The 114,694-nt window shown below is 64.6% G+C and carries 100 protein-coding genes and 2 pseudogenes (1 of these 102 cut by a window edge); 47 read left to right on the top strand and 55 right to left on the bottom strand.

The window, feature by feature from the left end:
* The 5 genes from I6F21_RS09345 to I6F21_RS09325 all read left to right on the top strand — a co-directional run.
* Window positions 1-1,268, top strand: partial view of a permease gene (locus tag I6F21_RS09345; protein ID WP_225183061.1) — the 3' portion only. 262 nt of this gene lie to the left of the window's left edge; the window shows 1,268 of its 1,530 coding nt (coding positions 263-1,530); the start codon falls outside the window, past its left edge; the stop codon is at window positions 1,266-1,268.
* 91 nt (window positions 1,269-1,359) lie between these two features.
* A complete protein-coding gene (locus I6F21_RS09340; protein ID WP_035997591.1) occupies window positions 1,360-2,172 on the top strand; it encodes an MBL fold metallo-hydrolase in 813 nt (270 codons plus the stop codon).
* A gap of 68 nt (window positions 2,173-2,240) precedes the next feature.
* Window positions 2,241-3,185, top strand: coding sequence for an EamA family transporter (locus I6F21_RS09335; RefSeq protein WP_225139366.1), 945 nt, complete (start codon window positions 2,241-2,243; stop codon window positions 3,183-3,185).
* Window positions 3,186-3,256: 71 nt separating this feature from the next.
* The gene (locus I6F21_RS09330) at window positions 3,257-3,778 is read left to right on the top strand and encodes a hypothetical protein (RefSeq protein ID WP_225156693.1); all 522 of its coding nucleotides are present in this window, start codon (window positions 3,257-3,259) and stop codon (window positions 3,776-3,778) included.
* 110 nt (window positions 3,779-3,888) lie between these two features.
* Window positions 3,889-4,941: an amidohydrolase family protein gene (locus I6F21_RS09325; protein ID WP_035997584.1), complete on the top strand. Its 1,053-nt coding sequence runs from the start codon at window positions 3,889-3,891 to the stop codon at window positions 4,939-4,941.
* Between the two features lie 81 nt (window positions 4,942-5,022).
* Here I6F21_RS09325 and I6F21_RS09320 read toward each other — a convergent pair whose 3' ends face one another.
* Window positions 5,023-5,478: a cupin domain-containing protein gene (locus tag I6F21_RS09320; RefSeq protein ID WP_035997581.1), complete on the bottom strand. Its 456-nt coding sequence runs from the start codon at window positions 5,476-5,478 to the stop codon at window positions 5,023-5,025.
* 237 nt (window positions 5,479-5,715) lie between these two features.
* Between I6F21_RS09320 and I6F21_RS09315 the strand changes: the two genes are divergently transcribed.
* Window positions 5,716-6,270, top strand: a complete 555-nt coding sequence (locus I6F21_RS09315; RefSeq protein ID WP_225149322.1) for a hypothetical protein — start codon at window positions 5,716-5,718, stop codon at window positions 6,268-6,270.
* An 88-nt stretch (window positions 6,271-6,358) separates the two neighbouring features.
* On the opposite strand, the gene I6F21_RS09310 is transcribed toward I6F21_RS09315, so the two are convergent.
* Both I6F21_RS09310 and pcaB read right to left on the bottom strand, forming a co-directional pair.
* Window positions 6,359-7,618: an aminopeptidase gene (locus tag I6F21_RS09310; RefSeq protein WP_225183060.1), complete on the bottom strand. Its 1,260-nt coding sequence runs from the start codon at window positions 7,616-7,618 to the stop codon at window positions 6,359-6,361.
* Between the two features lie 113 nt (window positions 7,619-7,731).
* Window positions 7,732-9,093: a 3-carboxy-cis,cis-muconate cycloisomerase gene (gene pcaB / locus I6F21_RS09305; RefSeq protein ID WP_225146321.1), complete on the bottom strand. Its 1,362-nt coding sequence runs from the start codon at window positions 9,091-9,093 to the stop codon at window positions 7,732-7,734.
* A 370-nt stretch (window positions 9,094-9,463) separates the two neighbouring features.
* On the opposite strand from pcaB, the gene I6F21_RS09300 reads away from it, so the two are divergent.
* A complete protein-coding gene (locus tag I6F21_RS09300) occupies window positions 9,464-11,020 on the top strand; it encodes a winged helix-turn-helix domain-containing protein (RefSeq protein ID WP_109142357.1) in 1,557 nt (518 codons plus the stop codon).
* 43 nt (window positions 11,021-11,063) lie between these two features.
* On the opposite strand, the gene I6F21_RS09295 is transcribed toward I6F21_RS09300, so the two are convergent.
* The 4 genes from I6F21_RS09295 to I6F21_RS09280 form a co-directional block, all read right to left on the bottom strand.
* The gene (locus I6F21_RS09295) at window positions 11,064-11,741 is read right to left on the bottom strand and encodes a hypothetical protein (protein ID WP_225183059.1); all 678 of its coding nucleotides are present in this window, start codon (window positions 11,739-11,741) and stop codon (window positions 11,064-11,066) included.
* An 89-nt stretch (window positions 11,742-11,830) separates the two neighbouring features.
* The gene (locus I6F21_RS09290; RefSeq protein WP_225183058.1) at window positions 11,831-12,544 is read right to left on the bottom strand and encodes a hypothetical protein; all 714 of its coding nucleotides are present in this window, start codon (window positions 12,542-12,544) and stop codon (window positions 11,831-11,833) included.
* Between the two features lie 136 nt (window positions 12,545-12,680).
* Window positions 12,681-12,929, bottom strand: coding sequence for a hypothetical protein (locus tag I6F21_RS09285; RefSeq protein WP_036021252.1), 249 nt, complete (start codon window positions 12,927-12,929; stop codon window positions 12,681-12,683).
* A 136-nt stretch (window positions 12,930-13,065) separates the two neighbouring features.
* Window positions 13,066-14,031 (bottom strand): nitronate monooxygenase, encoded by a 966-nt coding sequence (locus I6F21_RS09280; RefSeq protein ID WP_225135449.1) that lies wholly within the window; start codon window positions 14,029-14,031, stop codon window positions 13,066-13,068.
* 109 nt (window positions 14,032-14,140) lie between these two features.
* Here I6F21_RS09280 and I6F21_RS09275 point away from each other — a divergent pair.
* Window positions 14,141-15,702, top strand: a pseudogene (locus tag I6F21_RS09275) (AMP-binding protein).
* A 374-nt stretch (window positions 15,703-16,076) separates the two neighbouring features.
* On the opposite strand, the gene I6F21_RS09270 reads toward I6F21_RS09275, so the two are convergent.
* The 7 genes from I6F21_RS09270 to I6F21_RS09240 form a co-directional block, all read right to left on the bottom strand.
* Window positions 16,077-16,850, bottom strand: a complete 774-nt coding sequence (locus I6F21_RS09270; RefSeq protein WP_225183057.1) for a thioesterase family protein — start codon at window positions 16,848-16,850, stop codon at window positions 16,077-16,079.
* Between the two features lie 22 nt (window positions 16,851-16,872).
* Complete coding sequence (locus tag I6F21_RS09265) at window positions 16,873-17,841, bottom strand: nitronate monooxygenase family protein (RefSeq protein WP_225183056.1); 969 nt, start codon at window positions 17,839-17,841, stop codon at window positions 16,873-16,875.
* A gap of 271 nt (window positions 17,842-18,112) precedes the next feature.
* Window positions 18,113-19,513 carry an aspartate ammonia-lyase gene (locus I6F21_RS09260; protein WP_035997546.1) on the bottom strand — a complete coding sequence of 467 codons (1,401 nt, stop codon included), beginning with the start codon at window positions 19,511-19,513 and terminating at the stop codon, window positions 18,113-18,115.
* Between the two features lie 30 nt (window positions 19,514-19,543).
* Window positions 19,544-20,083 carry a hypothetical protein gene (locus tag I6F21_RS09255; protein WP_035997543.1) on the bottom strand — a complete coding sequence of 180 codons (540 nt, stop codon included), beginning with the start codon at window positions 20,081-20,083 and terminating at the stop codon, window positions 19,544-19,546.
* A 47-nt stretch (window positions 20,084-20,130) separates the two neighbouring features.
* A complete protein-coding gene (locus I6F21_RS09250; protein ID WP_081492862.1) occupies window positions 20,131-20,733 on the bottom strand; it encodes a YqaA family protein in 603 nt (200 codons plus the stop codon).
* 46 nt (window positions 20,734-20,779) lie between these two features.
* Window positions 20,780-21,184 carry a phosphoribosyl-ATP diphosphatase gene (gene hisE / locus I6F21_RS09245; protein ID WP_057028251.1) on the bottom strand — a complete coding sequence of 135 codons (405 nt, stop codon included), beginning with the start codon at window positions 21,182-21,184 and terminating at the stop codon, window positions 20,780-20,782.
* A gap of 117 nt (window positions 21,185-21,301) precedes the next feature.
* Entirely contained in the window at window positions 21,302-21,661 is a 360-nt protein-coding gene (locus tag I6F21_RS09240; protein ID WP_057028252.1) for a hypothetical protein, read from the bottom strand.
* A gap of 227 nt (window positions 21,662-21,888) precedes the next feature.
* Here I6F21_RS09240 and I6F21_RS09235 point away from each other — a divergent pair, with 227 nt between their 5' ends.
* From I6F21_RS09235 to I6F21_RS09210, 6 genes are all read left to right on the top strand, one after another.
* Complete coding sequence (locus I6F21_RS09235) at window positions 21,889-22,938, top strand: ABC transporter substrate-binding protein (protein WP_225183055.1); 1,050 nt, start codon at window positions 21,889-21,891, stop codon at window positions 22,936-22,938.
* An 82-nt stretch (window positions 22,939-23,020) separates the two neighbouring features.
* The gene (locus tag I6F21_RS09230) at window positions 23,021-24,817 is read left to right on the top strand and encodes a glucan ABC transporter ATP-binding protein/ permease (protein WP_057028254.1); all 1,797 of its coding nucleotides are present in this window, start codon (window positions 23,021-23,023) and stop codon (window positions 24,815-24,817) included.
* Window positions 24,818-25,006: 189 nt separating this feature from the next.
* Window positions 25,007-26,512 (top strand): D-alanyl-D-alanine carboxypeptidase family protein, encoded by a 1,506-nt coding sequence (locus I6F21_RS09225; protein WP_074447682.1) that lies wholly within the window; start codon window positions 25,007-25,009, stop codon window positions 26,510-26,512.
* A gap of 190 nt (window positions 26,513-26,702) precedes the next feature.
* The gene (locus I6F21_RS09220; protein WP_035997514.1) at window positions 26,703-28,388 is read left to right on the top strand and encodes a long-chain fatty acid--CoA ligase; all 1,686 of its coding nucleotides are present in this window, start codon (window positions 26,703-26,705) and stop codon (window positions 28,386-28,388) included.
* 15 nt (window positions 28,389-28,403) lie between these two features.
* Window positions 28,404-28,958: a DUF924 family protein gene (locus I6F21_RS09215; protein ID WP_225156680.1), complete on the top strand. Its 555-nt coding sequence runs from the start codon at window positions 28,404-28,406 to the stop codon at window positions 28,956-28,958.
* Window positions 28,959-29,066: 108 nt separating this feature from the next.
* Window positions 29,067-29,552, top strand: coding sequence for a peroxiredoxin (locus I6F21_RS09210; protein ID WP_028180275.1), 486 nt, complete (start codon window positions 29,067-29,069; stop codon window positions 29,550-29,552).
* Between the two features lie 160 nt (window positions 29,553-29,712).
* Here the strand turns inward: I6F21_RS09210 and rnhA are convergent, their stop codons facing one another.
* Genes rnhA through ispH form a run of 3 tightly spaced genes read right to left on the bottom strand, consistent with a single transcriptional unit; the run spans window position 29,713 to window position 32,132 of the window.
* Window positions 29,713-30,177, bottom strand: a complete 465-nt coding sequence (gene rnhA / locus I6F21_RS09205; RefSeq protein WP_057028258.1) for a ribonuclease HI — start codon at window positions 30,175-30,177, stop codon at window positions 29,713-29,715.
* On the bottom strand, window positions 30,174-31,157 hold the full coding sequence (locus I6F21_RS09200; protein ID WP_225183054.1) for a homoserine kinase: 984 nt from the start codon (window positions 31,155-31,157) through the stop codon (window positions 30,174-30,176). The genes rnhA and I6F21_RS09200 overlap by 4 nt, the downstream gene beginning before the upstream one ends.
* A 6-nt stretch (window positions 31,158-31,163) precedes the next feature.
* Window positions 31,164-32,132 (bottom strand): 4-hydroxy-3-methylbut-2-enyl diphosphate reductase, encoded by a 969-nt coding sequence (ispH, locus tag I6F21_RS09195; RefSeq protein WP_036021214.1) that lies wholly within the window; start codon window positions 32,130-32,132, stop codon window positions 31,164-31,166.
* Window positions 32,133-32,395: 263 nt separating this feature from the next.
* Between ispH and I6F21_RS09190 the strand changes: the two genes are divergently transcribed.
* Entirely contained in the window at window positions 32,396-33,091 is a 696-nt protein-coding gene (locus I6F21_RS09190; protein ID WP_035997500.1) for a cell cycle transcriptional regulator TrcR, read from the top strand.
* An 83-nt stretch (window positions 33,092-33,174) separates the two neighbouring features.
* Here the strand turns inward: I6F21_RS09190 and I6F21_RS09185 are convergent, their stop codons facing one another.
* From I6F21_RS09185 to I6F21_RS09165, 5 genes are all read right to left on the bottom strand, one after another.
* Complete coding sequence (locus tag I6F21_RS09185; protein ID WP_225183053.1) at window positions 33,175-33,921, bottom strand: OmpW family outer membrane protein; 747 nt, start codon at window positions 33,919-33,921, stop codon at window positions 33,175-33,177.
* A 193-nt stretch (window positions 33,922-34,114) separates the two neighbouring features.
* Window positions 34,115-34,384, bottom strand: a complete 270-nt coding sequence (locus I6F21_RS09180) for a hypothetical protein (RefSeq protein WP_057028262.1) — start codon at window positions 34,382-34,384, stop codon at window positions 34,115-34,117.
* Window positions 34,385-34,541: 157 nt separating this feature from the next.
* Entirely contained in the window at window positions 34,542-36,452 is a 1,911-nt protein-coding gene (locus I6F21_RS09175; RefSeq protein WP_225183052.1) for a propionyl-CoA synthetase, read from the bottom strand.
* Window positions 36,453-36,789: 337 nt separating this feature from the next.
* Window positions 36,790-38,181 carry a tetratricopeptide repeat protein gene (locus tag I6F21_RS09170; protein WP_036021203.1) on the bottom strand — a complete coding sequence of 464 codons (1,392 nt, stop codon included), beginning with the start codon at window positions 38,179-38,181 and terminating at the stop codon, window positions 36,790-36,792.
* A 307-nt stretch (window positions 38,182-38,488) separates the two neighbouring features.
* Window positions 38,489-39,247 carry a tetratricopeptide repeat protein gene (locus I6F21_RS09165; RefSeq protein ID WP_225183051.1) on the bottom strand — a complete coding sequence of 253 codons (759 nt, stop codon included), beginning with the start codon at window positions 39,245-39,247 and terminating at the stop codon, window positions 38,489-38,491.
* An 86-nt stretch (window positions 39,248-39,333) separates the two neighbouring features.
* Here I6F21_RS09165 and I6F21_RS09160 point away from each other — a divergent pair, with 86 nt between their 5' ends.
* The gene (locus tag I6F21_RS09160) at window positions 39,334-40,911 is read left to right on the top strand and encodes a sodium:proton antiporter (protein WP_225183050.1); all 1,578 of its coding nucleotides are present in this window, start codon (window positions 39,334-39,336) and stop codon (window positions 40,909-40,911) included.
* Between the two features lie 111 nt (window positions 40,912-41,022).
* On the top strand, window positions 41,023-41,793 hold the full coding sequence (locus I6F21_RS09155) for a hypothetical protein (protein WP_225183049.1): 771 nt from the start codon (window positions 41,023-41,025) through the stop codon (window positions 41,791-41,793).
* A gap of 5 nt (window positions 41,794-41,798) precedes the next feature.
* Here the strand turns inward: I6F21_RS09155 and I6F21_RS09150 are convergent, their stop codons facing one another.
* Entirely contained in the window at window positions 41,799-43,292 is a 1,494-nt protein-coding gene (locus tag I6F21_RS09150; RefSeq protein WP_074447681.1) for an FAD-linked oxidase C-terminal domain-containing protein, read from the bottom strand.
* Window positions 43,293-43,521: 229 nt separating this feature from the next.
* On the opposite strand from I6F21_RS09150, the gene cycA reads away from it, so the two are divergent.
* Window positions 43,522-43,917 carry a cytochrome c-550 CycA gene (cycA, locus tag I6F21_RS09145; protein WP_035997470.1) on the top strand — a complete coding sequence of 132 codons (396 nt, stop codon included), beginning with the start codon at window positions 43,522-43,524 and terminating at the stop codon, window positions 43,915-43,917.
* A 119-nt stretch (window positions 43,918-44,036) separates the two neighbouring features.
* Here cycA and I6F21_RS09140 read toward each other — a convergent pair whose 3' ends face one another.
* Window positions 44,037-44,993 carry an alpha/beta hydrolase gene (locus tag I6F21_RS09140; protein ID WP_225183048.1) on the bottom strand — a complete coding sequence of 319 codons (957 nt, stop codon included), beginning with the start codon at window positions 44,991-44,993 and terminating at the stop codon, window positions 44,037-44,039.
* Window positions 44,994-45,321: 328 nt separating this feature from the next.
* Between I6F21_RS09140 and I6F21_RS09135 the strand changes: the two genes are divergently transcribed.
* A complete protein-coding gene (locus tag I6F21_RS09135; protein ID WP_028180446.1) occupies window positions 45,322-45,504 on the top strand; it encodes a hypothetical protein in 183 nt (60 codons plus the stop codon).
* 7 nt (window positions 45,505-45,511) lie between these two features.
* Here the strand turns inward: I6F21_RS09135 and I6F21_RS09130 are convergent, their stop codons facing one another.
* From I6F21_RS09130 to ykgO, 3 genes are all read right to left on the bottom strand, one after another.
* The gene (locus I6F21_RS09130; protein WP_035997474.1) at window positions 45,512-45,772 is read right to left on the bottom strand and encodes a hypothetical protein; all 261 of its coding nucleotides are present in this window, start codon (window positions 45,770-45,772) and stop codon (window positions 45,512-45,514) included.
* A gap of 124 nt (window positions 45,773-45,896) precedes the next feature.
* The gene (locus I6F21_RS09125) at window positions 45,897-46,532 is read right to left on the bottom strand and encodes a tetratricopeptide repeat protein (protein ID WP_225183047.1); all 636 of its coding nucleotides are present in this window, start codon (window positions 46,530-46,532) and stop codon (window positions 45,897-45,899) included.
* A gap of 119 nt (window positions 46,533-46,651) precedes the next feature.
* Entirely contained in the window at window positions 46,652-46,777 is a 126-nt protein-coding gene (gene ykgO, locus I6F21_RS09120) for a type B 50S ribosomal protein L36 (RefSeq protein ID WP_006611362.1), read from the bottom strand.
* Between the two features lie 342 nt (window positions 46,778-47,119).
* On the opposite strand from ykgO, the gene I6F21_RS09115 reads away from it, so the two are divergent.
* The gene (locus tag I6F21_RS09115) at window positions 47,120-48,004 is read left to right on the top strand and encodes an amidohydrolase family protein (protein WP_036021159.1); all 885 of its coding nucleotides are present in this window, start codon (window positions 47,120-47,122) and stop codon (window positions 48,002-48,004) included.
* A 400-nt stretch (window positions 48,005-48,404) separates the two neighbouring features.
* Window positions 48,405-50,935: pseudogene (locus I6F21_RS09110) on the top strand (NAD-dependent epimerase/dehydratase family protein).
* A 159-nt stretch (window positions 50,936-51,094) separates the two neighbouring features.
* Here I6F21_RS09110 and I6F21_RS09105 read toward each other — a convergent pair.
* The gene (locus I6F21_RS09105) at window positions 51,095-51,994 is read right to left on the bottom strand and encodes a hypothetical protein (RefSeq protein WP_225183046.1); all 900 of its coding nucleotides are present in this window, start codon (window positions 51,992-51,994) and stop codon (window positions 51,095-51,097) included.
* A 177-nt stretch (window positions 51,995-52,171) separates the two neighbouring features.
* Entirely contained in the window at window positions 52,172-52,906 is a 735-nt protein-coding gene (locus I6F21_RS09100; protein WP_225183045.1) for an SDR family oxidoreductase, read from the bottom strand.
* A 160-nt stretch (window positions 52,907-53,066) separates the two neighbouring features.
* Here I6F21_RS09100 and I6F21_RS09095 point away from each other — a divergent pair, with 160 nt between their 5' ends.
* The gene (locus I6F21_RS09095) at window positions 53,067-53,438 is read left to right on the top strand and encodes a helix-turn-helix domain-containing protein (RefSeq protein ID WP_225183136.1); all 372 of its coding nucleotides are present in this window, start codon (window positions 53,067-53,069) and stop codon (window positions 53,436-53,438) included.
* A 569-nt stretch (window positions 53,439-54,007) separates the two neighbouring features.
* Here I6F21_RS09095 and I6F21_RS09090 read toward each other — a convergent pair.
* A complete protein-coding gene (locus I6F21_RS09090) occupies window positions 54,008-54,673 on the bottom strand; it encodes a CPBP family intramembrane glutamic endopeptidase (RefSeq protein WP_225183044.1) in 666 nt (221 codons plus the stop codon).
* 19 nt (window positions 54,674-54,692) lie between these two features.
* Window positions 54,693-54,926: a hypothetical protein gene (locus tag I6F21_RS09085; RefSeq protein ID WP_225139381.1), complete on the bottom strand. Its 234-nt coding sequence runs from the start codon at window positions 54,924-54,926 to the stop codon at window positions 54,693-54,695.
* A gap of 800 nt (window positions 54,927-55,726) precedes the next feature.
* Here I6F21_RS09085 and I6F21_RS09080 point away from each other — a divergent pair.
* Together I6F21_RS09080 and I6F21_RS09075 are read left to right on the top strand one after the other, a co-directional pair.
* The gene (locus I6F21_RS09080) at window positions 55,727-56,458 is read left to right on the top strand and encodes a haloacid dehalogenase type II (RefSeq protein WP_225183043.1); all 732 of its coding nucleotides are present in this window, start codon (window positions 55,727-55,729) and stop codon (window positions 56,456-56,458) included.
* 42 nt (window positions 56,459-56,500) lie between these two features.
* On the top strand, window positions 56,501-56,968 hold the full coding sequence (locus tag I6F21_RS09075) for a YbaK/EbsC family protein (RefSeq protein ID WP_035997420.1): 468 nt from the start codon (window positions 56,501-56,503) through the stop codon (window positions 56,966-56,968).
* Between the two features lie 7 nt (window positions 56,969-56,975).
* Here the strand turns inward: I6F21_RS09075 and I6F21_RS09070 are convergent, their stop codons facing one another.
* Entirely contained in the window at window positions 56,976-57,314 is a 339-nt protein-coding gene (locus tag I6F21_RS09070) for a hypothetical protein (protein ID WP_225183042.1), read from the bottom strand.
* Window positions 57,315-57,566: 252 nt separating this feature from the next.
* Here I6F21_RS09070 and I6F21_RS09065 point away from each other — a divergent pair, with 252 nt between their 5' ends.
* Window positions 57,567-60,182 (top strand): autotransporter outer membrane beta-barrel domain-containing protein, encoded by a 2,616-nt coding sequence (locus I6F21_RS09065; RefSeq protein ID WP_225183041.1) that lies wholly within the window; start codon window positions 57,567-57,569, stop codon window positions 60,180-60,182.
* A 6-nt stretch (window positions 60,183-60,188) separates the two neighbouring features.
* Here I6F21_RS09065 and I6F21_RS09060 read toward each other — a convergent pair whose 3' ends face one another.
* Together I6F21_RS09060 and I6F21_RS09055 are read right to left on the bottom strand one after the other, a co-directional pair.
* Window positions 60,189-61,178: a tripartite tricarboxylate transporter substrate binding protein gene (locus I6F21_RS09060; RefSeq protein WP_225183040.1), complete on the bottom strand. Its 990-nt coding sequence runs from the start codon at window positions 61,176-61,178 to the stop codon at window positions 60,189-60,191.
* Between the two features lie 134 nt (window positions 61,179-61,312).
* Complete coding sequence (locus tag I6F21_RS09055) at window positions 61,313-62,158, bottom strand: hypothetical protein (protein WP_146207665.1); 846 nt, start codon at window positions 62,156-62,158, stop codon at window positions 61,313-61,315.
* Window positions 62,159-62,413: 255 nt separating this feature from the next.
* Between I6F21_RS09055 and I6F21_RS09050 the strand changes: the two genes are divergently transcribed.
* On the top strand, window positions 62,414-62,671 hold the full coding sequence (locus tag I6F21_RS09050; protein WP_036021169.1) for a hypothetical protein: 258 nt from the start codon (window positions 62,414-62,416) through the stop codon (window positions 62,669-62,671).
* Window positions 62,672-62,785: 114 nt separating this feature from the next.
* Here the strand turns inward: I6F21_RS09050 and I6F21_RS09045 are convergent, their stop codons facing one another.
* The gene (locus tag I6F21_RS09045) at window positions 62,786-63,721 is read right to left on the bottom strand and encodes a LysR family transcriptional regulator (protein WP_035997402.1); all 936 of its coding nucleotides are present in this window, start codon (window positions 63,719-63,721) and stop codon (window positions 62,786-62,788) included.
* A gap of 115 nt (window positions 63,722-63,836) precedes the next feature.
* On the opposite strand from I6F21_RS09045, the gene I6F21_RS09040 reads away from it, so the two are divergent.
* Both I6F21_RS09040 and wrbA read left to right on the top strand, forming a co-directional pair.
* Window positions 63,837-64,535, top strand: coding sequence for a pirin family protein (locus tag I6F21_RS09040; protein ID WP_035997400.1), 699 nt, complete (start codon window positions 63,837-63,839; stop codon window positions 64,533-64,535).
* 45 nt (window positions 64,536-64,580) lie between these two features.
* Window positions 64,581-65,180, top strand: coding sequence for an NAD(P)H:quinone oxidoreductase (gene wrbA, locus I6F21_RS09035; protein WP_057028278.1), 600 nt, complete (start codon window positions 64,581-64,583; stop codon window positions 65,178-65,180).
* A 66-nt stretch (window positions 65,181-65,246) separates the two neighbouring features.
* On the opposite strand, the gene I6F21_RS09030 is transcribed toward wrbA, so the two are convergent.
* On the bottom strand, window positions 65,247-66,131 hold the full coding sequence (locus tag I6F21_RS09030; RefSeq protein WP_225183039.1) for a methyltransferase: 885 nt from the start codon (window positions 66,129-66,131) through the stop codon (window positions 65,247-65,249).
* 103 nt (window positions 66,132-66,234) lie between these two features.
* On the bottom strand, window positions 66,235-66,711 hold the full coding sequence (locus I6F21_RS09025) for an Lrp/AsnC family transcriptional regulator (protein ID WP_036021132.1): 477 nt from the start codon (window positions 66,709-66,711) through the stop codon (window positions 66,235-66,237).
* Window positions 66,712-66,832: 121 nt separating this feature from the next.
* Between I6F21_RS09025 and I6F21_RS09020 the strand changes: the two genes are divergently transcribed.
* A complete protein-coding gene (locus I6F21_RS09020) occupies window positions 66,833-67,372 on the top strand; it encodes an alpha/beta fold hydrolase (protein ID WP_225183038.1) in 540 nt (179 codons plus the stop codon).
* Between the two features lie 21 nt (window positions 67,373-67,393).
* On the opposite strand, the gene I6F21_RS09015 is transcribed toward I6F21_RS09020, so the two are convergent.
* Genes I6F21_RS09015 through I6F21_RS09005 form a run of 3 tightly spaced genes read right to left on the bottom strand, consistent with a single transcriptional unit; the run spans window position 67,394 to window position 70,995 of the window.
* Complete coding sequence (locus I6F21_RS09015; protein WP_225183037.1) at window positions 67,394-68,539, bottom strand: GNAT family N-acetyltransferase; 1,146 nt, start codon at window positions 68,537-68,539, stop codon at window positions 67,394-67,396.
* Window positions 68,536-69,888 carry an O-antigen ligase gene (locus tag I6F21_RS09010; protein WP_225183036.1) on the bottom strand — a complete coding sequence of 451 codons (1,353 nt, stop codon included), beginning with the start codon at window positions 69,886-69,888 and terminating at the stop codon, window positions 68,536-68,538. The genes I6F21_RS09015 and I6F21_RS09010 overlap by 4 nt, the downstream gene beginning before the upstream one ends.
* A gap of 3 nt (window positions 69,889-69,891) precedes the next feature.
* Window positions 69,892-70,995 carry a glycosyltransferase family 1 protein gene (locus I6F21_RS09005; RefSeq protein ID WP_225126568.1) on the bottom strand — a complete coding sequence of 368 codons (1,104 nt, stop codon included), beginning with the start codon at window positions 70,993-70,995 and terminating at the stop codon, window positions 69,892-69,894.
* Window positions 70,996-71,245: 250 nt separating this feature from the next.
* Between I6F21_RS09005 and I6F21_RS09000 the strand changes: the two genes are divergently transcribed.
* Window positions 71,246-72,232, top strand: a complete 987-nt coding sequence (locus tag I6F21_RS09000) for a glycosyltransferase (protein ID WP_225152861.1) — start codon at window positions 71,246-71,248, stop codon at window positions 72,230-72,232.
* Window positions 72,233-72,243: 11 nt separating this feature from the next.
* Here I6F21_RS09000 and I6F21_RS08995 read toward each other — a convergent pair whose 3' ends face one another.
* Window positions 72,244-73,272 (bottom strand): glycosyltransferase, encoded by a 1,029-nt coding sequence (locus tag I6F21_RS08995; RefSeq protein ID WP_035997377.1) that lies wholly within the window; start codon window positions 73,270-73,272, stop codon window positions 72,244-72,246.
* A gap of 322 nt (window positions 73,273-73,594) precedes the next feature.
* On the opposite strand from I6F21_RS08995, the gene I6F21_RS08990 reads away from it, so the two are divergent.
* The 5 genes from I6F21_RS08990 (at window position 73,595) to I6F21_RS08970 (ending at window position 79,437) form a co-directional block, all read left to right on the top strand.
* A complete protein-coding gene (locus I6F21_RS08990) occupies window positions 73,595-74,395 on the top strand; it encodes a class I SAM-dependent methyltransferase (RefSeq protein WP_109142329.1) in 801 nt (266 codons plus the stop codon).
* A gap of 291 nt (window positions 74,396-74,686) precedes the next feature.
* Entirely contained in the window at window positions 74,687-77,062 is a 2,376-nt protein-coding gene (locus I6F21_RS08985; protein WP_225183035.1) for a Wzz/FepE/Etk N-terminal domain-containing protein, read from the top strand.
* On the top strand, window positions 77,055-77,858 hold the full coding sequence (locus tag I6F21_RS08980) for a WecB/TagA/CpsF family glycosyltransferase (RefSeq protein WP_035997366.1): 804 nt from the start codon (window positions 77,055-77,057) through the stop codon (window positions 77,856-77,858). The genes I6F21_RS08985 and I6F21_RS08980 overlap by 8 nt, the downstream gene beginning before the upstream one ends.
* A 19-nt stretch (window positions 77,859-77,877) precedes the next feature.
* Complete coding sequence (galE, locus tag I6F21_RS08975) at window positions 77,878-78,870, top strand: UDP-glucose 4-epimerase GalE (protein ID WP_225126571.1); 993 nt, start codon at window positions 77,878-77,880, stop codon at window positions 78,868-78,870.
* A gap of 225 nt (window positions 78,871-79,095) precedes the next feature.
* Entirely contained in the window at window positions 79,096-79,437 is a 342-nt protein-coding gene (locus I6F21_RS08970) for a hypothetical protein (RefSeq protein WP_225183034.1), read from the top strand.
* Here I6F21_RS08970 and I6F21_RS08965 read toward each other — a convergent pair.
* Together I6F21_RS08965 and I6F21_RS08960 are read right to left on the bottom strand one after the other, a co-directional pair.
* Window positions 79,411-83,517, bottom strand: coding sequence for a GAF domain-containing protein (locus I6F21_RS08965; protein WP_225183033.1), 4,107 nt, complete (start codon window positions 83,515-83,517; stop codon window positions 79,411-79,413). The genes I6F21_RS08970 and I6F21_RS08965 overlap by 27 nt on opposite strands.
* A 243-nt stretch (window positions 83,518-83,760) precedes the next feature.
* On the bottom strand, window positions 83,761-84,216 hold the full coding sequence (locus I6F21_RS08960; protein ID WP_225126576.1) for an Lrp/AsnC family transcriptional regulator: 456 nt from the start codon (window positions 84,214-84,216) through the stop codon (window positions 83,761-83,763).
* Between the two features lie 152 nt (window positions 84,217-84,368).
* On the opposite strand from I6F21_RS08960, the gene I6F21_RS08955 reads away from it, so the two are divergent.
* Together I6F21_RS08955 and iaaH are read left to right on the top strand one after the other, a co-directional pair.
* Entirely contained in the window at window positions 84,369-87,818 is a 3,450-nt protein-coding gene (locus I6F21_RS08955; protein ID WP_225183032.1) for an indolepyruvate ferredoxin oxidoreductase family protein, read from the top strand.
* Between the two features lie 68 nt (window positions 87,819-87,886).
* Entirely contained in the window at window positions 87,887-89,308 is a 1,422-nt protein-coding gene (iaaH, locus tag I6F21_RS08950; RefSeq protein ID WP_036021070.1) for an indoleacetamide hydrolase, read from the top strand.
* Window positions 89,309-89,389: 81 nt separating this feature from the next.
* Here the strand turns inward: iaaH and I6F21_RS08945 are convergent, their stop codons facing one another.
* Both I6F21_RS08945 and I6F21_RS08940 read right to left on the bottom strand, forming a co-directional pair.
* On the bottom strand, window positions 89,390-90,409 hold the full coding sequence (locus I6F21_RS08945) for a DUF3616 domain-containing protein (protein ID WP_225183031.1): 1,020 nt from the start codon (window positions 90,407-90,409) through the stop codon (window positions 89,390-89,392).
* Window positions 90,410-90,730: 321 nt separating this feature from the next.
* Window positions 90,731-91,642, bottom strand: a complete 912-nt coding sequence (locus tag I6F21_RS08940) for a LysR family transcriptional regulator (RefSeq protein ID WP_035997299.1) — start codon at window positions 91,640-91,642, stop codon at window positions 90,731-90,733.
* Window positions 91,643-91,846: 204 nt separating this feature from the next.
* Between I6F21_RS08940 and I6F21_RS08935 the strand changes: the two genes are divergently transcribed.
* Genes I6F21_RS08935 through I6F21_RS08925 form a run of 3 tightly spaced genes read left to right on the top strand, consistent with a single transcriptional unit; the run spans window position 91,847 to window position 95,133 of the window.
* Window positions 91,847-93,028 carry an HlyD family secretion protein gene (locus I6F21_RS08935; protein WP_225140883.1) on the top strand — a complete coding sequence of 394 codons (1,182 nt, stop codon included), beginning with the start codon at window positions 91,847-91,849 and terminating at the stop codon, window positions 93,026-93,028.
* 4 nt (window positions 93,029-93,032) lie between these two features.
* Entirely contained in the window at window positions 93,033-94,646 is a 1,614-nt protein-coding gene (locus I6F21_RS08930) for an MDR family MFS transporter (protein WP_225183030.1), read from the top strand.
* A gap of 25 nt (window positions 94,647-94,671) precedes the next feature.
* A complete protein-coding gene (locus I6F21_RS08925) occupies window positions 94,672-95,133 on the top strand; it encodes a carboxymuconolactone decarboxylase family protein (protein ID WP_225111559.1) in 462 nt (153 codons plus the stop codon).
* A gap of 133 nt (window positions 95,134-95,266) precedes the next feature.
* Here the strand turns inward: I6F21_RS08925 and I6F21_RS08920 are convergent, their stop codons facing one another.
* The 6 genes from I6F21_RS08920 to I6F21_RS08895 all read right to left on the bottom strand — a co-directional run bounded on the left by I6F21_RS08920 (window position 95,267) and on the right by I6F21_RS08895 (window position 101,028).
* Window positions 95,267-96,127, bottom strand: coding sequence for a D-amino-acid transaminase (locus I6F21_RS08920; RefSeq protein WP_036021055.1), 861 nt, complete (start codon window positions 96,125-96,127; stop codon window positions 95,267-95,269).
* 203 nt (window positions 96,128-96,330) lie between these two features.
* A complete protein-coding gene (locus I6F21_RS08915) occupies window positions 96,331-97,062 on the bottom strand; it encodes an amino acid ABC transporter ATP-binding protein (protein WP_035997285.1) in 732 nt (243 codons plus the stop codon).
* 12 nt (window positions 97,063-97,074) lie between these two features.
* On the bottom strand, window positions 97,075-97,767 hold the full coding sequence (locus I6F21_RS08910; protein ID WP_225135356.1) for an ABC transporter permease subunit: 693 nt from the start codon (window positions 97,765-97,767) through the stop codon (window positions 97,075-97,077).
* Between the two features lie 3 nt (window positions 97,768-97,770).
* Window positions 97,771-98,502 (bottom strand): amino acid ABC transporter permease, encoded by a 732-nt coding sequence (locus tag I6F21_RS08905; RefSeq protein WP_035997279.1) that lies wholly within the window; start codon window positions 98,500-98,502, stop codon window positions 97,771-97,773.
* 129 nt (window positions 98,503-98,631) lie between these two features.
* On the bottom strand, window positions 98,632-99,543 hold the full coding sequence (locus I6F21_RS08900; protein ID WP_225183029.1) for an amino acid ABC transporter substrate-binding protein: 912 nt from the start codon (window positions 99,541-99,543) through the stop codon (window positions 98,632-98,634).
* Between the two features lie 87 nt (window positions 99,544-99,630).
* Entirely contained in the window at window positions 99,631-101,028 is a 1,398-nt protein-coding gene (locus tag I6F21_RS08895) for a M20 family metallopeptidase (protein WP_225183028.1), read from the bottom strand.
* 294 nt (window positions 101,029-101,322) lie between these two features.
* Between I6F21_RS08895 and I6F21_RS08890 the strand changes: the two genes are divergently transcribed.
* Complete coding sequence (locus tag I6F21_RS08890; RefSeq protein ID WP_225183027.1) at window positions 101,323-102,702, top strand: LLM class flavin-dependent oxidoreductase; 1,380 nt, start codon at window positions 101,323-101,325, stop codon at window positions 102,700-102,702.
* 161 nt (window positions 102,703-102,863) lie between these two features.
* On the opposite strand, the gene I6F21_RS08885 is transcribed toward I6F21_RS08890, so the two are convergent.
* The 4 genes from I6F21_RS08885 to I6F21_RS08870 form a co-directional block, all read right to left on the bottom strand.
* On the bottom strand, window positions 102,864-104,525 hold the full coding sequence (locus tag I6F21_RS08885; protein WP_225183026.1) for a thiamine pyrophosphate-binding protein: 1,662 nt from the start codon (window positions 104,523-104,525) through the stop codon (window positions 102,864-102,866).
* A 108-nt stretch (window positions 104,526-104,633) separates the two neighbouring features.
* Entirely contained in the window at window positions 104,634-105,137 is a 504-nt protein-coding gene (locus tag I6F21_RS08880) for a GFA family protein (RefSeq protein WP_225183025.1), read from the bottom strand.
* 151 nt (window positions 105,138-105,288) lie between these two features.
* Complete coding sequence (locus I6F21_RS08875; RefSeq protein WP_036021039.1) at window positions 105,289-106,416, bottom strand: alkene reductase; 1,128 nt, start codon at window positions 106,414-106,416, stop codon at window positions 105,289-105,291.
* A 233-nt stretch (window positions 106,417-106,649) separates the two neighbouring features.
* Window positions 106,650-108,146 (bottom strand): aldehyde dehydrogenase family protein, encoded by a 1,497-nt coding sequence (locus tag I6F21_RS08870; RefSeq protein WP_225183024.1) that lies wholly within the window; start codon window positions 108,144-108,146, stop codon window positions 106,650-106,652.
* A 181-nt stretch (window positions 108,147-108,327) separates the two neighbouring features.
* On the opposite strand from I6F21_RS08870, the gene I6F21_RS08865 reads away from it, so the two are divergent.
* The 6 genes from I6F21_RS08865 (at window position 108,328) to I6F21_RS08840 (ending at window position 114,475) form a co-directional block, all read left to right on the top strand.
* The gene (locus I6F21_RS08865) at window positions 108,328-109,173 is read left to right on the top strand and encodes an SDR family NAD(P)-dependent oxidoreductase (RefSeq protein ID WP_225183023.1); all 846 of its coding nucleotides are present in this window, start codon (window positions 108,328-108,330) and stop codon (window positions 109,171-109,173) included.
* A gap of 126 nt (window positions 109,174-109,299) precedes the next feature.
* Window positions 109,300-110,109 carry a crotonase/enoyl-CoA hydratase family protein gene (locus tag I6F21_RS08860; protein WP_225183022.1) on the top strand — a complete coding sequence of 270 codons (810 nt, stop codon included), beginning with the start codon at window positions 109,300-109,302 and terminating at the stop codon, window positions 110,107-110,109.
* Window positions 110,110-110,119: 10 nt separating this feature from the next.
* Window positions 110,120-112,003, top strand: a complete 1,884-nt coding sequence (locus tag I6F21_RS08855) for a feruloyl-CoA synthase (RefSeq protein WP_225183021.1) — start codon at window positions 110,120-110,122, stop codon at window positions 112,001-112,003.
* A gap of 25 nt (window positions 112,004-112,028) precedes the next feature.
* Complete coding sequence (locus I6F21_RS08850) at window positions 112,029-112,790, top strand: SDR family NAD(P)-dependent oxidoreductase (RefSeq protein ID WP_225183020.1); 762 nt, start codon at window positions 112,029-112,031, stop codon at window positions 112,788-112,790.
* A 23-nt stretch (window positions 112,791-112,813) separates the two neighbouring features.
* Window positions 112,814-113,233: a thioesterase family protein gene (locus I6F21_RS08845; protein ID WP_212260090.1), complete on the top strand. Its 420-nt coding sequence runs from the start codon at window positions 112,814-112,816 to the stop codon at window positions 113,231-113,233.
* 90 nt (window positions 113,234-113,323) lie between these two features.
* Window positions 113,324-114,475, top strand: a complete 1,152-nt coding sequence (locus I6F21_RS08840; protein ID WP_225126599.1) for an ABC transporter substrate-binding protein — start codon at window positions 113,324-113,326, stop codon at window positions 114,473-114,475.
* The last annotated feature ends 219 nt before the right edge of the window (window positions 114,476-114,694 follow it).

Genomic DNA, 114,694 nt, shown 5'->3' with positions numbered 1-114,694 from the left:
AGGCGATCGAATCCGTGACGCGGGTATTTTACGCCCGCGCCGATCTCGACCTGATCATGTCCTCGCCGGCGCGGCTGGCCAATCTGTTCTCGGTCCGCATCGCCGCGATCGCGCTGACCGTCACCGTGCTGGCGCTGCTGTTCTCGACGCCCTTCATCGACGTTCTGGTGATCGGCGGCGGCGCGCGCTGGCTGGCGGCCTTCGGCGTCGTCATTGCGATGGGCCTGTCCGCGGCGGCGATCGCGATCGCCATCACCATTCTCCTGTTCCGGTTGATCGGCCCGGCGCGGACGCGCCTGATCGCACAGATCCTCGCCGCCATCATCGGTGCGGGTTTCGTGATCGCGCTTCAGGTCGCCGCGATCATGTCCTACGGCACGCTGTCGCGCTTCACCATCCTGACCTCGGGCAGCGTTGCCGCCTACGCTCCCGACGTCGACAGCATCTGGTGGTGGCCGGCGCGGGCAGCGATGGGCGACAGCGAGGCGCTGGCGCTGCTTCTCGCGCTCGCTCTGGTCATGCTCGGCGGCGTGATGGCGATCTTCTCGCACCGCTTTGCCGACACCGCGATCGATGCGGCGGCCTACGCCACGTCCGGCCGCGTCCGTGCCAAGGAGCGCCCGTTCCGCGGCGGATCGCGCCAGCAGGCGCTGCGTCGCAAGGAATTCATGCTGCTGTGGCGCGATCCATGGCTGATCTCGCAGACCTTGATGCAGCTGCTCTATCTGGTACCGCCGGCGCTGCTGCTCTGGCGTAATTTCGCCGACAGCTCCGCGGCGCTGACACTGATCACACCCGTCATCGTGATGGCGGCCGGACAGCTCGCCGGCGGGCTCGCCTGGCTGACGATCTCGGGCGAGGACGCGCCCGACTTGGTCGCGACCGCGCCCTTGATGCCGTCCGGCATCATCCGTGCCAAGATCGAGGTGGTGCTGATCGCGATTGCCGCAATCTTCGCTCCGCTGCTCGCGGCGCTGGCCTTTGCCTCGCCATCCCAGGCCGCAATCAGCGCGGGTGCGATCATCATCAGCGCGGCCTCGGCGACCGCGATCCAGCTCTGGTTCCGGGTGCAGGCAAGGCGCAGCCAATTCCGGCGCCGTCAGACGTCTTCGCGGCTTGCAACCTTCGCCGAGGCCTTTTCCTCGATCGGCTGGGCCGCCACCGCCGCACTGCTGCTCGCCCTTCCCCTGGCCGGCCTCATCAGCGGCCTGATTACCGCAGGCCTCGTCGCGGTCACCTGGAAGTTCAGCCCGAAGCGCGAGCAATAGGTGCGACACTGACGCGCTGTTGATCGCACCCCATTGGCGATGCTCCGAATTGCACGCTAGACTTCGCCGCGAAGTCATCGGGGACGGATCCATGCGGCGACTGGTTTTGGCGGCTATCGCGCTGTTCGGCGCATTCCTGACCCCTGCCCTGGCCCAGCAGCCACTGCGCAGCGAATGCCTGGCGATGGCCAACGCGGCGCCGCGAATCATGCCGGTCGTCTTCAGGCAGGCTGCAGCTGCGCCCGAGGTCGAGATCACCTATGCCGGCCATTCCACCTATTTCATCGACACGCCCGCCGGCTTGCGCATCGCCACCGACTATAGCGGCGCCTACCAGGTCGGGCGACTGCCCGATGTCGTCACCATGAACCGGGCGCACAGCACCCATTACACTCTCTTTCCGGACAAGCGCATTCCCCACGTGCTGCATGGCTGGAGCGAGGACGGCAAGCCGGCGATCGTGTCGCAGCGCATCAGCGACACCTTCATCCGCAACGTCACCACCGACATCCGCCGCTATTACGGCGACGATGCCGGCAGCGACATGATCCGCGACGGCAATTCCATCTTCATCTTCGAGGCAGCCGGCCTCTGCATCGGCCATCTCGGCCACCTCCATCACAAGCTCGACGACAGCCATTTCGCCCAGATCGGACGGCTCGACATCGTGATGGTGCCGATCGACGGCACCTATACCATGACGCTCGACGGCATCTCCGAGATCACCAAGCGGCTGCGCGCCTCGGTGGTGCTGCCGATGCACCGCTTCGCCACCCCGCTCGACGACTTCATGCGCCGGATCGGCCAGCAGTTCGAGATCGACCGGCGCGTCGAGCGCTCCTTCCGGATGTCACGGGATACGCTGCCGACGAAGCCGACGGTGATCATCCTCGACGGGGTCTGACTCAGAACCGGAACGCATCACCCGTCAACGACTTGGTTGCTCCAAGACCCACCTCAGTCGGAGCAATCATGAGCAGACGGTTCCTGGTCATCGGCTCGTTTGCGGCCATCTATCTCCTGTGGGGTTCCACCTATTTCGCCATCACGCTGGGCTTGCAATCGATACCGCCGTTTCTGCTGATGGCAGTTCGATCGTTATGCGGCGGCATGATCTTGCTCGCCTTCAGCGGCAGGCATGTCGCGAATACCCCGGGCCGGACATGGTTGCAGGCAGGCCTTTGCGGGCTGCTTTTCTTCGTCGGCTGCCACGGCGTTCTCGCCTTCGCACAACAATCGGTTCCGTCCGGCGTGGCCGCCATCGTGCTCGCCACGATTCCGTTCTGGATCCTTCTGGCGGACACGCTCTTTCCGGGCGATCAGCGCCCGCGGCCGATCGCGCTGCTCGCGCTCATCCCCGGCTTCGTGGGCGTCGGGCTCGTGGCATGGCAAAATGCCGAGCAGGCCGGCATCAGCATGCTTCCGATCGTCTGGCTGCTCGCGGCGGCGCTGTCGTGGTCGATCGGCACCGTGCTGTCGCGCAGCATGTCGCATCAAGCATCCGCGATCGCGCTGTCTGGCATGCAACTGTCGATCGGGGGCGCCGTGTTGTTCGCGATCAGCTGGCTGACGGGCGAGCTGGAGAGTTTTAGACCGAGCGAGGTCTCAATGACGTCCGTTGCAGCAGCTCTTTGGCTGATCGTCTCCGGCAGCGTCATCGGCTTCGCCGCCTACAATTGGCTGCTCGAGAATGTCTCGACCTCCCTGGTCTCGACCTACACATTCGTCAATCCGGTCATCGCGGTGCTGCTCGGCACCCTCGTGCTCGCAGAGCCGTTCTCTCGCATGATGCTCGTGGGCGCGAGTCTCGTCATTGTCGCCGTTGTCGCCATCTGGCGTGCTGAGAGCTCGAGCAATCGGTCGACGCAGGCGGAGGCCGATCGTCCCATGAGACATCTGTCGCTGCGCAAGACCTGACGACCGACGGCAATTTTCTCCAAGTCGCCCGCGGCTCATCCGTGCTGAATCCTCCGCAGCAGGAGAGCAACATGAACGACTTTGCGAGACTTCTTCACGCCAGCGCACCGCATCCCGAGCACGCGGCCGCGCTTCAGCTCTACGGCCGTTTCGTCGGCGACTGGGACGCTGAGATCGCCGCCTTTGGACCGGACGGCAGAAGCCACACCGCGCCGGGCGAAATCCATTTCGGCTGGGTGCTGGAAGGCCGTGCGGTGCAGGACGTCTGGATCATTCCCCGGCCAGCGGGCAGCGCAGCCTTTCCGATCGCCGGCAATTGGTACGGCACCACGCTGCGCGTCTACGATCCGGCCATGGATGCGTGGCGGATTTCCTGGTTCGATCCGGGCCGCCGCGTGTTCCGGCAGCAGATCGGCCGTCCCCGCGGCGAGGACATCGTGCAGGAAGGCACGACCGAATCCGGCGAGCTGACGCGCTGGAGCTTTACTGAGATTACCGGGGACTCCTTCCGTTGGCGTGGGGAGGTCAAGCCGGCCACGGCAGTGGACTGGCGGCTGATGGTCGAAGTAAGAGCAAGACGGCGGACGGGCTGACGAGCATACCGCATTGCTCGTGATGATGGGTGCGGTTGCGCAAGGCGCGCTGCTGCATGCGGAAATGAGGTGCTAGGCTCCCGACACAAAACATCAGGGAGCGAAGACCGATGGCAGCAAGCGGTGTGCCCGCCAACACGAGCGGGCTGTTCGTCGATCCGCGTGAGGACTGGCTCGCGCTGCATCGGGAGGAGACCATCGATCCCTTGCGGCCGATCGTCGATCCCCATCACCATCTGTGGAATCGCGGGCACCGCTATCTGATCGAGGAGATGGCCGCCGACATCGCCTCCGGTCACAACGTCATCGCCACCGTCTATGTCGACTGCCGTTCGATGTACCGCGCGCATGGACCCGAGGCGTTCCGGCCCGTGGGCGAGGTCGAGTTCGCCAACGGCGTCGCCGCCATGAGTGCAAGCGGTGGCTACGGCAAGGCCGCGATCTGCGCCGGCATCGTGAGCCATGCCAATCTGCTGCTCGGCGACGCCGCAAAGGGCGTGCTGGAAGCCGAGATCGCCGCTGGCAACGGCCGCTTTCGCGGCATCAGGCATTCATCGGCCTGGGACGAAGATCCTGTCGTCGCCGGCATGTATGCGAACAGACCGAAGGGATTGTTGCAGGATCCGACCTTCCGCAAAGGCTTTGCCTGCCTCGCGCCCCTCAAACTCAGCTTCGATGCCTGGCTGTTCCACCCGCAAATCGGTGAGCTCACGGCACTGGCGCGCGCCTTCCCCGACACCAGGATTGTGCTCGACCATTGCGGCGGCCCGGTCGGAACCGGCCGCTTCGCGGGCCGGCGCGAGGAGGTGTTTGCGCAATGGCGCGCCTCGATCCGGGAGATCGCGACATGCGAAAATGTGGTGGTGAAGCTCGGTGGTCTCGCGATGTGCCTGCTTGGCTACGACTTCCATTTGCGCGAGAGGCCGCCGACATCCGAGGAGCTTGCCGCGGCCTGGCGGCCCTATGTCGAGACCTGCATCGAGGCGTTCGGCCCGAAGCGCGCGATGTTCGAAAGCAATTTCCCCCCGGACAAGGGCCAGTGCAGCTACCAGGTGATCTTCAACGCCTTCAAGCGTATCACCTCAAAGCTGAGCGAGGCCGACAAGACGGCGTTGTTCTCGCAGACCGCGATCGACGTCTACCGGCTCGAGCTGCCGTCATGATGAAAAGAGGGGCCGGGACCTTGATCCCGACCCCTCTTCGTCGTGGCCGCTGGGAAGCGTCCTTGAAACCCTGGTGTCCGCTTAGCCGGCGCCCATCAGCGAGGCCGGACGGCGCTCGCCGGTGGAGGCGAACATCTTCTTCAGCTTGTTGATGACGCGGATCAGGAAACCGATCATCACCGGATTGGTCTTGCGGCAGAAGGCGATCTTCTTGACGTGGCCTTCGACATGCCATTTGGCATGCGCGCCGTCGCGGAAGAAAATGACGTCGCCGGGGCCGTAGCGCTTGGGCGGCATGCCGTCGCTCTCGAGCACGATCGATCCTTCCATGATCATGATCGTCTCGTCGATGTCGTAGTACCAGTTGAAGCGGCCTTCGGTGCAGTGCCAGATGATTGTCTGCGCGGTGCCATCGGCGCTGGTCGACAGCACCCGGGAGCGGGATACCGGATTGCCCTCGATGATCCAGGACGGCTCGATCGGCCGCAGCTCGAGGTCCACATTGCAACTACCGATTTCAATCAATGTGCGCGACATCTGCTTCCCCAGAAGATTTAAATATGAATGGCCGGGTCTCGGCCCGGATTGCTTCGAAAGAAGTTGGGACGCTAGTAGGCTGCTTTTAATTCTTTCTTACATGGCACTCGACAATCAGCCTCGAGTTGCGGGTGCGATACGGTTAACGTCACGATTTCCTCTGCGAATTCGCACATATGAACCTAGCTTGTCCGGGGTGCGACAAAGTGCGCGAAGTCTTGGGAAGGAGCCGCACCGATGCCCCTCACGCCGGAGATGCTGACAGCCAACAGCGAGGTCGTCGCCAGGCTCCGCAGTCTCGACGTCTCCTTCGCACCGGACGAGGAGCCCTGGTTCACCATCGACGGCGTCGAAAGCCCGCGGCACATCGGCAGTGACAGCTCCGGCAGCGCGTTCGTGCTGCTGCCGTCGCAGAATGTGCTCTATGTCTCGTCAGAGGGCCGCGCGGGCATCATTGCGGAAAGTTTCGATGCATTGATCCAGCTTGTCGTTGCCCGTCCCTACTGGCGCGACATCCTCAAATTCTCCGGGGGCGGCGACCTTGCAGAGATGCGCCGCGCGGCGGATGCGCTGGAGGCAAGGCTCCAAGACGAGGATGACGTCAGCGAGGCCCGCGAACAGATCCGCGGCGCGCTCGCGCTGGCGGACGCGGACGATCCGATTGGCGCGCTCTACGAGGCGGTGGCGGCGTCCGACGCGATCGTGCGGGCCACCGACGGCAGCCCGTTCACGACGCTGTTCAACCGCTTCAGCATCGACAACAGCCCGACCCTGCGCAACGCGGCGGCGTGAGGGGGAAGACTGACGCGAGGACGTTCACCTCTCCCCAGCGGGGAGAGGTTGACCACGTCCTGGACTGCCTATTGGACCAAAATCTAGATTACGACTTCGCCCATTCGCCCTTGCGGAAGACGGGCACCTTGCTGCCGTCGGCCAAGATGCCGTCAATGTCGGTCTCGGCCGAGCCGATCATCCAATCAATATGGATCAGGCTCTGGTTGCCGCCTTGCGCCGCGATCTGCTGCGGCGTGAGCTGGGCACCGTTGACGAAGCATTTCGAATAGCACTGGCCGAGCGCGATGTGCGAGGCCGCGTTCTCGTCGAAAAGCGTGTTGTAGAACAACAGCCCGCTCTGCGAGATCGGCGAGGAATGCGGCACCAAGGCCACCTCGCCGAGGCGCCGCGCGCCCTCGTCGGTATCGAGCACCTTGTTCAGCACCTCGGCGCCGCGCGAGGCCTTGGCGTCGACGATCTTGCCGTCCTCGAACCGCACCGCGATGTTGTCGATCAGCGTGCCCTGATAGGACAGCGGCTTCGAGCTCACGACGTGGCCGTAGACGCGGCGGCAATGCGGCGTGGTGAAGACCTCTTCGGTCGGGATATTGGCGTTGCAGCTGATGCCGTTCTTGGACAGCGAGGCGCCGCCTTCCCATTCGTGGCCGTCGGCAAGGCCGATGGTGAGATCGGTGCCGGGACCCGAGTACTGAAGCGCGCGGAAACGCTGGCCGTTGAGCCAGTTGGTGCGCTCGCGCAGCACCGCATTGTGGCTCGCCCAATTGCTGATCGCGTCCTCGCGATCGACACGGGACGCGGCGAAAATCGCGTCTGCGAGCTTGCCGACCGCAACGTCCTCGGGATCGTTCGGGAACACCAGCTTCGCCCAGGACGCGCTCGGATAGGCGATGATATTCCAGTTGGTGTCGAAATTGACGATCTTCTCCAGCGCAGGCTGATAGGCCATCGAATTGGCCTTGCTGGCGCGCGCCACCTTGGAAGGATCCTCGCCGGACAGCAACATCGGGTTGTCGCCGACGATGGCAAGCCGTGCAGTGTTGTCGGAGAACGCCTTGGCCATGCCCTCGTAGAGCCAGCCGGCGGCACGATCGAAACTGTTGTCGTGGCCGTGGCGGTAGCGCGCCAGCGTCATCTCCTCGTCCGACAGGATCGGCGTCACGAGGCCGGCGCCGGCCTTGTAGGCATGCACGGCGATCCGCCGCACCAGCGGCAGCGCGATCGCGGGCGCCGTCAGAAGCAGATCCTGTCCCGGCCGCAAGCCCAGGCCCACATTCACCGCCACCTCGGCCAGTCGGTCGAGCTTCGCCGGATCGATGGGAGTGGAAGGATTGCGTTGATCAGTCATGCCGGGCCCTCTGCCGAAAGTCGCTCACACAATTTAAGTCTAGCATCGCGGGGCACAAGTATGCGAGCGTCATGCGCCCTTGGAAAGATACGCAGTTTCACGCATTTTGGTTTTCAACGCGTTGCCGATGCCAGCACCCGGTCGACCATGGCGGGCGCAAGGCCGAGGTAATTTTTCGGTGAAGTGAGCGCCTCGATTGTGGCACGATCGATGTGGCTCGATATCCGTGAATCTGCGGATAGCGCGTCAGCAAGGGTCATTCCCTTCTCGTTGGCCTGACGGCAGGCGTCATAGACGACGTCGTGCGCCTCCTGCCGGCCGATCTGCGGGGCGAGGCCCATCATGACCGCTTCGGCCACAATCAGGCCGCGGCTGATGGCGAGATTGTCGTTCATCTTCGCCTCGTCTACGATGAGGCCCGCGAGCGCGAACTTCGCCTGGTGCAGCGCGCCGGCGGCCAGCACGAAGCTTTCGGGAATCGCCATCCATTCCGCGTGCCAGGGGCCGGTGGCACGCTCGAAATCCTGCACCATGGCGTCGAGCATCAGGCCGGCGTGCTGGCGCACCGCCTTGGAGGCCGCAAGCATCAATTCCGAGGAGATCGGGTTGCGCTTCTGCGGCATGGTCGAGGAGGCGCCGCGCCCCTTGACGAAGGGCTCGTAGACCTCGGCGAATTCGGTCGAGGCCATGATCATGATGTCGAGCGCGATCTTGCCGAGAGAGCCGGTGACGAGAGCAAGGAAGTTCACGGCTTCGGCGAAGCCGTCGCGCGCTACGTGCCAGGTCGAGGCGGGAACGCCGAGCTTCAGCTCGTTGCAGAGCGCCTCCTGCACCTCGAACCCCCTGTCGCCGAGCGACGCCAGCGTACCGGCCGCGCCGGCGAACTGACCGACCAGCACGCGCGGCTTCAGCTGCGCCAGCCGCTCGGCGTGGCGGTCGAACATCGCGAGCCAGATCGCGCTCTTGTAGCCGAAGGTCACCGGCAGCGCCTGTTGCAGATGGGTGCGGCCCGCCATCGCCGTGTCGCGATGGCGCTTCGACAGATCGGCGAGGATCTTGCGCAGCTCGGCGATGTCACGTTCGACGATCTCGAGCGCGGCGCGCAGTTGCAGCACCACGGCGGTGTCCATAATGTCCTGCGTGGTGGCGCCCCAATGCACGTAGCGGCCCGCCTCGCCGCATTGCTTCACCATTTGATGCACCAAAGGCAGGATCGGGTAGCCGACGACATCGGTCTCCTGCCTGAGCAGATCGAAGTCGAGCGCGCCGATGTCGGTCCGCGCCGCGATCGCTGCGGCCGCCTCGTGTGGGATCACACCGCACTTCGCCTCCGCCTTCGCCAGCGCCACCTCGACCTCGGCATAGCGTGCGACCGTCGCGACGTCCGAGAACACCTCGCGCATCTCAGGCGTACCAAAGGCGTCGCGAAACAGCAGGGAGTCGAGCACAGTGGTGGCGGCGGGGAAAGCAGGCATGGACACTTCTTCTGGGTTGGTGTTTTCTGTCGGTGTACCTTACGTACGCAGGGCAGATCGGCAAAGGGCATTCCCCGTTGTGCGCGACACTAAAACGGCATTCCCGCGCAATGGCGAAGCCGTTGTCGCTGAGGGGGCCTGCGCTACGCTCCCGCGCTCCAGGATGACGGTGCTGGAGGGGCGCCTGATCTCGTCGCCAGATTTACACCGCAACATTCTAGCTGCGGATGTATTCCCCTCGGAAAACCACATGGCTGCCATCACGCGATTGCGATGAACCAAACGCCCCCTTCGGCAGACACACGATCTTTCGACCCAAATTTCATTTTGTTTGTTTGCCCGATTTCGCAATGAGGCCCGAGTTTTCGACGTGCAGTTTCTGTTCCGGGACCACCTTCTCGATACCGACCGGCGCGAGCTGAGCCGCGAGCAGGTTCCCATTGCCGTGGAGCCGCAGGTTTTCGACCTCGTCGTCCACCTCATGCAGAACCGCGACCGGGTCGTCAGCAAGGACGAGCTGATCGACAAGATCTGGCACGGGCGCAGCGTCTCCGAATCCACCCTGACCAGCCGGATCAACGCGGCGCGCAAGGCGATCGGCGACGATGGCGCGAGCCAGTCGCTGATCCGCACCATCACCCGCAAGGGTTTTCGCTTCGTCGGCGACGTCCAGACGCAAATCGGCGCGGTCGCGCCGGAGCCGGTCCGGATCGCCCCGTCCCAGGCCACCTTCGCTCTGCCGGAGCGGCCCGCGATCGCTGTGCTGCCCTTCACCAATATGAGCGGCGAGGTCCAGCAGGATTATTTCTCCGACGGTATCAGCGAGGACATCATCACGGCGCTGTCGAAGCTGCGCTGGTTCTTCGTCATCGCGCGCAACTCCTCCTTCGTCTACAAGGGCCGCGCCGTGCACATCCACGAGGTCGCGCGGGAGCTCGGGGTGCGCTACGTTGTCGAGGGCAGCGTGCGGCGGAGCGGCGAACGGGTGCGCATCTCGGCCCAGCTCAACGACGTCTCGACCGGCAGCCATCTCTGGGCCGAACGCTACGACCGCGAGCTCGCCGACATCTTCGCCGTGCAGGACGAGATCACGGAAGCGATCGTCGCCGCCATCGAGCCGCAGCTCTATGCTGCCGAAAGCTTCCGGGCCCAGCAGAAGCCGCCGGGCAGCCTGGATGCATGGGACCTCGTGATGCGCGCGTTGTCGCATTATTGGCGCATCACCCGCGAGGACAATGCCGCCGCGCAGAAGTTGCTGGAAGAAGCGGTCGCGGTCGATCCCGCCTATGGCAAGGCGCTCGGCCTGCTCGCCACCAGCCATATCTTCGGCGCGCATATGGGCTGGGCCGACATGGCTGCCACCATGCCGGTCGCCGAGCGTGCGGCGCTCGCGGCGGTGGAGGCCGACCGCGAGGATGCCTGGGCCCATCACGGCCTTGCTTACACCTACCTGTTCCGCCGCCGCTTCGACGACGCGCTGGCTGAATTCGAGCTGGCCTTGCGGCTCAATCCGAATTTCGCGATGGCGCATGCCTTCCACGGCGTGACGCTGTGCTATGCCGGACGTTGGCAGGACGGCGATGCCGCCGCCCGCCGCGCGCTGCGGCTGAGCCCGCGCGACCCGCTCGCGGCGATCTATTGCGGGGTTGCGGCCTATGCCCGGTTCGTCGGCCGCGACTACGCGGGCGCCGTGCAGATGGCTCGGGAATCGATGCGCCAGCGCGGGGATTTCGTCGGCGCCCACCGCGTGCTGACGGCCGCCGCCGGCATGCTCGGCGATCCCGCCCTCGCGGCATCCGCCCTGGAAGGCCTGCGCCGCACCCAGCCCGAGGTCTCGCTGGCCTGGATCACGCGCGAGCTGCCGATGCTGCGGGAAGAGGATCGTACGCACTATCTCGAGGGATTGCGGCGCGCCGGAATGACGTGACGGTCGCTGGCGCGACCGCTCCGCTTGATCCCCGTGTCAGATGCTAATCGTCGTCAGGCCCGAACAGCCTGATCTGCGGGAAGCCGCTGCGCGACCGCCCCGCGTAATCGCGCGCATCGGAATCCTCGCGGATGTTGCGCGCGACGTCATCCCAATCGGTGCGGTCGCGCAGGCCGCGCGGCTCGCGGGACTCGTAATAATAGCGGCGCTCGGCCCAGCGCTCGCGACGCTCGGCTCGGCGCCGTTCGGACGCGGCGCGCTTCACATCGGAATCCCTTGCCTTGGCATAGGCGTTATTCGGTAAGGACGACGGCTCGGTCGAGGCCTGCTGCTCGGCAGGCCTTGCGGCCTGTGGCGCAGCGGCGGGCTTCGGCGGCTCGACTGCAGCGGCTTGCGAGGGTTGCGGCGCCGGTGCGACATTCGCCTGCGTGGTTGGCGTGTCGGGTTTTACGGGTTCAGGCTTTGCTTCGGCCTGTGCGGGCGCGGCGATCATCGCGCCAAAGGCTTGTGAGCCGGTGAGATAGTTCACACGCTCGGAGGGAGCGTTGGTGCTGGCCGGCGTGGGAGTTGCCGCGCGCTGCGCCATCTTGCTGGTGTCCGGCCCCTGTTTTGACGCAACCGGATTCATGATGTTGCCGGCAACGATGCCGCCACCGAGACCAATGGCGATGGCCGCGACGATGGTTCCGGCACCGACAAAATAGGCTGTCGAGGCGCGCATTTGTCCACTCCCTCTTTCGGAGCGGGCAACGCGTGGGGATTGCCAGATGTTCCTGATAAGCGCGGCTCCTCGACGAGGAACCGCGTGCGTCAGATCTGCTGCGCGACCTTCTCAAGCCCGATGAGGCGAGCGAGCTTGCGCACTTCTTCCTTCTGGTCGTCGCGAAGCTGGAACAACAGCGGCATCGCGGCCGACTTCAGCTGCTGCACCTCGTCGCAATTCGGATCGATCTGTGCGCTGGGCGGTGCATTCGGATTCGACAGCCTGTTCGCCTGGATCTTGCGGGCGACGTTGCGCAGCGCGGTCTCGACCGAGGGCCAGTAATATTCCTGGGACGAGGAGAGTTTCAGGCGATCCCTGATGCCCGCGATCTGCACGTCGGACAGCAGCGAATAGGATTTTTGCGGCTGCGGCTTGGCGACGACTTTCGGCTTGGCCGGAACTTCGATGGCCGGAACCTCGGTCGCGGTGGGCGCCTCGTGCGCGCTCGGCTTCGGCATCGGGAAATCGGATGGCGTGGCGGCGGCGAAGGCCTGACGCAGCGGCTCGGTCAGGACCGGTGCCTGCGCCAGCTTGTCGGCGGCAACCTGGACCGGCTCGATCGCGGCCGAGGCCAGCGCGAGCGTCGGAACCAGACGGTCGGCCTTGGCGGCGCGGTTGGTTGCGAGCGGCTTGGCCGGGGGCGTCTCGGCGATCATCGCGGCGCTGACGCTGGGAACGCTGTCGCGGCCGAGGATCGCGGTGGTGGCGGCGCCGAGGACGAGGAAACAGGTCAGCGCGACGATGGTGATGGCTTTGGACAAACGTCTCTCCGCGTCCGACTTCAAGTCCACGTGATCACTGCCCGGAAACTGGGCGATAATTAAGGCTGAACCGTGCCATTGCGGCGGCAATCGCGCGGACTAAGGCGACATCGCCCAGACCCCCCCCCCAACGAAATCAGGCTGCTGCCGCAAGGTCATAGGCATCCTGGATGTCGGCGACGATCTCCGAGGCTTCCCAGACCGCGCGCGGCTCGACCGATTGCAGCGTCACCGTCCAATTGCCGCCGCGGCGGGTCCGGGGGACGCTGACGATGTCAAACCGGACGTTGCGACACAGCGGGTGGCGGGCCAGCGCATGGGCGACGCGGACGCGGATCTCGTCCAGGGTCGCAGCCGTTTTGCCGTTGAGATAATTGAAGTCCATCGCCTGTCCCTCTCGTCCTGATTGGCGGCCACAAGAGGGATTCTTGGCTGGCGATGGTTAATCCGCCGTTAAGTGGGATGGGCCGGAGGCATGCGGGATTAACCCTGCCCGATCCCCTGTGGGAGAGGCGACGACGCTACCGCCCACCCGCTTCCCGATATTCGGCGATGGTCTGCGCAACGAGATCCTCGACCGCGAGCACATCGGTGACACCCGAGGTCGAATGCCCGCCGCTCCAGATATCGCGCCAGCGCTTGGGGCGGCTGTCGCGGGCGGCGACGTCGATATCCTCAGTGATATTGATCGCGCCGCGCGCCGGCAGATTGTCGGGATCGAGCCCGGCGGCCGCGATCGATGGCCTCAGCATGCTGGTCTGCAAGCCCGTGAACGCGGTGGTGAGCAAGATGTCGTCGGCGCTGCTCTCGACCAGCATCTGCTTGTGACGCTCGTCCGCCATGCTCTCACGCGTCGCGATGAACTTCGTGCCCATATAGGCGAGATCGCAGCCGAGCACTTCGGCGGCACGCAGCGCGCGACCGTCGCTAATTCCGCCCGCGAGCACGATGATGCCGTCGTAGAATGCGCGCACCGCACGGACGAAGGCGAACGGGTTGAGCCAGCCGGTCTGGCCGCCAGCACCGGCAGTGAGCAGGACCAGCCCGTCCGCCCCCGCTTCCGCGGCGCGTTCGGCATGGCGGATCGAGGCCACGTCCGCCAGCACCAGCGCGCCGGCGTCGTGCAGCAGCTTCAAGACTGGCGCCGGCGAGCCGACCGACGTAATGACGATCTCCGGCTTGTGCCGCAGCAGCACGGCGAGATCCTGCTCCAGCCGCGCATTGGAGCGGTGGACGATCAAGTTCGGGCAAAGTGGCGCTGCCTTTCGCCCGGTTTGATCTTCATGCTGCCGCAGCCGCAGCTTGATTTCGGTCAGCCATTCATCGAGCTGTTCCGCGCCACGGCAATTCGCGGTGGGAAAGCTGCCGATCACCCCGTTGCGGCAGGCTGCAACCATGAGCTCGACGCCCGATACCAGAAACATCGGCGCCGCGATCAGCGGCAGAGCAAGACGATCGCGGAAGCGTTGCAGTCGATCTGATGGCATGCATGCCCTCCCTCGCGCGGGCTCTGTGGTTTCCTCCCGCAGTCTCTGTGCTAACGTCGTCAGCAACATTGGCACGCCATAAGCCGGTGACAAAGCAACGAGGAAACATATGCCTGATCCGCTCCACGCATCATCCCCGGCTTGTGCGCAGACGCTACGGGCGCTGTCGCGCTATCCCGACCGCATTGCTTTCGCCTGGCCCGAGGGATCGCTGAGCTATCGGGGTGCCATCGACCTGATCGGACGGATCCAGGGCGTGTTCATGCGGCTCGGCTTGGAGCCCGGCGCCCGCGTAGCCTTCCTCACCGCGAACCGCGCCGACAGCTGGTGCGCCGGCGTCGCCGCCCAATTGGCCCGCCTCTGCATCACCTGGCTCCACCCTCTGGGCTCGCTGGAGGCCAGCTGTTTCAGCTCGAGGATTCCGAAGCCGAGATGCTGGTGGTGGATGCGGCCGCCTTCCGCGACCGCGGCGGCGAGCTCGCCGCGAAGGCCGGCCGGCTCAAGGCGGTCTTCAACATGGGACCGGCCGGCTACGGCGTCGATCTGCTGGCGGCGGTCGAGAGTGCGGGGCACGCCAGCGCACAGTGCCTCGCCGGCTCCGACGATCTCGCCACACTGAACTACACCGGCGGCACCACCGGAAAATCCAAGGGCGCGCTGCGCTATCACCGCGAAAATGCCGGCGCCGCCGGCGCGATCCTGGCCGACTTCGAGATTCCCGAGGCTGCGCGCTACCTCACGGTCGCGCCGATCAGCCATGTCGCGGGCACGAAGGTGCTGCCGACCCTGATGCGCGGCGGCACCGTGCACATGCTGAAAGGCTTCGATCCCGAAGCCGTGCTGTCAACGATCGCACGCGAGCGCATCAACTTCACGCTGTTCGTTCCGACCATGATCTATGTGCTGCTCGATCAGCCCGCGCTCGGCAAGACCGACCTCTCCTCGCTCGAGCTCGTGCTCTATGGCGCCTCCGCGATGTCGCCGAGCCGACTGCTGGAGGGCATCGAACGCATCGGCCCTGTGTTCTCGCAGCTCTACGGGCAGACCGAATGCTATCCCGTCTCGGTGCTGCGCAAGGCCGACCACGATCCCCAGCGGCCGGAGCTGTTACTGTCCTGCGGCTTCCCGATCGCGGCCTGCGAGGTCAAGATCCTCGACGACAACGACCAGGAGGTGAAGACGGGCGAGGCCGGCGAGATCTGCGTGCGCGCGCCGCATGTGATGGCGGAGTACTGGAAGCGGCCCGATATCACCGCCGAGACGCTGAAGAACGGCTGGGTCCACACCGGCGACATCGCGCGTCAGGACGAGCGCGGCTACATGTTCATCCTCGACCGCAAGAAGGACATGATCGTCACAGGCGGCTTCAACATCTTCCCCCGCGAGGTCGAGGACGTGCTGTCGCAGCACGCGGACGTGGCGATGGTCGCGGTCGTCGGCATTCCCGACGAGAAATGGGGCGAAGCCGTCACCGCCATCGTCGTCCCGCGCGAAGGGACGAACCCCGATCCGGACGAGCTGATCAACCTGGTGAAGACGCGGAAGGGCTCGGCGCATGCGCCCAAGCAGATCCAGTTCGTCAAGCAATTGCCGATGACCGGCGTCGGCAAGGTCGACAAGAAGGCGCTGCGCGCGGGCTTTTGGAGCGGGCGAGACCGGATGGTGGGGTAAATACTCCGGAATTCTACGGTGTCGTTGTTGCTTCGGCACCACAGCCCGCAACGGAGTCTGCGACGGCGATGCCCGCGCAATTGCCGGCGAATCAGGGAATCAACTAGACCGCTGACGGGGCTGGGAAGCGGAGAGTGAAATGAGAGTCGCTTCCCTGGAAAGTGCAGTCGCCGCGATCACGTTGATCACGGCCATCATCGTGGTGCTGTGGGGGATCAAGATCTTCTACGGTGTGTGAACTGGCAGGATGCCCTGGTCGAACACGACCTTGCATCCCTTCCGCGGCGGCGGAAGTCTGCCGTTCAATCCCGCGATACGCGAGAGAGCTCTCACACGATCGGTGTCATCGCCCGGCTGATCGCACATAGCGCCTCTCACCGCTTCTCGATCACGAGGCTCTGCACCGCGCGGCCGAAATAGCCTTGGCGGTCGGCGAGGCGTGACATCGCAAGGCCCGCGCCGTCGGGGCCGATCCAGGAATCGCCGTCGAGCAGGATCCACTCGCCGACCGGCTGGCGTGCAAAGCTCACGGTGAGGTCGGCGTTGATGTAGGTCCAGGCACGGAAGTCGAGCGTCGAGGCGGTGCCGTTGGAGAAATCGGCGGCGACCACGGCGCGCATCGCCTGCGAGACGGCCTCGCCTTCGATCAGCGGATGGTCGACACGAAACCAGATCGCGCCGGCGCCGGCCTGGCCGAAGCGGCCGCGCGCGGCGCGCATCGAGACCGATCGCACGAACGGGCTGTTGGCGGCGTGACCGTCCTCGACCAATGAATCCTCCGGCGACGGCAACGTGACCGGAAGTTCCTCGACCTCGTCGGGCAGCGTCAGCGCCTGGCGCCTGATCTTGAGCACGGTGGCGCCGACCACCTGCACGCCGTCGGCGAGCAGCTTGATCCCGCAGAGCTGGATCTTGCGGCCCTCGCGCAAGATTTCGGTGGCGATCGTGAGCGGCGCCACCGGTACCGGGCGCATCAGATCGATGGTCACGCGCGCGACATCCATCGGCACCGCCGCAGGGATGCGCTCAGCCGCCCATGTCACCAGCGATGCCGGTGCCGAGCCGTGCTGCATGCGCCGGTCCCAGGGGCCGGCTGCATCGGGGCTGGTGACGACGTCGTTGCCGTCGACGCGGTAAATGGGGGGCATGCAGCACTCGATCTGGGTGCGATCACAACGGCGGATCGATCGCTTCGTCGTATTCCTTCTTGAAGCGCGCGATCAGCTCGGCCGCCGGCACGACCTTGTCGATGCTGCCGATGCCCTGGCCGCTTCCCCAGATCTCCTTCCAGGCCTTCGGCTTGGCGCGCTCGCCGGAGGCGTCGGTGCCGAAGTTCATCTTGGAGGGATCGGACGTCGGCAGATTTTCGGGGTCCATGCCCGCCGCCAGGATCGAGGGCTTCAGATAATTGCCGTGCACGCCGGTGAAGAGATTGGAATAGACGATGTCGTCGGCGCTCGAGCCCGCGATCATCTCCTTGTACTTCTCGACCGCATTGGCCTCCTTGGTCGCGATGAAGGCCGAACCGATATAGGCGAAGTCGGCCCCCAGGATGCGCGCGGCGCGGATCGCCTTGCCGTTGCCGATCGCACCCGACAGCGCGATCGGACCGTCGAACCATTTTCGTGTCTCGGCCACGAAGGCCAGCGGCGAGATGGTGCCGGCATGGCCGCCGGCGCCGGCCGCGACCAGGATCAGGCCGTCGGCGCCCTTCTCGATCGCCTTGTGCGCGAATTTCTGGTTGATCACATCGTGGAAGACGATGCCGCCCCAGCCGTGCACGGCCTGGTTCAGCTCCTCGCGGGCGCCGAGCGAGGAGATGATCATCGGCACCTTGTACTTGGCGCAGAGCTGCATGTCGTGGTCGAGCCGGTTGTTCGACTTGTGCACGATCTGGTTGACCGCGAACGGCGCCGACGGCCTGTCGGGATTAGCGCGGTCATAGGCCGCGAGCTCTTCGGTGATCCGCGCCAGCCATTCGTCCAGCAGCTCCGGCGGCCGCGCATTCAGCGCCGGAAACGAGCCGACCACACCCGCCTTGCACTGCGCGATCACGAGATCGGGCACCGAGATGATGAAGAGCGGCGAGCCGATCACGGGGATCGACAGGCGCCCCTTGAACAAGGCAGGCATGGACATTGCGGTACGATCCTCTCAGCCGGTCAAATTGAAGTTGGGAGCCATACCAACAAGGCAATCTTTCCACTGTCAAGTATTGCGTTTTGGCGCCGCAGCGGAGGCCATTGCCGCAATTCCAAGCAGCGGAATTCCTCACCCGTCATTCCGGGACGAGGCGGAGCGTCCAGCTATGATGCGCGATTGCGCATCAGAGAATCCATCGGGCGTCAGCACGCGTGGCGAAATGGATTCCGGGCTCGCGCTTCGCGCGCCCCGGAATGACAGCGACCGCCTACCCGATCAAATCCGGGTTGATCAGCCGCTCGAACGAGAACATCTCGTCCCACTTCTCCTGCGTCAGCAGCTTGCGTTCGGTCACGACGATCTGGTGCAGCGACTTGCCGGTCTTGTAGCCTTCGCGCGCGATCTCGGCGCATTGCTTGTAGCCGAGCAGCGGCTTCAGCACCGTGACGATGCCGAGCGAGTTCAGCACCATGTTGCGGGTGTGCTCCTCGTTGGCGGTGATGCCGACGACGCAATTCTCGCGCAGGCTGTTGACCGCGCGCTCCATGGTGCGGATCGAGAAGAACAGCGCGAACGAGATCACCGGCTCCATCACGTTGAGCTGGAGCTGGCCGGCGCTTGCCGCCAGCGTCACCGTGGTATCGAGGCCGATGACGAGGAAGCTGGTCTGGTTGACGACTTCGGGAATGACCGGATTGACCTTACCGGGCATGATCGAGGAGCCCGGCTGAAGCTGCGGCAGGTTGATCTCGTTCAAGCCCGCGCGCGGACCGGAAGCGAGCAGACGGATGTCGTTGCAGATTTTCGTCAGCTTGCTGGCCGTGCGCTTGAGAACGCCGGAGAGCTGCACATAGGCGCCGGTGTCCGAGGTCGCCTCGACGAGATCGCCGGCGAGGATGAAATCGACGCCTGTGAGCGCGCTGAGGTGCCGGACGGCGAGCTTGGGATAACCGACCGCCGCCGTGACGGAGGTGCCGATCGCGGTGGCGCCGAGATTGATCTCGCGCAGCAGCGCGCGCGCTTCCGAGATGCGGTCGACCTCCTCGCCGATCGTGGTGCCCCAGCCCCGGAATTCCGCGCCGAGCGACATCGGCACCGCGTCCTGCAGATGCGTGCGGCCCATCTTCAGCACCCGCTCGAACTCGCGTCCCTTGGCGAAGAAGGCTTCCTGGAGCTGACGCAACGCCGTCATGTAGCTCTCGAGCCGCAGGATCAGGGCCAGCCGAAAGGCGGTCGGATAGGTGTCGTTGGTGGACTGGCCGTAATTGACGTGATCGTTCGGACTGACGTGCTGGTAGTCGCCCTTGGCAAAGCCGAGCGATTCCAGCGCGAGGTTCGCGATCACCTCGTTGGCGTTCATGTTGGTCGACGTGCCGGCACCGCCCTGGATGAAATCGGTGACGAACTGATCCATCATGTCGCCCGCGATGACGCGGTCGCAGCCGAGGATGATGGCGTCCGCGACCTTGGCGTCGATCGCGCCGAGGTCGCGATTGGCCATCGCGGCGGCCTTCTTGACGTAACCGAGCGCCTTCACGAAGTAAGGCTCCTGGTTCATCGGAATGCCGGTGATGTGGAAGTTCTCCTTACCCCGGATGGTCTGGACGCCGTAATAGATGTCGTCGGCGATCTCACGCTGTCCGAGGAAGTCCTGCTCCGTGCGGCTCATGGGCGCTCCTTGGTTCTCGCGCGCCGGCCTTCAGTTCTGGCACAGCGCGCTGGTCACGAAAGTGTCGGTGCGGCAGTCGTCCGGTTTACGTTGCCGGCCCGGGATCAGGACCTTGGCCGAGCATTTTTCCGCGGAGTCGGCGTTCAGGCTCTTGCCTTCCTTGTAGCCCTTGCCCTGGCAGAGCTGGTCGGCCGCCTGCTTGCAGTCGGGCGCGCCGTTCGCAGAGACCGGGCAGATCACGCGCCCCGACACCATGGTCGAAGGCTTGGCCAGCCGCGACAGGTCGTCCATGGTTTCACTGGGGCTTTTGATCGGCGGCAGGATCGAAGGCAGCTTGTCGAACAGCTTGCCCATTTCGTTGATCAGCCCGGGATTCTCCTCGCGCGCCGGCGGCGCCGAGGGAGCGGGCGTCGATGGCGACGGGCCGGCCTGCGCTCCCTGCTGCTGAAGGCCGAGCGCCGGCGGGGCGGATTGCGGCCGGGCCGTCCCTCCGGCAGCGAGCAGCAGCAGCAGCGCTGTCGACATCAGCGTCCCATGCCGTGCCGCCGGATTGCCGGATCGAACCATCATGACGACAACCGTAGCCGAAGCCGGCGCGGCGGCAAAGCGCCGCGGCTCTAGATCAGCTTGATGGCGATAACGAAGCCGAGCACCAGCACGATCGCGCCGAGCGCGACCCACAATCCGAGATGCCGCTCGATCCTGACCCGGATCCAGTCACCGTAGCGGTTGAGCAGGATCGCGACGACGAAGAAGCGTCCGCCGCGCGCGACGATCGAGCACAGGACGAACAGGAGGATGTTGTAGCCGGCAAAGCCCGAGGTGATGGTGACGAGCTTGTAGGGGATCGGCGTCAGTCCTTTGAGCAGGATGATGACCGCACCCCATTCCGCATAGGAGGCGCGGAAGGCGTCAACCTTGTCGGCGAGGCCGTAGACCTGGATCAGCCACTGGCCGACCGAGTCGAACAGCAGCGCGCCGATGGCGTAGCCGACGACGCCGCCGAGCACCGAGGTCACGGTGCAGATCGCGGCATAGAACCAGGCGCGCTGCGGCCGCGCCAGGGACATCGGAATCAGCATCACATCCGGCGGGACCGGAAAGAAGGAGCTTTCGGCGAAGGACACGATGCCCATGATCCAGAGCGCATAGGGCTTGTGGGCGGCGTCGATGCACCAGTCGTACATTCGTTTCAGCATGGCGCCGCGATGAAGCACCATGGGACGGATTTGTCCATCGCCAGTTTTTGAGCGATTTGTGACGTTTCTAGTGGCGCTTGCGCGCGGCACGGCCGTCGAGCGCGACAATAGGCCGCCGCGAGGCCATGCGCGGTGACGCGACTTTGGGCAATTTCGCCGGCGACTTCGGCAGTTTCTCGGCAATTCCGAGCATGTCCTCCCGCCGCGTCATTTCCCGCCAGACGTCCTCGGGGCGTACTCCGGCCGAAGCCCACAGCACGGTGAGATTGTAGAGCAGGTCGGCGCTTTCCCGGATCACGGCCTCGCTATCGCCATTGACCGCATCGATGACGACTTCGATGGCCTCTTCGGCGAGCTTCTTTGCCATTTTTGAGGGCCCACGCTGAAACAGCCGGGCCGTGCGCGATGTTGCCGGATCAAGGTCTCTGGCCGCGAGCACAGCCAGATATAGCCGCTCAAGCGAATCACTCATGGTACGCAAAACTACTCGAAACAAATGGCCGGCGTGTTAACACGCGGCAATGTAAGCAAAAAACAGGCCGCCGCGGCAAGCGCGACGGCCTGTTCGTCGATCAGAATAGCCGATCCCTCAATAGCAGCTGTAGCCGGAATAGCCGTGGGCGCAGGGGTTCTTGTAGCCGCCATAGGTGTAGCGGCGGCCCGAGTCGTAATAATAGGAACCATAGCCGGGGCCGCCGTAATAGGCCGGGCCGCCCTCGTAATAGTAAACCGGACCCGGATCATAGGCGTAGGCATTGCGGCTGGCTGCGATCGCGAGGCCGGTCGCGGCGAGGCCGAACATCGCGGCAGCAGCGGCGCCGCCGCCACCGCCATGCCAATGACGACCGCCCGCGTAAGAGGCGGTGGGTGCAGCGGCAGTCAGGGCCACCACGGCGGCCGTGGCCAGAACGGCCTTGCGGCCGACGAACTTCGAAAGGCTGTCAAACATGATCTGGACCCTCCTTGGGACCTCGGATTGTGCCTGACGACAGGCTGATATCTGTCAAACACTCACCACCTAAGTAGGTTCCCCAACCCCAACACAAGCTGAACGGGGTTGCGTAACGATGCCGCAAGCCCGCTCATCCGCCGTTCATGTTCGCGCGCGCACGTTCGTCGCGGGCCGGCGCTTGCCAAGCGTCACGAAACCATAACATTGCGGGGCCGGCGCGACCGATGTCCGGATTCAAGACGATCGCCGTTCAGTGCCTGCTGGCCCTTGCAATCTCGTTCGCCGCATCGACCGTGCGCGAAGCAATTGCGGCCGAGAGCGGCACTCCCTCGACCGCCATCCATTTCACCTTCGACCGTCCCATCGATGCGAGCATGGCGCCATTCTTCCTTGCGGCGAAGGACGGCAGGTTCGGCGCCGAGCATCTCAACGTGTCCTTCAACAGCGCGAGCGGATCGCCAGAGGCGCTCGCACGGCTCGCCAAAGGCGACAGCGAGCTCGCGCTCGTCGACATCAACGAGCTGATACGCTTTCGTGACAAGGACGTCGCGGCGCCGGTCAAGGCCGTGTTCGTGCTGTTCGACCGCGCGCCTTACGCGATCGTCGCGCGCAAAAGCCGCGGCATCCGTCTCCTACCCGACCTCGACGGCAAGACCGTCGGCGTTGCCGACGGCGATCTGTCGATGCGACTGTGGCCGGCGCTGGCGCAGCAGAACGGCATCAAGGCATCGCACGTCAAATTCCACAAGATCAGTGCCGCGGTGCGCGAGCCGATCCTGTCCGCAGGACAGGTCGATGCCGTCGCCGGGTTCAGCTATCTCTCGGCGGTGAACCTGCGCGATCGCGGCGTACCCGAAGCCGATCTCGTCGTGCTGCGCTATGCGGACTACGGCTGTGAGGCCTACGGCTTTGCCGTGGTCGCCAACACCGCCTTCGCCGCAGCGAAGCCGGATGCCGTGAAAGGCTTCGTCCGCGCCTTGATCGCGGGCATCACCGCGACGGCCAGGGAGCCGGCGCGTGCGGCGGAGGAGGCCGCGAGCCGCATCGAGGACGGCGACCGCAATTTGGAGCTGAAGCGCCTGCACGCGGTCCTTGCCGACAATATCCTGACCGACGAGGTCAAGCGCTACGGCCTCGGCGGCGTCGAGCCGGCGCGCCTGGAACGTTCGATTGATCAGATCGCGCGGGACTTCAAATTCCGCAAACGGCCGACGGCTCGCGACGTCTTCGACGGCCAGTTCCTGCCGCCGCGGGCAGAGCGGCTGATCAACTGAGTAAAACTGAAAGCTTGCGCTGTATCTCGCGGCGGTCCCTGCTTAGAATGTGGGCTCCCTCGTCGCCGAGTCCCTCGCCCACATGTCCATCCTCCGTCTCTACACCCGCGTTCTCGAGCTGCTCGGCAAGGAGGCGCGGCTGGGCTGGCTGCTCGCGGTCGCCAACCTCCTGCTGGCGGGATCGCAGTTCGCCGAGCCCGTGCTGTTCGGCCGGATCGTCGACGTGCTCTCGGGCAAGACCGTGGCCGGCTCGAGCTCGGCCTGGCCGTTCCTGGTCGCCTGGGTCGCGTTCGGACTGTTCACCATCGTCTGCAGCGCGCTGGTGGCCTTGCAGGCCGACCGGCTCTCGCATCGCCAGCGCCAGGCGGTGCTGACCGACTATTTCGAGCACATCCTGCAGCTGCCGTTGACCTTTCACTCCGGCACCCATTCCGGCCGGCTGATGAAGGTCATGCTCAACGGCACGGACGCGCTGTGGCGGCTGTGGCTCGGCTTTTTCCGCGAGCATTTTGCCGCGATCCTTTCGGTCCTGGTGCTGCTGCCGTTGTCGCTCTACCTGAACTGGCGGCTGGCGATCCTCTTGTTCGTGCTCTGCATCGTCTTCACGGCGCTGACCACCTTCGTGGTGCGCAGGACCTTCGGCATGCAGATGGCGGTCGAGGAGCACTACAGCGAGCTCTCCGCGCGCGCGTCTGATGCGCTCGGCAACGTCGCGCTGGTGCAGAGCTTCGTGCGCGTCGAATCCGAGGTCAAGGGGCTGCGCTCGGTCGCCGACGAGCTGCTGGCCGCGCAGATGCCGGTGTTGTCGTGGTGGGCGCTGGTCACGGTGATCACGCGCGCCTCCACCACCATCACGGTGCTCGCGATCTTCACCCTCGGCATCGCGTTGCACGACCAGGGCCTGACCTCGGTCGGCGAGATCGTGATGTTCGTGAGCTTCGCGACGCTGCTGATCCAGAAGCTCGAGCAGGTGGTCAGCTTCATCAACAACGTGTTCATGGAAGCTCCGCGGCTGCGCGAGTTCTTCAATGTGCTCGACGCCGTGCCCGCGGTGCACGACCGGCCCGACGCAATCGATGCCGGCAGGCTGTCGGGCCTCGTCGAGTTCAACGACGTCACGTTCTCCTATGACGGCAAGCGGCCGGCGATCGAGGACCTCACCTTCACCGCGCTGCCGGGCCAGACCATTGCGCTGGTCGGCCCGACCGGGGCCGGCAAGTCCACCGCGATTGCGCTCCTGCACCGGGCCTTCGATCCGCAATCCGGCGTCATCAAGATCGACGGCATGGACGTGCGCGGCGTCACGTTGACCTCGCTGCGGCGGAACATCGGTGTCGTGTTCCAGGAAGCGCTGCTGTTCAACCGCTCGATCGCGGAGAACTTGCGCGTCGGCAAGCCGGATGCGACCGAGGCCGAGATGCGTAAGGCGGCGGAGCGCGCGCAGGCGCTGGAATTCATCGAACGCAGCGGCGGCTTCGAGACCAATGCCGGCGAGCGCGGCCGCATGCTCTCCGGCGGCGAACGGCAGCGGCTCTCGATCGCCCGCGCCCTGCTGAAGGACCCGCCGATCCTGATCCTGGACGAGGCGACCTCCGCGCTCGACGCGGTCACCGAGGTCAAGGTGAACGCCGCTCTCGACGAAGTGATGAGGGGCCGCACCACCTTCGTGATCGCCCATCGCCTCTCCACCATCCGCAACGCCACGCGGATCCTGGTGTTCGAGAATGGACGGGTGATCGAAACCGGAACTTTCGATGAACTCGTGGCCAAAGGCGGCCATTTTGCCGAGATGGCCAAGGCCCAGTTCATGGTGCAGGAGAACGCACGGGCCAGCGTGACGGCCGCCGAGGCTGCCGCGACAGCTGCCAAATCCCCCTAGCAAGTCCCGAGAGGACCGTCGAAATTCGGCCTACTTCGTTGCGGAATACCGCGCCGATCCCCCTATTCTCGACGCACCAGCCGGTATAGGTTTGCGACGCCGCAAGCGGCGGCGCTGGATTTCAGAACCGACAATCAGATCACGAGAACCGGCCGTATCAGGCGGATCTCCAAGGACCGGAATCGGATAGTGCACGCCCTTCGCCCGCTGCTTCGCAAATCCCTGTTCAACCTGTTCGCTGCGACGCTCGCCTGTGCCGCGATGCTCGCGCCGCGCACGGCGAGCGCCGAAGCGCTCCTGCTGATCGAGGCCGACAGCGGCAAGGTGCTGCAGGCCGAAAACGCGACCCTTCCCTGGTACCCGGCCTCCGTCACCAAGATCATGACCGCCTATGTGACGCTGAAGGCGGTCAAGGACGGCAGGCTGACGCTTGACACGCTGCTCACGGTGTCGCCGACCGCGGCCTCGCAATCGCCATCGAAGATGGGGTTCCGCCCGGGAACCCAAGTCACCGTCGACAACGCGCTGAAGATGATGATGGTCAAGTCGGCGAACGACATGGCCGTGGTGCTCGCCGAAGGCGTCAGCGGCTCGGTCGACGGCTTCTCCGCGGTGATGAACGACACCGCGAGGAAGCTCGGCATGGCGCAGACGAGCTATGTCAATCCAAACGGCCTGCCCGCCGAAGGCCAGATCACCTCTGCGCGCGACCTCGGCATCTTGGCGCGGTCTTTCCTGCGCGACCTGCCGGAATACGAGTACTACATGCATATCCCGGCGATCCGCTTCGGCAAGCGCGTCACCGGCAATTTCAACAAGCTGATCGGCCGCTATCCCGGCGCCGACGGGTTCAAGACCGGCTTCATCTGCGCCTCCGGCTACAACCTCGTCGCCTCGGCCACGCGCAACGGCCGCCGGCTGATCGCGGTGGTGCTCGGTGCAAACTCCGGCACGGCACGCGCGGTGAAGGCGGCGCAGCTGCTGGAGCGTGGCTTCGCTCCGGACAACCTCACCTGGCTGCGCCCCTCGCTCGGCACGGTCGACAATCTCGTGCCGGTCGATGCCACGCCGCCGAACCTGCGCGACGAGATGTGCGGGCCCAACCGCAAGCGGCCGGCCAGCGACGACGACGATGCGCTGATTGCGGCCAGTGGCGGCGCGACCGGATCGGGCTCCGCCACCGGCGGCGCGGCCCAGTTCACCTTCTTCACGGCAGGCCTGCAGCCGCCGCTGATGAAAGCTTCCGAGCTGATGGCCTCGGCTGCGGCGCCGACCGAGCCCGTGCTGGTCTATACCGGCCCGACCCGCACCGGCACCGCCCTGATTGCCGCTGTGGCAGCCGATGCCGACCAGCAGGCCGCGTCCAAGCCGCGCGCCAAGAAGCCGCGCGTCGCCAAGAAGCCAGACGCCGCCGACAAGCCGGCCGATAAGCCCAAGGACACCAAGACCGCGGCGGCCAAGCCGGATGCCAAGCCGACTGACGGCAAGGCGGCCAAGCCGGCCACGCCCCAACCGGCCGCAACCAAGCCGGCTGGCGCCAAGCATGCCGCGACCAAGCCGGATGCGGTGGCGAAGCCCGCCGAGAAGCCTTCGGCCGGCGGCGATCAGGCGGCGAAGCCCGCCAAGCCCAAGGCAGCGACGACCCCCGCGGCGACGAAGCCTCCCGCCGCGGCCAAGCCGGCCAACAACAGTTAACGCCGCTCGGCACTAAACCGCAGCCCCGCTTCGCACCTGCGGCAGCACCGTTTTGCGACGATTCCAGTAGCGACGGCCCGACCTTTGCCCTAAGCCACGACGGCTTGCCACCCGTTCCGGCAAGCTGGATACTGGCGACAACGAGGCAAGCCCGAGAACAACGGGCCCTGGTCAATGAGGGGAGTCTTCCATGGAGCGCATCTGGCTCAAGCAATATCCGCCCGGCGTGCCTGCCGATATCGAGCCGACGCAATACGCATCGCTGGTCGACCTGCTGGAGGAGAGCTTCACCAAGTTCGCCGACCGCAAGGCATTCATCTGCATGGACAAGTCGATCAGCTATCGCGACCTCGACCAGATGTCGGTCGCGCTTGCCGCTTACTTGCAGGGCCGCGGGCTGCAGCGCGGCGCGCGTATCGCCATCATGATGCCGAACGTGCTGCAATACCCGGTCGCGACGGCCGCCGTGCTGCGCGCCGGTTTCGCGGTGGTCAACGTCAACCCGCTCTATACGCCGCGCGAGCTCGAGCACCAGCTGAAGGATTCGGGCGCCGAAGCGATCATCGTGCTGGAGAACTTCGCCCACACCGTCGAGCAGGTGATCGCGAAGACGCAGGTGAAGCACGTCATCGTCGCCAGCATGGGAGACCTGCTCGGCTTCAAGGGCGTGATCGTCAACCTCGTCGTCCGCCGGGTCAAAAAGATGGTACCGGCCTGGTCGTTGCCGGGCTCGGTCTCCTTCAACGACGCGCTGTCCGCCGGCCGCGGCATGACGTTCAACAAGCCGAAGCTGTCGCCCGGTGACGTCGCCTTCCTGCAATATACCGGCGGCACCACCGGCGTCTCCAAGGGCGCCACGTTGCTTCATCGCAACATCGTCGCCAACGTCTTGCAGAACGATGCCTGGCTGCAGCCGGCGCTCGCTTCGCCGCCGCATGTCGAGCAGCTCATGATCGTCTGCGCGCTGCCGCTCTATCACATCTTCGCGCTGACGGCCTGTTATCTGCTGGCTGTGCGCGCCGGCGGCTGCAACCTGCTGATCCCGAACCCGCGCGACATACCCGGCTTTATCAAGGAGCTGGCGAAATACCAGGTCAACACCTTCCCGGCCGTGAACACGCTCTACAACGCCTTAATGAACCATCCCGACTTCAAGAAGCTCGACTTCTCCAAGCTGAAGATCTCGAACGGCGGCGGCATGGCGGTGCAGCGCCCCGTTGCCGAGCAATGGAAGAACATCACAGGCTGCAGCATCGCCGAGGGCTACGGCCTGTCGGAGACGTCGCCTGTCCTGACCTGCAATCCGCCCACGGCGACCGAGTTCGCCGGCTCGATCGGCATCCCCGTGCCGTCGACTTACATCTCGATCCGGGACGACGAGGGCAACGAGGTCCCGCTCGGCCAGGCGGGCGAGATCTGCGCCAAGGGCCCGCAGGTGATGTCCGGCTACTGGAACAGGCCGGAAGAAACCGCCAAGGTGATGACCGCGGACGGCTATTTCCGCACCGGCGACATCGGCGTGATGGACGAGAGGGGCTATATCAAGATCGTCGACCGCAAGAAGGACATGATCCTGGTCTCCGGCTTCAACGTCTATCCGAACGAGGTCGAGGAAGTCATCGCGAGCCATCCAGGCGTGCTCGAATGCGCCGTGATCGGCATCCCCGATTCCAAGTCGGGCGAAGCGGTGAAGGCCTTCGTGGTGAAGAAGGATCCGAACCTCACGGCGGATGCCGTGATCAAGTTCTGTCACGACCAGCTCACCGGCTACAAGGTGCCCAAGCACGTCGAATTCCGCAATGACCTGCCGAAGACCAATGTCGGCAAGATCCTGCGTCGGCAGCTGCGCGACGAGAAGAAGGCGGAGGCGGCGTAAGGCGCGCCTCCGTTCATGGCTGACGCCCGCGACATCACGCCATCAGGCGTTCTCGCCTTCTGGCGAGAGGCCGGGCGCCAACGCTGGTACGAGCGCAGCGATGATTTCGATGCGGAGATACGACGCCGCTTTCTCTCGCTGTGGCAGAAGGCGGCCGCCGGCGAGCTTGCCTCATGGGAGACAAGCGACGACGGCGTGCTGGCACTCGTCATCGTGCTCGACCAGTTTCCCCGCGACATGTTTCGCGGCACGCCGCAGGCCTTTGCCAGCGACGCACAGGCGCGCGACGTCGCCCGCCGCGCCATCGCGCGCGGCGTCGATCGCAGGGTCGATCCCCTCCTGCTGGAATTCCTCTATTTGCCCTTCATGCATTCCGAGCACCTGGCCGACCAGTTGCATTGCGTCGCGCTGTTTCGAAACACCGACAATACCGAAAGCCTGAAATACGCGCGCGACCACGCCGATATCATCGCGCGGTTCGGCCGCTTTCCCCACCGCAACCGTCTCCTCGGCCGCGACACCACCGAGGAGGAGCAGGCCTTCCTCGACGGCGGCGGTTTTGCCGGCTGATGACATCACGGTGAACGGCCGCCATCCTCGCCGCTTCCGCCACTGGCAATATTGTGCAGGCCCGCCGCCCGGTCTAAAAAGCGGGACCGATTTTCAGGGAGAGTGACGATGGCGATCCAGATTGGCGACAAGCTGCCCGAGGCGAAATTCCGCGTGATGACGGCGGAAGGCCCGCAGGTGAAGACCACCGACGACATCTTCAAGGGCAAGAAGGTGGCGCTGTTCGCGGTCCCCGGCGCCTATACCGGCACCTGCCACAAGATGCATCTGCCGAGCATCTTCCTCAACGCCTATGCCATGAAGGACAAGGGTGTCGACACCATCGCCATCGTCTCCGTCAACGACGCCTTCGTCATGAACGCCTGGAAGCGCGACACCGACCAGCGCGACGAGGCCGTCTTCCTCGCCGACGGCAATGCCGACTTCACCAAGGCGATCGGCATGGAGCTGGACGCCTCCGCCAACGGCCTCGGCATCCGCTCCAAGCGCTATTCGATGCTGATCGAGGACGGCGTGGTCAAGAAGCTGAACCTCGAGGCGATGCCCGGCAAGGTCGAGGTCTCCGGCGGCGATACGCTGCTCGGGCAGCTGTGAGGCGCCACCGGTCTTAGCCACACATGACGCTGTCATGCCCCGCGAAGGCGGGGCATCCAGTACGCCGAGGCTTCTCGGTTGAATCAGAAACGTATCGGAGTACTGGATCGCCCGGTCAAGCCGGGCGATGACAGTGGTGAATGAGGCGACGATGGCGCCCCTACTCCCTCACCCGCTGCTGCAACCGCGCCTTCACGATGCCATCGCGCGCCAGCTGGTCGGCGCGCTCGTTCTCGGGGTGGCCGGCGTGGCCCTTGACCCAGTGCCAGCGGACCTCGTGCTGCTTCAGCGCTGCGTCGAGGCGCTGCCATAGCTCGACATTCTTCACCGGCTTCTTGTCGGCGGTGCGCCAGCCGTTGCGCTTCCAGCCGAAGATCCAGCCGGTGATGCCCTGCCGGACATACTGGCTGTCGGTGTAGAGGTCGACCGTGCACGGCCGCTTCAGCGCTTCCAGCGCCGAGATCGCCGCCATCAATTCCATCTGGTTGTTGGTGGTGTGCGGCTGGCCGCCGTTCAGCTCTTTCTCCTTGTCGCCGAACTTCAGGATCGCGCCCCAGCCGCCCGGCCCGGGATTTCCCGAGCAGGCGCCGTCGGTGTAGATCGTGACATTGGGTAGCTCGCTCACGCCACCAGCCCCGACGGCATCAGCCCATAATCGCGCACGCTCGTCACGCTCTGATGGAAGCGCAGCTTGCGGACATACTCGAGCGGATCCTTCGGCTTGACCAGCGCGCCTGCGGGCACGTTGAGCCAGTCGACCAGCCGCGTCAGCAGGAAGCGGATCGCCGCGCCCCGCGCCAGCAGCGGCAGCGCGGCCTCTTCGGCTTCGCTCAGCTTGCGCACCCGGCCATAGGCGTTGAGGAAGGCACGCGCCTTGGTGACGTTGAAGGAATGATCCGGCTCGAAGCACCAGGCGTTGAGGCAGATCGCGACGTCATAGGCCAGCATGTCGTTGCAGGCGAAGGTGAAGTCGATGATCCCCGAGAGCTTGTCGCCGAGGAAAAAGACGTTGTCGTTGAAAAGGTCGGCGTGGATCACGCCTTCGGGCAGGTTGCTCGGCCAGACGCCGCTCGAGAGATAATCAAGTTCGGCGGCAAGAAAATCGCGCAGACCGGGCTGCACCTCGTCGGCGCGGCTTGAAGCTGCGTCGAACAGCGGTCGCCAGCCGGAAACCGAGAGCGCATTGGTGCGCTTGATCGCAAAATTCGCGCCTGCCAGATGCATCTTCGCCAGCCCCTCGCCGACCCCGGCGCAATGGGTCGCGTTCGGCTTGCGCGGCCAGACGCCTTCGAGGAAGGTGATGATCGCTGCGGGCCGGCCTGCCAGCTCGCACAGCGCCTCGCCGTCTCTTGCCTTCACAGGCAGCGGACAATTGACGCCGTGCTCGGCCAGATGCGTCATCAGCGCGAGAAAGAACGGCAGATCGTTCCTTGCCACGCGCTTTTCGTACAGCGTGAGGATGAACGAGCCTTTGCTTGTGTGCAGCAGGAAGTTGGAATTTTCGACGCCCTCGGCGATGCCCTTGTAGGAGAGCAATTCGCCGAGATCGTATTGCTTCAGGAAATCCGCAAGCTCGTCGGCGGCGACGTCGGTGTAGACCGCCATCAAGGTCTACTCGGCGGCAGCTTCGGGGCGCACCTGACGCGGCAACGGGAAGAACTCGTTCTCTTCCGCGGCCGAGACCGTCTCCACGTGCAGCGTGTAGCGCTCGGCGAAGGCGTCCATGATCTCCTCGACGATCACCTCAGGCGCGGACGCGCCAGCGGTGATGCCAAGGCTCTTGATGTTGCCGAACCTGGTCCAGTCGAGGTCCGCGGCGCGCTGCGCCAGCACCGCGATCTTGCAGCCCTCGCGCTCGGCAACCTCGCGCAGGCGCTGCGAGTTCGACGAGTTGGGAGCACCGACCACGATGAGCGCGTCCACCACCGGCGCCACCTTCTTCACCGCGAGCTGGCGGTTGGTGGTGGCGTAGCAGATGTCTTCCTTGTGCGGCCCGTTGATGTTGGGGAAGCGTTCCTTGAGCAGCGCGACGATCTCCGCGGTGTCGTCGATCGACAGCGTGGTCTGCGTCACGAAGGCGAGGTTGTTGGGGTCCTTCGGCGTGATGGTCTTGGCATCCTCGGCGGTCTCAATCAGGGTCACTGCGCCGGGCGGCAGCTGACCGAGCGTGCCGACTACCTCGGGATGGTGGGAATGGCCGATCAGGAAGATCTCGCGGCCGCGCTTGAAATGGATCGCGGCCTCGCGATGCACCTTGGTCACCAGCGGGCAAGTCGCATCCAGCGAGAACAGGTTGCGGGACTGGGCGTCGGCCGGAACCGATTTCGGTACGCCATGGGCCGAGAACACCACCGGGGCGGTGGTATTCTCGGGGATTTCGGCGAGCTCCTCGACGAAGATGGCGCCCTTCTTCTTCAACCCATCGACGACGTACTTGTTGTGCACAATCTCGTGGCGAACATAGACGGGGGCGCCGTACTTATCGAGCGCCCGTTCCACGGTGTCGATCGCCCGGACCACCCCGGCACAGAAGCCGCGGGGAGAACAAAGCACGATCTTGAGGTCTGGTTTGGCTGACATTGAGCGATCTCGGGACCGAATCACCCGATCGCGTTCTGCCGGGGCGGTCGATGGATGGGAATTTGGCTTAAAACTGTCGGCTTGAACCTTACAGCGGTTCAAAGGGAATTGGGCCCCCTTTCGGGCGGTGTCAAGGCACTATCTATAGCAGAACCATTGCATGGCTACCCCCTCCGGGCTTATATAACGCGAATTCCCTGTCATCGCTGATGACCACCGGTTTCGCCTCCAGAGGGGTGGGCGAAGCACAAAGGAGATTTGCCATGAGCAACGCACCTCTGATGCCCAAGGCGACCGCCGTTTGGCTGCTCGACAACACCGCGCTGACCTTCGACCAGGTCGCCGATTTCACCAAGATGCATCCCCTCGAGGTGCGTGCCATCGCCGACGGCGACGCCGCCCAGGGCATCAAGGGCATGGATCCCCTCTCCAATGGCCAGCTGACCCGCGAGGAAATCGAGAAGGGCGAGAAGAACCCGGACTACCGGCTCCGCCTCCAGGAGAGCAAGGTGGTGCTGCCGCCCCAGCCCAAGCGCAAGGGCCCGCGTTACACCCCGGTCTCGCGCCGCCATGAGCGCCCGAGCGCCATCCTCTGGCTGCTGCGCAACCATGCGGAGCTCAAGGACGCCCAGATCATGCGCCTGGTCGGCACCACCAAGAGCACGATCGCGAGCGTGCGCGACCGTACCCACTGGAACACCTCGGCGCTGACCCCGATCGACCCGGTCACGCTCGGCCTGTGCTCGCAGATCGAGCTCGATTTCGAGGTGCAGCGCGCGGCGAAGGAGAAGCCGATCGACGCAGCCTATGGCGGCGCCACCCTGCTGCCGGCCTCCGAGACCACCCGCAAGGACGAGTACGAGCCCGCGGAGAAGTCCAGCGACGACCTCAACGTCGACGCCGTGTTCGCCAAGCTGAAGACGCTCGGCGGCAAGAAGCACGAGGACGAGGAGGAGTAATTCCTCCCGTTCATCCACCATCAACGCAAACGCAGCAGGAAAACCTGCCGCGTTTTGTTTGTACGCCCGAGCTGGGCTTCAGGTCAGAACTTGTAGGTCACACCCGCGCCGACCAGCCACGGATCGATATGCGCGGTGCCGGTGACCGGCAGGCCGGAGACGATGGCGCTGTAGTACGGGCGCAGCCAGAGCTTCTTGACGTCGACATTGAGACCCCAGTGCCGGTCGATCATGTAGTCGAAGCCGAACTGGACGGCGCCGCCCCAGGCGTTGCTGACGTGCAGGTTGGTGGTGGTGGCGACGATCGCGGGCGGACCGGCGATCGCGGAAGGCGCATTGGCCGCGGAATTGTTGAAGAACACGGTGTAGTTCACGCCCGCGCCGACATACGGCTTGAACGCGCCGAACTGGTCGAAGTGATATTGCAGCGTCAGCGTCGGCGGCAGCAGCGTGGTCTTGCCGATCGGCAGATTCGCGAGCGAGCCGGTGCCGCTGATCGAATGCCTGGTCACGCCCAGGATCAATTCGGCAGCGATGTTCTTGGTGAAGAAATAGCTGATGTCGAGCTCGGGGACGACCTGGTCGCTGATCGACAGGCCTGAATTCGGCGACGACAGCGAAGGCACGCCCGCGACATTGACGGTGCTCCCGCCCGCATCCGGCAATACGCCGAGCACCCGCAGGCGGATCATCCACGGATTGAACGCCTCCACCGGCACCGGCGCCTTCTTGTAGACCGGCAGATCTGCCGCCTGCATTGATGCAAAAGTGCCCACGAGCATCGCGCCGAGCGTCGCGACCCGCGCCAAGTTTCTTATCGTTCCATCCATTTTCAATCCCCTTCAACCATGTCGACGCGTCGTTGCGCGACATCAGCGTCAGAGCAGAAAGAGGATGGTGAAGGATTTGATGCCGATCAAACCAGGACTATCGCGACGCGATTTGGCCCCCGGCGTTGCAGATGTGTCACGGAAACCGAGAATGCGAAGCGGGTGGCGCGGCAGCATAGTGCCGCAGCTCACATCACGGGCGCACGGGGTTGTTCAGCATGTACTCGCCGAGATCGCGCTGGCGGCGGTCGGCGCGCGCGGTGGCGGCGTTGCGCTGGACGTCGCGGTCCTTGCGGCAGGCCACGTAATCCGGCGAGCCCTGCGCATAGCCCCGGCTCTGGCAGACGGCGTCGTCATCATCGCCGCTCGCCGCCACCGGATTCTGGTAGCGTGCCGAGCAGGCGGAGAGAGCGACGGCGAGAGCTAAGGCGGTCAGCAGGCGTGGCGCGGCGGCAAGTGGCATACGAGGTTCCCTATCGGCCGGCACTGTTTAGCGCGGAATGCGGAGATTGTAAGTCCCTGGACGCCGTTCCACGCTCGCTGTCGTTCCCCGCATAGGCGGGCGATGACAGTGGAGAGCGGTGAGCAACGCCCTTCCCGCCCCGGGATGACGCTTCGCCTCACATCCGTCCCTTCAGCGCCTCGCCGATCTCCTCGAGTGCCTTGGGATCCTCGATCGTCGCCGGCATGGTCCAGGATTCTCCGTCGGCGATCTTCTTGATGGTGCCGCGCAGAATCTTTCCGGAGCGCGTCTTGGGGAGGCGGCCGACGGTGATGGCGAGCTTGAACGCGGCGACCGGGCCGAGCTTGTCGCGCACCAGCGCGACGATCTCCTTCTCGATCTCGGCGGGCGGGCGCTTCACGCCCGCTTTCAGCACCAGGAAGCCGCAGGGCACCTCGCCCTTGATCGCGTCCTTGACGCCGAGCACGGCGCATTCGGCGACATCGGGATGCGAGGCCAAAATCTCCTCCATGCCGCCGGTGGAGAGGCGATGGCCGGCGACGTTGATGATGTCGTCGGTGCGGCCCATCACGAAGACATAGCCGTCCTCGTCCTTGTAGCCGGCGTCGGAGGTTTTGTAATAGCCGGGGAATTCGCTCAGGTAAGCCTCCTTGAAGCGCGCGTCCTGATTCCACAGCGTCGGCAGGCAGCCCGGCGGCATCGGCAGCCTGATGACGATCGAGCCCATGGTGTTGGGGCCGACCGGCTTTGCCGCTTCGTCGACGACATCGACCTGATAGCCCGGCATCGGCACCGTCGGCGAGCCGTGCTTCACCGGCAGCATGCCGAGGCCGACCGGATTGCCGGCGATGCACCAGCCGGTCTCGGTCTGCCACCAATGGTCGATCACCGGTACCTTCAGCTGCTGCTCCGCCCATTCCACGGTCGGCGGATCGGCGCGCTCGCCGGCGAGGAACAGGGTACGGAATTTCGAGAGGTCGTACTGCCGGATGAATTTCCCTTCCGGGTCTTCCTTGCGGATGGCGCGGAAGGCCGTCGGCGCGGTGAAGAAGGCCACCGCCTTGTGCTCAAAGATCACGCGCCAGAACGCGCCGGCGTCGGGCGTGCCGACCGGCTTGCCCTCGTACATGATCGTGGTCGCGCCATGCAGCAGCGGGCCGTAAACGATGTAGCTGTGGCCGACCACCCAGCCGATGTCGGAGCCGCACCACCAGACCTCGCCCGGCTTGACGCCGTAGAGGTTGAACATCGACCATTTCACCGCGACGAGATGCCCGCCATTGTCGCGCACGACGCCCTTCGGCACGCCTGTTGTGCCCGAGGTATAGAGGATGTAGAGCGGGTCTGTCGCGGCGACAGGCACGCACGCCGCGCGCTTGCCGTCGTTCAGCGCCTTGCGCCGCAGGCTGGCCCAGTCGTAATCGCGGCTCGGCGTCATCTCGCAGGTGAGCTGCGGACGCTGCAGCACGATGCAGGCCTTCGGCTTGCTGCTGGCAAGCTTGATCGCCTCGTCGAGCAGCGGCTTGTACTGCACGATGCGGCCGGGCTCGATGCCGCAGCTGGCGGACAGGATCAGCTTGGGCTGCGCATCGTCGATGCGGGTGGCAAGCTCCTTCGCGGCAAAGCCGCCGAACACCACCGAGTGCACCGCACCGAGCCGCGCGCAGGCGAGCATCGCGACCACCGCCTCCGGCACCATCGGCATATAGAGGATGACACGATCGCCTTTGGCGACACCGAAATCCTGCATGATTGCGGCGAGCGCCTGGACCTCGTTCAGCAGTTCAGCATAGGTGAACTTGGTGACCGAGCCCGTCAGCGGCGAATCATGGATCAGCGCGACCTGGTCGGCGCGGCCCCGTTCGACGTGGCGGTCGAGGGCGTTGTAGCAGGTGTTGACGACGCCGCCGGCGAACCAGCGGCCGTAGGTTCCTTGCGAGGGATCGAAGACCTTGGTCGCAGGCTCGATCCAGTCGATCTCCTTCGCCGCCTCGGCCCAGAAGCCCTCGGGATCGGCCAGCGAGCGCGCATGGACTTCATGATAGCTGCTTTTGCCCTGGATATTCATTCCCGCGCTCCCGTTCCCTTTATTCACCTGGCTTGAACCTCGTGGCAGGACAGGCGCCCCGCCATGACCAGGATCAATTGCCGGCCTTGTTTGGAGCCATTTTCCCGGGAACGGGCCGCGGTTCAAGCTGAAAAGGATGGGTTTTTTGGCGGAGGCGCGCGGCTGCGGCACGGGCGGTGCGCTCCCTCTCCCCGCTCTTACGGGGAGAGGGTTAGGGTGAGGGGCTGCATCCGCAATCATCGTGCAAATTGGACTCGCAGAGAGTCCCCTCACCCGGAATTTGCTGACGCAAATTCCGGCCTCTCCCCGCAGGCGGGGAGAGGCGAAGAAGAGCCTCTCAGCTCTCCATCGCGTTCAGCCGCTGCAAGCGGTCCTGCATGATCCTCTTCAGATCGTATCCGGGGCGGCGGAAGCTCGCATTGCGCGTCGTGAGGAACTCGCGCTGGGTCTTGCGCAGGTCGCTAGCGGAACGTCCTTTGGAAGCCCTCAGCACGCGTTCATAGGTCTCGGCGATCTGACGGTCGAGCACGCCGAGCTGCGGATCGGCGCAGATCACTTTCTCGACCTCACGCTTGGCGGTGGCGCACTTGAAGGACGGACCGCTATCGTCGGCCGAGCGCGCATGCATTGGGCCCGGCGACGCCGCGCCGAACCTGGCGATCTCGGCAATCATGCTGCGGCGGCCGTTCGCTGCATTCTCGTTGCCGGGATCCAGCTTCAGCGCCGTCTCATAATCGGCAAGCGCCTTCTTGCGCTCGCCCATCTTCTTGTAGAGCACCGCGCGGTTGTTGTAGGTCTTGGCGAAATTCGGATCGAGCTTCAGCGCAGCCTCGTAGTCGCTCAGCGCCGCCCCGAGCTCGCCTTTGAACTGGTAGGAGTCGCCGCGGTTGGTCAGGAAGTTGGCGCGCTGTTCCCGCCGGATCGCCTGGTCGTAATCGGCAATCGCCTTGTCGTACTCGCCCATCGCAGCATAGGTCAGGCCGCGGTTGTCGTAATATTCCGGCACCTTCGGGTCGAGCCTGATCGCCTCGCCGTCGTCGGCGACCGCCTTGTCGAGCTGGCCGAGCTTCTTGTAGGCCGCGCCGCGATTGGTGTAGGTGCGCGCGCGGTCGGGATCGAGCCGCAGCGCCTCGTCGAAATTTCTGATCGCCTTCTCGTTGTCGCCGCCGAGATAATAGGCCACACCACGGTCGGACCAGGCTTGCGCATCGTCCGGCTTCAGCTTGATCGCCTGGTCGTAATCGGCGAGTGCGCGGTCGAGGCGGCGCTGATTGGTGTAGACGACGCCGCGCAGCTCGTAAGCTTCGGCATCCTGCGGGTCGAGCTCGATCGCCTTGGTCAGATCCGCCGCGGCGCGGTTGAGATCGCCGCCGGCCTCGCGCAGGAGATCGCCTCGCACGCGCCAAGCCTTCGCGTTCTTGCCGTCGAGCGCGATGGCGCGGTCGAGATCCCGCAGCGCCTGTGACTGGCCTCCAAGGGTCTGCGCATTGGCTTCGGCGCGGACGACGAGGGCCGCGCTGCGTTCGGCGGCCGAATTGGCGGTCTGGTCGATGATGGCGCTGCACGCGGAGATCAACTCGACCGGGGCGGCCTTGCTTCCCAGCACGCACTCGGTGCTCGCCGCGGCGGGAGCCGCGAGAACGAAACTCATGGCCGCGCCGAGAAAGAGGGCGCGAAGCGAGATTTTGGCAGGTGAAAGCGCTTGCGCGGAGGCGTGAGTGCCGCACATGACATAGGGCTCCGTGACGTCGGGTTCTCACCGTTGTCGCAGCTGGCAAGCGATGGGTTCAAACCGGGCCTGGGAGGGACGGAGCGCTGCCGGCTCTCCCTCGCCCTGCTTGGGCAGGACTATCGCATATGAGATGTGGCTGTGGGCACCGGCTGTCTCCACAGCGTCATGGCCGGGCTCGTCCCGGCCGGTCCACGCCTTTTCACACGGCACAAAGAACGTGGATGCCCGGGACAAGCCCGGGCATGACGACCCCTGCAATATTCAAATGCGATTGCCCTGCCGCTTGCCGGGAGAGGCGAAAATCTCAATATCCATCCACACCGTTCAGCCGCTGCAAGCGCTGCTGCATCGCCTTCTTCAGGTCGTATCCCGGCCGGCCGAAATCGGCATTGCGGCGCGCGATGAACTCGACCTGCTCGCGCTGGAGCGCTTTGACCTCGGCCGCATTGCGCGCCTCCCGGATCGCACGGGCATTGGAGGCAAAGACCTCGCGATCGAGATCGGCGAGCTCGCGATTGCCGCAGATCGCCCGTTCCACCGCCCGACGCGCTCGCCCGCAATTGAAGCTGGGCTTGCCGGCGACCGCCATCTGCGCGCCGATCCGCTCGATCTCGCGCGCCATCGCCTTGTGATTGGCTTTGGCCTTCTCGTGGTTCGGATCGATCCTGAGCGCTGCGCCGAAATCCTGCACCGCCTTCGGCTTGTCACCCTTCTTCAGCCAGAGTTCGCCGCGCGCATTGAAGACGTCGGCAAGGCCGGGATCGAGCAGAAGAGCACGGCTGTCGTCGGCGATGGCATGGTCCACCTGATTGTGCCGCGCATAGAGCGCAGCGCGCGCGATCAGAGCCTTGATCAGATCGGCCTTCGTCGTCTTCTCGTTGTCGATCACTTCGGCGCAGGCAGTGGCGGCCTTGTCCATGTCATCGGCTGCGGCCGCGGCGAGGCAGGGCGCGACATCGACCTGCGTCACAGCCACCGGCTCGCCGCCGGTCGCGGCATCGGCCGGGGCGAACGAGAGCGCATAGAGCAGTCCGGCGCCGATCAGCTGAATGAGAAAACGCATGCGTTGCAGTCGAAGCCTTGTCGTCGATGTTAAGCTCTTGCCTTGAAGCCGCACTATCCATCATACGGCCGGATTGGTGCTAGCTTGTGGCGCCGCTGAAATCGGCTTCGGGGATCATCGTGTCGACATTCGAATGGATCATTGTGTTGCTGCTCGGCGCGGTTGGCTTATCGGCGCTGGCGCGGCGGATCAAGGTGCCCTACCCGACCTTTCTCGCCATCGGCGGCGCGCTGATCGCCTTCGTGCCGTCGAGCCCGACCTGGACGCTGGAGCCCGACCTCGCCCTTGCCCTTTTTGTCGCGCCGGTCCTGCTCGATGCCGCCTTCGACACGTCGCTGCGCGACCTTCGCAAGAACTGGGTTCCGGTCTCGACCCTGGTGGTGGCCGCGGTCGGCCTCACCACGGCCGCCGTGGCCTATGTCGCGCACCGGCTGATGCCCGACATGCCCTGGGCCGCCGCGGTCGCGCTCGGCGCCATCGTGGCGCCGCCGGATGCGGCCGCTGCGGTTGCGATCCTGAGCCAGGTCAAGCTGCCCCACCGCATGGTCAAGGTGCTGGAGGGCGAAAGCCTGCTCAACGATGCCAGCGCGCTGCTGATCTATCGCATCGCCGTCGGCGCGGTCGCCACCGAGCATCTGACCTGGAGCCAGGTCGCCCCGACCATGGCGCTGGCGCTGGTCGGCAGCGTCATCGCTGGTCTGGCCGCAGGCCGCATCATTCCGCTGTTCATGGAGCGGGTGACGGAGGCGCCGAGCGCCATCATCGTGCAGTTCGCCACCACCTTCATGGTCTGGATCGCCGCCGAGCATCTCGGTCTCTCCGGCATCCTCACCATCGTGGTCTACGCCATCACGGTCGCGCGCACCGCACCGGCGCGCATCCCGGCGCGGCTGCGGGTGCCGTCCTATGCGGTGTGGGAGACGACCGTGTTCGTGCTCAACGTGCTCGCCTTCATGCTGATCGGCATGCAGATGCGGCCGATCTGGACGCGGCTGGATGCGGACGTGCGCTGGGAATATTGCGTGGCCGCCGCCTGGATCCTGCTTACGGTGATCCTGGTACGCCTGTTCTGGGTGACGTTCTATCGCACGAGCCTGCGGGTGCTGATCGCGCAGGGGCTCTATCATCCCAAGGATCCGCAGCAGGTGGCCTCGCCCAAGGGCGGGCTCATCATCTCCTGGTGCGGCATGCGCGGCCTCGTCACGCTCGCCACCGCCTTTGCCCTGCCGGAAAACTTTCCCTATCGTGACTTCATCGTCTTCATCGCGTTTGCGGTGGTGCTGGGATCGCTGGTGATCCAGGGCCTGACGCTGCGGCCGCTGATCCTCGCTTTCAACCTCAAGGACGACGATCCCGTCGGCATCGAGGTCGCCCGCGGCCGCGCCGTGGCCTATCGCGCCGCGCTCGATGCGATCGAGAGCGATCCGTCGGAGGAGGCGGAAATCCTGCGGCTCGAATATCGCGCCATCCTGATGCAGGCCGAGACCGATCCCAACGGCGGCATCAGCAACGGCGAACTGCCCGCCGATCCCCTGCGCCGCCGCGCTATCGAGGCCGCGCGCAAGGCGATCTTCGACCTGCGCGCCACCGAGGTGATCGGCGACGATGCGTTTCATCGGCTCGAGGAGGAGCTCGATCGCGCAGAATTGAGCGCGGGCGGATGATGTCTCTCCGCTGTCGTCCCGACAAGAGTTTGGGCGCTCTGCAATGTGCGCCGAGTCACACACAGCATCCCGCAGCTTGAACCAAACCCCGCCTCTCCAGACTCACCCCTGATGACGACCCTGATTGACGACCGTCGTGTACGCGCGCGTGATGCGTCGCCTGCACGATATTTTTATCTCCACATGGCGCTCGCCTGCGCCGCCACTGCCTTTCTCGGCTTCGCACCGACCTATTGGGTGCCGCTCGCTCACCGGACATTGTCCGCAAGCCCGGTGATCCATTTTCACGGACTCTTGTTCTTCACCTGGTCGCTTTATTTCGTGCTCCAGACCTGGCTCGCGGCCTCCGGCCGCCTGGTCAATCACCGCTCGTTCGGCATCGTCGGCGTCTCGCTCGCGACCGCGATGGTCATTTCTGGCTTCTTCGCGTCCGTGACCTCGATGAAGAACGCCGCGGCGCTCGGACAGGCCGATGCAGGCATCGCCTTCTCGATCGTGCCGCTGAGCGGCATCATATTCTTTGCCGTGGTGTTCGCGCTCGCCATCATGAACACGCGCAGGCTCGAGGTTCACAAGCGCCTGATGCTGCTCGCGGCGGTCTCGATCCTCGACGCCGCGATCGCGCGCTGGTTCCTGACCTTCCTCGCACCATCAGGACCGTCCGGCCCGCCGCCGGTGCCCGTGACGATCGCGCCTGCTGTGGTCGCCTCCATTCTGCTTGTCGTCGCCATGGTGCGCGACTGGCGCGCCGAGGGCCGCGTGCATCCGGTATACATCACGGGCACGCTCGCGCTTCTGGCGGTGAAGGTGCTCAACTGGCCGGTCAGCGAAACGGCGGCGTGGCACGCATTTGCCGGCGGCATCCTGGCGCTGGCGCAGTAGGCGACCTAGAACCGCGGCAAATCCGGGAACGCCAGCTTGCCCGCGTGGACGTGCATGCGGCCGAGCTCGGCGCAGCGGTGCAGGGTCGGAAATACTTTTCCGGGATTGAGCAGGCCCTGCGCGTCGAAGGCGCATTTCAGGCGCTGCTGCTGGTTGAGGTCGATCTCGCTGAACATGTCGGGCATGAGGTCGCGCTTCTCGATGCCGACGCCGTGCTCGCCGGTGAGCACGCCGCCGAACTCGACGCAGGCGCGCAGGATATCGGCGCCGAAGGCTTCGGCGCGCTCGATCTCGCCGGGCTTGTTGGCATCGTAGAGGATCAGGGGGTGCAGATTGCCGTCGCCGGCGTGGAACACGTTGGCGCAGCCGAGCTGGTACTTTTCCGAGAGCTCGCGGATGCGCGCCAGCGCCTTCGGCAGCGCGCCGCGCGGGATGGTGCCGTCCATGCAGAGATAATCGGGCGAGATGCGGCCCACGGCGGGGAACGCGGCCTTGCGGCCGGCCCAGAACAGGTTGCGCTCGGCCTCCGAAGTCGAGATCTGGCAGGTGGTCGAGCCGCAGGCGTTCGCAATGGCCTCGACGCGCGTGATCAGCTCGTCGACCTCGATCTTGGGCCCGTCGAGCTCGATGATGAGCAGCGCTTCGACATCGAGCGGGTAGCCGGCATGGACGAAGGCCTCCGCGGCGTGGATCGCGGGCTTGTCCATCATCTCCATGCCGCCGGGGATGATGCCGGCGCCGATGATGCGGGCCACGCATTCGCCGGCCGCCTCGACTTGCGCAAAGCCGACCATCAGCGCGCGCGCCGTTTCCGGCTTCTGCAGGATGCGCACCGTGATCTCCGTGATGACGCCGAGCAGGCCTTCCGAACCGGTGATGACGCCCATCAGGTCATAGCCGGGATTCTCGCAGCCCTTGCCGCCGATGCGCAGGATCTCGCCGCTCATCAGCACGATCTCGCAGCCGAGCACGTTGTTGGTGGTCATGCCGTATTTCAAGCAGTGCACGCCGCCGGAATTTTCCGCCACGTTGCCGCCGATCGAGCAGGCGATCTGCGAGGACGGATCGGGCGCGTAATAGAAGCCGGCATGGGCGACCGCCTGGCTGATTGCGAGGTTGGTGACGCCGGGCTCGGTGACGACGACGCGGTTGTCGAAATCGATCTCGCGGATGCGCTTGAACTTGCCGAGGCCGAGCAGCACGCCGTCCTCGAGGGGCAGCGCGCCACCGGACAGCGAGGTGCCGGAGCCGCGCGGAACCACCTTGATGCCTTGCGCGGCACAATATTTCAGGACGAGCGAGACCTGCTCGGTCGTATCGGGCAGCACCACGACCATCGGCGGCTGCCGATAGGCGGTCAGCCCGTCGGATTCATAGGCCCGCATCTCGGCGAGGCTGTCGATCACGCCCTCGCCCGGCACGATTGCGCGCAAGGCGGCGACGATTTCGCTGCGACGCGCCAGCACGGCCTGGTCGCTTGCGGGCATCATGATGGCCATTTTAAGAAGCCTTCGTCCGACGGATGGAATTATCTCGGCAAATCAATCATGTCTTGCGGACTTTGGGTAGGTCCTCCGAAGGTCGCATTGCTTTGTTGCAGCGCAAGTTCTCTCTGGGGCAAGTCTGCTAGCAGGAAACCTGTCAGAGTTTCGCGGCTTGTCCACTTGCACCGGACCTGCCAAAACCACGACCCTCCATCTGACCCGGGAAGAGACGAAGAGCACACTTATGACAAAACTGACTTTCGGCGCGGTGACAATCCTCACCGTCATTGCCACCGCACCCGCCGCGATGGCGCAGGATGTCGCGGCCGGCAAGACATCGTTCAACAAGTGCCTGGCCTGCCACGCGATCGGCGAAGGCGCCAAGAACAAGGTTGGCCCGGAGCTCAACGGCCTCAACGGCCGCAAGTCGGGCGCGGTTGAGGGCTATAGCTACACGGACGCCAACAAGAATTCCGGCATCACCTGGGACGAGGCCACGTTCAAGGAATACATCAAGGATCCCAAGGCCAAGATCCCCGGCACCAAGATGGCGTTCGCCGGCATCAAGAACGAGACCGAGATCAACAATCTCTGGGCCTTCCTTGCCCAATACGACAAGGACGGGAAGATCAAGCAGTAAGCGCGCACGAGGCGGACGCTAGAGCTTCGGTTCTGATCGGACCAGAATCGAAGCTCTGGCTTTCTTGTTCTGACGCGTTTCTTCGCGCGAACCGGTTTCCACTTCGCTCGAAAAACGCTTTAGTCGGCGACCGCCTGCGCCGGGGCGATGTTTCCGATCATCGTCTCGATCTCCGCCTTCACGAGATCCGGCACGGCGTTCTGCACCATGTGGCCGACATCGGGCAGCACGATCAGCTTTGCATTCGACACAGCCGCAGCGAACGGACGCGCGTGGATATTGGTTCTCACCGTCTTGTCGGGCTCGCCGGCGATGATCGTAACAGGCGCCGTAATCGCGCCATAGCGCGCGACTTGCGCGGCGACCGACTCCTTCAGCGTCACCAGATCATAGGCATTGGCGATGAACTCGCGCGGGCGCAGCAGGAGCGGTGTCGCGGAGTCCTGCACGAAACCATCCGGCATGATCTGCGGCAGGAACACGTTGCGGGCCCCGGCTTCGGTGATGAAATAGCCGAGCGGCAGCGTGATGGTGTAGGCGAGCAGCGGGCCGATCACGGGCGTTGCGATGATCTCGTTGTAGCGCCCGACACCGCCGCGCCAGGGATGCGTGACGGGCGCGAGCATCACGAGACCTGCCACGCGGCGCGGGTGATCGAGCGCGATCCGCGCGCCGAGGGCGCCGCTCCAGGAATGCACCACGAAGACCGCGCGATCGATCCCGAGCTTGCCGAGCGCCTCGTCGATCATGCGCGCCTGAATCTGCGGCGTCGAATCCTGCCGGCTTGCGCGCGTGCTCCAGCCATGGCCGGGGCGGTCGATCAGAATCACGCGATGATCCCGGGCGAGGAGATCGCCGAGCGGCCGCCGCATCGCTTCGAGGTTGGAGCTCGCGCCGTGCAGCATCACGATCGGCGGGGCGGCCTCGCGCGGGCCGATCTCGACGACGTGAAGCGCGGCGCCCTCGACATCGACCATGCGCCCCTGCGGCGGAAAGGCCCGCTGCACGGCGACGATTCCGGCCTGCGTGAGCAGCGCCAGCAGGACCAGCGCCGTCACGACTGACATCACGATCATGGAGAGAATCCGGGTGATCCTGGGCACGGGGCAGTTACGGGTCTGCTCGGCCGGCAGTTTCGCCGCCGGCGGTGCGCGCTTCCACTGAAAATGCAGGGGCTGTGGATATGTGCATAATTGCCGATCGAGAAAACTCAATGAAATCAGGGCTATTCAAAGCCGCACGCAAGCTTCGGACCAGCTTCATGCGGGTGTCATCGCAGCTTCCATATAATCGCCATGGTCGGTTCCGCCATCTAGGCGCGGGTGGGCGCCGATCCTCCTCGCAACATCAGGGGATGCGGGAAAGACCGGCAGGATTGTCCTGGTTTGAACCGGAGAATTTTCGATGAGCTTCAGATCGAACGATACTGCAATCGACGAAATCGTCGCGAGCTGCAACGGCGACCTGCGCGGTGCGGTGCGGGCGCTGCTCCTGATCAACGAGCATCTCGAGACCGAGCTGGCAAAGGCCTACGCCGCAGCCGCCGACCGCGGCCTGGTCGAGCGCGGCAGCAGCGTGCTGCATTAAGCGCAGCCTAGTTCGCCCCCTCCTCCTGCTTTTCTTCCTCGGGCGTGACCGGGGGACAGACGCGAATCGTCGAGCGCGCAAGCTTGGCATCGGCCCTGGACTTGTAGGGACCGTCGCCGAACCAGATGTCGCCAATGATGACTGGATTGCTGGTCACGATGGCGCATTTGCCGGTGGCACGGTTGCCGACCACCCAGAACAGTCCGTCGGCGAAGCTCACCGTCCCCGACGCGAGCAGCAACGTCGCTGCGACCATCAAATGCTTCATGGCTTTCGCTCCTGCCATGCAGGTAGGCCTGCAACAGGCCTTGCAATAGTCCTTGCAACGTCCCGGCTCGGATCGTGGTTAATCCGCGGCGGCCGCGATCGCTCAAGATATGATCGAGTTATAGCTAGATGTCGCGGCCTTCGACCTTTTCGGTCAGCGCCTTGACCTGGTCGGGGATCTTTTCCAGGTGCGGATTGACGGCGAGCGCCTTGCGGTAGGCCTCGAGCGCGCGCCTCTCGTCCCCGACCTCCTGCATGATCATGCCGAGGCCGGCGAGCGCGCCGAAATGGCGGGGCTCCCGGATCAGCACTTGCTGAATGTCCGCGAGCGAGCGGCCATAATCATTCTGCATGTAATAGAGCGTCGCACGCCGGTTCCAGGCTTCGATGTAATCGGGCCTGAGCTTGATGATCGAATCCAGGAGCTTGATCGCGACGTCGATCTTCTTCGCATCGACGGCGGTCTTGGCGCGCGACATCAGGAGCGCGGCGGTGTCGCTCGGGGTCTGCAGCCAGATCGCCCAGATCCGCGCCTCGACATGCTTGGCGCTGGCCTCGTCGGGCGCCGCCTTCAGCGCGCCGAACAGGAAATCGAGATTCTTGCTGCGGTCGACCTTCGGCAGCTTCGACGGCGCCTCGGGCAGTTTCTTCTGCTTGCCGGGCGGCTCGACCTGCTGGGCCAGGGCGGCCGGCGCAAGGCCGGCGGTTCCCAGCACGACGGCCAGACACAGGGTGCGCGCGAAACGGAATCTCACTGCCATGGTGGAAGTCTAAACGCGCAAAGCCGCCCTTGCAAAGCAAAGGCGGCGTCAAACTCGTGTGAGACCGGATCTTGCGGGGCGCGCGAAGGCTCCCGGCAGGGCGTGATCAGCCGCTCAGATCAGCCCTGGCGCGCCTTGAAGCGGCGCTGCACCTTGTTGATCACATAGACCCGGCCCTTGCGGCGGACCAGGCGGTTGGCGCGATGGCGACCGCGCAGCGATTTCAGCGAGTTACGGACCTTCATGGCAGAATCCTGAACGTTCGAAAGGCCGTGTTCGGCACTACCGTTTCGGCACGCGCGAATGTGGCAAAATGAGATTTTTCCCGCTGGCGGACCGACCGCCCGGGACGGAGCGGTTCTTAAGGCATGGCGGGAGGTCATGTCAATGTTAACTGCCCGGCTCCCAACGAGCAAAATCGCGAAAACAACCCCATGCACAGTAGAAGCGGCCGGATCGGCCCGATCCGGCGCATTGGAGGTCAGGCCCGGCAAAGACTGTCGCTACCTGCGCTTTCGCCGCCACCAGCGCCTTGCCAAATTCGTTATATCCTATAATCAATTCGGCAACCCGTCGGGAGGACACCCATGCCGAAGCTGAAGCTGCCTGATATCGACAAAGTCGTCGCCATCGACATCCACACCCATGCCGAGGAGCCCTGCGGCACCCATCCCGACGACGGCTATGACGATTTCCAGGCGCAGATGGCGGAGTATTTCAAGTCGCCGCATAAGCATCCGCCGACCGTGCCGGAGACCGCGGCCTATTACCGCTCCAAGAACATCGCTGCGGTGATCTTCCCGGTCGATGCAGAGCGCGAGACCGGCTTCCGCCGCTACAAGAACGAGGAGATGCTGGAGATCGCCTCCGAGCATCTCGACGTGCTCATCCCCTTCGTCTCGATCGACCCGCACAAGGGCAAGCTCGGGGCCCGCGAGGCGCGCAAGCTGATCGAGGAATACGGCGTACGCGGCTTCAAATTCCATCCGACCATGCAGGGCTTCTACGCCAACGACCGCATGGCCTATCCGCTCTACGAAGAGATCAACAATGGCGGCGCGATCGCGCTGTTCCACACCGGCCAGACCGGCGTCGGCTCCGGCATGCCCGGCGGCATGGGCATGCGGCTGAAATATTCCAACCCGATGTACATGGACGATGTCGCGGCCGATTTCCCCGACCTCAAGATCATCCTCGCCCACCCCTCCTTCCCCTGGCAGGAAGAGGCGCTCTCGGTCGCGACCCACAAGCCGAACGTCTACATCGATCTCTCGGGCTGGTCGCCGAAATATTTCCCGCCGATCCTGGTGCGCTACATCAACTCGATTCTGCAGGACAAGATGCTGTTCGGCTCGGACTGGCCGGTGATCACGCCGGACCGCTGGCTGTCGGATTTCGCCAAGATCGAGATTCGCGACGAGATCCGGCCGAAGGTGCTGAAGGCGAACGCGCGCAAGCTGCTGGGGATCTAGACGATCCGCTTCCATGAAACCGGCATGCAACTAGGTTTGGCCACGGGGTACATCTCGGCTGGCGTAGCCTAGCGTATCCCTTCCATCTCTGGTCCGGATTCGGACGGCGCGTAGAGTACCTCGAACACGACGCGCGCCGCCTGCTCCGGATCCTCTGGGTACGTCAGAGCGACCGACATCGTACCCACAGTTCTTTCAGGCTGGCGGCCGGGCCGCGGTCCACATCGACCTCACGACGTTGTGTGATTCCACCCGATTCAAGCTTGGGCTGCTCACCAGCGGCGTCGAAATGGGTGGATGGGGCGCGTGATACTCCGGCGATCCAGGACGCAAAAGCAGGTTGGAGGGAAACTTTCGGGTACCCGGGTCGTTCGCTAAGACACGTTGAGCAGCGAATGCCATGCCTCGCCCCACCGTCCTGATCACCGGCAGCAGCGGCTTTCTCGGCCAGGCGATCGCGCGCGGCTTGATGGATCGTTACCGGGTCATCGGCCTCGATGTCAGCCGCCCTAAGAAGCCGTTGTCCGGCATCGAGACAATTGAGATCGACCTCACCTCGGATGCAATCGTGGCGAAGGCGCTGGACCAGGTTCGTGCGCGAACAGGCGGTCGGATCGCCTCGGTCATTCACCTTGCCGCCTATTACGACACGACCGGCGAAGACAACCCGAGATACGATGCCGTGACCGTTCAGGGAACGCGCCGACTGCTGGCGGCCCTTCAGGCATTCGACACGGAGCAGTTCGTCTTCTCGAGCACGCTGCTCGTGCATGCTCCTAGCTCAGCAAAGGGAAGAAAGATCGATGAAGATTCGCCGATCGAACCAGCTTGGGCCTATCCGCAGTCAAAGGCGAAGACCGAGACCCTGATCCTGAACGAGCATGGCAACATCAAGGTCGCGATCCTGAGGCTTGCAGGTGTCTATGACGAGGATTGCCGTGCGGCATTCATCGCGCAGCAGATCGCCCGCATCTTCGAGCGCTTGCCGACCGCTTATCTCTTCACCGGCGACATCACCACTGGCCAGCCCTATCTCCACAAGAACGACCTCGTCGAGGCCGTGGTACGCGTGGTCGATCGACGCAATGATCTTGCTGATGAAACGACACTGCTCATTGGCGAAGAGGAAACGCCGAGTTACGACGAGATGCAGAGGCGGATTGGCCAGCTTGTGCATGGGGAGAGATGGCGGACGATGTCCCTCCCGAAAGAGATGACGAAGCTCGGCACTTGGATGCAGGAGAAGGTTCTCGATCAGGATACCGACATCAAGTCGTGGATGATCGAGAATGCCGACTACCATTATGAGATCGATACTTCGCGAGCGAGGAGCCTCTTGGGGTGGAAACCCCGACACAGTCTGACCGCCACGCTGCCCGAAATGATCCGGCGGCTTAAGGTCGACCCGACGGACTGGTACGAGACGAACAAACTTCATCCTGCGACGGTCGCCGCTTCCGAACCCGAGCTCGACCAGGCCGCGGAGAGACTGCGGCAATCGGTGGAGCCTTCGAAAGATGAGGTTGAGGCCGAGACGGAACGGCATCGGGCGCGCACGCTCTGGGCGCCGCTGACCAATGCAGCGATTGGACTGTGGCTCGTCGCCTCGCCTGTCACGCTTGGTCTCTTCGATCCATCCGCGGCGCCAATTCCACCGGCGCTGGGACATGAGATCGCTTCGCCCGAGACACGTGACGGCAGGCTCGGCATCAGCGAGATCGTGTCCGGCATTCTTGTCGTCGCGTTCGCACTCATCGGCATGCGTCGGCGCTGGCGCTGGTTGCAGTGGCTCACCGCAGCCGTCGGCATATGGGTCATGTTCGCACCTCTCGTGTTCTGGACCACGAGCGCTGGAGCCTACGCCACCGATACGCTTGCTGGCATGCTGATCGTGACGCTCGCGGTGATGGTTCCTCCAACACCGGGCATCAGCCGCCAAGCCCTCGCCGCCGACGATGATCGCCCCCTCGGCTGGACCTACTCGCCATCCACATTCAGCCAGCGCCTTCACATCATTGCTCTGGCCTTTGTCGGCCTGTTCGTCTCGCGCTATCTCGCCGCCTATCAACTCGGTCATATCGACGGGTTGTGGGATCCTTTCTTCGGCCCAGGTGATGCAGCGGTCGCCAATGGCAGCGAGGCGGTGGTGACCTCCTGGGTCTCGAAGGGCTTTCCGGTCGCCGATGCCGGGTTTGGCGCCTTCGCCTACGCGTAGATGCCCTGGCAGGCGCGATCGGCGACCGTCGCCGCTGGCGCACAATGCCATGGATGGTGATTCTGTTCGGCCTACTGGTTATCCCGCTCGGGCTCGTGAGCGTCAGCTTCATCATTATCCAGCCCCCTTTGATCGGTGCACTGTGTACGCTCTGCATCATCCAGGCCGCGATCACGATAGTGCTCATCCCCTATTCGATAGATGAGGTACTGGCGAGCTGTCAGTATCTTTGGGGCGCGAAGCAGGCGGGCCAGCCGTTCTGGCGCACTTTCTGGCGCGGTGGCCCGGCGCTCTCCGAGAAGCAGGCGCCGACGCCCGATCTCGACCGCCCGTTATCGGCGGTGCTGCGCGACATCGTCACCGGCGGCGTCAATTTTCCCTGGACGCTGGTCGCGAGCTCTTTCCTTGGAATGCTGCTGATGATCACGCCGCTTGCCTTCGGCACGAGCCCGATCCTCTACTTCAGCGACCATATCACCGGCTGCCTTGTCATCCTCGTCGCCGTTACGGCGATGGCGGAGGTGGCGCGTGCCGCGCGGTTCGCCAACGTCGCGCTCGGAGCATGGGTGGCAATCTCCCCCTTTGTCCTCGACGGCGCCACGACAACGGCGACGATAGCCAACGTTGCAACCGGTGTCCTCCTCATCGGGCTGAGCCTGCCACGCGGCACCCGTAGCGCCGCCCATTACGGCGGATGGGACCACGCAATAGTATGATGCAACGGCGGGCTCTGCGTGGGCGCCACCGAAGATGATGCGGGGAGCTTTCTCATGACGCATCTGATCGGACCGCGAAGCGCAAGCTGCTGGGAATCTAGGCGTCCCTATCAATTGGCGGAGCCGCTTACAGCGACTCCGCCGCAGTCGTTCCGAGCCTCAAGCGCGCATCCCGATCGCTGGGCGAAACGGCGGATCGCCCATGGGCGATGGAATTGCAGCGTAATGATCGAAGCGCATCGTGTAAGTCGCCCGCCCCTGGCTCATCAAGCCTAGACTGTTCGTATAGCCAAGCATGGTCATGAGCGGCAGGATCGCGTCGATCGCGACAATGTCGTTCTCGACCTTCGTGACACCAACCTGCCCACGACGCAATCGCAAATCGTCGGCGATGGCTTCTGCAAAGGCTGCCGGTGTCACCACCTCGACCTTCATGATCGGTTCGAGCAGAACCGGCTTCGCCATGTTCAGGGCCTCGCGAAAGGCTGTTCTCGCAGCGACCTCGAAGGCAAGTACCGATGAGTCGATATCGTGATATTTGGCATCGATCAGCTCGACCCCGACATCGATCACCGGAAAGCCCGCAACGACGCCGCAAGCGAGGACGTCCTTCACACCTTTCTCGACGCCAGGGAGATACTTCCTCGGTAGCACGCTCTCGTCGATCTTGGACTCGAAGTGAAAGCCCTTCCCGGAATCGATGGGTCCAACACCGAGCTTGACCGCGGCAAAGTCGCCTTTGGGGCCGTAGATCTTCTTGTGCGTGTAAGTTACCTCTGCCCGTGTGGTTGGGCGCTCCAAAAATGCGACCTGCAAAGCGCCTACATTGACGGCGATCCCATCGGCCCGATTGAGCACGTCGATCTTGCCTGCGAGATGACTTTCGCTCACTCCCTTCAGCACAGTCTGACCCGACATGGGATCGAGCGACACCATGAACGAGTGATCCTCGGCGGCGAGCCTGGCGAGCGCCGTCACGAGCTTCTCATGCCCCGCCCGAGACGCCGCCTCGATGGCGACCTCGACCAGCAATGGTTGCCTAATGACATCATCCTTCATTGATGGGTCTCAAACCTGAGTTCCGAGGTCGCATTCTACTCTATCACAGAGCTCGTCATGCCCGGGCTCGTCCCGGGCATCCACGTTCTTTGGGCTGCGTGGAAAGGCGTGGATGGCCGGGACAAGCCCGGCCATGACGCTGTGGAGGCAGTCGGCGCCCATCGCGCTCAAGCTGCGTCAGACCTGCGCGAGGCCTCCATCGACAAAGACCTCGCCGCCGGTCATGTAGCTGCTGTCCGAGGACGCCAGGAATGCGGCCACTGCCCCGGTCTCGCTGGGGTCAGCGACGCGCCCGATGGGCGTCGCGCTGCCGAGCGCGTCGAAGGCTTCCTCGCCCACGACCTCCAGCGCCAGCTCCGTCTTGGTCGGCCCCGGCGACAGCACGTTGACGCGGATGCCGGTGCCGCGCAGGTCCAGCGCCCAGCTGCGCGCCAGATTGCGGATCGCGGCCTTGGTCGCGCTGTAGATGCTGAATTGCGGCGTTCCCATCACGCCCGTGCTCGAGCCGGTCAGGATGATCGACGATCCCCTGCGCATCAGCGGCAGGGCTTTCTGCACGGTGAACACCAACCCCTTCACGTTGACGTCGAAGATCTGATCATAGTGCTCGGGGGTGATCTGGCCGAGCGGCGCAAACGCGCCGGTCCCGGCATTGGCGAACAGGACGTCGACATTGCCGCGTTCGGCCTTCACGGTCGCATACAGTCGGTCGAGGTCGGACAAGTCGGTGACCGATCCCCTGACTGCGCGCGCCGAGGACCCCAGCTGCGCGAGCGCAGCGTCGAGCGGCTCCTGCCGCCGCCCGAAGAGATAGACGAATGCGCCCTCATCGACGAACCGTTTGGCGGCTCCGAGCCCGATGCCCGTTCCACCGCCCGTCACCACCGCCGTCTTGCCTTTTAGTCTGCTCATGCTGTGCTCCTTCATTGAGGTTGCACTGAGCTGGCGGCCTACCTACCTGACCACAAGTATGCACCTTTTGGTAAGTACCCAAAAAATGTCGTCAGATCGTTCAGACCTCATCTCCCCGCCGGCGCAAGCCCAAGCAGACGTCCAACGTTGCACGCCGAACCTGCCCGGCTTCACCTGCGGCCTGGATGCGACCTTGCGGGTCGTCTCGGGCAAGTGGAAGCCGCTGATCCTGTACTTCGTCGCCCAGGACGGACCGACCCGTTACGGCGAGCTCCGGCGCGCCATACGCGACGTCAGCGACAAGGTGCTGATCCAGCAGCTCAAGGAGCTGGAGGCCGATGGCCTGGTGAAGCGGACCGACTACAAGGAGGTGCCGCCGCGGGTGGACTACAGTCTCACGCCTTTGGGCCAGAGCCTCGCCGAAGCGCTGGTGCCGCTCTGCACGTGGGGCACCGAGCACATGGCGGAGGTCAGCCGGGCGTTCGCAGAGCGGGCGACCTGGACACGGCCAGGACGTCAGTCGACTGCCTAGCTCGCGCTACTCGTCGTCCGAAGTCTGCTCCGCCCCTGATAGCAGCGCGTTGCCGCAACTCGACTTGCGTCCGACTTGGGCCAACAGGCGACATTGCACGCTTAGGATGATATGAAAGAGGTCGCCAACTGAGGCGGTCTAACGGGAGAAGCTGATGCCAAATTGGATAGGACCACTCCTCGCCCTCATAGCTCTTGTCGGGTTTATTGGTTTTGCGGTTCGGCAGGGCACAAAGACGTCACGAGATCGGACAGACAACGGTGGCAGCGATCTGCCGGGGATGGGCGGCGGCTGAGATGGAGCTTAAGCCGCCGCTAGAATGAAACTAGCCCACCGAGGGTCGAAACAGCCGTACCCCCGCGCCGCGAGAGAACGGATTGGCGACCCCAGAAAGTTTGCCGACTCTCGACGAGATGCTCATCGATTGTCCGTTATGGGTCACGCCCGGAAGAACTCAGGTCGAGCATATCGGGTCCGCTACACCCCGAGCAGCTGACATCCGACGGAGGTATCGCGTCGGCCCCTTCGGGCCGGGAGCAGTCGTATGACTTCCGAACCTGCAAGGCGCGTTAGGCGAAATTGATCAAATCTAGCAGGTAATGCGCGAGTGCCACCGGCCATAGCACACCCGACCGCCGCAGCATTAACATGAGGAAAAGGCCAACAGTAGCCGTAGAAAGGACATTACCAAGGCCGGCCCACCAATGAATTGCGCCGAACAAAACTGACGTCGTGAGAACGGCAAAGATGCCGTCACCCAGATAAGGCCGGAATGCTAGCCGGATGTATCGGCGAAATATGACTTCTTCGCTGATAGCTACCAAGGCTAAGCCAAAAAAAAGATCGAACGCTTTTAGCCATCCGGTCGGGTGCGGATATGCGCCGAGAACGGTTGTAGGGAATGCCGCATTGAGGGAAGATTGCGGCAACTGGACAAAGCGATCTAGCAAGCAAATTCCGACGATCCAAAGGACAATCTCAAAAAGTGAAATTTGACGTCCACCTGTTCGAAATGCAGCGATCCGAGCGGAAGGCACTGCCGCCAAAATGGTGAGAGCAGTGATCCGACCCACATAGTCCCAGAGAAGCCAACTTGCCGCTTGATGTTGATGCAGCCGCATAACTTGCGACGCAACTAGCGCTATAAGGGCGAGGACGAACCACCAAATCAACAGGCGCGTATCGGAGCGATTGCTCTCACGCTCTTTAGGCACGACGAAGGAGTGCTCTTCCATGCTCGATGAGATATTCGCTTTACGTTGTCACGGTGACGAATCCTTCGCTCCACGCGTCCTTGTCGATTTCCATCTCGCTGACTTGGAAATTATCGGGATAGTCGCGAAAGCCCTCAAAGCGCAGCTTGCGCAGTCTTGCTGCATCTGCTTCGGCCGCGCTGCTATAGACCCCGACGAGTTTATCTTCGGTATCATTCTCATCCAGAGCATCTTCGCGCGGATAGCTATGCCAGAGCAGGAAAACTGTGCGCATTTGTGTAAGGGCCATAACCGCGTGATTGCTTACGTCAGTTCGTCCAACCACCGCTGAGCCAATTTCGGCTCACCCGGAGTGTTTGAAAGGCGAGAGCCCATCTGCAGGAACCGCTCGTGGAGCTGGAAGGGTTCAATGCCGCACTTGTGGCGCAGGCGCTCGATTTTGGAGCCTAATTCAAGGAGCTCCTCCCGTGCGGGGTCGCGCAAACCAACTCGTTCGTACGAGCCGAAGAGTCCCCACTGTCCCTTAGCGCACCCCTGTAGTGCCGACAGAAGCAACTCCCTGTACGAAGCTTCAAGGGCCGCGAGCTGTCGTTCATACGAGGGTCTCATCGGCTCGAATAGGTTCTTGGGTCAAAGAATGCAGCGAGAGCGGAGACGACAGCGACAACGGCCAAGAACAGGACCGTGGTAGGATCGATGAACAAATACAAGACTGCCAGTATTCCGGCGACGGTCAGAGCTGGTCCAATGAGCGCAGGGTGCGTCTTAAGCCAGTTGATCACACTGTGGCGGACTTGAGGGACGTAGGCCGTAGCCGCGAGGAGAGCGACAAGTACAACAAGCCATTTCGGCATGGGACGAAGCGCCTTATTTGCCCTGCAACTACAATAGCTAAGCACGTCTGCATGAAGAATAGAGTTCAAATTATAGCGACTACCCGGCAATGTCTGTCTTGGGTCACAAGCTGCCGATCACACCTGCAGTGGCAGACGTCCGCTTTGCTCTGGTAAGCTGACGAATTATACGCACGCCCCAATCGGAGTTCTTGTGACCACAACCCCGGAAGGACAGCCGATGCCCATCAAAGCCGTCGTCTTCGACGCCTATGGCACGCTCTATGACATCCAGTCGGTCGCTGACGTCACTGAGGATGCGTTTCCCGGCTACGGCGAGATCATCACGCAGGTCTGGCGCATCAAGCAGCTTGAATACACCTGGCTGCGCTCGCTGATGCAAGCTTACCAGGATTTTGACGCGGTCACGCGCGACTCGCTCGCCTATACGCTGCGTGTGCTCGGACTCGCCTATGAGAGCGAGGCATTCGAGCGCGTCATCGAGAAATATCTGCATCTCGATCTCTATCCGGATGCGGCCGAAACGCTCGCGGCCCTGAGACCGCGCAAGCTCGCCATCCTCTCCAACGGCAGCCCGGACATGCTCAATGCGCTGGTACGCAATTCCGGGCTCGACCGCCTGCTCAATGCCACCATCAGCGTCGACGCGAAAAAGATCTTCAAGCCGAGCCCACAGGCCTATGAGCTGATCGGCGAGGTGCTCGGCACCGCGCCTGATGAGGTTCTGTTCGTCTCCTCCAATCCCTGGGACGCTGCCGGGGCAAAATCGTTCGGACTGAAGGTTGCCTGGATCGAGCGGGTGACGCCCGAAGCGATGGCGCTGGCTTGCGTCGAGAACGAACTCGTGGCACCGCTCACCATGTTCAAGGCGATCCGCACCCAGATGGACGAGCTCGGCTTTGAGCCGGATCATCGCGTCCGCGCCCTCTCCGAGCTGCCGGGAATTGCTTAGGGTAGTCGCCCGCCTGTAAGATTGGAATGAGCTGCCCGGAAAATGAGCCTGGAATCCGTTCGCGCCTTCTTCGCCGAGAAAGCCCCCGACATTTCCGTCATCGAATCCCCGATCAGCTCCGCGACCGTGGCGCTGGCGGCCGAAGCCTATGGCGTCGAGCCGGGAATGATCGCCAAGACGCTGAGCTTGCGGATCGGCGAGCGCGTGATCCTGATCGTCGCGGCCGGCACCTCGCGCATGGACAACAAGAAGGTGAAGGCGCAGTTCGGCGGCAAGCCGAAGATGCTGGGTCTGGAGGAAGTCGCCGACATCACCGGACACGAGGTCGGCGGCGTCTGCCCGTTCGGCCTGAAGTCGCCGCTGCCGATCTATTGCGACATCTCGCTGAAGGCATTCGACGTCGTCGTGCCGGCTGCCGGCTCGACCCATAGCGCGGTGCGCATCACACCGGAGCGGATGGCCGAGCTGACCGCGGCTGAATGGGTCGACGTCTGCGAGCACAGGCCCTGAGCGGGGGCTATTCGTCCTCGTCGTAAGGCCGCTGTGGAGGCGGCGGAGCAATGTAGCGTGGTGGTGGCGCGGCGCGACCGCGCGGAACCTGTTGCTGCGGCGGCATCTGATTGTTGGATTGGAATACCGCGCGGCAGCCGCTCGAAAGCTGTGGCGTGTTCTGCTGCAAGCAGGCCACAATGCGGTTCACATCGGGAATCTGATCGCTGCACAGGCGCCACACATCAGGTGTACATGCCATCTGCTGTTCCATCGTGCCGCGGTATTCCTGCGCGGATCCAGCGCTGTGCGCCATGATGCCGCCGACCGCAAGCGCCACACCTAGCGCGATCCGCTCTGTTCGCATGTCCAGATCCTTCCCAAGTCTCTCGAATTCTCTTCAATCAATGAGACGCGAGCTTGTTCTGGACCAACAACAAAATGTGAAAAGCGCGACTGGAACCATGGCAGCTCCCGCTGACGCCTTGGTCCGTGGCGCCCCAGCAACAGGGCAGAAGCAAACCGGCCTCTTGCGCCTTTCGCCATAAGGCATTTCGCCTGACGCCAAGAATCATGACGGCGCTCCCGCTAGCAATGGGCTGCAATGAGGGGAATGTCGATGCCGACTGCAAGACCGGTCTGTGCGCAAAACGTCGCCACGGCCGCAATCTTTCGCCGCAAGCTACTGGTCACCACCGCGCTGGCGCCCCTCGTGCTTGCCTTCCCGGTCCTGACGTCCAGCCCGGCGCGCGCCGCCTGCACCGTGGCAGGCACCGGCACGATCGGCGCGCTCAATTCGGGCGATGTCGCAACCTGCACCGGCCTCGGCAACACCGATCACATCAACGCCACCGGCGGCACCAACGTCACCGTCAATGTCGGCGACGGCACCACGACATCGCTGCTGCCCGGCGCCGGCATACCTGCGATCGTTTTCGACGCCACCATCGCCTCGCATGTCACCGTCAACAATCAGGCGACAGTCTCGACCTCCAGCGGAGCGGTCCTGCTCTCCAACGGATCGACCCACAACAATGTGACGATCGCCGCCGGTGCGATCGCGGAGGGTACGGGCAACGCCGAAGCAGCCATCGTCATCGACAATTCGAACGACAATCTCCTCAATATTCGCGGGACGGCCGTCGGCACCGGAGGAAACACGACGGGACTGCGGATCAGCGGGACGTCGAGCGGCAATGTCGTCCTCGTCTATGACAGCGGATCGATCGGCGGCGGCCATACCGGCGTGCAATTCATCGCCGGCGGCAATTCGCTCGTCAATGGCGGCACGATCTCCGGCGGCTTCTTCCTCGCCATCCAGGGCTCTTCCGGCAGCGACACCATCTTCAACGCCGGCACCATCTCGGGCGGCGGCAGCGGAGCGATCGAGCTGAATGGCGGCGATGATCAGCTCGGCCTCGCGCCGGGCGCGACGATCACCGGGAATGTTCGCGGCGGGAGCGGTACCGATACGCTGAACTTCGGCAGCATTGGCAGCGCCATGTTCGACCTCGGCAATCTCGGCCCCGGCCTGCAATATGACGAGTTCGAGCAACTGAAGAAGAACGGCAACTCCGTCTGGACGCTGACCGGCACCACCGCCTTCAACGGCGCGACGACAGTGGACGCGGGCGGCCTGGTCGTGAACGGCACATTGCCCTCGGTCGTCACGATCAATGGCGGCTATCTCGGCGGCACCGGCACCGTCGGCGGAATCGTCGTCAACAATGGCGGCATGGTCGCGCCCGGCAATTCGATCGGGACGCTCAACGTCAACGGCAACGTCGCCTTCAATGCCGGCTCGACCTTCCAGGTCGAGATCAACCCCGCCGGCCAGTCCGACAGAATAGCGGCAACGGGCACCGCGACGCTCAACGGCGGCACAGTGCAGATCGTGCCGCTCGGCGCGGGCTTTATCGCCAATACGCAATACACCATCCTCTCGGCGGCCGGCGGCGTCAGCGGCACGTTCGCGGCGCTCACGAGCTCTGGCAGCCCGCTAGTCACAGGGCAGCTCAGCTACGATGCCAACAACGTCTATTTCCTGCTGCAGCAGATCGGCGGCTTCGGAACGTTGTCGGCGCTGACGCCGAACCAGGCTGCGGTGGCCGGCGCACTCGACCAGGCACAGCTCGGCGGCGCATCGGGACCGCTGGCCACTGCGATCAACACACTCGCCGCGCTCAATACGCCAGGCATCAAGGCCGGCCTCGACGACCTGGCCGGTCAAATCCACGCCGATGGACGCCGCTTCGTTGCGGATCAGGCCGACATGTTCCAGAGCTTCATGTGGAATGCCGGGACGCAGTCGCGCGGCGAGACCGTTCGGATGACCGCGTCCGCCTACGCGCCGGAGCCCAGGGACCCGATCGGCAAGGCGTTGAACCGCCGCCGCGCGGCGCCGATGCAGAGCGTCTGGTTTGGCGGCTATGGCAATTGGGACAAGGTGGCCGCGAGCGACATTGCCTTCGGAACCAACACGACCATCGCCGGCGCCGCGCTCGGTGCCGACCTCTGGCACATGCCGGGCTTTACGGCAGGCCTCGCGGTCGGCGCATCGACCGGCCAACTGCGAATGACCGGCCGCGCCGACCGTATCGAGGCCAATGCCGGGCATGCCGGCGTCTACGCGCGCGGCGAAGCCGGCGGCTTCAATCTCGCATCGGCGATCAGCTATTCCTTTGCGGCGCTCGACTCCTCGCGCACGATCGCGTTCCTCGGCGAGACGGCAACTGCCGCCTCGCGTGCAAACACCTTTGCCGCTTCGCTGGGCATCTCGCGGCCGTTCCAGACCGGATGGGGTCTTGTCGCCGAGCCCTTTGCCAAGGCTGATTGGTACGCGACACGCCAGGGCAGTTTTTCAGAGGCAGGTGCGCCGGGGGTCAATCAGCTGGTGCGAGGCGGCAGTTTCGACCTCGGCTATGGCACGGCCGGCCTGCGCGGCAGCCAGCGCATGATGATGCCGAATGGCCACGCGGCACAGTTCGGCGCGACCATTGCCGTTCGTCATGAGTTTACCGGCAGCGCGGCAACCACGACGGCGGCGCTGGAAGGCGCACCCGGCATTCCGTTCGCGATCACCGGCGTCGAGCGCGCGCGCACGGTGGCGCTTGCCGGCGCCGAAATCCGGTGGGACCTGACGACCGCGACATCGTTCAAGGCCTCGTACGAGGGCGCGTTCGCGCCGGGATACGACCGTCACACGCTGCGCGGCCTGGTCCGCAGCGAATTCTGAACGGCCCTACTCCACCTTGCCGATCTTCTTCACCGCCGCGATCAGCCGCTTGCTGTCGGTCGCGACGAACTCAGAGAAGGCCGGCGCGTCCTGATAGGCGACGAGGCTGCCCGAGGTCTCGAATGCCTTGAGCACATCAGGACTCGTCATCACCTGTGCCATCGCCTCGCGCAGGCGAATCGCGATCGGCGCAGGAAGAGCGCTCTGCGCGAACAGCCCGGCCCAGATGTAAAACTCGACGTCCTTGTAGCCGAGCTCCTGGAAGGTCGGCACATCAGGGAAGCTCGCGATGCGCTGCGCGCCGCAATTGCCGAGCACGCGCAGCCTGCCGTCCTCGACCTGCGGTTTCAGCGTGCCGGGTGCAGCGGTGATCGCCTGCACGGTGCCGCCGAGGATCGCAGTCAGCGCAGGACCTGCGCCGCGGAACGGCACGTGCAGCAGCTTGATGCCGGCGCTGCTCGCGAACATCTCCATGGCCACATGCAGCGTGCCGTACGGCCCGGACGAGCCATAGGCGATCTGGCCCGGCCGCTTCTTCGCATCCTCGACGAAATCATGCGCGGTTCTCCAGGGCGCCGAGGCCGGCACCGCGAGCAGCGTGGGATCGGCGAGCACGCGCGCAATCGGCATGAACTGCGACACCTCGTAGGCGACGGGTCGGTCGAACAGCCGGTCGGCCTCAGGGAGCACCGCGAGCGAGGACAGCGTCATCAGCAGCGTGTAACCGTCGGGCTCGGCACGCGCGGCCGCGGCATTGCCGACCGATCCGCCGCCGCCTCCCGCCCGGTTGTCGACGATCACAGGCTTGCCGAGAATTCGCTCCAACGCCGTCGCGACCGGTCGCGCAGCGAGATCGGCCTGTCCGCCGGCCGGGAACGGAACGATCATGGTGATGTTGCGCGAGGGGTAAAGAGCTTGGGCAAAGCTTGATCGAGAGCAAGCGGCCTGTGCGAGGGGCAGCACGGCAGCGGCCTTCAGAAGTTCGCGGCGGTTCATTGGTGGGTACCTCCCCGATTGTTTTCGTGATTGGGAGGCAGCCTAACCGGAATGGATTGTGTTGCGATAGCCGTGCGCTTGCACCCTCCCCGGCGGGGCCTGGAGGGGGCGGCCGGTTGGCCGCATCTCCCCAACTACTGCGACTGCAACAGGGTGGGCAGGCTCTTGTCGAGGACGTTGCCGAGCAGTTGCCGCGTCGACGCGCGCATCACTGGATTGTTGGCGGCTTCCGGCGGTTCTGGCCACTGCGCCCAATCGATACGCAGGGTCGGCGGCCCGGTCATAAAGTTGCTTCCGCTGATCGAGCCTTCGCCGCTCTTCAGAATATCGAAGCTTTGCCCGTCATGAACGTAGATCCGTATGACCGCGTAGATGTCGGCGATGTCGTACAGCGGGCTGACCTTCATGACACCGATGCCGAAGAATCCACCCTGGCGTATTCCCTTGATCACGACGACATAGCGTTTGCATCCGGCCTGACCGGCAACTTGGCGGACGATGGCGCCGGCCTTGTCGCTGCGAACGAACATGCCAAGCCCGGGATCGTAGGAACTGAATGCGGATCTATCGGCAGCGATCCTGCGGACGACAAAACCAGAGCCGACCGCGGCCCTCACACGTTCGACAACGAGGTCATCGAGCCCGAAACCGTCGACCGGAACCTCCTTGTTCTCGTTGCCGAACACGGTCACGCCGATCTTCTTCACGATGAAGCGATCGCCCAGCAGCGATATCACGCCGACGCACGGTCCTGCAGCTTGCGGCGTGGACTGCGAAGCAGGTGCCGGCTTGGGAGGCGCGTTCTTTGCCGGCTTGGCAACCGTCGCCGGCTGGTTGGTTTGCGCCTGCGCGGGGCCGGCCAGGCACAGTGCGAAGAGGAAGAGGCAAATAAGACGAAGCATCATGTAGCGGTCGTCGGGTTGTTGAGAAACGGGAAGCAGGAAACAGAACGCGGCGCGGGTATAGACAACAAAGTTCATGACCGCAACGCGAGGGCCCTAGCGTTTCTTCAACTTGGCAAACTGCCTGGGCAAAAACTCCGTCAGCGGCAATGCCGCAGCCGCACGCAAGAGACCGCGTCGATCCATGATTTGCCCTCGCCTGATTTTCTTGTTTCGCTGCCAGGCTAACGCGCCAGGCGGCAAGAACAAGACGTTTACGAAGCGTTAGCCATATCGGGCTCCTTCAGGAACGCATGTCCGGGCCCGCTGTTGCCTTCCCAGGGAGAGTGGATGATGCGGAATCTGGCGACTATCGACGTTGCGCTGGACGAGATGCTGGTGAATCTCGCAGCGATCGTGTTGCGGCTTTCGACGCCCGAATTGACGGGAACGCCGGAAGCGCGGCGCGCGCTGGCGCGATCCGTCCATCAATATGGTGTGTGTGCGGCGCGGTCGAGCGACCCACGCGTTCACGAATTGAAGGCGCAATTGGAGGGGACGCTGAAGCCAAGCCTGCGCGTCGTCGCGATCCATGGCGTGAAGGTGTCGTAGTTCGTCATTGCGAGGAGCTCTTGCGACGAAGCAATCCAGAATCTCTCCGAGGAGACATGCTGGATTGCTTCGCTGCGCTCGCAATGACGGAGAGCGTTGAAGCCGCGCGCGCTCCTACGACGCTTTGCTTTTCCCGCGCGGCCGGCGCTTGCACGTGCCCGGCAGCTTGGCTGCGAGGAAATCGGCGAGCGCTTCGACGCGCGCGGGGCGGGGGCCGCCGGGCGGGGTAACGAGGTGCACGGCGCCTTCGGCCTGCTTCCAGTCCTTCAGGATGACTTCGACCTCGCCCGACGAGATCGCCTCGCCGACGATGAATTCCGGCAGCTCGGCGATGCCGAGCCCCGCGATCAACGCCGGCATCACGGCTTCGCCGTTGTTGACGCGAAGCTGGCCGCCCGGGCGCACGCTGGCCTGCTCGCCGGCCGAATTGGTGTAGTGCCAGGCGTTGGGCGTGGAGAGATAGGCGTAGCTGAAGCATTTGTGCGCGGCGAGATGCATCGGGTGCGTCGGCCGGCCGTGCTTCTTGAGATAGGACGGCGCGGCGACCGTGTAGCGCGGCATGGTGAAGAGCCGCCGCGCGATCAGCGAAGAGTCCGGCAGCCGCGCGATCCGCACCGCCATGTCGAAACCTTCGCCGATAAGGTCGACGGTCGCATCGCTCAAATGCAGATCGACGGAGACTTCCGGATAGGCCTGGAAGAACTCGGGCAGCAGCGGCGCCACCGCCTTGATGCCGAACGTCATGGGGACGGCGAGCCGCACCAGGCCGCGCGGCGCCACCGACTGCGCCAACGCCTCGTTTTCGGCGGCCTCGCCGTCGGCCAAGAGGCGCGTCGCGCGTTCGGCCAGCTTGTGGCCGGCATCGGTCAGCGCGAGCCGGCGCGAGGTGCGGTTGAACAGCCGCGCGCCGAGCCGCTCCTCCAATCGCGTGACCGCCTTGGACACCGTGGCCTTTGACATCCCGAGCTCGCTCGCAGCCCCCGCAAATGATCGCAGCTCCACGACTTTGGCGAAGATCGCGAGCGCTTCGAAATCTGGAAGTTTTGCCATGGCAGCCGGTCCTGATGGGACATTTAAGGAAACAATGCGTTTCGACAGTTTCTATTTCTATACCACAGGCGAAGGCTTATCCAACAGGTCAATCCGACATCAAGGAATTGCACAGATGATCGAACTCAGACCTTTCGCGAAGCTCGGCGGCGCCGATCACGGCTGGCTCAAGGCCAAGCATCATTTCTCGTTCGCTGGCCATTACGACCCGAACAACATGGGCCACGGCGCCTTGCGGGTGTGGAATGACGACGAGATCGCGCCGAACACCGGCTTTCCCGCCCATCCCCACGCCAACATGGAGATCATCACCTATGTGCGCGAGGGCGCGATCACCCATCAGGACAGCCTCGGCAACGAGGGCCGCACCGAAGCGGGCGACGTGCAGGTGATGAGCGCCGGCAGCGGCATCCGTCACTCCGAGTACAATCTCGAGCCGACCAGGACGCGGATATTCCAGATCTGGATCGAGCCGGCGATGCGCGGCGGACAGCCGACCTGGGGCTCAAAACCGTTCCCGAAGGCAGACCGCTCCGGCAGGCTCGTCACCATCGCGAGCGGCTTTGCCGGCGACACGGACGCACTGCCGATCCGCGCCGATGCCCGGGTGCTCGCCACCACGCTGAAGGCGGGCGAGAGCGCGGAGTATGAGCCGCAGACGTCGCGGCATCTCTACCTGGTGCCGGCGGCAGGCGCCGTCGAGATCAACGGCGTCCGCGTCAATGCCCGCGACGGCGCTGCGATCCGCGACGAGGCCAAGCTGAAGATCACGGCGCTCGAAGATTCCGAGCTCGTGCTCGTCGACGCGGCGTGACGAACAAGCAACCAATCACCTCACCCAATCCCAACGGAGACCACCATGACAAAAGTTCTCGTCCTCTATTATTCCGCCTATGGCCATATTGAAGCGATGGCCAATGCCGTCGCCGAAGGCGCGCGCGAGGCCGGCGCGACCGTTGACATCAAGCGCGTGCCCGAGCTGGTGCCGGCCGAGGTCGCGAAAGCCTCTTACTACAAGCTCGACCAGGCCGCGCCGGTCGCCAAGATCGAGGACCTCGCCAATTACGACGCGATCATCGTCGGCACCGGCACCCGCTTCGGCCGCATGGCCTCGCAGATGGCGAACTTCCTCGACCAGGCCGGCGGCCTCTGGGCCAAGGGCGCGCTGCACGGCAAGGTCGGCGGTGCCTTCACGGCCACCGCGACCCAGCACGGCGGCCAGGAGACCACGCTGTTCTCGATCATCACCAACCTGCTGCATTTCGGCATGGTCGTGGTCGGCATGAACTACGGCTTTGCCGGCCAGATGAAGCTCGACGAGGTCACGGGCGGTGCGCCCTATGGCGCCACCACGATCACCGGCGGCGACGGCAGCCGCCAGCCCAGCGCCAACGAGCTCGCCGGCGCGCGCTATCAGGGCCGCCAGATCGCGGAGACCGCCAAAAAGCTGCATGGATGATGCGACCCTGGGCGGCATTCTCAGCCGGGAATGCCGCCCCAATCCGGGATTGGGATACGGTCACCATTAAATCTGCGTGATGTCGGCGTGAGGCCGAACCGGCTCCGTCGGTAGAGGTGCGGGCGCCGTCGAAAGCCACCAGCCCTCGCTGGCAAACCAGCATGTCTCGTCGGGGGTGCCCTCTCTCCGCAACGACTGCACCCCTTCCCAACCTTTCGCGAACGCCTCACCCAATCGCCGGCCGGCCTCGGCATCCTGCAATCCCGCGCAGCCGATGAATTGGGCGCGGCTGAGGAATTTCGCCGGCCAGATCGCACCGTCATCCGGCCGGGTGATCATCAACATGCCGCCGAGCATGCCTTCGGGCGCGAGCGGAAATACCAGCCGCCCGCCGGGCCGCAGCGCATCGAGCCATTCCGCCGCCGGCTGCGCCGCGCCCGCGCAGACATAGATCACGTCGGCCGCCGGCAGATCCGCCGCGATGCCCGAGCGTCCGCGCACGTCCACATGGGCGACGTCCTTCAGATTGTCGCGCGCAAGTCCCGCCAGACGTTCATCGATCTCATAGGCGTGAACGCGACCGCCGGGACCGACGAGATGCGCGAAAATCGCGGTGTAATAGCCGCTGCCGGCGCCGATCTGGACCACGGTCTCGCCTTCCTTCACGGCGCAGGCGCTGAGCCAATAGGCGTGCGCTCCGGGCATGCCGATGTTGAGACCGCGCGCCGGGTCCAGCGCCAACAGCGCGTTCTGATAGAGGAAGGCGGGATCATCGTCAGGCGTGACCACATAGGGATGACCGCCGAGACAGATCGACCACGGCCCGGGCCCGGCGAACGGCTCGCGCCTGACGGTCCGAAAGGCCTGCTCGAGGCGAGGGTCTGCAGCCTTCGCAGCACCGCAAATCAACTGCGCATAGAACGCACGATATTTTGCCGAACGGTCTTCCATGTCGCCTCCGCGGAATGGAAGCGACGATAACACAACGAGGACGATCATCGGAAGGCTTGCGCAATCGCGGCCTTTTGTGACGGCGCCGTGACGTAGCCACGCCTCAACTCCGTTCCATTTTCTTCCTGACGAGGTCCTTGCCGATCGGCCGCACGGGTTCGCTCCGTAGCACCAGCGAGGTCGTCACAGCACCAAAACCGGCGATGCGATCCACGATGGTCTCGAGATCCTCCGGCGCCGGAACGAGCACCTTGAGCACGAAACAGTCATCGCCCGTGACGCGATGGACTTCGATGATGTGAGGGATTTCGCTGAACCGCTTGAGGCAGGTCTTGATGTGCTCGTGCGAGGTGCGCAGGCGCACCAGCGCCATGAGGCCGAGCCCGAGAGCGCGCGGGTTGATGCGGGCGCCATAGCCCTCGATGATGCCGGCTTCCTCGAGCCGCTTGACGCGTTCGGACACGGCCGGCTGGGACAGCCCGACGGAACGGCCGAGCTCGGACAACGGCACGCGCGCATTGGCCTGCAGCGCCTCGAGGATCTTCAAATCCTTGGCATCGATGCTCCCGAAGCGATCCAAACTCAATTCTCCGTTCCACCTTGAGATCATCGGCAGATGGTCGATTTCGCCGATGACTTGCCATGTGATGCAGGACCGCGATCGGTCACACTGCGGTCACCTCAGATATCACGGGACGTTCATGCACGACATCATCACATTGCCCGGGCTCGGCGGCTCCGGAGATACCCACTGGCAGACGATATGGGAGCGCGCTGATGCGCGCTTCACGCGATTCCAGCCGGCGAACTGGGACCAGCCGGAGCTCGACGACTGGGAGCAAGCCCTGGAGCACGCGGTCGCGCGCTGCGCCAGGCCGCCCGTCCTGGTCGCACACAGCCTCGCCTGCCTTTTGGTGGCGCACTGGGCCGCGCGCTTCCCTTCCGCGATTGCGGGCGCCTTTCTGGTCGCCGTGCCCGATCCCGATGGCGGCCATTTTCCCGCGGAGGCCGCAGCGTTCAAGCCGGTCCCCGGCGGCGCGTTGCGCTTTCCCGCGCTGATCATCGCGAGCACGAATGATCCATATGGAGCGCTCGAGGTGACACGGCGGCGGGCGCAGGACTGGCAGTCCGGCCTGATCGTGCCGGGCGCGCTCGGCCACATCAATGCCGCGAGCGGGCTCGGCGACTGGCCGCAAGGACGCGCGTTGCTGGATGCTTTCCGGGCGGGCCTTCCGAGGTGATGGCGAAACAGACGGCGCCCGTCAGCGCGCTCCCTTGCCCATCGCCCTCGCCGCGAGGGAGGCGAGCTTCGGATAGCGCCGAAGGCCCTGCGCGGCGTGATCGCGCCAGGCGAAGGGCCGGCCGCGCCAGGACAGCGCGACGCTGACATCGGTCAGCGGCACCCTCTCGGCGCCGAGGCGCCGCTTGTAGTCCTGATTGCCGATGCTGAGGTCGAAACGGCGCAGGCCTTGCGCATGCAGCGCCGCCAGGGTGCGCTCGGTGACGAGCAGACCCGGCGAGCAGCTCGACCATTGATCGCCGCCATGGCTGATGCGCAGCAGGACATAGGTCGCGCCATGCTTGACGCCGAGCGCGGTGGCGACAATGCCTTCCTCGCACACCAGTGCCGAGACCATGGCATGACCTCCCGCGAGGCCCCGGCGGACGACCTCGCGATAGAATCGCGCATGGGTCTCGTCGTTGAGAACGAACCGCGAGCCGAGCTTTTGCATGCGTGCCTGCTGCTGGAGATCCATCACGTCCAACAGCTCGTGCGCACGCCCGACATCGGCGGCGATCTCGAACCGCGCACCGGCAAGACGGCTGAAGACCCGCCAGCAGCGCGGCATCTGCAGGCGCTTGATCGCGGCCTGATAGCCGCCATAGTCGTCGCCCATCAACACGAGATTGCCGTTGAGCGAGGAGGATCCGATCCGGCCGAGCGATACCAGCGGGTTCGGCTTGCCGCCGACCTCCGCCGGCATCTTCTTCAGGCGGAGCAGATCGAAACGGTCGGGCAGAGCGCGTAGCGCGCCGATCAGCGCCGTGTTGATCGCGTCCGCCGTTCCCGCGTCCAACGAGGCATCGAGCGCCAGGATCGGTGCGTTGTTGTCGGAGACGCCGAGGTCCGCGAACTCGACGATGCGGATGCCGCGCCTGACATGGCTGATCATCGGCACGATTGCGATGTCCTTGCCGGTGGCAGCATCGGAGATCACGGCGATCAGCGGCGCGACGTCGTGAAACGACTCGTACCAGGCGCCGAGCCAGTCAGCATGCTGGAAGGCGGTGCGGTGCCCGGCGCTCAGGCGCGAGGCCGCGTGCCGCCAGTCACGCAGGAAATCGACCGCAATGGCCGACGCGCTGGACGCAAAATCGTCGGGCTGATCAACGCTGAGGAAGGTCATGCGCGGGGCTCGGTCTGCTCGATGCATTGGAACCTCGCCAGGAAGTGCAGGCCGGCCACCGCCAGCGCGAACATGAACCAGATCGGATTCTGTCGTTCGAGCAGGAAGGTCTCGGTGGCACCGTAGTACAGGCCGAACAGCCACACGGTCAGGAACAGCTTGGCCAGTGCGCCACTGCGGCTGTGAGCCTGCGCCGTCTGGAAATTGCGGAGCGGGGCGAGCACGAAGATGAGGATCACCAGCAGCAGCCCCGGCAGACCAATCGTGACCGCGAGATCGAGGTAGCTATTGTGGCTGTGCGCCGCCGATGTCGCCCATTCGGCTCCTTCCGCGGTGGCCCGCGCACTCACGTCGTCCCAGAACGCAGAATAGCCGTGGCCGATGATCGGCTTCTCCGCGACGGCCGCGAGCGCGAAGTCCCAGATCGCGGAGCGTCCGGTGAAGGTGGGATCGAGCGGAAGCAGCCGTGTCATCGCCGCCAGCACCGGACTGACGACACTGCCGACGGTCAACAGGTTCATCGCAACCAGCGGCACGAAGCAGATGAGCCGCTTCAGCCACAGGCTTGGCGTGACATAGACCAGCGAAGCGAGCACGTAGATCGCAAGGCACAGCACCGAGGACGTCTTGCCGCCGGTGAAGATCAGGAAGGTGCCGGCCAGCACGGCGATCACAGGCCCCATCACGAACGAGCCGACGGCGGACAGGTAGATGCCGACATAGACCAGGATGGTCATCACGGCGGAGGCGATATTCTTGTGGCCAAAGCTGCCGCGCCAGTCGCCGGCAAGCTGCGGCTCGGTGACGTCGAGCGCCGTGTGGACCGCATATTGCGGCGCGAGGAAGACGCCGAGATAGCACAGCGCGAGCAGCACGAGCGCGGCGCCGCCCAGGCAAAGGTTGAAGCTGCGCCGCGTCGGCGGCAGCAACGGCAACACGATGGCGAGCGACGTCACGCTGACCGTGAGCACGAATCGCTGCATCGAAACGCCGCGGCTCTCTGAGAAAGCGATGTTGATCACAAGCCAGACCAGCAGGCAGAGATGCAGCGGCGTCACCAGGCTCTTCAGCGCGAGCGCATCGGTGGCAGCGACACACAGTATAGCGACCGCAGCCAGCAGACCCCAGGCGATATAGGTCAGCGCCATTCGTCCGCCGACGATCATGGTGACGTCGGGATTGCGCAGGTCCGGGAACGGATCGAGTGTCACCAGCACCAGCAGCAGCGCCCCGACCGCGACGAGGCAGCGCGCCACCTGCACGGCATCGAGCCCTGCGAGGCGATCACGCAGGATATGGCCGAACGATCGGGCCCCGACGTCGGTCATGTTGGCGGCACTGCGGTCCATGGCTCAAGACATTCGGTAACGCCAGTGAAGCTTGGGGTCGCGGCTCAACCCTTCCGAGGCTTCGTCAACGGGTCTTGCGGAGGTCTGCGACATCGCGGGCTGCCGCATGATGCTCCGCGCGATCTCGTAATATTGCAGCGCCCGTTGCTCCAGCGTGAGATTGTCCAGGATGTAGCCGCGCGGATCGAACGCGCCCGCGGTGCACCCGGCCCAGAAATTGTCCCAGCCCGTCTCGAAGCCGGCGATGTCGGTGAACTTGACCCCGCAGCGTTCGTCCCAGTACGGCACCGACGACACCGGCGCGAACTGCACGCGATGCGGATAATAGTCGGGGTCGCGCCATGGCCCGCCCGGATCCCAGGCAAACACCGGCACGCCGCAGGACAAGGCCTGCTGATAGGCGATGCCCTGGCTCTCGCTTTGGCACAGGAAGATCATCGCGCGCGAACGCGCGAGCGCCGCCTGAAAATCGGCTTCCTTGTAGCTGCCGTAGCGCAGCTCCGTGAACGAGCGGCCTTCCTTGACGAGCCGGGCGCGCACGGGCTCAATCATCTCCGACGCGTAGCGCTCGCGGTCCCAGTGGACCTTGTCGTAGATCAAGACATCGACGGTCTTTTGCGCTCGAGCCGATGGCGCCCAGAGATTCGTGTCGATGCCGACAGGCCAGGCCTCGGTCTCGGGCCAATATGGCCGGTACATATCGACGTACCAGGGACCGGGCACCACGACCTTCTTCACCGGCAGACGCTTGAATAGATCAGGGTCGTCGAGCGGATGATTGTGGACGGCAGCGCCGAGCAGGATCGGGTTCTTCCATAGGAACTTGTCGAGCAGGAACGTGCGCCCGACGATACAGGCAAGCTCGTGGGGATGTTCCGCGATGTAACCGTAATCGTTGACGCGGTAGCGGATGCCGAGCCGGTCGAGCCCCGCACAGAGATTGAGGAACACGCGCAGCTGGCCACTCATGCGCGGCTCGCCGAGCAACAACCGGCGGGCGATGCGACGCAGATGCCTGTCGCCCGGAAACCAGCGGTCATCCTTGTCCTCGTAAAAGAGGTTCAGGATCATCGTATCGGGGGCGTGTTCGAACGTGTTTGCGGGCACGGGATTCCATCCGCGGCAGTCCGATGCGCATTCTCGCACGAGGCAGTCCGCCGCACTCTTCCAAATTTGCCACAGGCTTAATGCCAGCGGCTTAACGTTATTCTACGAAACCGGCGGCACACGGCCCTTCTCGGCAACGGTTCGAGCGGAATGCGAGTATCATGCGCGCACGCCGGACTTGCAGATCGCCAGCGTTACCAGCGCGGCACATGCGGTCCTGGTTAACGGATCATTAAAGGCGAGCCGTAGCTTGATCACCGCCGAAGAGGTTCTCGAACTGCCAGCCGCCTCCCGCGCGGCAGCGCCGGCGCGCTTGCCGCTTCAGGTCGGCTCGACCACACCGGTATCGGTCGTCATTCCGGCCAAGAACGTTGCGGCCTATGTCGGCGAAACGCTTGCCAGCGCTCTGGCGCAGCGCGAGGTGACCGAGGTGATCGTCGTGGACGACGGCTCGGACGACGAAACCGTTGCGATCGTCCGCGGCATGCGTGACCCGCGGCTGCACTTGTTCCACAACGATTCCGCGGGCGTATCGGCCGCACGCAATCTCGGCGCAAGACAGGCAAGCGGCGAGTGGTTGCTCTTCCTCGATGCCGACGACCGCCTGCGCCCCGGCGCGGTAGCGGCGCTGCTCGCTGCAGCGCGTAGCGCGCCGCGCGCCGTCCTCGTCTATGGCGATTACAACACGATCGACAGCGAAGGCCGCCAGATCGGCCGGCGCGGCCTCTTGAAGGGGCGCCGGAAGCCGTCCGGAGACGTGCTGACGCGGCTCGCCGCCGGCAATTTCATCGTCAATGGCGGCATCGCGCTCGCACGCGCGGAAGCTTTCCGCGCCATCGGCGGCTTCGATACGTCCCTCAAATATTGCGAGGACTGGCATTGCTGGTGCCGCCTCGCTGCGATCGGGGAGTTCGCGTTCGCGCCAGAGCTGTTGCTCGATTATCGTCTTCACACCACCAACACCATGAACGCCGCGATCCGGACGCCGAAGGACTTCTTCCCGGCCATCGCGCGGGTGTTCGATGACGGATTGATCCTGGCGAGATTGCCCGAGCACATGACAGCCGGGCTGCGCCTTGCCGCCGAGATTCATCTCGTCACCTACTCGGCGATGCAAGCGGTCCGCTTCGGCAGGTATCGCCAGGCGTTCGCTTATCTCGCGATGATCGGCCGGCAGTCGCTCAAATCGCTGCCACGCTCGGCAATCCGGGTCGCCCTCGCCCGTTTCGGTATCTAATCCTCGCCGCGTCAGGACGCGATCTTCGAGGCCTCGTAAGGCTTCGGCTCGAGGCCGAGGGCCGCCAGGGCGGCGCCAAACGCAACCATCACGGGATGCATCGCGACGACGGCTTTCGACGACGGCAACAAGGCGGCGGCGCGAAGCAGCGACAGCGGCAAGCGGCCCAGCATCTGCGCAAACACCCGCGCCCGCGCTGCTGCGCTCGGGGCGGCTTTGTACTGCACACGATAATTGATCGCGCCGATGCGCAAGCCGCGCTTTGCGATCCAGCCGAGGCTGGTGCGGCTACGCGGCACGGTCTCGGTGATGACGGCCTCCGCCGTCCAGTGGAACAGCATACCGGCGTCACGGCACCGCACGAAGAAATCACAATCGCCGCCGCCAAGAAAATTGAAGCGCAGGTCGAACGCGGGACGGTCGAACCGCTCGAAGGCGGCCCGCGTGATCAGGCAATTGCCGCAGCCGTAGATCAGCGGCACCGCACCGCTGTAGTCGTAGGCGGGACAGAAGGCGGGATGACGCGAAAGCCAGGGCTTGCTGTCGTCGTCGAAGACCGGCAGCACCGGCCCGCCAACCACTTCGGCGCCGGTCGCCTCCGCGGTGCGGACCATCAGTTCGAGCCAGTCGCTTGATGCGATCTCGTCGTCGTCGATCATCAGGAAACGGGTGGCGGCGGGAAACAGCTGCTGCGCCGTCTCGAAGGCAGCATTGATCGCCTGGCAATTTCCCTGTCGCTTCTCGATCAGGCAGACGCCCTGAAGCCTCCCATCGGCCAAGAACTCCGCGGCAACCGGCGCGCTTTCGCGCCGCACCGCATCGTTCTCGACCATGACGACGGCAAAGGAACGCGGGGTGCGCTGGTTCGCGAGCGACTCCAGCGTCAGGCGCAGGTGTTGCGGACGACGGAAGCATGGAACGCAGACGACGATGCCGACCGACAGGTCGATGACGCGAGAGCTCGCCACGATCTCCCGGTTGGGATCGCGCACGGCATCCGCGATCCGGGCCGCAGACAGGTCTGTCGGGATCAATGTCATGAGATCTAGATGTCCGAGATGTATTGAAGAATCCCTGCTTCGATCGCGCGTCCCACGACGGCACATCGCCGCGGGACAGATGCGTTTCAAAATGAACGGCTGCCGCGCGGCACATAGCCACCAAGTTCGCCGCGCGTCGTGCTGCAATTGGCGGTCCATGCGCCGACAACGCTCCAACATGAACAATACCGTAGTTAATGCGCATGCGCATTAACCGGGCCGTAAGCACTGCGACCGGTGAGACGGTGCGGCATCGGATTTGCTCTTCGGGCAGGCGCATTTTTTCCTGTAAATTTGAATAGAACAAGCGCGGTCAGAATCCATGAACAAGCCAGCCCCGATCGATTTCGCGACAGCCACGGCGATCCAATTCCCCGCGGCTGCACCATATGCCGAGGCGCTCCATGATCTCGTTCCGGGCGAAGCCCGCGACAGCCTGCTCGCCGTCCACGACGTGCTGTGCCGCGAGCTGCCGCAGGGCCGCCTCGCGATCTATGAGGCGGGCGGCGGCTCGTGCAGCGTTCTGCCACCGGAATTGCTGAGCCGCAGCAAGGTCACCGTGGTCGACATCGACGAGGACCAGGTCCGCAACAACACCTACGCCGACGAGGCGATCCTCGGCGACGTCCAGACCTACAGCTTCGCCCGCGAGACCTTCGATCTCGTGATCTGCTACAACGTGATCGAGCACTTGCCCCATGTCGACGCCGCGCTCTTGAACTTCCGCGATGCGCTGAGGCGCGGCGGGATGATCCTGATCGGCGCACCGAATCCGCGCTCGCTCTCCGGGTTCGTCACCAAATATTCGCCGCACTGGTTTCACGTCTGGTTCTACCGGCACATCCGCGGCATCAAGGACGCCGGCCTGCCGGGCGAGCCGCCGTTCCCGACGTTCTTCCATCCCTTGGTGACGTTGCCGCGGCTGGAAGCATTCGCGGCCGCCAACGGCCTTGAGATGATCTATCGTCGTGAGGTCGAGAGTCCGCGCTATCCCGAGATGCGCCGGCGCAAGCCGCTGTTTGCGGCCCTGGTCGACGCCGGGGCCGCGGTGCTCAACGCCGTGCTGCCGCGCGGCACCGACGTCCGCCGCGGCGACTATCACGTCATCCTTCGGAGGATCTGACGGCGATGGCACGTGCGCGGCCCATCAACGGAAAAACGACGGCTCGCAGCCATGCTGCGCGCGGTAACGAACCGTTAATTCCTGGAAGCGGCGGGTATCGCGGGCGTCATAGGGACGCGCCAAGGGATGGCATGCGCTTAAACGCTTTGTTTGCCATTTCGGTGAATAGTCCCTCAATGAGTATGGTTAATTTTCCCTGTTGCGTTGATTGGGCACCTATATCCCGGGTGCGTGGCGTAAAGCGAAGAGTAACCCCTCAGCCCGCGGCACTTGGAATGAAAGCTGGGGATCATGCTTGATTATAGCCAGCCGATCGATCGAGCCAGACCGGAGGCCGCGCAACGGAAGCCTCAGGCCGGCTTCAACGTGCTGGAGCTCGCCAATCTGCTCTGGCGGCGGAAGGTCGCGATCGCCGCGGCCGCCCTGCTCGGTGCGGCGCTTGCCGTCACGATCGGCAAGAGCGTGACGCCCCGCTACACCGCCACCGCTCAGCTCTATGTCGACCCGCGCGAGCTTCAGCTCGTCGACCGCGAGCTCACGCCCCGGGCCCAGGACGTCACCGGCATGGCCATGGTGGTGGAGAGCCAGGCGCGCCTGATCACCTCCAACAGCGTGCTGCTCCAGGTGATCCAGCAGGCCGGCCTCGACAAGGATCCGGAATTCGGAGGCGGCGAGGCTGGGAGCCGGATGTCGTCGCTGCTCGGCCTGATCGGCCTGCAACCGCGCGCGCCCTCCGCTGCGGAGAAGAGGGAAGTGGAGCTCGCGGCGCTCGATGCGTTGAACAAGCACATCGCGATCCGCAAAACCGAGAAGAGCTTCATCGTCGACATCGAGGTCTGGTCGACGGATCCCGCCAAGGCTGCGATGCTCGCCAACACGCTGACCAATGCCTATCTCTCCGAATCCCGCAAGTCGCAGGCTTCGGCGGCACGGCGCGCCACCAACGATCTCTCCAGCCGCCTGAAGGAGCTGCGCGACCGGCTGCGTAACGCCGAGACCGCGCTGGCGACCTACAAGGCCCAGAACAATTTCGTCGGCACGCAGGATGCGCTGATCAGCGATCAGCAGCTCTCCGCCAGCAACCAGCGGCTTTCCGCGGCCCGCGCGGCGACGATGGACGCGCAGGCGCGGCTCGACCAGATCGAGGCGAGCCGCCGCACCGCTGCCGATGCCGGCGCGATTCCGGAGGCGCTGCAATCGCCGACCATTGCGAATTTGCGCGCGCAATATGCCGACGCCCGGAAGAAATATGCGGAGCAGGCCGGTGAGCTCGGCCCGCGCCATCCGGCGCTGCGCCAGACCGAGAAGCAGGTCGAGGACCTCAAGCGCACCATCAACGAGGAGATCGACCGCTTCGCCCAGTCCGCCAAGAACGATCTGACGCGCGCCCGCGACTTCGAGGCCTCGCTCAACCGCGCGCTGGAAGCGCAGAAGCGGCAGAGCGTTCAGCTCAGCCAGGCCGCCGTGCGCCTGCGCGAGCTCGAGCGCGAGGCCGACGCAAGCCGTGACGTCTATCAATCCTTTCTCAAGCGCTCCCGCGAGACCGAGGAGCAGGAGAGCCTGAACACCTCGGCCGCCCGCGTCATCGGCGAGGCGACTGTGCCGCAGCGGCGCTCGTTCCCGCCGGCCATGAGCCTGTTCGCCATGATCGGCTTCATCTTCGGGGCGATCGCGGCGTCGAGCTGGTTCGTCGTGGCAGATTTGCTTTTCGCCGGTGCAGCCGCGCCCGCAACGCCGACACCCGCCCGGCGTGAGCGCTCGCCAGCGCCGCAGGCGTCCCGAGCACCAGAGCTCCCGCGCGCTGCAGAGGTTGCTCAGCCGCGCCAGGCCCCGCGCGCTCCTGAAGCTGCGCCGTCGATGCCGGAGCTCGCCGCGCCCCCGCTGCAGCCTTCGATGGTCGAGCAACCAATGATCGAGAAGCCGCTGATCGCACGCTTCCAGGAGGCCGACGTCATCCATACGCTCGGCGCCATACTTCCCACCGGCGGCGGCGTCGATCTCACGCGGCTGGGTTGGCCGACGCTGCGCCCCGGCTTTCCCATGACGAGCTTGCTCAACGCCTGGCGCGACATGCGCGCCGCGGTAACGCGGCGCGCCGGCGGCAAGGCGATCCCGGTCGTCGCGCTCGTCGGCACCGGCAAGACCAGCGGCCGCAGCGTGGCCGCGCTGAACTTCGCGCTGGCGGCCGCACGCGACGGCGCCCGCGTGCTGATGATCGATGCCGACCATCAGGCGCGCTCGCTCACGAACAGGGTCATCCGTCCCGGCAAGAGCGAGCCGAGCAGGCTCGGCTGGCTCTCGATCGGCAGCAAGGACGCGCGCGAGATCAAGACGGTAAACGGCATCTCGGTGCTGCCGGCCGCCGACGGCGACGCCGGCAAAGCCGCCGATGCCATCCACAAGGCGATTGTGCAGGCCCATTCCGCGGGCGGCTATGATCTCGTGATCCTCGACGGCCCGGCCATTCCGCTCGCGGCCGGCGGCCGCAAGCTGCTTGAGGACGTCGACTCGCTGGTGGCCGTGCTGCCGACCAGCCTCGACATCAACGACAGCCTGGAAGAGATCCTAGCCGCGCTCGGCCCGGCCGAGCGCAAGCTCGTCGGCGTCGTGCTCGACGAGCTCACCCCTGCAATGCAAACGCGCCAGCGAGGCAGACAATATGCTTGAGCGCCGCGTCAACCTCGACGGACGGGCAGCAACTGCCGAGGTGCCGAGAATCACCGTCGGCGGACTTCGCATGGCCGCGATCGACCTGGAAGAGACCGCCGATTTCATGATCGAGGCGACGAATCCCGACCATCGTATCGGCCGTCCGCTGTTCCTGACCTCGGCCAATGGCGAGGTGCTGGCGCGCTGCTCGACCGAGCCGCAGACCGAGCAGCTGTTCCGTGCCGCCGATTTGATCAACGCCGACGGACAGCCGCTGGTCGCCGCTTCAAAGCTGCAATCCTGGTTCCCGCTGCCGGAGCGCGTCGCAACCACGGACCTGTTCCACGTCGTCGCGCGCAAGGCCGAAGCCGCCGGCCGCACCTTCTACATGTTCGGCGCAAGCGAGGCCGAGAACGCCGCGGCGGTCGCGAACGTCCAGAAAATGTATCCACATCTCAAGATCGTCGGGCACAGCCACGGCTATCTGCGCGGCGAGGCGCTGCGTGCCAAGGTCGAGGAGATCAACGCCCTGGCACCGGACTATCTGTGGGTCGCGCTCGGTGTGCCCAACGAACAGGCATTCGTGAAGGAATTCACGCCGCATCTGACCAATGTTGGCGTCATCAAGACATCCGGCGGATTGTTCAACTTCTTGTCAGGCAGTCGTTCCCGCGCGCCGCAATGGATGCAGAAGATCGGGCTCGAATGGGCCTGGCGCACCTTGCTCGAGCCGCGCCGTCTGCTCTGGCGTTATTTGACCACCAACCCCCGCGCGCTCTATCTTCTCTTCAGCCGCAACCGGCCCCTCCGTTAAGAGAAGAGCAGAATACGACATGACCGACCGACCGACCGTCCTCGTCACCGGGGGCGCTGGCTATATTGGCTCGCATGCCTGCCGTGCATTGTCCGCCGCCGGCTATCAGCCCGTCGTTTATGACAATCTCTCGACAGGTCATCGCAGCTTCGTATCGGGCCCGCTGGTGACGGGCGATCTGCTCGACGGCACGGCGCTGGCGCGCGCCTTCGCCGACCACAAGATCACGGCGGTGATGCATTTCGCGGCGGCGAGCCTCGTCGGGGAATCCATGTCCGACCCGCAGAAATATTACATCAACAACGTCCAGGGCACGCTGTCGCTGCTGCAGGCGATGCGCAACGCGGGCTGCCATCGCATCGTGTTCTCCTCGACCGGCGCCGTCTACGGTAACGCCGATTCCAAGGCGCTGCCGGAAGACTTTCCTTGCGCGCCGATCAATCCTTACGGCGCGTCGAAATTGATGATCGAGCGCATGCTCGCCGACTACCGCACGGCCTATGGCTTCGGCGCGTTCTGCCTGCGCTATTTCAACGCCAGCGGCGCCGATCCGGCCGGTGGCATCGGCGAGCTGCGCGACAACGAAACCCACCTCATTCCCCGCGCGATGATGGCGCTTCAGGGCCATGTCGAGTTCGCGGTGTTCGGCGACGATTACGACACGCCCGACGGCACCGCGATCCGCGACTACATCCATGTCACGGACCTTGCGGCGGCGCATGTGGCGGCCTTGAGGCTCTTGGAGCAAGGCCATGCCGGCGGCAGCTTCAATCTCGGCACCGGCTCCGGCTTTTCCGTGCGCGAGATCCTCGACGCCATCAGGCAGGAGACCGGGCGCGAGGTGCCGCACACGATCAAGCCGCGCCGCGCCGGCGATCCCACCTTTCTGGTCGCCGATCCCTCTGCTGCAAGAAAGGTGCTGAACTTCGTTCCGCGTCACTCCGACCTACCGACGATCGTCCGCACGGCCTGGGCCTGGCATCAGAAGGCGCATCCGTTCAGGCCGCGTTAGGCAATCGCGGCTCCGATCGCTTGCTTGCCGTGCCCTGCAGCGGCTAGAATGACTTGTCGCGGCTGCGCCGGCACATTGCCGACAGCCGCGCGATCCGCATTGCCGACGGCCATGTCGGCCTTTCATGGTTCGGTTCGCTTGCACGAGCCGATTTTTCCGAGCGACGTGACGATCTAGTCAGCGTGTCGACCCGTCGTCGGACGCGATTCCGGGAGCATCGACCACATGCATCAGGCTGCCCGCCTGGAATTCGAGCGCGTGATGGAGGAGTTCGTCCGCTGGCATGTGGTGCCGCAGAACGAGCGTTCGCCCGCGCCCGCCTGGTGGTGGGGGCCCGCGATGGCCGTGGTCGACGACCAGGAGCCGATGAGCGCAACAAGCTGCTGCGCGTTGAACGTGAGCGAAGGGACGAGCTTCGCCGAGGGCGCACGCGCCATTCTCGCGCTGTTCACCGAGCAGACGTCACTGACCGGTCCCCAGGACTTTCCGAGCAAGGCCGAGGGGGAAGAGCACGAGGTGCGCGAGCTGCACCCGCAGCCGTCAGACGACAGCGCGTTTCAGCCCTGAGCCTGCGTCTTCGTCGGCCACTTCCGGCTGGAGCGGCGGCGCGACGGGCAGCGCCATGGGCCGCAGCAGCTCGCCCATCTGCCGCCCCGGCAGCGGCTTGGAGATCAGGAAGCCCTGCATCTCGTCGCAGCCATGGGCGCGCAGGAATGCCTCCTGCTCGGCGTTCTCGACGCCTTCGGCGACGACGGTCATGCCGAGGGCCTTGCCCATGCTGATGATCGCCTGCGCGATGGCCTGATCCTCCGAATCCTGCGGCAGGTCGCGCACGAAGGAGCGGTCGATCTTGATCGTGTCGATCGGGAAGTGCTTCATCAGCGACATCGACGAATAGCCGGTGCCGAAATCGTCGATGGCGAGACGGATGCCGCGGCTCTGGATGGAGTCGAGCACCTTCAGCGCGCGGCCGACATTGCGCATCATCATGCTCTCGGTGACCTCGAGCTGGAGCAGCACGGGCGACATGCCGGAGGCCGCCAGCGCCTCGTCCACGTCCTGCAACAGATGCTCGTCGGCAAACTGCCGCGGCGACAGGTTGACCGCCATCGACAGCGGCAGCAGGCCGCGGCGCTGCCAGGCCATGGCCTGCGCGCAGGCCTCTTTCAGCACCCAGCGGCCGATCGGCACGATCAGCCCGGTTTCCTCCGCAAGCGGAATGAACTGTGCCGGCGAGACGTTGCCGAGATCAGGATGCGCCCAGCGCAGTAGCGCCTCGACGCCCGTGATCTGACCCGTCGCCATGTCCACCTTGGGCTGGTAGTTGAGCGAGAACTGCTCGCGCTCCAGCGCGCGGCGCAGCGCGCTCTCCAGCGACAGCCGCTCGATCGACTGCGTCTTCACCTCGTTGGAGAAGAAGCGATAGCCGTTCTTGCCGTCCTCCTTGGCGAGGTACATCGCCATGTCGGCGTTCTTGGTCAGCGTCTGCGCGTCGGAGCCGTTGGCCGGATACATCGCGATGCCGATCGAGGCGGTGGAATGGCACTCGTGGCCGGCCAGCTGCATGGGCTCGGCGAGCGCGGCGAGCAGCCCGGTGGCGATGCGCTGGACGTCCTCGATCTCGCCGCACTGGTCGAGGATCACCACGAACTCGTCGCCGCCGAGGCGCGCGACCACGTCGCTCGCCCGCAGGGCGCCGCGCAGGCGGTTCGCCACCTCGAGCAGGAGCAGGTCGCCGGCCTCGTGACCCAGCGAATCGTTGATGACCTTGAAGCGGTCGAGGTCAATGAACAGCACCGCAAATCGGTGATCGTGGCGTTGCGCCGCATCGATCGCCTCGCGCAGCAGGGCATTGAAGGTCTCGCGGTTCGGCAGGTCGGTCAGGCTGTCATGCGAGGCGAGGTATTCGATGCGCTCGTCGGCCTTGTTCTTCTCGTCGGCGCGATCGAAATTCTCCATCGCGAAGGAGACGTTGTCGGCGAGGCGCTGCAGCAGGTCGACGAATTCGGGCGTGAAGGTCGCCGGTTCGGTGGACATGTAGATCATGACGCCGACCGCGTGGTCATGCGCGATCAGCGGAAACGCGGCCCCCGACCGCGCGCCGTCGCCGCGCACGATGGCGTGGAAGGCGCTCACGCGGTCGTCGTTGAGATAGTCGTTGCTGATGCAGGGCTGGCGCGTGCGGAACGCCGTGCCGCTCATCCCACGTCCTTCGGGCCGCTCCGGATCGACGGAGAGCCGCACATTACGGGTGGTGTCGGCGGACGGGCCCGCGCTCGCTACGATTTCCAGCCGATCACTGCCGGCCCTTGCCAGCGCGATCGTGGTCGAGGTGAACTTGGCGCCGTTCGACGCCGCAAGGCAGACGAGGTCGAACAGCTCGGCCCGCGACTTCGCGCGCATGATCGCCTCGTTGGTCGCGCTCAGGGCCGCGAACATGCGCGTCAGGCGCTCCTTCTGCGCTTCGGTGCGGGCCTTCTCCTCGGCGCGCTCGAAATTGTCGAGTGCGAAGGAGACGTTCTCCGCGAGCCGCCCGAGCAGCTCGACCAGATCGGGCGTGAACGTATTCTCTTCCGGTGCGAGGAAGAGCAGAATGCCGACCGGTTCCCGTCCCGCTCTCAGAAGCGGGAAGCTCGCCGCAGCCCGCGTTCCATCCTCGATGGCCTGCGCGCGCCAATATGCGGAGCGCGGCTCGTTCAGATAATCGTTCATCACACTGGGCCGGCACGTCCGCAGCGAGGTGCCGATGATGCCCTGGCCCTCGGGATGGTCGGCGGAAATGATGCAGGTACGCCCGCTCATGCGCTCCTGCAAGCGTCCCTTGACGGCAACGACGCGGACGAGTTCGCGTGCTTCGTCGATGATGCCGATCGTCGCCGAGGCGAACACGTCGCCGAGCACGGCCGCCTGGCAGGCCGCGTCGAACAACTCCTCGCGCGTCTTGGCGCGCATGATGGCTTCGTTGGTTGCGCTCAGCGCCTCGAACATTCCGCTCAGACGATTGCGCTGCTTGTCCGCCCGCGCCTTCTCATCGGCACGGTCGAAGCTTTCGAGCGCGAAGGCGACGTTGGCCTGAAGCTTGCGCAGCAGCTCGACGAGCTCCGGCGTGAAGGTGCCGCGCTCCGGGGAGTTGAACAGAAAGACGCCCTCGACCCGGTCGCCGTTGAACAGCGGCAAGGCCGCGGAGGATGCGATGCCGGTGCGGCGGGCGCTGGCCTGCCAGGGCGCAATGCGGTCGTCGGCGAGCACGTCGTTGCTGACGGCGGGCTGGCGCGTGCGAAACGCGGTGCCGGTCAAGCCGCGCCCTTCGGGCACCTGGTCGGAGGTGGAGAACGTGAAGTTGCGAACCTGATCCGCATTCGGGCCGTAGCAGGCGACGACGCGCAGCAGCCCGGTCCGATCGTCGACCAGCGCGACGGTGGCTGAGGTGAACTTTGCTCCCGTTGCGGTCGCCTCGCAGACGAGGTCGAACAGCTCAGCCCGCGACCGTGCCCGCAGGATCGCCTCGTTGGTGGCGCTGAGCGCTGCATACATGCGCGCCAGGCACTCTTCTTCGGCGGAGATCCGGGCTTTCTCGGCCTCGCGGCCGAAATTCTCGATCGCGAAGGAGACGTTCTCGGCCATGCGCAGCAGCAGCGCGACGATCTCCTCGTCTTTGGCCCAGGACCGGCTGATGAAGAACAGCAGCACGCCGACGCTCTCGCCGTGCCTGATCAACGGCGCGACCACGCAGGCGGCGACGCCGGTGTTGACGTTGGCCTGCTCCCACGGCGTGCCCCTGGTGCGGCTGGCGAGATCGTCCTCGACAATGGCTTTCTGCGTCCGGAACACCTCGCCCGAGATACCCTTGCCGTAAGGATTGTCCGGATCGACTGAATAGCGTGCCTGGGTGACGAGATCGAGGTTCTGCCCGGTGGCGGCGACAGGCTTCATCCAGTGCGAGTCCGGCTCGCGAAGCAGCACGATGGTCGCCAGCGACTTGCCGCTGTGGACCGAAGCGTCGCACACGAGCTGGTATAGCTCCCGCTCGGTCTTGGCGCGCAGGATAGCTTCGTTGGTGGCGCTGATGGCGCCGAACATGCGGTTGAGGCGCCGCGTCGCCCGCTCGCTGGTCTGCCGCGCGGTCTCACGGGCGAAATTGTCCAACGCGTAGGAAATGTTCGCCGACATGCGCTCGAACAGTGACACCATCTGCTCGTTCAGCGAGTTGGCCTCGCTCCGCGTCACATACAATACGCCGACGCTCTTGCCATTGCAGAGCAGCGGCAGCGCCGCGGCCGCACCGATATGCGCCTTGGCGGCGCCTTCGCGCCACGCCAGCGAGCGCGGATCGTTCAGATAGTCGTTGCTGACGCACAGCTTCTGATCGCGAAACGCCTCGCCGCCGACGCCGGCTCCTTCTGGCGTGCCGGCTTCCGTCGTGATCACGATCGAGCGGAGCCGCGCAACGTCATCGCCACAACCGGCCGCGTAGCGCAGCCTTCGGCCGTCCGGCTCGACCAGGAAAACGGCAACGGCCAGAAAATCCCCGCTCGAAAACCCGGCGTCGCAGACCTTCTGGTACAGCTCCTCCGGCGATCTCGCGTACAGGATCGCTTCATTGATGGCGCTCAACGCCGCAAAGGTGCGCGCGAGTGTCGTCGGCACGATCTCAGCTCCCGGGCATTTCTGCCTATTTATCCCGGGCCTTTATGCGCGGCGATCGCCTAAGTGGTCGTTATTGCGCGGCGCAAACCGTCGATCAAAGTGAACGAGCTGCGAACGAGCGCGACAAAACTGACCGGAATACCGCTGCGACGCCGAACCGCCTACGAATGGCATGTTCAGTTACCACTTTGCAGCCCGTGTTGGTTTACGGGAGGTTGATATCGCGGTGCCGTAGCACCTCCTTCAAAACGGCAGCGCCACGCTGGTCTTGATCTCCTTCAGCACCACGTTGCTGCGGACGTAGCGGATGCCGGGGATGCGGAACATGAACTCGTCGAGGAAGCGGTTGTAGGCCGCCATGTCCTGCACGACGACGCGCAAATGATAATCGGCGTCCCCGGTGGTCGCAAAACACTCCAGCACCTCGCGGCGCTTGGTGACCCTCGCCACGAATTCATCGACGAACTTCGCATCGTGCCGCTCCAGCGAGACGTGGAGGATGGCGGACATCGCAAAGCCCGCCTGCTCGCGCGCGACCAGCGCCGCATAGCCCTGGATGACGCCGCTCTCCTCCAGCGCGCGCACCCGCCGCCAGCAGGCCGAGGTGGACATGCCGACCCCGTCGGCGAGTTGCTGATTGGTGGCGCGGCCATCTCGCTGGAGATGGGCGAGAATGCGGGTGTCCTGCTCTTCGATCATGGGAGGCTCCGATTCGAGCAGATCTACCAGATTGGGCGCCTGCATGCAAAATTCTACCGGATTTCCATAACAGAAGGGATAAATAGGTAAGACCTACCAGCGGCCCGGGCATAACCTTCCAGCACTGGGCAGGATGCCGCGCGAGGTCCGCCATGGACGCCATTCCGTCAATCGACACGTACGAGCTCTCCGATCGCTATGAGCGCGAGGAGGGCCGCGTCTTCCTCACGGGCACGCAGGCCATCGTCCGCATCGCACTCGACCAGGCGCGACGAGACCGTGCGGCCGGGCTCAACACCGCCGGCTTCATCTCCGGCTATCGCGGCTCGCCGCTCGGTGGCATCGATCTCGAGCTCTGGCGCATCCAGCAGCGGCTCAAGCAGGACCGCATCGAATTCCTTCCCGCCGTGAACGAGGACCTCGCGGCGACAGCTGTACTCGGCTCGCAACAGGTCGAGACGCAAGGCGACCGCGAGGTCGATGGCGTGTTCGGGCTCTGGTACGGCAAGGGCCCGGGCGTCGATCGGTCCGGCGATGCGCTCAAGCACGGCAACGCTTATGGCTCCTCGCCGCATGGCGGCGTGCTGGTGGTCGCCGGCGACGACCATGGCTGCGTCTCCTCCTCGATGCCGCACCAGTCCGACGTCGCCTTCATGAGCTGGTTCATGCCGACGCTGCACCCCTCGGACGTCGGCGAATATCTGGCGTTCGGCGAATATGGCTACGCGCTGAGCCGCTTCTCCGGCATGTGGGTCGGCTTCAAGGCGATCTCCGAGATCGTGGAATCGGGCGCCTCCGTCGCGCTCCGCCCGCCGCGCCTCTTCCGCACGCCAGACTTCACGCCGCCGCCGGGCGGCCTGCACTATCGCTGGCCCGATTTGCCGGGCCCGCAGATCGAGGAACGGCTGGAAGCGAAGAAGCACGCGGTCTACGCCTTTGCCAAGGCCAACCCGATCGACCGGCACATCTACGATATCCCCAGCGCCACCTACGGCATCGTCACCACCGGCAAGGCGCATCTCGACCTGATGGAAGCCCTGCGGCTGATGGGCCTCGATGAAGCCGCCTGCCGCCGCCTCGGCATCGACGTCTACAAGGTCGGGATGGTCTGGCCGCTGGCGCTGCACGACGCGATGGAGTTCGTGAGAGGCAAGCGCGAGATCCTGGTGGTCGAGGAGAAGCGCGGCATCATCGAGAGCCAGTTCAAGGAGTATTTTTACGATTATCCCGGCAGCAAGCCCGAGCGCATGGTCGGCAAGCACGACGAAACCGGCGCACGGCTGATCTCCTGGATCGGCGAATTGTCGCCTCGCGCGCTCGCGAACGTGCTCGCGCGCCGGCTCGATCCGATGTTTCCGGGTCTCAATCTCGCCGCGCGCGCGGCCGCCCTGATGCCGGAGGCCGCGCGCACGATCAATGTCAGCGGCGCGACGCGCACGCCCTATTTCTGCTCGGGATGTCCGCACAACACCTCGACCAAAGTGCCGGAAGGATCGAAGGCGCTCGCCGGCATCGGCTGTCACTTCATGGCGAGCTGGATGGACCGCGAGACCTCCTCGCTGATCCAAATGGGCGGCGAGGGCGTGAACTGGGCTGCTTCATCGCGATTCACCGGCCGCAAGCACGTGTTCCAGAATCTCGGCGAAGGCACCTACTACCATTCCGGCTCGATGGCGATCCGGCAGGCGATCGCGGCCAGGGCCAACATCACCTACAAGGTCCTGTTCAACGACGCGGTCGCCATGACCGGCGGCCAGCCGGTCGATGGGCCCGTCAGCGTCCATGCCATCGCCCACAGCGTCCGCGCCGAAGGTGTCGAGCGCATCGCCCTGGTGTCGGACGATCCCGCGCAATTCAGGCCGGCCGACCTGCCATCCGGCGTGACCATCCATCCGCGTGAGGAGATGGATGCCGTGCAGCGCGAGCTGCGCGAGGTTCCCGGCGTCTCGGTGCTGATCTACCAGCAGACCTGCGCCACCGAGAAGCGGCGCCGGCGCAAGCGCGGGCAGATGGCCGATCCCAAGCGCTTCGCCTACATCAACGACCTCGTCTGCGAAGGCTGCGGCGACTGCTCGGTCGAATCCAACTGCCTCAGCGTCGAGCCGAAGGAGACGCCGTTCGGCCGCAAGCGGCAGATCAATCTGTCGGCCTGCAACAAGGATTTTTCCTGCCTCAACGGCTTCTGCCCGAGCTTTGTCACGGTCGAAGGCGCGACGCGGCGGAAGAAGAGCGCGAGCCATATCGACGCGGCCGACCGCGCCGCCACACTACCCCTGCCCGCGCCCGCAACGCTCGAGCGGCCCTACGATCTCTTGGTGACCGGCGTCGGCGGCACCGGCGTGATCACCGTCGGCGCGCTGATCGGCATGGGCGCGCATCTGGAACGCCGCGGCGTTTCGGTGCTCGACTTCACCGGCTTTGCGCAGAAATTCGGGCCTGTGCTGAGCTACATTCGCCTGGCCGCGAGCCCCGAGGCGCTGCACCAGGTTCGCATCGACCAGGGCGCGGCCGATGCGCTGATCGGCTGCGACCTCGTCGTCAGCTCCTCGCCCAAGGCATCAGGCACATATCGCCGCGGCACCCGTGCCGCCGTCAACACCGCGGAAATGCCGACCGGCGACGTGGTCCGCTTCCGCGACGCCGATCTCGCTGCGCCAAGCCGCCTGCGCGCAATCGGTCAGGTCATCGGCGAGCACAATCTCGACAGGTTCAATGCCAATGCGCTGGCCGAGCGCCTGCTCGGCGATGCCGTCTACGCCAACATCATCATGCTGGGCTTTGCCTGGCAGCGCGGTCTCGTCCCTGTTTCGCTGCAGGCGCTGCTCCGCGCGATCGAGCTCAACGGCGTCGCGGTCGAGCGCAACAAGCAGGCCTTTGCCTGGGGCCGGATCGCCGCTGCCGATCCGGATTTTCTGCCGACCTCGGACAAGGCACCTGAAGCCGAGACGCTCGACCAGATCATTGCCCGGCGCGCCGAGTTCCTCACGACCTATCAGGACGACGCCTACGCGGCGCGCTACCGGGCGATGGTCGGAAAGGTCCGCAATGCCGAGGCCAAGCTGAACAGCCAGGCGCTGACCGAGGCGGTCTCTCGCGGCCTGTTCAAGCTGATGGCCTACAAGGACGAGTACGAGGTGGCGCGGCTGCACATGCGAAGCGGCTTTCTCGACGAGCTGAAGCGTGAATTCGAGGACGGCTTCAGCATCCAGTACCACCTCGCCCCGCCGTTTCTGAAGTCGCGGCGCGATGCACGGGGACGTCCGCGCAAACGCGCCTTCGGCCAGTGGATTCAGGTGCCTCTGGCCATGCTCGCGCGCTTGAAAGCACTGCGTGGAACGCCGTTCGATCCGTTCGGCTACACCGCGGAACGGCGCGCCGAGCGTGAACTGATCGCCTGGTATGAAGGCCTGGTCGATCGGATGCTGGGCGAGCTCGATGCGGCGCATCTGCCAAATCTCGTGGCGATCGCCAAAGGCCCGATGGATATCCGCGGCTATGGCCCGGTGAAGGACATCGCGATTTTGAAGGTGAAGGCCGAAGTCGAGCGGCTGCTCGCCGAACTGGACACGCCATCGCCGGCAAGGATGCACGCCACCGGTTGACGCGGCGCCGCGGACGCTTCAGCCTCTAAGGGGCGCTCTGATGGCCTCCTGCAATCGGGTGATGCATCATGGATTTCGACCAGTTGACACTGACGGAGGCCGCGGCCGGCCTCGCCGCCGGGACATTCACGAGCACCGCACTCACCCGGGAAGCCCTGGCCCGTGCCAAGGCCAACGCCGAGCTCAATGCCTTTGTCACCCTGGACGAAGCCGGCGCCTTGAAGGCCGCGGCCGCGTTCGACGCGGCAGGCGACAAGACAAAGCCGCTCGGCGGCGTACCTATCGTGATCAAGGACAATATCGAGGTCGCGGGACTGCCCTGCAGCGCCGGCACACCGGCGCTGAAGGATTACATTCCGAAGGCCGACGCGCCTGTCGTGACAAAGCTGCGCGATGCCGGGGCGGTCATCATCGGCAAGACCAGCATGCACGAGCTCGCCTTCGGCATCTCCGGCTACAACACCGCGTTCAAGACCGGCGCCGAGTATGGCGTGCGCAACGCCTATGATCGCACTTTGATCGCCGGCGGCTCCTCGTCAGGCACGGGGGCGGCGATTGGCGCACGGATCGTCGCCGGCGGGCTCGGCACGGACACCGGCGGATCGGTGCGGGTGCCTGCCGCCCTGAACGGATGCGCCTCGCTGCGCCCGACGGTCGGCCGCTACCCGCAAGACGGCATCGCACCGATCTCGCACACCCGCGATACCGCAGGCCCGATGGCTGCGACCATGGCGGATGTCGCGCTGCTCGACCGCGTCATCGCCGGTGGCGATGCGCTTGCGCCGGCGGATCTGACGCAGGTCCGCGTCGGCCTCGCGAGATCGATGCTGGCCAATCTCGATGCCGACACCGAGGCCGCGTTCCAGGAAGCCGTCGCGAAAATGAAGGTGCAAGGCGTCACGGTCGTCGGGATCGAGATGCCGCAACTGGCAGAGCTCGACGCCCAGGTCAGCTTTCCCGTCGCGCTGTACGAGGCCTATGACGATCTGGTCGCCTATCTCAGGCACACCGGCACCGGCCTCTCCATCGCGGCATTGGCGGAGCAGATCGCCAGCGCCGATGTGAAGGGCACCTATGACGGCTTGGTGATCCCGCGCAAGCTGCCTGGTCCCGACGGCACCCTGGTCGACGCCAAGCCGATCTACGACGCCGCGATCGAGATTGCGCGCCCCGCGCTGCAGGCGCTGTACACCAGGAGCTTTGCCGACAACCGGCTCGATGCGATCGCCTTCCCGACCACGCCGCGCGTCGCCATCCCCTCCAATCCGGAGTCCAGCAGCCTCGAGAATTTCGGCCTGTTCATTCAGAACACGGACCCCGGCAGCAATGCCGGGATTCCCGGCATCCAGATCCCGATCGCGCTCGGTGCCAGCAGCAGATTGCCGATCGGGCTTGAGCTCGATGGCCCCGCTGGTAGCGATTCCCGCCTGCTCGCGATCGGCATGGCGCTCGAGGCTGCGTTCGGCCGCTTGCCGCCACCGGCTCGCTGACGGACTCCCTCCGGAAATGATGGAAGGTGGCGCCTCGTTCGTTCGGCCGGCCGGACAAGGCGAGGGGAGGTCCGATCCCGTTCATCGTGGTATTTCGATGGGGGTGGGCGTACCTTCCTTATCGCTGTCGAATATGATCAGGACGCGCAATCCGGCGGAAGTCGCGCCCAGCGGCAGTAGTCCCTCCGGCTTTCGCTTTGGATCGAACGGGAGTTCCTTCAATAGCCGTACGGTCTCGGACGCTCCGTCCCAAGAATATATTGCGTAGGCTCCCGGCCCGTCCGCAACAGGACCGGCCAGGATGAGGGTGCGATCGCCGAACGCGGCGAGATCGCGTACACCCCTGTTGTCACCGAGCGGAAGTCGGAACAGCCGGTGAGTCGTGCTTTTTCGATCACCGAACAGCGCGTCTATCTCTACCGACAGGACGACGGCGCGATTGTCGTTCAAGACGGGGCCCCGGAATCCCGCGAGCAACGTCCGATCGTCCTTGATCGCCAGGCCCTCGATGGTCAAGCCGTTCTTCTCCAGCCTGATATCCATGAACTCGAGAAGCGCAGGTTCGGCCGCGATGACCTCTCGCAATTGCCCTGTACGCTCGATGCCCGACGCATTGCCATCTGCCCCCGTCGTGCGGAACCGAACGATCTGGCTGCTTGCGGCAATCCTCGCCCGAATCTTATCGGCATCTTTCTTGGGGTCGAGCTTGTGGTCCTTGTCCCGCGGATGGCCATGCGAGCCGATGACGTAATACTGCCCTTTGGAGAAGGCGACGCCCTCGCCATCAAGTTCGAGCGCCTTGCCATTGAACGTGTTGTCGATCAACTTCACGGGGCTGCCGGCGACGAGCTTGCCGTCGGTCAATTCGATGAATTGAGCGCCCTGGAGATTGTCGTCGATAACGAGGCACGAACGGGGAAACCCATCAGCGGTCGTGCAGGCGATGCCGCTGACATCCTTCGACTTGCCTCCGTCCTTGCCGATCAGCTTGTTCTTGACCGGCCACGCATCGTCGGCCGCAGCAGGAGAAGGCTGCACGCCACCCGCCATCACGAGGCCGAGCAGCAAAGTCGCAATCCATCCTGTTCTGGCAATGGTCATCGAAGCCTCCCTAGAGCGGCAGTCGGGCCAGACCAAGCCATCCAGCTCCATCACAGGATGATGCCGCCAATCCCTTGCGAAGCTCTCACGCAAGCGAACGTTGACCGGCTTGCCGCCGGTCGATCCGTCAAACATGGAAGAGCAACAGATGGAAGAGGAGAAGCTAGAAACCTGGCCTGGACGAAACGTCGTATCAAAAAAGGGATCGAACCGATTGCCTCGGCCCCAAATACATCATTCATATCTCAGGTTGTATTGTTGCAGACAACTCGGCGTTGTCAACACGCTTTCTGCCGCACGTGGAGCCGGCGGCGAAAGGTCTCATGAATACGGGTTGATCAGCTTCTGCTGCTCGGCGCTGTGGTGCACGAGCAGGTCGATGAAGGTCCTCACTTTCGCCGACAGATGATGACGATGCGGATAGACCGCGTTCATGGAGAGCTCGACCGTCCGATATTCCGGCAACAGGCGCACGAGGCGGCCGGCTTCGAGATCATCCTGAATGAGGAACCCCGCCATCAGGCAGATTGCGGCGCCCTCCAGCGCGACCTCGCGCAGCGCTTCTCCGCTATTGGTGACGAAGCTGCCGGAGACGCGCACCGAGGCCGGCGTGCCCTTGCGATCGAGGAAGCGCCATTCGTCGCCGAACGGATAGTTCAAGTGCCGACCACAATTGTGCCCGGTGAGCTCGTCGAGCTTCTGCACCCGGCCGTGCTTCTCGATGTAATCGTGGGAGCAGCACAGCACGTGGCGCCAGGTGGCAAGGCTGCGCACGATCAGGCTTGAATCCGGTGGCTGTGTCATGCGCAGGGCAACGTCATAGCCTTCTTCGATGAGGTCGACCTCGGCCTCGCCCATGCGCAGATCGATCTTGAGCTCCGGATAGGTCGACAGCAGTTTGGCCGCAATCGGCGCGACGAACGGCACCATGTGCGTGGCGACGTGAATGCGCAGCGTGCCGCGCGGCACCGACTGCAATTCGCTCGCGATGTCGTCGGCCTGTTCGATATCGGCGAGAATCTGGACGCAGCGGTCGTAATAGGCCTTCCCGATCTCGGTCAGATTGACCTTGCGCGTGGTGCGGTGAAGCAGCCGCACCCCGAGCCGGTCTTCCAATGCCTGCACGTGATTGCTCACCATGGTGGTCGACATGTTGAGCTTGCGGGCTGCTGCGGAGAAGCCGCCGGTCTCGACCACCCGGCTGAACACTTCGAGGCTGGTCAATCGATCCATGGCTTTCCTTGACTGGGATGTGCGCCTCAGCAGCAATCGCGCGGCAATCGCGCTGGCGTAGCCGCTCGCCTGACCCGGTAGACATCACGAACCAGGGTGACCGCTCAGATTATCCACCTTGAATGGATAATCCTTCCAGAATCTAGCCGATTATCATCCGGGCCAGCAAGACCGATAGTCTCAGCGAGCCGACAGGAGACTGCAATGTCCGAAATGCCCCGCGCCGAGACCTTCCAGCAAGCCACTGAAATCACGCGCGATTACGCCAAGGCGCCGCCCGCTATGCCAGCCCGGAACAGGGTCCGGCGCGCGGCCTTGGTGCTCGCGCTGCTCGCAGGCACTGCAACCATGGCCTACTACGGACACGATTACTGGACCAACGGCCGCTACCTCGAATCCACCGACGACGCCTATGTGAAGGCGGACTCCACGATCGTCGCGCCGAAGGTCTCCGGCTACATCGCCAAGGTGCTGGTCGGCGACAATGAGAAGGTTCGGGCGGGCCAGCTGCTGGCCAAGATCGACGACCGCGATTTCAAGGCGGCGCTCGATCAGGCGAAAGCCGACGTCGCCGCCGGCGAAGCCTCGGTCCGCAACATCGACGCCCAGCTCGAACTGCAGCAGCCGATCATCGAACAGAGCACCGCCGACGTCGCAGCTGCAGAAGCCAATCTGAAATTCGCGCAGGAGGAGCGCGTCCGCTACGACGACCTCATGAAGTCGGGCTCCGGCACGATCCAGCGCGCGCAGCAGACCGACGCGGCGCTGCGCGCCAGCAGCGCGCAATTGCAGCATGCCAAGTCCGGCCTCGTCGCCGCGCAGCGCAAGGTCGACGTGCTCACCACCCAGCGCGCTCAGGCCACCGCCCAGCTCGAACGCGCCCGCGCGGTCGCGCAGCAGGCGGCGCTGAACCTGTCCTATACCGAGATCACCGCGCCTGTGGACGGCACGGTCGGCGCCCGCAGCTTGCGTGTCGGCCAATACGTGCAGGCCGGCACGCAATTGATGGCGGTGGTGCCGCTCGACGCCGTCTACGTCGTCGCCAATTTCAAGGAGACCCAGCTCACGCATGTGCGGCCGGGCCAGCCGGTCGAGTTGCACGTCGACAGCTTCCGCAACACCACCCTGCGCGGCCATGTCGACAGCCTGTCGCCGGCGAGCGGGCTCGAATTCGCGCTGCTGCCGCCCGACAACGCCACCGGCAATTTCACCAAGATCGTGCAGCGCGTTCCGGTGAAGATCGTCCTCGACGACCACAGCCTCACCGGCTTGCTACGGCCCGGCATGTCCGCGGTACCGACCGTCGACACCAAACAGACGGTGCTGGCCGAGCGCGAGACGGCCAAGCGCCTTGCCGACAATACGTCCCGCGCGAATGGGGGTTGAAGCCATGGGCACGCTCCAACCGGCCCTCAACGCCACCTCCGCCAATCTTCCCGCCCCCGTAGCATCCGCCGCGCCGGCGGTGTCGACAAAGACCTGGATCGCGGTGATCGGCGCCACGCTCGGCGCCTTTATGGCGGTTCTGAACATCCAGATCGTCAACGCCTCGCTCGCGGACATTCAGGGCGCGATCGGCGCCGGCATCGACGACGGCGGCTGGATCTCGACCTCCTATTTGATCGCCGAGATCGTGGTCATCCCGCTGTCGGGCTGGCTCGCGCAGGTGTTCTCGATCCGCATCTATCTGCTCACCAACGCGATCCTGTTCCTGGTTCTGTCCGCGGCCTGCGCACTGGCGCAGGATCTGTCGCAGATGATCGTGCTGCGCGCCATCCAGGGCTTCACCGGCGGCGTGCTGATCCCGATGGCCTTCACGCTGATCATCATGCTGCTGCCGCGCGCCAAGCAGCCGGTCGGCCTTGCGCTGTTCACGCTGTCGGCGACTTTCGCGCCGGCGATCGGCCCGACCATCGGCGGCTATCTCACCGAGAATTTCGGCTGGCAATACATCTTCTACGTCAACCTGGTTCCCGGCGCGATCATGGTCGGCATGCTCTGGTACGCGCTCGAGCCCAAGCCGATGAAGCTGGCGCTGCTTCGCGAGGGCGACTGGGCCGGCATCATCACCATGGCGATCGGCCTGTCCGCGCTCCAGACTGTGCTGGAGGAAGGCAACAAGGACGACTGGTTCGGCTCGCCGTTCATCGTCAAGCTCTCGATCATCGCCGCTGTTGCGCTGACGGCATTCCTGATCATCGAGCTCACGGTGAAGAAGCCACTGCTCAATCTGCGTCTGCTCGTGCGTCGCAATTTCGGCTTCGGCATGCTCGCGAACTTCCTGCTCGGCATTGCACTCTACGGCTCCGTGTTCATCCTGCCGCAATATCTGGCGCGTATTCAGGGCTACAATGCCGAGCAGATCGGCATGGTGCTGGCCTGGACCGGGCTGCCGCAACTCGTGCTGATCCCGCTGGTGCCGCGCCTGATGCAGAAGTTCGATGCGCGGATCATCATCGGCGTCGGCTTCGTTCTGTTCGCAGCATCCAACTTCATGAACATCAACATGACCAACGACTATGCCGCCGACCAGCTGCTGTGGCCCAATATCGTGCGCGCCATCGGCCAGGCGCTGGTGATGGCGCCGTTGTCGGCGGTCGCGACCGCAGGCATCGAAGCGGAGAATGCGGGCTCGGCCTCCGGCCTGTTCAACATGATGCGCAATCTCGGCGGCGCCGTCGGCATCGCGCTGCTGCAAACCGTGCTGTCCAAGCGCGAGCAATATCACTCCAACGTGCTGATGCAGTCGGTCTCTGTGTTCGAAGAGGCCACGCGCACGCGGCTCGAGCAGCTCACGCAATATTTCGTCAATCACGGCGTTATCGACCGTGCGGACGCCGCGCATCGCGCCTATGTCGCGATCGGCCATACCGTACAGAAGCAGGCCTTCATCTTCGCCTTCAGCGACACGTTCTACCTGCTCGGCATGGCGCTGATCGTCGCTCTCATCGCCGTATTCTTTCTGAAGAAGCCTGGCCAGGTCTCGGCCGGCGGAGCCCACTGATCAACCAACGAAAAGGAGAACGACCATGAAGCCCCGCATGAACTACTACCAGGCCGCGCCCGATACGATCAAAGCGCTGATGGCGCTGGAGGCGCAGATCCAGTCGACGGGCCTCGAGAAATCGCTGATCGAGTTGGTCAAGATCCGGGCCTCGCAGATCAACGGCTGCGCCTTCTGCATCAACATGCACACCGAGGACGCCCGCAAGCGCGGCGAGACCGAGCAGCGCATCTACCTGCTCAACGCCTGGCGCGAATCCCCGCTCTATTCCGGCCGTGAGCGCGCCGCGCTGGCCTGGACCGAAGCGGTGACGCTGATCGCCGAGACGCATGCGCCAGACGAGACTTACGAACAGGTCCGCGCGCAGTTCTCCGAAGAGGAGACGGTGAACCTGACCATGCTGATCGGTGCCATCAACGCCTGGAACAGGATCGCGATCGCGTTCCGCGCCGTGCATCCGGTGAAGGTGAAGGCGTCAGTGGCTTAAACCGACGGCAACGGACGGTCTCGTAGGGTGGGCATAGCGTAAGCGTGCCCACCATTCTTCAGCAAAAACGGGAGAAGGCGTGGGCACGGCGCAAGCGCGCCTTTGCTCACCCTACGACAGCTACGTATGCCGCTTACACCGCCGTCGCCTTGGCGAAGTCCACGTAGATCTCGCGCAGACGCGTCGCCATCGGGCCGGGCTTGCCGTCGCCGATCGTCTTGCCGTCGATGGCGACCACCGGCTGCACGAAGGAGGATGCGCTGGTGATGAAGGCTTCCTTGGCGGCGAGCGCTTCGGCGACCGTGAAGGAGCGTTCCTCGACGCGCAGCTGGCGCTCCTCGGCAAGCGCAATCACGGCCTTGCGGGTGCAGCCGGGCAGGATCGCGTTGGAGTTCTGGCGGGTGACGATGACGTCGTCCTTGGTCAGGATGAACGCCGTGGACGAGCCGCCTTCGGTCACATAGCCATCCTGCAGCATCCAGGCTTCGCCGGCGCCGGCTTCCGCCGCGGCCTGCTTTGCCAGCACCTGCGCCAGCAGCGCCACGCTCTTGATGTCGCGGCGCTCCCAGCGGATGTCGGGCACCGTGATGACGTTGATGCCGGTCTTGGCCACCGCGGCATTGATGATGTCCTTCTCCGACGTGAACATCACCAGGCTCGACCTGACGTCAGCCTTGGGGAACGGGAAGTCGCGCCCCTTGTCGGCACCGCGCGTCACCTGGAGATAGACGAGGCCGTTCACGAGCTTGTTGCGCGCGATCAGCTCCTTCTGCAGCTCGGTGATGCGCTCGATGGTCTCCGGCAGCTTCAACTTGATCTCGCCGACGGACCGCTCCAGCCGCGCCAGATGCGAAGCATTGTCGACCAGCTTGCCGTCGAGCACGGCCGAGACCTCGTAGATGCCGTCGGCGAACAGGAAGCCGCGATCGAGCACCGAGATCTTGGCTTCCGAGAGCGGGACGAATGAGCCGTTGACGTAGGCGATCGAGTCCAAGGCAGGTCTCCTGGGGAGGGAAGGGATTTGGCCACCGGTATAGGGGATTTGGCGGGCTGGATAAACCCTACCCTCGTCATCCCGGGACGCGCGTAGCGCGCGCTATGGTGCGCAATTGCGCACCTGAGGATCCATACCCCCGATGGTGGTTATGGATTCCGGGCTCGCGACTGCGTCGCGCCCCGGAATGACGGTGGCGGTGATTAATGCGAAAGAATCTTCGACAAGAACTTCTGCGCGCGGTCGCTGCGGGGCTTGCCGAAGAAATCGTCCTTCGCTGCGTCCTCGACGATCTCGCCGCGGTCCATGAAGATGACGCGGTTGGCGACCTTGCGGGCAAAACCCATCTCGTGGGTGACGACCATCATGGTCATGCCCTCGCGGGCGAGATCGACCATGACGTCGAGCACCTCGCTGACCATTTCCGGATCGAGCGCCGAGGTCGGCTCGTCGAACAGCATCACGATCGGATCCATCGCGAGCGCGCGAGCGATGGCGACGCGCTGCTGCTGGCCGCCGGAGAGCTGCGCCGGGAATTTCTGCGCCTGCTCCTTCAAGCCGACGCGCTCGAGCAGCTGCATGCCCTTGGCCTGCGCCTTGTCATGCCCCCTGCCCAGCACCTTCTCCTGCGCCAGGCAGAGATTGTCGATGATCTTAAGGTGCGGAAACAGCTCGAAATGCTGGAACACCATGCCGACGCGCGAGCGCAGCTTCGGCAGATCGGTTTTGGGGTCGTTGACCTTGGTGCCGTCAACGAGGATGTCGCCGCTCTGGAACGGCTCCAGCGCATTGACGCATTTGATCAGCGTCGACTTGCCCGAGCCGGAGGGGCCGCAGACCACGACGACCTCGCCCTTGGTGACATTGGTTGTGCAGTCGGTCAGCACCTGGAAGGTGGGGCTGTACCATTTGTTGACGTGGCTGATTTCGATCATGAGCGGGGAGCCCTAGCGAATGATGGCGATGCGCGCCTGGAGGCGGCGGACGCCGTAGGACGCGATACAGGAGATGGTGAAGTAGACCACGGCGGCGAACAGATACATTTCGACCAGGCGGCCGTCACGCTGCGCCACCTTGCTCGCCGCGCCCAGGAAGTCGGTGATCGACAGGACGTAGACCAGCGAGGTGTCCTGGAACAGCACGATGGTTTGCGTTATCAGCACCGGCAGCATGTTGCGGAAGGCCTGCGGCAGCACGACGTAGCGCATGCTCTGGGCGTAGGTCAGCCCCAGCGCACTCGCCGCGGCCGGCTGGCCGCGCGAGATCGACTGGATGCCGGCGCGCATGATCTCGGAGAAATATGCCGCCTCGAACATGATGAAAGTGACGAGCGAGGACGTGAACGCGCCGACGCTGATCGGACGCGAGGCGCCTGTCACCCACTGCCCGATATAGGGCACCAGGAAGTAGAACCAGAAGATCACCAGCACCAGCGGCAGCGAGCGCATGAAGTCGACATAGATGCCGGCGATGCGGCCCAGAATCTTGAATCCGGACAGGCGCATCAGGGCGAGCGCCGTGCCGAAGACTAGGCCGCCGAGAGCTGCGAGGAAGGTCAGCGTCAGCGTGAACGTCATGCCCTCGTAGAACAGATACGGCAGCGCGCGGCGGATGACATCGAAATCGAGATTGCCGAACATCGCTTATTTCCCCGTGATGTAGCCGGGGATCGCGACCCAGCGCTCGAGGAAGCGCATCGCGGTCACGACGACGGCGTTGACGAGGAGATAGAGGATGGTCGCGGCCGTGAAGGCCTCGAACACCTGGAACGAGAATTCCTGCATCGAGCGCGCCTGTCCGGTCAGCTCGAGCAGGCCGATGGTGATGGCGACCGCGGTGTTCTTGATGGTGTTGAGGAATTCAGACGTCAGCGGCGGCAGGATGATGCGGAAGGCCATCGGCAGCAGCACGTAGCGATAGCCCTGCACGGTGGTCAGGCCGAGCGCAGTCGCCGCCATCTTCTGCCCGCGCGGCAGCGAGGAGATGCCGGCCTGCAGCTGCACGGCTACGCGCGCCGACATGAAGAAGCCGACCCCGATCGCCGCCGTCCAGAACGGCGCGTTCGGCAATTGCTTCAGCCACAGCCCGGCCGCCCTCGGCAGAATTTCCGGCAGCACGAAGAACCACAGGAAGAGCTGCACCAGAAGCGGCATGTTGCGGAAGAATTCGACGTAGGCGAAGCCGAACCAATTGGCGCCCTTCGACGGCAGCGTGCGCATGACGCCGACAATCGAGCCTGTGATCAGCGCGATCACCCAGGCCAGCGCCGCGGTCTTGAGGGTCAGCGCCAGCCCCGACAGCAGCATGTCGAGGTAGGTGCCGGTCCCCATCGGGTTCGGCTGGAAGAAGATTCCCCAGTTCCAGTTGTAGTTCACGTGTCCCCCGCGCGAACGCGCCCGTCATTGGACGTCTTCAGAGAAAGTCTCAGGCCTATGCAAATGTCCGGCCACTCTGGTGTCAAGAGTGGCCGGACATGATTCCGATCGAAAGATCGAGGTTTTATCTTACTTGTAGTCGTCCGGGTTCGGCGAGTCCGTCGGCTTGGCGAACTCGTTCTTCAGCTCGGCCGAGATCGGCGTGTTGAGGTTCAGGCCCTTCGGCGGGATCTTCTGGGTGAACCACTTGTCGTAGATCTTCTCGGCCTCGCCGGAGGTGTAGAGCGCAGCCGTGGCCGCATCGACGACCTTCTTGAACGCAGGATCGTCCTTGCGCAGCATGATGCCGTAGGGCTCCGGCTTGGAGAACGCATCCTTGGAGATAACGTAGTCGCCCGGGTTCTTCGAACCGGCGACGAGGCTCGCCAGCAAGATGTCGTCCATGACGAAGGCGACCGCGCGGTCGGTCTCGACCATCAAGAAGGCTTCGGCGTGATCCTTGGCCGGAATGATGTTGGCGCCGAGGCCCTTGGCGGCGTTGGCTTCGGTGAGCTGCTTGATGTTGGTGGTGCCGGCGGTCGAGACCACGGTCTTGCCCTTGAGGTCGTCGATCGACTTCAGGCCGCTCGATTTCTTGAAGACGTAGCGGCTAGCGGTCAGGAAGTGGGTGTTGGTGAAGGCGACCTGCTTCTGGCGCTCGGCATTGTTGGTGGTCGAGCCGCATTCGAGGTCGATGGTGCCGTTGGCCATCAGCGGGATACGGGTCGCCGAGGTCACCGGGTTGAGCTTGACCTCGAGCTTGTCGAGCTTGAGCTCCTTCTTCACGGCGTCGACGATCTTGTAGCAGATGTCCATCGCGAAGCCGACCGGCTTCTGGTTGTCGTCAAGATAGGAGAACGGGATCGAGGAATCGCGGAAACCGAGCGTGATGGCGCCGGTGTCCTTGATGTTCTTCAGCGTGCCGGTCAGCTCCTGGGCCCCGGCCTGGCTGACGACGAAGGTCGCGGCGAGCGCGAGCCCGATGTGACGGAAATGTTTCACGTTTTTCTTCCCCTTTCGGATGATGCGGCCCGGATGCAAGCACAAATCGGGCCGGATTAGAATGTAACTTTCGGCTGGATCGTCGGCTCAGGTTAACGGGCCTGTCAGTGGCTTTGGCAACTCTCCGAGATCCCAGAACAGCCCGGCCATCACCGTCAAGGCCTCTTCGGTCAATGGCAGCAGGATGTGCTCATTGGGCGCATGCTGGGAGCAGCCGGGATAGGAATGCGGCACCCAGATCGTCGGCAGTCCCAGGATCTCGGAAAACACGTCGTTGGGCAGCGAACCGCCGAAATTCGGCAGCACGGCCGGCGCCTTGCCGGTGGTCTCTCGCACCGAATCCGCCGCCCATTTGATCCACGGGCTGTCGAAATCGGTGCGCGATGCAGCAAAACTCTGCGCCGCGCGCACCTCGACCATCGGAAAACCGCGTCCGACCAGATGCGCGCGGACAGCGTCGATCAGCCCCTCAACCTTCGTCCCGACCACGAAACGCAGTTGCAGCACGGCATTGGCCTGGCCCGGAATCGCGTTGGCCGGCTTCTCGATATTGCCTGAGGACATCGCCAGCACTTCCAGCGTGTTCCAGGCGTAGAGCCGTTCAGCGGCCGATAGACCCTCCTCGCCCCAATTTTCGGCCAGCGCCGGCTCGTCCGCAGTCGGCACCACCTCGACGTCGGCGAGATAGGAGCGGATCTGGTTGGTCAGCCGCGGCGGCTTCAAGGCATCGAGCTGGAGACGGCCGCGGCCGTCGACCAGGGTGGAGATCGCGTTGACCAGGATGGTCGCGGGGTTGGCGAGCACACCGCCCCAATTGCCGGAATGGTGGCCGCCGTCGCGCAAGTTCACGTCGAGATGGATGCGGATGCCTCCACGACAGCCGAGAAACAGCGTCGGCCGATCGGCCGAGAGGCGCGGCCCGTCGGAGGCCATGAACAGGTCGGCCTTGAGCGCGTCGCGATGGAGATCGCAGACCTTGCCGAGATCGGGCGAGCCGATCTCCTCGCCCATCTCGATGATGAACTTGGCGTTGAAGCCGAGCTTACCGCCGCGCGCCTCGCGCACCGCACGCAGCGCGGCCATATTGATGCTGTGCTGCCCCTTGTTGTCGGCGGTGCCGCGGCCATAGAGGCGCGTCCCGGAAGCATTGGTGCGCCAGGGATCCCGGCCATCACGCCACTCGCCTTCCATGCCGTCGACGACATCGCCATGGCCATAGACCAGCACGGTCGGCAGCGAGGCGCTCTCGTGATGCTCGGCGAACAGGAACGGCGCCTTGCCGCTCGGGGATTCGACGATGCGGCTGGAAAAATCGAGCGCGGCGAAAGCCGGCTGCATCTCCTGCTCCAGATAGGCGCGCAGCTCGGGGCCGCGCTGCGGATTCTGGCTCTCGGTCTTGTAGGCGACGCGGCGGTCGAGTTCAGCGAGGAACGCGCCGGAGTTGAAATCCTCACGGGCGCGGGCGATGGCGTCGGCTCTGGTCATACTTGCTTTTCGAGATGTGAGACGAAGGACCTTACCTGAGGCGGGTTGGCCTTCGAAAGTGGCGGGGACTTGGATGGTTTCTTGTAGTTCTCTTGTAGCTCTCTTGGGATTTTCGTTCTTGCTTCCTTGAGACTGGCTTGCCAGGCACAGCTGCGACGCTGACTTTGGCCTTGCCAAGCGCAAGCCTTCTATCTTGGCCCTTGCCAAGGGCCAATTATATGCAAGAACTTCGCCAAGTTGGGGCGCACATCTATCATTCGAAGAGCGATCAGTACAGGGCGCCGAGGGACCAGCATGGCCAAAGAGATCAGGCTCAACGCCTTTGCGATGAATTGCGTCGCACACCAATCACCGGGCCTGTGGACCCATCCGCGCGACCGTACCGCCGAGTATAACCGCCTGTCCTACTGGATCGATCTCGCCAAGACGCTGGAGCGCGGCCGTTTCGACGGGCTGTTCCTGGCCGACGTGCTTGGCGTCTATGACGTGTATGGCAACAGCCCTGACGCAGCCTTGCGCAATGCAGCGCAGACGCCGTCGAACGAGCCGCTGCTGCTGCTGTCGGCGATGGCGGCGGTGACGCAAAATCTCGGCTTCGGCGTCACCAGCAATCTGTCCTTCGAGCCGCCCTATCCGTTCGCACGGCGGATGTCGACGCTCGATCACCTCACCGAGGGGCGGATCGGCTGGAACGTCGTCACCGGATATCTCGACAGCGCCGCGCGCGGTGCCGGCAAGGACAAGCAGACCGGCCATGACGACCGCTACGACATCGCCGACGAATATATGGAGGTCGTCTACAAGCTCTGGGAAGGCAGCTGGGAAGACGATGCCGTGCTGCGCGACCGCAAGCGCGGCATCTTCACCGACCCGGCAAAAGTTCATCGCGTCAATCATGCGGGCGCGAACTACCGCATCAACAACACCATTCACCTCAGCGAGCCCTCGCCGCAGCGCACGCCCGTGCTGTACCAGGCCGGCACCTCGCCGCGCGGCCGGCAGTTCGCGGCCAGGCACGCCGAGTGCGTGTTCATGTCGGGACCGTCAGCCAAGGTGATCGCGCCGCGCGTCTCAGCGATCCGGCAGGAGGCGGCCGCACTCGGCCGCGATCCGGCGGAGATCCTGATGTTCTCGATGATGACGATCATCGTCGGACGGACGGAAGCCGAGGCGAAGGAAAAATACGCCGACTACCGCCGCCACATCAGCCCAGAAGGCGCGCTGGCGCTGATGTCGGGATGGACCGGCGTCGACTTCTCCGGCTACGACCTCGACCAGCAGGTGCGCCACGTCCAGAACGATGCCGGCCGCAGCGCGATGGACAACGTGACCCGCGCCGACCCTGACCGCATTTGGACCGTGCGCGACGTCATCGAGCATGTCGGCATCGGCGGCGCTGGCCCGGTCGTGGTCGGCACGCCCGAGATGGTCGCAGACAAGATCGAAGCATGGTTCGAGGCGACGGATGTCGACGGCCTCAACGTCGCGTTCGCGATCTCGCCCGGCGATTTCGAGGATATCGCCGACATGCTGGTGCCCGAGCTGACGCGGCGCGGAAGGTACAAGAGCGAGTACGCCAAGGGCACGTTGCGGGAAAAACTGTTCGGCGAGGGCCGCGCGCGCCTCGACGCGCCGCATCCCGCGGCGGAGTATCGCGTGGGGAAGAAGGGGTAGGCGGAAGATCGCGCCACAGCCAGGCTGTCGTCCCCGCGAAGGCGGGGACCCATAACCACAGGAAGTAGTTTGGCGAAGACTCGGGAGCTCGATACGCCTACCAGCCGCAGTCGATAGATCACGCGGTATGGGTCCCCGCCTTCGCGGGGACGACTGCGGGGCTACACCTTCCCGTCCACCATCACCTCGATCAGCTTGGTTCCCGGCCGATTGAACGCTGACGTCAGCGTTGCCTTCAGTTCGCTAACATCGCTGACCTTGATCGCCTCACAGCCGAGTGCCTTGGCGACGCCGGCGAAATCGACCGGCGGATTGACGAAATCCATGCCGACGTAATTGTCATCGCCGTGGAAGGCGAGCAGGCGCTGCTTGATGATGCGATAGCCGCCATTGTTGGCGATGACGACGTTGAGCGGCAGCTTGTGATGCGCCGCGGTCCAGAGCGACTGGATCGAGTACATCGCGCTGCCATCGCCGGAGAAGCACACCACGGGGCGATCGGGATTGGCAATGCTGGCGCCGACTGAGGCCGGCAGGCCCCAGCCGATGCCGCCGGAGGCGAGCCCGTGATAGCCGTAGCGGTCGCGATGCGGATGCAGGGCCGTGATCTGGCGGCTGGAGGTGAGACCTTCGTCGACCAGGATGGCGTTATCGGGCATAGCCTCGACCATTTGCAGCACCAGGAAGTCCGGATCGATCGGTGTGCGGCCGGCACTCTTGCCGATCTGCTCGACCAACGCGGCGCGGCGCGCGGTCCAGTTCTTCGGCGCGAGCTCGGCGAGACGCTGCTTCGCGCGGCTCGCGAGGGCTGCGCCGCCCATCTCCTTGAGTACCGGGATCAGCGCGCGCAGCGTTTCCTTCAGATCCGCCTTCAGCGCGATCTCGGCCCCGTAGTTCTTGGCGATCTCCCAATCGACGAGGCCGATCTGCACGATGCCGAGGCCCTCAGGCAGCGCATCGACCTCGCTATAGACCGACATCCGCAAGGGATCGCCGCCGAGCGCGATCAAGAGATCGTAGGGCGCGAGCGTATCGCGGGCGACCTTCTGCACGCGCGCGAGCGTGCCGACGAAGCTTGGGCTCTCCGAGAGGAAGTGCGAGCCGTACGGCGTCGAGGACTGGTAGGCCGCAGCGCCGAGCAGCTCGGCGAGTTCAGCGGCCTCCTTCAGCGCATCGCTCTTGACCACCTCGTCCATGGTGACGATCACGGGACGCTCAGCCTTGAGCAGGCGTGCGGCAAAGGCCTTCAGCGCCTCGTCCGACGGTTTCGTGCGCGCATCGATGCGGGTGGAGCGGCCGAGATCGATCCCGGCTTCGCTGTTGAGGATGTCGCCGGGCAGCGAGATGAACACCGGCCCGGTCGGCGGCGTCATCGCCACCTTGGCGGCGCGGCGCACGATGCGCGGCAGGTCCTCCAGCCGTGTCACCTCGACCGCCCATTTCACCAGCGGCTCGGCCATGCGCACCAGCGGACCATAGAGCACCGGCTCCATCAGACCGTGGCCCTGCTCCTGCTGGCCCGCCGTCAGGATCATCGGCGTGCCCGTGAACTGGGCGTTGTAGAGCGAGCCCATGGCGTTGCCGAGGCCGGGCGCGACGTGAACGTTGCAGGCGACGAGCTTGCCCGAAGCGCGGCTGTAGCCGTCGGCGATCGCGACCACCAGGCTCTCCTGCATCGCCATCACATAAGTGAGATCGGGATGGTCCTTCAGCGCATGCATGATCGGCAGTTCGGTGGTTCCAGGGTTGCCGAACAGATGCGTGATGCCCTCGTCCTTGAGCAGCGCGAGAAAGGCGGAGCGGCCGGTGATCTTGTTCTTCATGTTTCCTCCAGGAGCGGACCGTTGCCGCAAGGACCGAAAGCATGATGGCCGAGATGCTGGCAGAGGCGCAAGGAAGCGCGGTCATGGCTGCGTTGCGCGGGAGAGGCGCTACATCTCCTCCCGCCCGAGTTCGAACGGGTCGTCCCCGCCAGCGCGCTTCTTCCTTTTCGAGCGCTGCCAGACGACGCCGGGAAAGCCCTTCAGCGGCACCAGGGGCTCGCCGGTATAGGCCCATTCCTGCAGCTCCTCGATGGCGATGTGATAGAGCGGCTGGCGGCCGGTGCGCTCGTTGAACAGGGCGCGCGGGATGTTGACCATGTGCGGCCCGCGCGGGCGCTCGTACATGATCGGCGTGCCGCAATGCGAGCAGAAGCTGCGCGCGGTCTTCGTCGCCTTGTCCTCGTAGCGGGTCAGCGCGGTCTTGCCCGAGGTGATGCGGAAGCGCTTCTTCCAGCTTCCGACATAGGTGGCGTAGGCCGCGCCATGGGCGCGGCGGCTGGCGGCGGAATGATCGTGCCAGGCCCAGCGCGCGGGCACGTCGATCTCGAAGGCGACCTTGCCGCAGAGGCATTGGCCGGTGGCGATCCCTGCGGCGGCTGCGGCTTTGGCCATGGACGTCTCTCCGTCGTCATCGCTAGCGCAGCGAAGCAAGCTCGTCATTCCGGGGCGATGCGAAGCATCGAGCCCGGAATCCATCCCACGTCCAGGTAAGCGGCCCGATGGATTCCGGGTTCGCGACTTCGTCGCGCCCCGGAATGACAGATCAAGCCGGCGTCAGCTCGTCATACACCGGATAATCCGTGTACCCCTTCTCCTCGCCGCTGTAGAACGTCGCGCGATTATACGGCGTGATCGGGTAGCCGTGCTCGAGACGACGCGGCAGATCAGGATTGGAGATGAAGATGCGGCCGAAGGCGATGATGTCCGCATGTCCGTCGGCGATCGCCGCATTCGCGGTCTCCCCGGTGAAGCCGCCGGCGGTCATCAGCACGCCGCTGTAGAGCGGACGGAACAGCACCATCGCCGATGGCACGTTCTGCCAGTTGACCTCGGCGCGGCCCGAGCCGCTGGAGCGCGGTTCGATGAAATGCAGGTACGCCAAACCCAGCTTCTCGAGCGCCTTCACGACATGGGTATAGAGCGGCATCGGATCGGGCTCGCCGGAATCATTGGCGATGCCGTAGGGCGACAGCCGCACAGCGACACGGTTCGAGCCCCAGACGTCGATCGCGGCCTGAGTGACCTCGAGCAGAAGGCGCGCGCGGTTCTCGATTCCGCCGCCATATTGATCGGTGCGCTGGTTGCTGCGCGATTGCAGGAATTGCTCGAGCAGATAGCCGTTGGCGCCGTGGATCTCGACACCGTCGAAGCCGGCGGCGAGCGCATTCTTGGCACCCTGCCGGAACGCCTCGACGATGCCCTTCACCTCATCAGTCTCCAGCGCGCGCGGCGTCTCGTAGTCGGCGATCTTTCCGTCGGCCGTCATCGCCTTCATGCCTTCGGCCTTGATCGGAATTGCCGAGGCCGAAACCGGCAGCTCGCCGCCGTGGAAGGAGGAATGAGAGACGCGGCCGACATGCCAGAGCTGGAGAAAGATGATGCCGCCCTTGGCGTGCACGGCATCCGTCACCTTGCGCCAGCCCGCGACTTGCGCCTCCGAATAGATGCCGGGTGTCGCCGGATTGCCGCGGCCGTGCGAGAGCACCGGCGAGGCTTCGGCGATGATCAGGCCGCCCTTCGTCGCACGCTGGCCGTAATATTCGGCGTTGAGTGGCCGCGGCGCGAAAGTGTCGCGCTCGGCCCGCATGCGCGTTAGCGGCGCCATCGCGACGCGATGCGCGAGCTGGTAGGGACCGACCTGCAACGGCTTGAACAAGGCTTCGAATTTCATGTGGTCCCCGGATGTCTTTGAAAGGATGCAGATGATTGTGAGGGAGACTGACCGCCTGAAGGCGGTGGTTGTTCTCCCTCTCCCCGTTCTTACGGGGAGAGGGTTGGGGTGAGGGGCTGCCTCGGCAATCGCAGTGAGAGTGGACTCGCGGAGAGTCCCCCTCACCCGGAATCCGCGCGTTGCGCGAATTCCGCCTCTCCCCGCAAGCGGGGAGAGGCGAAGGAGAGCCGGCCTTACGCCGTCTTGATCCAGACGGCCTTCACGTTGAGATATTCCTCGACGTGCTGCTTGCCGGATTCGCGGCCGTAGCCGCTCATCTTGTAGCCGCCGAACGGCACGGCCGGATCCATCGCCTGGTAGCAGTTGACCCACACCGAGCCGGCACGCAAGCGTTTCGCCACCGCATGGGCCTTGCTGACGTCGCGCGTCCACAGACCGGAGCCGAGGCCGAACGTGGTGTTGTTGGCGCGTTTGACCAGCTCGTCCATGTCCTTGAACGCGATTGCGGAGATGACGGGGCCGAAAATCTCCTCCTGCGCGATGCGCATGTTGTCCTCGACACCCGCGAACACCGTCGGCGAGACGAAGAAGCCCTTCGACAGCGCGCCTTCGGTGACACGGCCGCCGCCGGCAAGCGCCCTCGCGCCCTCCTTCTGGCCGATGTCGAGATAGCCGGTGACGCGCTCGAGCTGCTGCTCCGAGACGAGCGGCCCGATCTGCACGTTGGGATCGAGGCCGTTGCCGACCTGCAGCTTCTTGCCGAACTCGGCGACGCGGCCGACGAATTCGTCATAGATCGAGTGCTCGACGAACAGACGCGTTCCGGCGCTGCAGATCTGCCCTGAATTGGCGAACACCGCCATCGCCGCGCCGGGCACGGCGGCGTCGAGATCGGCATCGGCGAACACGATGTCCGGCGACTTGCCACCGAGCTCGAGCGAGACGCGCTTGAGATTGCCGGCGGACGCACGGATGATCGACTGCCCCGTGACATGCGAGCCGGTGAAGGCGACCTTGTCGACGTCGTGATGCGAGGCGAGCGCCGCCCCCGCGGTCTCGCCATAGCCGGGGACAACGTTGATGACGCCGGGCGGCACGCCCGCTTCCATCGCGAGCTCAGCGATGCGCAGCGAGGTCAACGGCGCCTCTTCGGCCGGCTTGAGCACCACGGTGCAGCCGGTCGCGATCGCCGGGCCGATCTTCCAGATCGTCGCGGTCAGCGGACCGTTCCAGGGAATGATGGCGCCGACGATGCCGACCGGCTCTTTCAACGTGTAGGAGAAGATCTCGCCGGGCAGCGAGTTCTCGATGGTCTCGCCGTGAATCGCGGTGGTCTGGCCGGCGTAATAGCGCAGCATGCCGACGGCGCGCAGGCGGTAGGCACGGGTGCGGCTCAGCGGCGCGCCCATGTCGAGCGTGTCGAGCTGCGACAATTCGTCGAAATTCTTCTCGACGAGATCGGCGAGCCTCAGGAGCAGGTTCTGCCGCTCGAACGGCTTGACCTTACTCCACGGGCCTTCGAAAGCGCGACGCGCGGCCGCGACCGCACGATCGATGTCTTCCTTGTCGCCTTCGGCGACGGTTGCGAGCAGCTCGCCGGTGGCGGGATTGCGGGTCTCGAAGCGCTTGCCCGAGGCTGCATCGACCCACTTGCCGTCGATCAGCATCTGCTTGTAGGACCCGTTGGCGAACGGATGGCGCGTGATCGGAATAGCCTGCGACACAGCCATGGCTGCACTCCCTGTCAGGTGATTGATTGGTTCGATCTGGGCGGGATCGTTTGGCCGAGGATACAGCCGCGCCTGATAGGCGTAAAGGCAGCGGGGAACGAAGACCTCCCATGCCGACTTGTGCAGGGTCGCACGGCTGCCATGCTATAGCTCGGCTGAAGGCTTTCCACGGAGACGCTCGATGTCACATCCCGCCATCGTCAAGGACAATGTTGCCGTGATCACGGGTGGCGCAGCCGGCATCGGATTTGCCGCCGCCGCGGCATTTGCGCGCGCTGGAATGAAGGTGTGTATCGCGGATGTCGACGAGACACGCTTGGCAGAAGCTGCAACAAAATTGTCATCCGTAACATCGGCCGCAAACGTCATGACCTCGGCCGTCGATGTCAGCAGAAGCGAGAGCGTGACGGAACTCGAGCGCGCAGTCCGCGAGCGGTTCGGCGGTACCGACGTCCTCATGAACAATGCCGGTATTCAGCCAGGCAGCACCTTGTTCGAGCCGCCGGACAATTGGCACCGCATCATCGCCGTCAATATGTGGGGCATCATCGACGGCTCGCGCATCTTCGCGCCGAACATGATCGCGCGCGGCAAATCCGGCCTCATCATCAACACCGGTTCCAAGCAGGGCATCACCACGCCGCCGGGCGATCCCGCTTACAATGTCTCGAAGGCCGGCGTGAAAGCGTTCACCGAGGCGCTCCAGCACGAGTTGCGCAACACCAAGGACTGTCGCGTCACGGCACACCTCTTGATCCCCGGCTTCGTCTTCACCGGCCTGACGGCGAAGGGCCGCACCGAGAAGCCGGCCGGCGCCTGGACGCCGGAGCAGACGGTCGATTTCATGCTGGCACGGCTGGAGGCCGGCGACTTCTACATTCTCTGCCCGGACAATGACGTGCCGCGGGCGCTCGACGAGAAGCGCATGCTCTGGGCGGCCGGCGACATCGTCGAGAACCGCCCGCCATTGTCGCGCTGGCATCCGGATTACGCCGATGCGTTCGCGAAGTTTGTGACGCGAGAGTAGGCCTGCACCGCTCTCTCGCTCGCCCCGGGTCTCGCGGAGAGGGTGGGGTCACGGCCACCTGGCCTTGCCCCACCTTGACTCCCCCAAAATTCGTTATACAACATAACTATTCTGACAAGGACGCAAATGACACAAGGAAACGCCGAGACCGCGAATGCGGGTCCCTCCGGGCTGTTGAGGATCGAGCGGGCGGACCGGGTTCTGACCGTGGGTCTGAACCGGCCGGCCAAGCGCAATGCGCTCAATGACGGCATCATCCTGGAAATCGGCGACTGTTTTGCGAACCTGCCCGAGGATATCGGCGCGGTCGTCATCCACGGTATCGGCGACCATTTCTCCAGTGGCCTCGACCTCTCCGAGCTGACCGAGCACGACGCCACCGGCGGGCTCCTGCACTCCCAGATGTGGCACCGGGTGTTCGACCGCATCCAGTACAGCCGCGTGCCCGTGATCGCAGCGCTCCGGGGCGCCGTGATCGGCGGCGGGCTGGAGCTTGCCTGCGCGGCCCATATCCGCGTCGCCGAGCCCTCGACCTATTTCGCGCTGCCGGAGGGGCAGCGCGGCATTTTCGTCGGCGGCGGCGGCTCGGTCCGGCTGCCGCGGCTGATCGGCGTTGCCCGGATGATGGACATGATGCTGACGGGACGCGTCTACAGCGCGACCGAGGGCGCGTCCTACGGCTTTGCGCAATATCTGACGGAGGCCGGCAACGGGCTCGGCAAAGCGCTGGAGCTTGCGACCAAGGTGGCGTCCAACGCCCCGCTGACGAATTTCGCCGTGCTCCAGGCGCTGCCGATGATCGCAGAGGCCAATCCGCAGACCGGCCTGTTGATGGAGTCGCTGATGGCCACCGTCGCGCAGAGCGACAAGGAGGCCAAGCGGCGGATCCGCGAATTCCTCGAGCATAAGACCGCGAAGGTGAAGCCCAAATCATGAGCGTAAAGTCATGAGCGCCCAGCCGTCCTCTTCCGGCATGGAGCGCGGCGCGAGCAATTTCCCGCTGCGGCCCATCTCGTTCGGCAATCCCGTCGTCAACATCGAGCGGCGCGACGACGGCACGATTTACCTGCGGCCAAAGCAGCCGCTCGGCGACTATCCGGTCCGCATCACCGACCGCCTGCATCATTGGGCCACGACGACGCCGGACCGCGTCTTCATGGCCGAGCGCGAAGGCGGCCGCGGCTGGCGCAAGATCACCTATGCCGAGCTGCTCACCGCGAGCCGTCACATCGCCTCCGCATTGATCCAGCGCGGCCTGTCGGCCGAGCGGCCGGTCGTCATCCTCTCTGGTAATTCGATCGACCACGCGCTCCTGGCGTTCGGCGCGTTCTATGCCGGCGTTCCGTTCTGCCCGGTGTCGCCGGCCTATTCGCTGGTGTCGAAGGATTACGGCAAGCTGTCCTATCTGATGAAGCTGCTGACGCCGGGCCTCGTCTTCGCTGACGATGCCGACAAGTTCGCCGATGCGCTCGCCGCCAACGTCTCGCTCGGCACCGAGATCGCCGCGTCCTATGGGCACGTGCCGGGCCGCGACGTGACCCTGCTCGCCGACCTGATGGCGACGCCGATCCGTGGCGATCTCGACGACGTTCACGGCAGGATCGGCCCTGACACGATCGCAAAATTTCTGCTGACCTCGGGCTCGACCGGCAATCCCAAGGCCGTCGTCAACACCCAGCGTATGATCTGCGCCAATCAGGTGATGCTGCGCGAGACGCTCGCCTTCCTGAAGGACGAGCCGCCGGTCATCATCGATTGGCTGCCGTGGAATCACACCTTCGGCGGCAATCACAACATCGGCCTGACGCTCTACAACGGCGGCTCGATGTATCTGGACGCCGGTAAGCCGGTGCCTGGGGGCATCGAGGAGACCGTGCGCAATCTCCGGGAGATTTCACCGACGGTCTATTTCAACGTGCCCAAGGGTTATGAATCGCTGCTGCCCTATCTGCGCGACGACCAGGGCTTGCGCGCCAAGTTCTTCGACCGGCTGCATGCGATGTTCTTCTCCGGCGCGGCGCTGTCGCCGTTCGTTTGGGACAGCCTCGATGAGCTCGCGGCGAAGGAGAAGGGCTATCGCGTGCCGATGCTGACCGGTCTCGGCGCGACCGAGACCGCGCCGTTCTTCATGTCGGTCAATCCGCGCACCAGCCGCTCCGGCCATGTCGGCCTGCCCGTCTCCGGCAACGACGCCAAGCTGGTGCCGAACAACGGCAAGCTGGAAGTGCGCGCCAAGGGGCCGAACGTGATGCCTGGCTACTGGCGCCAACCCGACATCACGGCAAAATCCTTCGACGAGGAAGGATTTTACAAGATGGGCGATGCGCTCAAGCCCGCCGATCCCGATGATTTCAACGCCGGCTTCGATTTCGACGGCCGCGTCAGCGAGGACTTCAAGCTCGCGAGCGGCACCTGGGTCAGCGTCGGTCCCCTGCGCGCGCGCCTCACCGCGGCCTGCGCGCCCCTGGTGCGCGACGTCGTCATCGCCGGCATCAACCGCGACGAGATCTCCGCGCTGGTCGTGCTCGATCTCGACGGCTGCCGGCTGATCAACCCGACGCTGCCGCCCGACGATCTCGTCGTCGCGACGCGCGACCGCCTGGTGCGCGAGGCTTTCCGCGAGCGCTTGACCCGTTTCCTCGGCCAGGCCACGGGATCCTCGACACGGATCACGCGCGCGATCCTGATGGACACGCCACTCTCGATCGACAAGGGCGAAGTCACCGACAAGGGCTCGATCAACCAGCGCGCAGTGCTGGAGCATCGCGGCGAGCTGATCGAGGAGCTCTACGCTGCCAATCCGTCGAACCGTGTGATATCGGTCACCTAGAAGAATATCGCCAAAGGAGAACGCCATGTTGTTGAAGGATCAGGCAGCCATCGTCACCGGCGGCGCATCGGGACTGGGCGCGGCCACCGCGCGAAAGCTGGCCGCACAGGGCGCCAAGGTCGCGGTGTGCGACCTCAACACCAAGCTGGCCGAAACGGTCGCCGCAGAGATCAAGGGCGTGGCCGTCACCTGCGACGTCTCCGATGCCGCCTCCGCTGAAGCCGCGATCGCGCAGGCGACCAAGGCCCACGGCCCGGCGCGCGTGCTGGTCAATTGCGCCGGCATCGGCGTTGCCAAGCGCGTGGTCGGCCGCGACGGCCCGATGGCGCTGTCGGATTTCGACAAGGTGATCAAGGTCAACCTGATCGGCACCTTCAACATGCTGCGCCTTGCCGCGGCCGAGATGTCCAAGCTCGAGCCGCAGGCGACCGGCGAGCGCGGCGTCATCATCAACACCGCCTCCGTTGCCGCCTATGACGGCCAGATCGGCCAATCCGCCTATTCGGCCTCCAAGGGCGGCATCGTCGGCATGACGCTGCCGATCGCGCGCGAGCTCGCGCAGTTCGGCGTCCGCGTGTTGACGATCGCCCCCGGCCTGTTCCTGACGCCGCTGCTGGCGAACCTGCCGCAGGAGGCCCAGGACTCGCTCGCCGCCGCGATCCCCTTCCCGCGCCGGCTCGGCCAGGCCGACGAGTTCGCCGCGCTCGCGCTGCACATGGTCGAGAATGCCTACCTGAACGGCGAAGTGGTGCGCCTCGACGGTTCGCTGCGCATGGCGCCCAAGTAGATTCGTCGAGCAAGGCCAGCCAGATGTTCGTGAACCGGCGCGAGGTCCAGATCCAGTGGGGCGATTGCGACCCCGCGAACATCGTCTACTACCCGCGCTATTTCGCGATGTTCGACGATTCGACCTCGACCCTGTTCGAAGCCGCCGGCTTCTCCAAGCAGGACTTGGTCCGCAAATACGGCCTGGTGGGCATCCCGATGGTCGACACGCGGGCCAAGTTCTACATCCCCTCGACCTATGGCGACTGGATCACCATCGAGACCAGAATCGAGAGCATCAAGCGCTCGAGCTTCGAGGTGAAGCACAATGTCTACAAGGGCGAGGCGCTCGCGATCGAGGGTTTCGAGACCCGCGTCCTGGTCGGCCGCGACCCTGATAACCACGACAAGCTGAAATCCGCACCATTCCCGGCGGAAATGGTAGCCAAGTTCACGGGGAGTTAAGTCCGGAGCTAAATCGCCGCATCACCAAAAGACGGGGCTGAATTACCCCGCGATTTCTGCTTTCAGATAAACACGTCAAGGGAGGAATAGATGAAACGCTTTTATTTAACCGCTGCCATCACTGCGGCTGCGCTGACCCTGCCGGCATTGCCCGCGCTGGCCCAGACCAGCGAAGTCACCATCGGCATCACCACGACCACGACCGGTCCAGGTGCGGCACTCGGTATTCCCGAGCGCAACGCGCTGGAATTCGTGCCGAAGGAGATCGGCGGCGTGCCGCTGAAGGTGATCGTGCTCGACGACGGCGGCGATCCCACCACCGCTACCACCAACGCCCGCCGCTTCGTCACCGAATCCAAGGCCGACATCATCATGGGCTCGGCGCTGACGCCGCCGACCATCGCGGTCTCCAACGTCGCCAACGAGGCCGGTATCCCGCACTTCGGTCTGGCGCCCTTCCCGATCACGCCGGAGCGCATGAAGTGGTCGGTGGCGATGCCGCAGCCGATTCCGATCGTCGGCAAGGTGCTGTATGATCACATGAAGGCCAAGGGCGTGAAGACGCTCGGCTACATCGGCTATTCCGATTCCTACGGCGACCTCTGGTTCAACGATTTGAAGGCGCAGGCCGTGCCGATGGGGATGACGATCGTCGACGAGGAGCGCTTCGCTCGTCCCGACACCTCGGTGACCGGCCAGGTGCTGAAGCTCGTCGCCGCCAATCCCGACGCCATCCTGGTCGGCGCCTCCGGCACCGCGGCCGCGCTGCCGCAGACCGAGCTGCGCGAGCGCGGCTACAAGGGCCTGATCTACCAGACCCACGGCGCGGCCAGCATGGACTTCATCCGCATTGCCGGCAAAGCAGCGGAAGGCGTGCTGATGGCCTCGGGTCCCGTGATGGCCCCCGAGGAACAGCCGGACAGCGCGCTGACCAAGAAGCCCGGCCTCGCGCTGAACTCCGCCTACGAGGCAAAGTACGGCCCCAACAGCCGCAGCCAGTTCGCCGGCCATTCCTTTGATGCGTTCGAGATCCTCAAGCGCGTCATTCCGGCGGCGTTGAAGACGGCCAAGCCCGGCACGCCGGAATTCCGCGAAGCCATCCGCCAGGCGCTGCTGACGGAGAAGGAGCTGGCGGCGAGCCAGGGCGTCTACAACTTCACCGAAAAGGACCGCTACGGCCTCGACGAGCGCTCGCGCATCCTGCTCACGGTGAAGGACGGCAAGTACACGCTGGTGAAGTAGGCGTCGCCAAGATTCGAGACAACGAGAGCCGGCCCACTGGGCCGGCTCTTTGTTTTGGTTAGTGGAGTGAGCTGCAGCTCCGGCACCGGTGCGCCCCCTCTCCCGCTTGCGGGAGAGGGTTGGGGAGAGGTGCCTCCGCGTTGGGACCTTCCGAGACTTACGGAGAAACCCCCCTAGAGGAGAAAACCCTCACCCGGCGCTTCGCGCCGACCTCTCCCG

It is taken from the genome of Bradyrhizobium sp. NBAIM03 (assembly GCF_020194055.1).
GTDB classification, from domain to species: Bacteria; Pseudomonadota; Alphaproteobacteria; order Rhizobiales; family Xanthobacteraceae; genus Bradyrhizobium; species Bradyrhizobium yuanmingense.
The sequence above is the reverse complement of the archived record's forward strand: the minus strand, read 5'-3'. Positions and strand labels throughout refer to the sequence as shown.

Excerpts from the sequence above, each read along its gene's own strand:
- I6F21_RS09340 (WP_035997591.1), top strand. The coding sequence starts at position 1,360 with ATGCGGCGACTGGTTTTGGCGGCTATCGCGCTGTTCGGCGCATTCCTG.
- I6F21_RS09335 (WP_225139366.1), top strand. The coding sequence starts at position 2,241 with ATGAGCAGACGGTTCCTGGTCATCGGCTCGTTTGCGGCCATCTATCTC.
- I6F21_RS09330 (WP_225156693.1), top strand. The coding sequence starts at position 3,257 with ATGAACGACTTTGCGAGACTTCTTCACGCCAGCGCACCGCATCCCGAG.
- I6F21_RS09325 (WP_035997584.1), top strand. The coding sequence starts at position 3,889 with ATGGCAGCAAGCGGTGTGCCCGCCAACACGAGCGGGCTGTTCGTCGAT.
- I6F21_RS09320 (WP_035997581.1), bottom strand. The coding sequence starts at position 5,478 with ATGTCGCGCACATTGATTGAAATCGGTAGTTGCAATGTGGACCTCGAG.
- I6F21_RS09315 (WP_225149322.1), top strand. The coding sequence starts at position 5,716 with ATGCCCCTCACGCCGGAGATGCTGACAGCCAACAGCGAGGTCGTCGCC.
- I6F21_RS09310 (WP_225183060.1), bottom strand. The coding sequence starts at position 7,618 with ATGACTGATCAACGCAATCCTTCCACTCCCATCGATCCGGCGAAGCTC.
- pcaB (WP_225146321.1), bottom strand. The coding sequence starts at position 9,093 with ATGCCTGCTTTCCCCGCCGCCACCACTGTGCTCGACTCCCTGCTGTTT.
- I6F21_RS09295 (WP_225183059.1), bottom strand. The coding sequence starts at position 11,741 with ATGCGCGCCTCGACAGCCTATTTTGTCGGTGCCGGAACCATCGTCGCG.
- I6F21_RS09285 (WP_036021252.1), bottom strand. The coding sequence starts at position 12,929 with ATGGACTTCAATTATCTCAACGGCAAAACGGCTGCGACCCTGGACGAG.
- I6F21_RS09280 (WP_225135449.1), bottom strand. The coding sequence starts at position 14,031 with ATGCCATCAGATCGACTGCAACGCTTCCGCGATCGTCTTGCTCTGCCG.
- I6F21_RS09270 (WP_225183057.1), bottom strand. The coding sequence starts at position 16,850 with ATGCCCCCCATTTACCGCGTCGACGGCAACGACGTCGTCACCAGCCCC.
- I6F21_RS09265 (WP_225183056.1), bottom strand. The coding sequence starts at position 17,841 with ATGTCCATGCCTGCCTTGTTCAAGGGGCGCCTGTCGATCCCCGTGATC.
- I6F21_RS09260 (WP_035997546.1), bottom strand. The coding sequence starts at position 19,513 with ATGAGCCGCACGGAGCAGGACTTCCTCGGACAGCGTGAGATCGCCGAC.
- I6F21_RS09255 (WP_035997543.1), bottom strand. The coding sequence starts at position 20,083 with ATGATGGTTCGATCCGGCAATCCGGCGGCACGGCATGGGACGCTGATG.
- I6F21_RS09250 (WP_081492862.1), bottom strand. The coding sequence starts at position 20,733 with ATGGTGCTTCATCGCGGCGCCATGCTGAAACGAATGTACGACTGGTGC.
- hisE (WP_057028251.1), bottom strand. The coding sequence starts at position 21,184 with ATGAGTGATTCGCTTGAGCGGCTATATCTGGCTGTGCTCGCGGCCAGA.
- I6F21_RS09240 (WP_057028252.1), bottom strand. The coding sequence starts at position 21,661 with ATGTTTGACAGCCTTTCGAAGTTCGTCGGCCGCAAGGCCGTTCTGGCC.
- I6F21_RS09235 (WP_225183055.1), top strand. The coding sequence starts at position 21,889 with ATGTCCGGATTCAAGACGATCGCCGTTCAGTGCCTGCTGGCCCTTGCA.
- I6F21_RS09230 (WP_057028254.1), top strand. The coding sequence starts at position 23,021 with ATGTCCATCCTCCGTCTCTACACCCGCGTTCTCGAGCTGCTCGGCAAG.
- I6F21_RS09220 (WP_035997514.1), top strand. The coding sequence starts at position 26,703 with ATGGAGCGCATCTGGCTCAAGCAATATCCGCCCGGCGTGCCTGCCGAT.
- I6F21_RS09215 (WP_225156680.1), top strand. The coding sequence starts at position 28,404 with ATGGCTGACGCCCGCGACATCACGCCATCAGGCGTTCTCGCCTTCTGG.
- I6F21_RS09210 (WP_028180275.1), top strand. The coding sequence starts at position 29,067 with ATGGCGATCCAGATTGGCGACAAGCTGCCCGAGGCGAAATTCCGCGTG.
- I6F21_RS09200 (WP_225183054.1), bottom strand. The coding sequence starts at position 31,157 with ATGGCGGTCTACACCGACGTCGCCGCCGACGAGCTTGCGGATTTCCTG.
- ispH (WP_036021214.1), bottom strand. The coding sequence starts at position 32,132 with ATGTCAGCCAAACCAGACCTCAAGATCGTGCTTTGTTCTCCCCGCGGC.
- I6F21_RS09190 (WP_035997500.1), top strand. The coding sequence starts at position 32,396 with ATGAGCAACGCACCTCTGATGCCCAAGGCGACCGCCGTTTGGCTGCTC.
- I6F21_RS09185 (WP_225183053.1), bottom strand. The coding sequence starts at position 33,921 with ATGGATGGAACGATAAGAAACTTGGCGCGGGTCGCGACGCTCGGCGCG.
- I6F21_RS09180 (WP_057028262.1), bottom strand. The coding sequence starts at position 34,384 with ATGCCACTTGCCGCCGCGCCACGCCTGCTGACCGCCTTAGCTCTCGCC.
- I6F21_RS09175 (WP_225183052.1), bottom strand. The coding sequence starts at position 36,452 with ATGAATATCCAGGGCAAAAGCAGCTATCATGAAGTCCATGCGCGCTCG.
- I6F21_RS09170 (WP_036021203.1), bottom strand. The coding sequence starts at position 38,181 with ATGTGCGGCACTCACGCCTCCGCGCAAGCGCTTTCACCTGCCAAAATC.
- I6F21_RS09165 (WP_225183051.1), bottom strand. The coding sequence starts at position 39,247 with ATGCGTTTTCTCATTCAGCTGATCGGCGCCGGACTGCTCTATGCGCTC.
- I6F21_RS09155 (WP_225183049.1), top strand. The coding sequence starts at position 41,023 with ATGACGACCCTGATTGACGACCGTCGTGTACGCGCGCGTGATGCGTCG.
- I6F21_RS09150 (WP_074447681.1), bottom strand. The coding sequence starts at position 43,292 with ATGGCCATCATGATGCCCGCAAGCGACCAGGCCGTGCTGGCGCGTCGC.
- cycA (WP_035997470.1), top strand. The coding sequence starts at position 43,522 with ATGACAAAACTGACTTTCGGCGCGGTGACAATCCTCACCGTCATTGCC.
- I6F21_RS09140 (WP_225183048.1), bottom strand. The coding sequence starts at position 44,993 with ATGATCGTGATGTCAGTCGTGACGGCGCTGGTCCTGCTGGCGCTGCTC.
- I6F21_RS09135 (WP_028180446.1), top strand. The coding sequence starts at position 45,322 with ATGAGCTTCAGATCGAACGATACTGCAATCGACGAAATCGTCGCGAGC.
- I6F21_RS09130 (WP_035997474.1), bottom strand. The coding sequence starts at position 45,772 with ATGAAGCATTTGATGGTCGCAGCGACGTTGCTGCTCGCGTCGGGGACG.
- I6F21_RS09125 (WP_225183047.1), bottom strand. The coding sequence starts at position 46,532 with ATGGCAGTGAGATTCCGTTTCGCGCGCACCCTGTGTCTGGCCGTCGTG.
- ykgO (WP_006611362.1), bottom strand. The coding sequence starts at position 46,777 with ATGAAGGTCCGTAACTCGCTGAAATCGCTGCGCGGTCGCCATCGCGCC.
- I6F21_RS09115 (WP_036021159.1), top strand. The coding sequence starts at position 47,120 with ATGCCGAAGCTGAAGCTGCCTGATATCGACAAAGTCGTCGCCATCGAC.
- I6F21_RS09105 (WP_225183046.1), bottom strand. The coding sequence starts at position 51,994 with ATGAAGGATGATGTCATTAGGCAACCATTGCTGGTCGAGGTCGCCATC.
- I6F21_RS09100 (WP_225183045.1), bottom strand. The coding sequence starts at position 52,906 with ATGAGCAGACTAAAAGGCAAGACGGCGGTGGTGACGGGCGGTGGAACG.
- I6F21_RS09090 (WP_225183044.1), bottom strand. The coding sequence starts at position 54,673 with ATGGAAGAGCACTCCTTCGTCGTGCCTAAAGAGCGTGAGAGCAATCGC.
- I6F21_RS09085 (WP_225139381.1), bottom strand. The coding sequence starts at position 54,926 with ATGCGCACAGTTTTCCTGCTCTGGCATAGCTATCCGCGCGAAGATGCT.
- I6F21_RS09080 (WP_225183043.1), top strand. The coding sequence starts at position 55,727 with ATGCCCATCAAAGCCGTCGTCTTCGACGCCTATGGCACGCTCTATGAC.
- I6F21_RS09075 (WP_035997420.1), top strand. The coding sequence starts at position 56,501 with ATGAGCCTGGAATCCGTTCGCGCCTTCTTCGCCGAGAAAGCCCCCGAC.
- I6F21_RS09070 (WP_225183042.1), bottom strand. The coding sequence starts at position 57,314 with ATGCGAACAGAGCGGATCGCGCTAGGTGTGGCGCTTGCGGTCGGCGGC.
- I6F21_RS09065 (WP_225183041.1), top strand. The coding sequence starts at position 57,567 with ATGCCGACTGCAAGACCGGTCTGTGCGCAAAACGTCGCCACGGCCGCA.
- I6F21_RS09060 (WP_225183040.1), bottom strand. The coding sequence starts at position 61,178 with ATGAACCGCCGCGAACTTCTGAAGGCCGCTGCCGTGCTGCCCCTCGCA.
- I6F21_RS09055 (WP_146207665.1), bottom strand. The coding sequence starts at position 62,158 with ATGAACTTTGTTGTCTATACCCGCGCCGCGTTCTGTTTCCTGCTTCCC.
- I6F21_RS09050 (WP_036021169.1), top strand. The coding sequence starts at position 62,414 with ATGCGGAATCTGGCGACTATCGACGTTGCGCTGGACGAGATGCTGGTG.
- I6F21_RS09045 (WP_035997402.1), bottom strand. The coding sequence starts at position 63,721 with ATGGCAAAACTTCCAGATTTCGAAGCGCTCGCGATCTTCGCCAAAGTC.
- I6F21_RS09040 (WP_035997400.1), top strand. The coding sequence starts at position 63,837 with ATGATCGAACTCAGACCTTTCGCGAAGCTCGGCGGCGCCGATCACGGC.
- wrbA (WP_057028278.1), top strand. The coding sequence starts at position 64,581 with ATGACAAAAGTTCTCGTCCTCTATTATTCCGCCTATGGCCATATTGAA.
- I6F21_RS09030 (WP_225183039.1), bottom strand. The coding sequence starts at position 66,131 with ATGGAAGACCGTTCGGCAAAATATCGTGCGTTCTATGCGCAGTTGATT.
- I6F21_RS09020 (WP_225183038.1), top strand. The coding sequence starts at position 66,833 with ATGCACGACATCATCACATTGCCCGGGCTCGGCGGCTCCGGAGATACC.
- I6F21_RS09015 (WP_225183037.1), bottom strand. The coding sequence starts at position 68,539 with ATGACCTTCCTCAGCGTTGATCAGCCCGACGATTTTGCGTCCAGCGCG.
- I6F21_RS09010 (WP_225183036.1), bottom strand. The coding sequence starts at position 69,888 with ATGGACCGCAGTGCCGCCAACATGACCGACGTCGGGGCCCGATCGTTC.
- I6F21_RS08995 (WP_035997377.1), bottom strand. The coding sequence starts at position 73,272 with ATGACATTGATCCCGACAGACCTGTCTGCGGCCCGGATCGCGGATGCC.
- I6F21_RS08990 (WP_109142329.1), top strand. The coding sequence starts at position 73,595 with ATGAACAAGCCAGCCCCGATCGATTTCGCGACAGCCACGGCGATCCAA.
- I6F21_RS08985 (WP_225183035.1), top strand. The coding sequence starts at position 74,687 with ATGCTTGATTATAGCCAGCCGATCGATCGAGCCAGACCGGAGGCCGCG.
- I6F21_RS08980 (WP_035997366.1), top strand. The coding sequence starts at position 77,055 with ATGCTTGAGCGCCGCGTCAACCTCGACGGACGGGCAGCAACTGCCGAG.
- galE (WP_225126571.1), top strand. The coding sequence starts at position 77,878 with ATGACCGACCGACCGACCGTCCTCGTCACCGGGGGCGCTGGCTATATT.
- I6F21_RS08970 (WP_225183034.1), top strand. The coding sequence starts at position 79,096 with ATGCATCAGGCTGCCCGCCTGGAATTCGAGCGCGTGATGGAGGAGTTC.
- I6F21_RS08960 (WP_225126576.1), bottom strand. The coding sequence starts at position 84,216 with ATGATCGAAGAGCAGGACACCCGCATTCTCGCCCATCTCCAGCGAGAT.
- I6F21_RS08955 (WP_225183032.1), top strand. The coding sequence starts at position 84,369 with ATGGACGCCATTCCGTCAATCGACACGTACGAGCTCTCCGATCGCTAT.
- iaaH (WP_036021070.1), top strand. The coding sequence starts at position 87,887 with ATGGATTTCGACCAGTTGACACTGACGGAGGCCGCGGCCGGCCTCGCC.
- I6F21_RS08945 (WP_225183031.1), bottom strand. The coding sequence starts at position 90,409 with ATGACCATTGCCAGAACAGGATGGATTGCGACTTTGCTGCTCGGCCTC.
- I6F21_RS08940 (WP_035997299.1), bottom strand. The coding sequence starts at position 91,642 with ATGGATCGATTGACCAGCCTCGAAGTGTTCAGCCGGGTGGTCGAGACC.
- I6F21_RS08935 (WP_225140883.1), top strand. The coding sequence starts at position 91,847 with ATGTCCGAAATGCCCCGCGCCGAGACCTTCCAGCAAGCCACTGAAATC.
- I6F21_RS08930 (WP_225183030.1), top strand. The coding sequence starts at position 93,033 with ATGGGCACGCTCCAACCGGCCCTCAACGCCACCTCCGCCAATCTTCCC.
- I6F21_RS08925 (WP_225111559.1), top strand. The coding sequence starts at position 94,672 with ATGAAGCCCCGCATGAACTACTACCAGGCCGCGCCCGATACGATCAAA.
- I6F21_RS08915 (WP_035997285.1), bottom strand. The coding sequence starts at position 97,062 with ATGATCGAAATCAGCCACGTCAACAAATGGTACAGCCCCACCTTCCAG.
- I6F21_RS08910 (WP_225135356.1), bottom strand. The coding sequence starts at position 97,767 with ATGTTCGGCAATCTCGATTTCGATGTCATCCGCCGCGCGCTGCCGTAT.
- I6F21_RS08895 (WP_225183028.1), bottom strand. The coding sequence starts at position 101,028 with ATGACCAGAGCCGACGCCATCGCCCGCGCCCGTGAGGATTTCAACTCC.
- I6F21_RS08890 (WP_225183027.1), top strand. The coding sequence starts at position 101,323 with ATGGCCAAAGAGATCAGGCTCAACGCCTTTGCGATGAATTGCGTCGCA.
- I6F21_RS08885 (WP_225183026.1), bottom strand. The coding sequence starts at position 104,525 with ATGAAGAACAAGATCACCGGCCGCTCCGCCTTTCTCGCGCTGCTCAAG.
- I6F21_RS08880 (WP_225183025.1), bottom strand. The coding sequence starts at position 105,137 with ATGGCCAAAGCCGCAGCCGCCGCAGGGATCGCCACCGGCCAATGCCTC.
- I6F21_RS08875 (WP_036021039.1), bottom strand. The coding sequence starts at position 106,416 with ATGAAATTCGAAGCCTTGTTCAAGCCGTTGCAGGTCGGTCCCTACCAG.
- I6F21_RS08870 (WP_225183024.1), bottom strand. The coding sequence starts at position 108,146 with ATGGCTGTGTCGCAGGCTATTCCGATCACGCGCCATCCGTTCGCCAAC.
- I6F21_RS08865 (WP_225183023.1), top strand. The coding sequence starts at position 108,328 with ATGTCACATCCCGCCATCGTCAAGGACAATGTTGCCGTGATCACGGGT.
- I6F21_RS08860 (WP_225183022.1), top strand. The coding sequence starts at position 109,300 with ATGACACAAGGAAACGCCGAGACCGCGAATGCGGGTCCCTCCGGGCTG.
- I6F21_RS08855 (WP_225183021.1), top strand. The coding sequence starts at position 110,120 with ATGAGCGCCCAGCCGTCCTCTTCCGGCATGGAGCGCGGCGCGAGCAAT.
- I6F21_RS08850 (WP_225183020.1), top strand. The coding sequence starts at position 112,029 with ATGTTGTTGAAGGATCAGGCAGCCATCGTCACCGGCGGCGCATCGGGA.
- I6F21_RS08845 (WP_212260090.1), top strand. The coding sequence starts at position 112,814 with ATGTTCGTGAACCGGCGCGAGGTCCAGATCCAGTGGGGCGATTGCGAC.
- I6F21_RS08840 (WP_225126599.1), top strand. The coding sequence starts at position 113,324 with ATGAAACGCTTTTATTTAACCGCTGCCATCACTGCGGCTGCGCTGACC.